This is a genomic window from Bacteroides congonensis (assembly GCF_900130125.1).
Taxonomy (GTDB): domain Bacteria; phylum Bacteroidota; class Bacteroidia; order Bacteroidales; family Bacteroidaceae; genus Bacteroides; species Bacteroides congonensis.
In genome coordinates this window covers 749730-865072 of the sequence record NZ_FQXY01000010.1, presented here as the reverse complement: position 1 = coordinate 865072, position 115343 = coordinate 749730, and the positions used below count along the sequence as shown (strand labels likewise).

Sequence of the window (115343 nt, the reverse complement as noted above, 5' to 3'; positions counted from 1 at the left end):
CCGCATGGACGTTCCTTTCTATTTTCGCCGCAACGCCGAACCGGGAGAACCCACCCCTATCGGCGGATTCTATACGCAGGAAGACATCAAGGAAATGGTGGCATACGCCGCCGAACGCCAGATAGAGATTATCCCCGAAATAGACGTGCCCGCCCATAGCAACACCGCACTGGCTGCCTATCCGCAACTGGCTTGTCCCGTAGTGAACAGCTACATTGGAGTCATTCCCGGCTTGGGCGGAGGAAATTCGGGAGTGATTTACTGTGCCGGAAACGATAGTTCCTATATATTCCTGCAAGATGTTCTGGACGAAGTGATGGCAATCTTCCCCTCGCGATATATTCATCTGGGAGGAGATGAGGCACAGAAAATTCATTGGAAGAAATGCCCGCTTTGCCAACAGCGCATGAAGAAAGAGCATCTTGCCAACGAAGAAGACCTGCAAGGTTATTTCATGAAACGGATGAGCGACTATGTACGCAGCAAAGGACGCGAAGTGATAGGCTGGGACGAACTGACAAACAGCAGTTTCCTGCCGGAAGGCGTCATTATCCAAGGTTGGCGCGGGCTCGGCACGGCTGCCATGAAAGCGGCGGAAAAAGGACACCGGTTCATCATGACACCTGCCCGCATCATGTACCTCATCCGCTATCAAGGCCCGCAATGGTTCGAACCCCAGACTTATTTCGGCAACAACACGCTGAAAGACATCTACGATTACGAACCTGTGCAAGCGGACTGGAAACCGGAATATGCTTCCTTGCTCATGGGCGTACAGGCATCCTTATGGACGGAGTTCTGCAACAAACCGGAAGATGTGGACTATCTGCTCTTTCCCCGTCTGGCCGCCCTTGCGGAAGTGGCATGGACGCAGTCCGGGAGCAAAGGCTGGACTTCATTCCTGAAAGGACTGGATACCTATAATGAACATCTTACAGCCAAAGGCATCGTCTACGCCCGTTCGATGTACAATATCCAGCATACGGTCACTCCAAACGACGGGATGCTCGAAGTGAAACTGGAATGTATCCGCCCCGACGTGGAGATACATTATACGACGGACGGAAGCGAGCCTACGGCAACTTCACCGCTTTACGAAAAAATAGTGCCTGTAAGAGAGCCGCTTACACTGAAAAGTGCTACTTTTGCACAAGGCAGGCAGATGGGAAAAACATTGATACTCCCTGTCCGGTGGAATCCGGCTACCGCCAAACCTGTACTGGGAGACAGTCCGGCTGTAAAGCTCCTGACGAACGGGATACGCGGAAGCTTGAAATATTCGGATTCCGAATGGTGCTCATGGACGGACAATGATTCTGTCTCATTCACGATTGACCTGCTGAAGCCGGCAGTGCTGAACACGCTGACGTTGGGGTGCATCACGAACAATGGGATGGCTATCCATAAGCCGGCATCCGTGAAAGTGGAAGTTTCGGATGACAACTCCGGTTTCCGCGAAGCCGCCGTGCGGAGCTTCACGCCCGAAGAGATTTTCCGTGAAGGGAACTTCATAGAAAACTTGCCGTTGAAGCTGGGAGGTACACAAGCGCGTTATGTACGTGTGACAGCCAAAGGCCCGGGAGTTTGTCCGGCATCTCATGTACGGCCGGGACAGGCGTCGAGAATCCTTTTTGACGAAGTGATACTGGAATAGGGCAAAGGGTGCAGGCATGAATAAAGTGACATTGGATGAAACGATAATCAAGTTTATATAAAAGTTATACTTATGAAGAACAAATTACCGGAAAACAATTCCACCCGTCTTGCCTCATTGGATATTCTGAGAGGTTTCGATCTATTTCTCCTGGTCTTTTTTCAACCTGTACTCGGAGCGTTGGCACGGCAGATGAATATGCCGTTTCTCGACAGCATAATTTATCAGTTTGACCATGAGGTTTGGGAGGGATTCCGTTTCTGGGATTTGGTGATGCCGCTTTTCCTCTTTATGACAGGAGCTTCCATGCCGTTCTCACTATCGAAGTATATAGGGACTACGGGAAGTTATTGGCTTGTGTACCGGAGAATCCTGAAGCGTGTCCTTCTCCTGTTTATCTTCGGAATGATTGTTCAGGGAAACCTGCTCGGTCTGGACGCCATGCATCTTTATTTGTATTCCAATACGTTGCAGTCTATTGCTGTCGGTTATCTTATTGCTGCGGTTATCCAGTTGCACTTCCCGTTCAAGTGGCAGGTAGGGATAACGTTGCTGCTCCTTCTCGTCTACTGGATTCCGATGACGTTTCTGGGAGATTTCACATCGGCGGGGGACTTTGCGGAACAAGTGGACAGATGCGTTTTAGGATGTTTCCGTGACGGTGTGTTCTGGAATGAGGACGGAACCTGGAGCTTCTCGCCATCCTACAACTATACATGGATATGGAGCAGCCTGACATTCGGAGTGACCGTTATGCTCGGAGCGTTTGCCGGAAAGATAATGAAAGAGGGCAAGGCAAACCGGAAAAGGGTGGTGCAGACATTGCTGTTTGTCGGACTTGTTCTTGTCGGTCTGGCATTGCTGTGGAGTTTGCAGATGCCTGTTATCAAACGTATCTGGACAGGCAGCATGACCCTGCTTTCCGGCGGCTATTGCTTTCTGCTGATGGCCTTGTTCTATTACTGGATTGATTATAAAGGACATACCCGGGGATTGAACTGGCTGAAAGTGTATGGTATGAATTCCATTACGGCGTATCTGCTGGGCGAGGTCGTGAATTTCCGTTGCGTTGCCGCTTCGGTCAGTTACGGGCTCGAACAATATCTGGGTGGTTATTACTCCGTATGGCTTACCTTCGCCAATTATCTGATTGTCTTTCTTCTGTTGAGAGTGATGTATAAGCGCGGATTATTTTTAAAGGTCTGAGATGACTTGACGACTTAAATTAAAAGAATATCATGATTAAACAAATATGTTTTCTTATGATGCTGTTGGGGGGATATTTTGTTTCCACCCTGGCGGCTGATAAGGAAAAAGTCTATGTCACCCGTACGGAAAGTATGGTGACGATTGGTAACGGGTTTCTCTCCCGTGAGTTTTCATTGGCGGACGGCAAAGTCCGTACACGGGCGATTGAGAATAAACGTACGGGAAATGAAGCGACCCGCATTCTTCCCGAAACTGCTTCCGAAGAGTTTGTCATCCGTACGCTAAGTGCGGATTCACTGGTTTCGGATATTTATTCTTCCGCTCTTTCATTGCAGGAAATACAGGTCGCGGATGAAGGGAAGGGCGGCAAGAAGCTGGTTTTCCATTATAAGGGCTTCCGCCATCAGGAGGTGGACTGGCAGGTGAACATGGTTCTCACACTGGAGGAAGGAAAGCACTATATGAGGAAATATCTGGAAATCACCGTCCCCGATTCGCAACGTCATCTGGCATGTCTGGATTATATTGATTTCGAGCCGATGAACCTTCCCGCCGGATATGCCGTCTGGACGCATCCGGTGATGGAACAGGGAGTGGGCGGTGTCAGCGGATATTACATATCTTTGGGGCAACCGGTGTACATACAGGGCATGTTCTTCGGACTTGAATTTCCGGCTTCGGAGACGGAGATTGACGGCAACCGGAAAGTACGTATCCGCTATTATTCGGGAAAGAGCTTTGAGATGCTTGCTTCGGAAGCCCGTCTGGCGGACAGCGGGACGTTTACCACTTGGAAAGAAGTGACCGGTGCCACCCGTAGTACGGATATGGATGTCATTCAGACGGACTTTTTCAGTTATATCCATGATATTTCCGTTCCGGTAGACTTCCGTATCCAGTATAACTCGTGGTATGACTTTATGCTCGACATCAACGAGAACAATATCCTCGGCTCTTTCCGTGAAGTGGAACGCGGACTGACGCAGAACGGCGTTCGTCCGATTGACTCTTACGTAGTGGACGACGGTTGGAATGCCTACGGCCCGTGGCAGGAAGAGAACAAGGCTAAATTCTGGTCGTTCAACAGCAAATTCCCGAACGAACTGTACACGCCTTCGGGTTTGTCACACCGCCTGTCCTCTAATTTCGGATTGTGGCTGGGGCCCCGCGGAGGTTATAATTACTATATCAAGTTCGCCCGGTTTCTGGAAGAAAACGGGAATGGAAAGCTCAACCGCAACTCAAGTGATATTTGTACCAACCATAAGGTGTACTGCGAGAAACTGAAAACGTTCTTTCTGGACTGCCAGCAACGGTTTGATGTGAATTACTGGAAACTGGACGGTTTTCTGGTTCGTCCGCCGCAACCCGATCCGCAGGGGAATTATATCTCCGGCGGTTATCAGGGAATGTATTATGTCACCGAGCATTGGGAACGCTGGATTGATATTTTTCAGGCGATGCGCAACGAGCGCGGGGCGAAAAGGAATGATTTATGGATTAACCTGACGTGTTATGTCAACCCCAGCCCGTGGTTCCTGCAATGGGGAAACTCCGTGTGGATGCAGAACTCGCAGGACATCGGGCGGCTGAACGTAAAACGCCCGTCACAGCTCGACCTGCTTTTGTCTTACAGGGACGACCGTTATTTCGATTTTGTGAAAACACGCGCGTTCCAGTTCCCTTTGGCGCATCTTTATAACCACGACCCGATTTATGGCAATACCGCCAATCTCGCCGGAAAGATGGATGATGATGAATTCCGCACTTACCTGATGATGATGGCTACCCGCGGCAGTGCTTTCTGGGAACTCTATTACAGCTATGACATGATGAACGAGGGACAGAAATGGGTGATAAATGCCGATGTACTACATTGGATTAACGACAACTATGAGACTCTGAAACATGCCAGACTGATAGGGCGGACTCCCGCGAAAGGAACTCCTTACGGCTATTCGGCATGGTCGGGACAGGAAGGGATTATTTCTGTCCGCAACCCGTCCGATGAAGTGAAAGAGTTTACCTTCCCGCTCGACCGCACTATCGGAATGCCCGAAGGATTGAAAGGATTGCATCGTACCTCTGTGTGGGCGTACCGGACGAATGAACAGAAGGCAGAGGACACGGAGAATCATTTGTTTGACTATGGCGGGCAAATCTCCCTTAGTTTGCAGCCGGGTGAAGTGCGGATTTGGAAATTCAGTACCGTGCCTGATAAGGAAGCCCCTGCTCTGCGGATAGTGAAGACCACCTCTCCGACTTCCCTGACGGTCGAGCTTAATGAACCTGTGATGCTGAAAGACGGAATATTCTCTGTTTCGGAAAATGAGGTAACCGCTGCTTCGCTTTCTGCGGACAGGCGTGTCGTGACATTGGCATTGGCTCATGAGATGAAAAAAGGGGATAAATATCGCCTGAATATCTCAGGAGTGAAAGATGATGCAGGAAATACGGAAGCATTATGCACCTTTTTCCTTTATTTTGAGGATCAGGAGATACCTGTTCTGACGGGAATCAGCGGTAGAGGGGATTTCAATCTGTCCTTTCGTTTGAAAACCAATAAGAAGGCCGTTTCCTTGCTACGCCAGGGAAAGGATATTTTGGTGGATTTGGATGCGGACGGAAGGCTTGTATTCGTGGTAAAAGGATTGAAAGTCGTATCCGGGCAACCTGTAAATAGCGGCAAGGAATTGGTCGTTTCTCTATGTCGGGAGAAGAATGGTATGTTGAAAATCTATTTGAATGGTGACCTGGAACAGTCTGTCTATGATGCAGCCATCGTGAATCCGGATATTAAGGCGGTTCCGGTTATTGCGAATGCTTCTTTGGAGAGTGGTACTCTTATCCGGTTGAAGATAATAAACCGTGCTCTTGATTATAAGGAGAACAAGGATAATGCACTGAAATAAATAATAGAATAAATGATGATAATATCCTGTTTGTAGGAGATATAGATGCTGCGTGTTGGATCTATATGTCCAACACGCAGGTCATATATGCCGTACACATTGGAACTATATGCCCGATACGCACGGTATATATGGCTTGCAAGTTGCTGATAAACAGCACTATTTTACCAGGCTCTTCGCCCTTTCCAACGCTACATTGATATTCGGACAAATATTATCTTTACCCAATAGCTCATAAAAACCGGATTTCTCCAGTACTTGGTGTACCTTGTCGTTTACTCCGGAAAGGATGACAGTCGTCTTTTCTTTCTGTGACATTTCACAAAGTACGGTCAAGTTATGAATACCTGTGGAGTCAATAAACGGAACTTTCCGCATACGGATGATACGTACCTTCGGACGGTCACCCAGTTGCGCCATGGTTTCTTCAAACTTGGTAGCGATACCGAAGAAATAAGGGCCGTTGATTTCGTACACCTCTACCCCTTTAGGGACAATGAGATTTTCTTCGTGTACGGCAATGTCTGATTCCTTGTTCGGGTCAATCTCGTCGGTAATCACCGAAATCTCGGTAGTTTCCATTACACGTTTCATAAAGAGCACGCAGGCAATGACTAATCCTACTTCGATGGCAACGGTCAAATCGAAGATAACCGTAAGGAAGAAAGTGATAAGCAGGACGGTGACGTCTGATTTCGGGTTTTTCAATAAAGCCTTGAATACACGCCAGCCACTCATATTATAGGATACAATGACTAGTACCCCGGCAAGACATGCCATCGGGATATATTGTGCCAACGGCATCAGGAAAAGCAGAATCAGAAGCAGTACGATTGCATGGATGATTCCGGCTATCGGTGTCTTACCACCGTTGTTGATGTTCGTCATGGTGCGGGCGATAGCTCCGGTAGCAGGGATACCGCCGAACAAGGGAGCTACGATATTTGCCGCGCCTTGTGCAATAAGTTCCGTGTTGGAGTCGTGACGGTCGCCAATCACACCATCGGCTACGGTAGCGGACAGTAATGATTCGATAGCGCCCAACACGGCAATAGTGATAGCCACCGGAAACAATTCCCTGATAGCTTCCCAGTCCAAAGCAGGCACGACAGCATCGGGCAGTTCGGATTTAATCGTAAAACGGTCGCCTATCGTCTGGATGCAGTCGATTCCACCGAAAGTTTTTATCAGATAAACGGCAGCGGTGACAACGACAATCGCTATCAGTGAACCAGGAATTTTCTTTGAAAACTTCGGGGTAATGGCGATGATAATAATGCTGACAATACTTACAATGGTGTTCCACCAGTTGATGGTGTCGAAATGACGGAAATAAATCATCCACTTCCCGACAAAATCTCCCGGAACTTTCTCGTCTCCGAAAGACAAGCCGAAGATATCAGCAATCTGGGTAGTGAAAATGGTGACGGCGATACCGCTGGTAAATCCGACAATAATAGGATAAGGGATGAACTTGATGACTGCCCCGAGTTTGAATACTCCTAATAGTACAAGAAGCACGCCTGCCATAAGCGTTGCTACAATCAGTCCGGCTTCGCCATACTGCTGTATGATGCCGTAGATGATGACGATGAACGCTCCGGTCGGCCCGCCGATCTGGACTTTGCTACCCCCCATCAGGGAGATGATAAATCCGGCAATGATAGCGGTGATAATACCTTTCTCGGGTGATACCCCCGAAGCGATACCGAAAGCGATAGCCAATGGAAGTGCCACGATACCTACGATGATACCGGCCATCAGATCCGCCATAAACGTTTCTTTCGAATAATTCTTTAGACAAGAAACCAGTTTGGGTTTAAATTCAAATAGCTTCATTTTTATAAGTTGTTATACGTGTTATCCGTCTTTTTTGCAAAGTAGAGGTTGCAAAATTATATAAAATAATCGAAATAAGTATGTTATCCAGCATATTATTTGTCTGTTGATAGATTTCATCAATGATCCGATAGTTTTTATTCATAAAGAAAAGGTGGTTTATTGTGAACAATTCGCTTATATTTGCGTTGTAAATAGTACGACAAGTTACGTTTGGTATCACCAATTTTAAAAATATATATAGATTATGGCTAAGAGCATTAAAGGAACTCAGACAGAGAAGAATCTGCTGACTTCATTCGCAGGAGAATCACAGGCAAGAATGCGTTACACTTATTTCGCAAGTGTGGCTAAAAAAGAAGGTTACGAACAAATTTCCGCCATTTTCACTGAAACGGCCGATCAGGAAAAAGAACATGCAAAACGTATGTTCAAGTTCCTCGAAGGCGGTATGGTAGAAATTACTGCAAGCTATCCCGCTGGTGTAATCGGCACTACACTCGAAAATCTTCGCGCTGCCGCAGCAGGTGAACATGAAGAATGGTCACTGGATTATCCTCATTTCGCAGATGTGGCAGAACAGGAAGGTTTCCCGATGATCGCCGCTATGTACCGCAATATCTCCATCGCTGAAAAAGGCCACGAAGAAAGATATCTGGCTTTCGTGAACAACATCGAAAATATGACTGTATTCGCTAAGGAAGGCGAAGTGGTATGGCAATGCCGTAATTGCGGTTATATTGAAATCGGTAAGGAAGCTCCTGAAGTTTGTCCGGCATGTCTGCATCCGCAAGCATACTTCGAGGTGAAGAAAGAAAACTATTAATCCACGTCCACGGATTAATCAGATAAAGAAAATGCCGCTTGCAATCATTTGCAGGCGGCATTTCCTTTTTTATTTCTTTGCGTGCGGATAATCAATCGTATAATGCAATCCGCGGCTTTCCTTGCGTTCCATTGCCTGACGCATAATCAGATAGCCTACATTGACCATATTACGCAATTCGCAGATTTCTTTGGAAGCGACACTGCGTTTGAACAGGCTTTCAGTCTCTTCGTAGATAATATCCAGTCTGTCCCAGGCACGTTTCAGACGGAGGTCGCTGCGGACAATACCCACATAGCTACTCATAATCTGATTTACTTCCTTCATACTCTGTGTAATAAGTATCATTTCTTCCGGAGAACGAGTCCCTTCGTCATTCCATTCGGGAATATCTTCGTTGTAGGTATATTGTTCAATGGTTTCCAGACAGTGCTTGGCGGCGGCATCGGCATAGACCACTGCTTCAATCAATGAGTTCGAAGCCAGGCGGTTACCACCGTGCAGTCCGGTGCAGGAGCACTCTCCTACTGCGTAAAGGCGTTCGATGGACGACTGTCCGTTCAGGTCTACGAGGATACCGCCACAGAGATAGTGGGCAGCCGGAGCTACCGGGATATATTCTTTGGTGATGTCAATACCCAGACTTAGGCATTTCTCGTAGATATTCGGGAAATGTTTCTTTGTTTCTTCCGCGTCTTTGTGGGTAACGTCCAGATAAACATGGTCGTCTCCACGATTCTTCATCTCATTGTCGATGGCACGTGCTACGATGTCACGCGGAGCGAGTGAAAGACGCGGGTCGTATTTCTGCATGAACTCCTTGCCGTCCATGGTGCGGAGTACGCCGCCGTAACCGCGCATCGCTTCCGTTATCAGGAAAGAAGGGCGGTCGCCCGGGTGATACAGTGCGGTAGGGTGGAACTGGACAAACTCCATATCCTTCACCGTACCTTTGGCACGGTAGACCATGGCGATACCGTCTCCCGTAGCTACTAACGGATTGGTAGTCGTCTGATAGACAGCCCCTACTCCGCCGGTGGCCATCAGAGTCACTTTAGCGAGATAGGTATCTACCTTTCCGGTTTTCGGGTCGAGGATATAAGCACCATAACATTTGATGTCCGGTGTCTGACGGGTAACGGTTACCCCCAGATGATGTTGTGTAAGGATTTCAACGGCAAACTGGTTTTCAATCACCGTGATATTGGGATGCCGTTGTACGGCTTTAATCAGGCTGTCCTGGATTTCCGCTCCCGTATTGTCTTTGTGATGAAGGATGCGGAACTCGGAGTGTCCCCCTTCGCGGTGCAGGTCAAATTCGCCTTTCTCATTCTTGTCGAAGTCTACGCCCCACTTAATCAGTTCTTCAATCTGTGCGGGAGCTTCGCGCACTACCTTTTCCACTGCGGCACGGTCACTGATCCAGTCTCCGGCAATCATCGTGTCTTCAATGTGTTTGTCGAAATTGTCTACCAGCAGGTTGGTGACGGACGCCACTCCCCCTTGTGCGAAGTACGTATTGGCCTCTTCCAGCCCGCTTTTACAGATAAGAGCAACTTTACCTTTGTGCGCCACTTTCAGCGCAAAACTCATACCGGCAATTCCAGAGCCGATGACGAGGAAATCGAATTTTCTTACCATAGTTTTGTTATTTCTCACCGCAAAGCTACAAAATAAGTTACTTCGTTGTACTTTTCGTTGTCACTAATTCATAAAATTGCTACCTTGCAGGCAAAAATCTGACAAAATGAATCGAATTTTCCATGCCCGTATTGCCTGGTACCAGTATTTCCTGCTGGTGGTGCTTACCGTGAATGTCGCCGGCGCCCTGTGGTGTAAATATATCTTGCCGGCAGTATTGCTGATACTTATGCTGATTATTGTAATCGAACAGATTATCCATACGGTCTATACGATTACTCCCGATGGAATTCTGGAAATATCCACCGGACGCTTTATCCGTAAGAAAGTAATTCCTGTTTCCGGGATTACTGCTATAAAAAAGTGCCATTCCATGAAGTTCGGCCGCTTCTCGGTGACCGAATATGTGTTGATAGAATACGGAAAAGGTAAATTTGTCTCTGTGATGCCTGTCAAAGAACGGGAATTTGTCGGACTGCTCGAAAAGAGAATCAAGGCAATACCCCTCGAAGAGAACAAATAACAACGAAAATACTAACTGATTACATACTATGAAACATCAAGTAATTATTATTGGCGGCGGCCCTGCAGGATATACAGCCGCCGAAACTGCCGGCAAAGCCGGTTTGAGCGTATTGCTTATCGAGAAAAACAATTTGGGTGGCGTATGCCTGAACGAAGGGTGTATTCCGACAAAGACATTGCTGTACTCGGCGAAAACTTATGATAGCGCCAGACATGCATCGAAATATGCCGTGAATATATCCGAAGTCTCCTTTGACTTATCTAAGATTATAGCCCGCAAAAGTAAAGTAGTGCGCAAACTGGTATTGGGAGTAAAAGCGAAACTGACTTCCAACAATGTCGTGATCGTGTCGGGAGAAGCGCAAATCATAGATAAAAATACAGTCCGCTGCGGTGAAGAAACTTATGAAGGCGAAAACCTGATACTCTGCACCGGTTCGGAAACCTTTATTCCCCCTATTCCGGGAGTAGAGACGGTGAATTACTGGACACACCGGGATGCGTTGGATAATAAGGAACTGCCTGCCTCTCTGGCGATTGTCGGTGGTGGAGTGATAGGGATGGAATTCGCTTCTTTCTTCAATAGTTTGGGAGTGCAGGTGACGGTAATCGAAATGCTGGATGAGATTCTGGGTGGAATGGATAAGGAACTTTCAGCCCTGTTGCGTGCGGATTATGCCAAACGGGGTATTAGATTCCTGCTTGGTACGAAAGTTGTCGGCCTGTCGCAAACGGAAGAGGGGGTTGTCGTCTCTTATGAGAATGCGGAAGGAAGTGGCAGTGTTGTTGCGGAGAAGTTGCTGATGAGTGTCGGCCGTCGTCCGGTAACGAAAGGTTTCGGACTCGAAAACCTGAATTTGGAAAAGACAGAGCGTGGCACTATCAAAGTGAACGGGAAAATGCAGACTTCCATCCCCAATGTCTACGTTTGCGGTGACCTGACAGGTTTCTCCCTATTGGCTCATACAGCCGTCCGCGAAGCGGAAGTTGCCGTACATTCTATTCTCGGAAAGGAAGACGCAATGAGCTATCGTGCCATTCCGGGCGTTGTCTATACCAATCCGGAGATTGCGGGAGTGGGCGAAACGGAAGAGTCGGCCTCAGCAAAAGGTATTGATTATAAGGTGATAAAGCTCCCGATGGCTTATTCCGGCCGTTTTGTGGCGGAGAATGAGGGAGTGAATGGAGTCTGCAAGGTTTTGCTGGACGAACAGGAACGGGTGATTGGTGCACATGTGTTGGGCAATCCGGCTTCGGAGATAATAACCCTTGCAGGAACTGCCATTGAACTGGGATTGACGGCGACGCAATGGAAGAAGATTGTTTTCCCTCATCCTACGGTGGGTGAGATATTCCGAGAAGCGTTATAGGAACAGGATGACTGAACTGTTGTTTCTGAAAATGGGATTTTTACTAAACGGAGGCGCAGTGAGCGATGGCGCAGTTGTCTGAAACATAATTTTAATTGATTTTTAGATATGGGAAAGGACTGCTTCGAATAATGAGGCAGTCCTTTCAGTTTTATATAAGGAAATGATATTTTCTTATCAAGTAACTTATTCCTTTTTCATTTCAATCCTCTTTCCATCCGCCTGTACGGCATAGAATTTAGTTGTTCCGTCAATAACAACTGTTGAAGGAATTGAGTAAGAAAGGAAGTTGAAGAAATATAGCAGTTCTCCGTTTTCATTATCTTTCCGTATTTCGAATGCTACGGCTTGTGTACCATTATTTACAGTAATATTGTTTCCCGACAGGCTATAAGTCGGAGTGCCTGTAATCTTCACGTTGTCTTTGAATTGTGAATAATGTCCGACATCGCCTACTTGATAACTCTCAATGCCGACATCACCGTTCTTGCGGTCTTCCAGGTAACAGATAGGCGGTACTTTCTTAGGGAAGGTTGCCATATACTCTTTAGTTTGGTTTATCAATGGTTGGCTAACCATATACATAGTTTTCCCATATTGTTCATATTCTGGAATAAAGACCTCTCTGAAGAATCCCCACCTTTCAAAAAACTCCGTCATATCCATATTGGCCACTGTGCAAACCGCTTTGGCATATTGCATTTGTGCAGTTCCGGGGGCAGTGGCAGCAAGAGGATTGGCACGTAAATATTTGAAAAGTTTAGGGAAGAAATCCGGCATATTACCTAGACGGTGGAAATAGTTCCATAGTTGCCACTGCATGCGCATATGAAGTTCAGTATCTTCATTCTGGTGAGTTGCAGTCCCTAATAATGCCCAAGGTTGCTTCTGAAGATAAGACTCTGCCAGTTTGCTTATTTCCAATCCGCGTGAACAGTACTTGCCGAGCTTGTACAATACATAATTGGAAAATATATTATTACTTGACTCCGTGCAGCTTGGCCAGTTGATAGCACCTTGGTGAATATGCCCTATCTCATGAGCAGGGCCCCAAACGTTATCTTTTTTATCCATAACATTCTCTTTCAGTAGAATATCCCCCAATTTTGTATATACAAAAGCTATACGGTCTTCCGAGGCCCACATATAAGCTCCTTCGGGTGAGATAGCAAATATATGATTATTGAAGAAGTTGGGACGTACATCTTCGATTCCCATGAGTTCCTGTTCCCAGCCGATAATATCGTTCCAGAGGTGGATAGCTGATAATATTTTATTTTTCACTACTTCCTGCAGTTTCTCACGATGGAAGTAGAGGATAATCTTATCTCCGCGTATCCCGAAATATTTGTCGGTTGCCTTGGAGAGCAGTTCTGCGTATTTCATGTCCGTTTTATGTTCTGCGAGGTCGAAAAAGCCGGAGACTTTTCCACTGCCTATCGGGATATGTATTTTGATAGGTTCGGGGTGAGAAGTAAGGTCACAGTTATACATGACAAACAGTTGCCCCCTGTTTTTCATCTTTAGTTTGTTGATTCCGGACTTGAGGATATAATAATCTCCCGAAGCGGCAGTCTGCGGATATTCATGATCTTCTAGAAAGCTGGTTTTCTCTTCTCCTATACATTGTATAGAAATGTCGTGTCCGTGAGTGTCTCCGACAAGGACAACTACTTCATCATCCTTTTCCACTGCGATTCCCGTCAGGTTGTCAAGGTTGCTGTAACGTTTGGTCATCAGTTTTTCCGCCCATTTGGCAGGTTCGCTGTACGCTTCGTATTCACGAATCCGGAAATCTTTTTCCCATTCACTGTACGCATTATGTTGTATGGCACGGGCAAGGTCGATAAAGAAGTTATCTCCCAATGCCTGAATATCCTGTTCGGTGACGCCTTCTTTCACTTCCGTGCAGGTGATGTCCTTGAATACTTTCAGCAATTTGTCCTCTTGCGTGTTGTTGGTATTTCCCTGGAAAAAATGCATCTCATCGCAGCTTGCAAAACCACCTCTACCGTTATGGACAACGAATTTGACAGCCGTCGCCTTTATTGCTTCATTGAAAGTCACTTTTGAAGGATTGTTTTGCTCTTTGAAGTCGTAACTTCCTTGCAGAGTATAATCACTTTCTTGGGGATTATTGGTGATAGCAGTGTAAATGTCTACTTTCCCGAAGTTTCCGTTTCCACTGCGGGTATAGTAGATGAGATAGTTGATTGGTTCGTCTTCTGTGAAAAAGTACTCTAGTATGACAGGAAATTTAGTATTTCCTGTTCCAAAAGGACTGTGGTAATTGGAAGATTCTTCATAGCTTGTTCCAGTGGTAAATTTGCCATCCATGGATTTATCAATGTCGTATCCCGGTTGGTATTGGTTGGCTTTCCCGCTGGCAGGATGTATCTGTATGTCTCCTTCCACTGTGATGTCATACAGTCCGAACTGGCGTACTGTAATTACATAATCTTGAACGGAAGAAGTTACCTTTATCTGTGCGGTACGTGCTTCATCGGCGGTATTTTCTTCTATGTTGATACTGATGAATGGTTCACCGGTAACCAAAGCCTTTTCGGCTTTCAACCATTTTTCTGTCGATTCTACCTGCCACTTTGATTCAGTGAGTGTGGTGTTGACAGGGATTTCAATCGTATTGACGCCTTTATCCACGACTTTTTCTATATCTTCGGCAGCAATTTCAAAAATGGAGAATGTTTTTTCTTCGTTGTCTTTACAGGACATTAGCAGACAGGCGGTAATGAAGCCGAATATGATGGGCAATATAATTTGTTTTGTTTTCATAATTGTTGGATTATTAGATTGACAAATGGCAATATGCCATTATGTCAATCAATATATAAAGATAAATATTATAACAATGCTTTTATCATTGCCGACAGTTCTTCCACTGTCTCTTCATTGGAACCGGAGAAGCCGACAGGTTTGAACCGTATATTTCCTTCCTTGTCTATAATGAACTTAGCCGGGATTCCTTTGGCCTTATAGCTCTCTATAACAGGAAATTTATTAGTGTTCGGGTCTTTCACGTCAAATACTACATTGAAAGTAAATCCTTTATCATTCATATATTTACGTACGGTTTCCAGAGGATTCTTTTTACTTTCGAGTGTATTGATGAAAAGGAATACCACCTCTTTATTGTCCGCAAAACGGTTGATTGTCTCCTGCATGGCGGGGAAAGATGCTTTGCAGGGACCGCACCATGTAGCCCAAAAGTCAAGTACTACCACCTTCCCTTTCAGGCTTGCCAGTGAGACTTCCTTTCCGTCCATATTGTGAAGCGTAAAGAGCGGAGCAGGTTCGTTCACCATATTCTGCACGAGCTTTTCCTGTAAAGCATTGTGGAATTCCGATTTCAATTCATCCAAATATTGCTCGAATCCTTTTTCCTTACCGTTTTTCCGGGTATATGCCTGCTTCAGCCAGTCTATTTGTTGCGGAGTAGCTTTTCCCATGCGGACAAAGGTTTCCAGTATAGGGGTTGCTTCACTGAATTTCTTTTCAAAGACGAGCGTTGTGGCGTAGCAATTATTGATAGTATAATCCTGCTTATTACTGGATTCGTATATTTGTTTGGCATAAGGAACTGCTTCTTGTATACGATTGTCTTTTACCAATGCTTCTACATAAGCAGTGAGAATTTGATTGAGTTTGTGCTTCTCCTCTTTGGGAAGCGTATCTTCATCTTTTCCTTCGGTGGTCATCTTGATAGCTCTATTCAGCAATTCTGCTGCCATTTCAAAGCTGCCATTCTCTAAACGATTGAATCCGGAGATAGCCAATACATCACGTTTGAATGGCGAATCCGGAATATTAGCCATATAACCTTCGGCTTTTTCCCGATTGCCTTCCGCATAAAATGCCTCTATGGTAAATGACATCATCATATTTACCATCGGGTAGGCAAAGTCCGCTTTTTCTTTCTTCACTTGTGCCATGAACTTCTTCAGCATTTCTTCTTTTTGCGCTGCGGTGTCAGCGTTCCTTAGTGCCATCATAGCGGCTGTCGCTTCTTCTTTTGTCAGTGTGCCGGATTCCTCTTTATTCAACAATTTCAGTAGTTGCTGATATAGTTTGGGATCCGAAGGACGTTTGGCGAAAGCATCCACAATCTTTCCCTGTTGGTCGATAATGACGATGCGGGGAACGGAACGGATTCCGTAATGTTTCGCTATTTCAGACTTGAATCCGTTGGGTACGTTGAGTTGCAAAGTCGCTCCGTTTTTATCTTTCACAAGTTCTTTCCATGCTTTGAGCAACTGTTCTCCGGTGTCGAGTGACAAAGTGAAGAACTGAATGTTCTCCCCTTTCATCTTCTCCGCCAGTTTCTCCATATAGGGCATTTCAGCTTTGCAAGGGATGCAGCCGCTGAACCAGAAATCGAGCACTAACACTTTTCCTGCATAGTCGGCGGAAGAGTAAGTCTTTCCGTCAATGTCATTGGCGGTAAATACAGGTGCCGTATTTCCACGGGTGATGTTGCTGTATCGTGCTTTTATTTCGTTATACTGTTTTTCCAGTTGGGCCAGTTCCTGAAGGAATGTTTCGCTATGCGTAGGTACGGATGATTTTGCGACAGACAGATATGTCGGAAAATCATCGGAATAACCTGCTTTCAAGATTTGTTTCAGATAACGTATCAGGAAAGCGGATTTCACTTCATTATTGGATATTCTTGCTGTATATTGGGCGAGAAAGTTTGTCGGGTCGGGTTGCCATTCGCCCTTCTTTTCTAATATTTCCATTGATTCGCGCATCACAGTAAACCATTTGGGATAATACAGCAATGCAGCATCCTCATACCGATTCTTTCTTACGTCATCGTAATAATTTGCCGGTAAATTCACTTCCTTTTTCATAAACATGCGCATCAGGTCCGGTCCCTTCAGCAGTTGATTGAGAAATGAATATTGATAATAGTACCCGTGTATGTGCTTGAATTCATCAGGTAAATCCGATGCTTTCAGTGCGTCAATTGACTCTGCAAGCATTTTATGCTGGAATTCCAGCCACTCGGTGGAGTATGTGGCTATATTTTCAGGGATTTTGAAAATGGAAGAATGCTGTTGAATGAACTGATTGATTGCGGCATTGTCCCCTTCGAAAGATATTTCCCCGTTTTTCTCCTTGATACGGCTTGTTGAACCGGGAGTGACGAATACAGTTGCCATATTGCTATTGGAGCCCATATAATAGTAATAGGCAGGTTCATCCAGTTGTAGGGTTATCGTCTCCCCCGGCTTCACTTCCTGATAGCCGTAGAGCGTATCACTTTCGCTTTGGAAATAGATTTTCTTTCCGTTGGTTTCTGCTTTGAAAGTGATATGTGCTGCTTTATTGTCGGAAGATAAAGCGAACCCCTCTGTATATGTGAACATACAGAGAAGTGTTGCTATGAATAGAGTGAATGTTTTCATTATTTGCTGTTTTGTATTAAGTTACTGTTTTGCATGGCAGATACAGGGAACGGGAATGTCAACAGGTGCGAATCTGGTTTGAGAGTATATGTCTTTCCGTCCACTTCCCGTGTCAATGTCTCGTTGAATTCCGTACAGAAACGGCGCATGTCAAAGAAACTGTTGCTGGTGAACAATAGTTCGCGTTTACGCTCTTCACGAACAATTCTCATGGCATCGTCTGCATCAGTAGCGGTGAGATCGGTATAATATTTGGTGATAATCCGGTTTTTGCGCATGTCGTTTACATATTTCATGGCGTTCCCCTTGTCACCCTTGCGGGCATAACATTCTGCCGCCATCAGATATGCTTCGGAAAGCTTGATTCCGGCAGGATTCCAGTGGTAGAATGCGCCGAAACTCAACATAATACTTCCGGGTTCGGCAGTAGGTCTGGTAGGGGCTGTACCTAAATTGAAGGTATATCGTAAGTCATTCATTGGTGTATATAGATCCATGACGGGTTTGCGTACCATGCTGGGAGCCGGATCAAACTGTGTCATTCCATTCTGGGAAAGAAGATTTTCCGGATCTTCATACGGATGGGTGAAATACATTGCCTGGACGAGTGTGCGGAACATGGAATACATGGGCATTCCGTATTCTATCATTGTCTCCGGCCATTGGAAAGTTTGTGCCGCATAATTGACCGCTGCCTGATATTCCGTATTCATGTTCCATAATTTATGGCGTCCTTCACCTTCCGCTTCCTTGATACAGTCCAGTGAAGCTTGAAGCGCTTCGTCAAATTCTCTCTTGAAGAGATGTACTTTAGCTTTCAGGGCATAACCAAATGATTTGTCGGGACGGAATGTATTCATGGCTACATGCGGAAGATCGGGCAAAGCCTCTTCAATGTCCCGCTGAATCAGGGCATAAGCGTCAGCTACAGTAGATTGTACTCCTACTGCTTCCATATCAAAGTCTTCGCGAAGGATGATTCCCCGGTCTTGGGCGGCTGTTTCCGGATTGTAGGGTTTGGCGAAAGTATTGATAAGGTAGAAATAAGCATAAGCACGCATAATCTTAGCCTGTGCCATACCGTAGCGTTTATCGTCATCACTTCCTTCAGACTTGTTGATATTTTGGATAATGATGTTATAATTGGATATCTTCCTATAACATACGGTGTACATATCGCCATTTCCGGTGGCTGTCATGTAGGGGGCGCGGTCGAAATCTTCATCCCAATAGAATGCGGTTGAATGAAGTGGAGAAGAATAATTCTCGAGTAATTCCATGTTGTAAGAAGTGGCCTCTCCGCATAGATACCATTCCGATTGGATGGGATATCCGTAAATGTCTTCGATTAATCCCAGATAGTCGCTGGTTTGGTTGAGCACGGACTCTCCTTTAGGGACGATGTCCAGATAGTTGTCACAGGCACTTAGGCTGAATGCTGCGGCTATACAGCCTATAATAATATTTCGTTTCATACTGAGTCGTTTTAGAAGTTGATGTTGATACCTAATATGTAACTGGTCGCTTTTTCGTCATTCCGTGTACCGGAATTAGCATTGAAAGCTTCGGGGTCGATATCCCGTTTGTTGGCGGCCCAGTAACAAGGGTTGTTCACTTGAGCACGCAGGCTGATTCCCTTGAATCCTGCTTTACTTATCCATTCTTGGGGTAGCGTGTAGCTTACTCCGATATTACGTATCTTTATGAATGCCGCACTTGCTGTATTATAGTCAGCATATTTCCATTGGTATTCTCGGTCGGTGCTTAATCCGTAAACAGTCATTGACGGGATATCCGTATTGGTATGTTCCGGTGTCCAGCGGTTGGCAATGTCTTCGTGGATGGCACCTTTATAAGTTACAGTGCGCAATCCGCTGTAGAGAGGAGTCGCATCTACCCGTAATGAGTGTCCTGCATAGTAAACAATCTTGGTGAAGAAGTTGAGTTGCTTCCAGCGCAGACTGATGTCAAGTGCTCCGTTCCATTTCGGATCGAGCTGTCCTACACATGTCAGGGCGTCAATCTCGTCCACAGGTTTCAGAGAGACTACGTTTCCTTCAGCATCATATACCGAGGGATTTCCTTCATCTGTCAGTCCTGCGTAGCGGTAGGCATAAAGCGAGTTGTAGGTATCTCCTTGGAGATAGAAACTACCCGGGCTAGTCAGCATACTCTTGGCGGAAGTAGGGATATAACCTACTTTTTTTATCTTGTTACTGTTGTAGGCGGCGGTAAAGGTAGTATTGAATGACCAGTCCCGGCTGTTAAGCCAATCATACGAAAGAGAAAGCTCTATACCTCTGTTTCGCATGGCTCCGTTGTTTACTCTTGCCGTTTGGAAGCCTGTAGAAGGATCAAGATTGGTATTGGCAAGCAAGTCCGAACTATAACGCTGATAAAAGTCAAAGCTACCGCTTAGTCTTCTGAGAAGAGAAAAGTCCAGTCCGAGATTGAAAGTTGAAGTCTTTTCCCAGCGGAGCAATTTGTTAGGTGGAGAGATGATAGTCGTCAGGTTGGCCTGGCTGTAAGGAGAGACAGAGTAATTGCCTAATAAATAGGGTGATGTATTTTGGTCTACGTTACCTGTGATACCGTAGGTAGCGCGAAGCTTGAGCATATCTACCCAAGTGATATCCTTCATGAACTCTTCATTGGAAATGTTCCAGCTGGCACCTACCGACCATAACGGGCGATAGCGGTATTTGGGATCAGTACCAAAAAGATCGGCCTGTTCTATACGGACGCTACCATTGAGGGCATAGCGTGTATCGTATGAATAACCGGCATTGAAGTAGGCAGAGACATAACGGTGATGTGAGTCACCTACATGTAGTTGCTCTTGCTTTTGAAAAGGACTGTTGCTTAGTTGTCCTATGACACCTTCGTTCAATACCGCCCAGTCTACTTGCTTGTAAATCAGCTTCTGTCCGTTGTAGCCATAGCGCTCGCTTATTGTCTTGCGATATTTGTCTTCACGGATTTCTCCACCTAGCAAGGCGGTAATCTCATGTTTGTCGTTGATAGTCGTTTGATAGTCGAATTGTGCACGTAGGTTCATATACGACCAGCGTGCGTGAGACTCTTCCATTCTTCCGCCTTCGGGGATATAGTAGGTAAATCCGCCTTGCGGATTGGTGGCTGCATATCCATTAATCATGTTTCTCATATAGTATGAATCTTCTTCATCTTGACGTTCAGTATTTTGATCCCGTCTCTCATACTGGAATTTCACACCGAAGTTCAATCCTTTGAGCAGTTTGAAATCGGCATGTGTGAAGAGTTTCCAATAGATGTCGTCGGTATCTTGCATATTCTTGGTCGATTCTTCCACGGCGTTGTATCCCATAGGTTTCAGTCCATCTGTCTGGCTCACTCTCTGGGAGTTGTAGTAGTTGTGCGGGTAGATATAGGCATAACTGCCGTCTTCGTTATAGAGAGTTTCGTATGGCATAGGTACTGTTGTCCCTTGATAGCCTGCTTGCGAATAACTGCTGTTGCCGATACCCACATTTGTTCCTACGGTGAGTTTAAACCACTTGGTCAGGTCGAGTTCGTTTTTCATGTAGAAAGTGAACTTGTCATAGCTGTTGTTCTTGTTGTAGGTGCTTTCGTTTTCGTAACGGGCAGAAAAGAAGAAGTTGGATTTGTCGCCCGCTTTGGAAAGAGAGAGATTATAGTCCTGTACGAAGTTCATTTGTTGCAGTTCGTCACGATAAGCTTTTCTATAATCATTCTTCCGCAAAAGGTCGAGTGAGTTGTTCAGTTGGCTTTCTGTGATTTCTCCTTTGGCGAGACGATAATAGAGACGGTCTACTGTTGATATGTAACTGGGGGCTTTCATATCGTTCAGCGATTCGAAATAATCCAACGGATTATCTTGGTAATTAGGATTACTGGTCAGATAGTCTCTTTCGTAATCAATGATGTCACTGGTAGAGGCATAATGGCGGTAGTCGAGTGATGGCAACGGATTCAGATAGAAGTTGGCAGACACATTGATGTTCGGTTTCTTGCCCGTTCCGCGTTTGGTGGATACGACAATGACACCGTTCGAAGCCCGTACACCATATAGAGAGGTGGCTGCGGCATCTTTCAGCACGGTTATTGTTTCAATGTCTTCCGGATTAAGTTCGTTAATGCTTACTCCGGTGACAGGTTGTCCGTCCAATACCAATAGTGGAGTAGAGTTGATGGAAAATGAAGAAGTACCGCGAATACTCATTTTCCCGTTATAGTTGCTCAGTCCGGGAGTGGCACCTTCCAGTTTACTGCCCAAATCCGGTGCCTGGATTTTGTCGAGATAGTTGCTCTTCACAATCGTGGCTGCTCCGGTTGCCCGTTCGCGTGAGATCGTCTGGAAACCGGTGACGATTACTGCATCCAGTTGTTTCACATCCTCTACCATGACTACTTGCAGACTGCGTTCGCCACTGTAAACTACGTCATGCGATTTCATTCCTACAGAGGTAAAGTGAAGTACAGTACCGTATGCCAGTGGTTTGGAGAATGTGAAGCGTCCGTCAATATCGGTAACGGCTGCCTGACTTTTGTCTTGCGCAATAATGGTAACGCCCGGAATCACATTCTTGTCACTGTCAATTACGCGTCCGCTCAATAGTGTTTTGGTTGTCGCCTCCTTGGGGATGGCGGTAATGACAATCGTTCTTCCTTTAATAGAGTATTGTAGTCCGGTTCCTGTCAGAAGCGTTTTCATTACGTTGTTGATTTCGGCTTCCTGTAGAGATACGGACACATTGACCCCTTTCAACAGAGAGGCGTTATAGAAAAACTGGTAGCCATACTGCTTACTCAGTTTCTCCAACACGTTTTCCAACGGTTTTTTACTTACCGTAACAGTGATCTTCTCCGGTTGGCTTGTTTGGGCATATGCCAACGGGGCGGTACAGGACAGGATGAGGGAAATTGCCAACATGAGTCCTTTGGAAATAAGCTTTTCTGTCATAACTATGTGAGATTTATAATATTAGATGCTATTATTCATTCTTTTTCTCTATGGCGTCTATTTTCCTGTCCTGATGGATTTTGAAGTCAAGTTCATTTGTCAGGTGCAGGATATTGAGTATTTCTACGAGCGGCTGTTTGCGTGATAGTATGCCGCTGTAACGTATATCTTGTATATCTTCGCTTACATTGATGTCTACATTATACCAGCGTGAAAGTTCCGCCATGATAGTGCCGATAGGTTCATTGCGGAAAACGAATTTGTCCTCTGTCCAGCCGGTGATGGCTGATATATTGGCTTGTGTAGTGTTGTATTCGCCTGTCGTCTTTTGGTAGGTGAACTGTTCGCCGGGGGATAGTGTGGCAAGCACTTTTTGTCCTTCACGCACATTGACCGAACCTTCGACAAGGGTGATACGTATATTCTTTTCCGCTTCATAGGCTCTGATATTAAAGGTCGTTCCCGTTACTTGTACATTCAGTGTGCCTAACAATACGTTGAACGGACTCTGAGGATTGGATTTTACTCTGAAATATCCTTCTCCCTGCAGTCTGACCTGGCGTAAATGCTTCTTGAAGTGGGTGGGAAAGGATAATTCGGAAGCGGCATTGACTTGAACGACTGTCCCGTCTTCCAGTGTCAGTTGATAACTCCCGCCTGTGGGGACAGACAGTTTATTGAATTGGTTGTCAGGTTTCAGTTTTATGGAGATGTTCTGCTTGCCGTCCAGTGTACTTCCAAGCAGTTGGTTACCTTTAACGGTCAGGTTGTTCTCCGGCAGAACCACCGACTCGTTGTTTTGTGCGATGATGGATGTGTTCGAAGTAACGGGGGCGGTAGTTGCCCATTCGGGGATAACTTCTTTCTTGTTTTCTGTCCACAACCATAGTGTGGCTGTACTTACAATTAAAAGGAAAGAGGCGGCGATACTGCTTATCACACGGATGTTGAGTTTCCTTGGGGGGAGAATGATGTGTTTGTTTACCTGTTGTAGTGCCTCGTCTATGTTGATAGAATCGTGGAAAGCAATCTCCTCAGGGAGTTGTTCCTGTTTCCGTAACTCTTCATATAGTACGGGTGACTCTTTTTTCCATTCTTCGGCAAGTGAGGAAGTCGAGGTTTTTCCTGTACAAATTTCTCCAGCCAATTCCTCAGCTATCTGAATGCTTTCTTTGATTTTATCTTCTGTCATATATATAAATGGAATCTATGGCGTTTATAAGTAAAACGACATACTTAACAAGTAGTATGATATAAAAATTGATTTTTTATAAAATAAGCAGTAGAAATCTTAATTCCTCCAGTTCTGTACGCAGGCGGGCATAGGCGTGCATCTTGTGTGATTTCACTGTGGGGACTGACAATGAAAGCATGTCGGCTATCTCCTGATTGGATTTATTCTGGAGTGAAAGGATGATGATTTCCTGCTCGCGTGGAGTGAGGAGCTTGATTTTTTTTCGCACGATGAACGAGACTTCTTCCCGGATAATGTTTTCCTGAATAAATTCTTCGCTCTGCATCGTCTCCAGTTGGCTTTCGGCATAGCGGTTTTTCACGTCTTCATGTTTCAGATAGTCGAGACAACGGTTGGCTATGGAACGGTAGAAGAAAGCTTTGATGGCAATGATAGAAGTGAAATGCTCATGTTGTTCCCAAAAGGCAATGAAAACGTCCTGAACAATATCACGCGCTTCTTCTGTACCCAGATGATAGCGGCAGGCAAAGGAAAGGAACAGCGTATAGTATTTTTTGAAAAAGATATCGAATTCTTTCTTACTGCTTGTTCCCTGCATGCTTATATTGTCAATATTGTTATTTGGGAGTGTTACCATCTGGCTATGTTATGTACGCAAAAGTACGTATTTTCTTTTACTACCAAAATTTTTCGGGGAAAAACTCTATATTTCTGTCTATGACTTGACAACTATCAATGTGTTTGCAGGTTATCTGAAAATGAAGAATGGACACAAAGCGGCATTTGCCATAATGAACCGGAACGTGCTTTCGGTTACTAAGGCAAGGGTGTTTTAGGATAAAGTTTGTGAGATGATTATCGGGCGGTAGATTCATATTTCTGTTTGGTGGACTGCTAATGTCCACCAAACAGGAAAGGAATATGTAATGGAAGTTGTTATTTCATCTTTTCCGCTTCCTCTTTCAGTGCTTTTTCCGTTTCACTGTCTCCTTTGGCAGCGTATAATGCTGATTTCATTAATAGCCAGCTTCGCTTCATGGCAGGAGTAGAGAGATAAGGTTTCAGTTTTTCCGCCCATGCCAACCCGCGGTTGATGATAACCGGATCTTTGCATTCAGATAGATAATTGAGATTGACCCAAGTAAAATAAAACCGCTTGTCATCTGAAAAAGCCGGATCTTTTTCTGTTCCGTCCAGTGCGTCCATCACTCCTTTGTAGCCTCCTTTTTGTACCAGATCTACAAGATTGAGTTCCGCACGGTAAAAAGAAGCGTTCTTGCCGTTATATTCTTTCAGCAGGGATACAAGCCTGTCAAACATTGGTTGTGGAAATTGCTCCGCGGGAATACGTTTTCTCCGGATAAATCTGGAAACAGCGTATTTGTAGACAGTTTCTATTTTCTCATTCACTTTCTCCTCTCCTATGGACTGGCGGTAACCGGGAGCATACTTCAGAAGGTACTCAAATCCGGTGGAGTATGGTTCGTTGACTTGACTCTCAATGATCTGCCAGTTGTCTTCCGAGTATCTGTTTTCATCGGACAGGCTACTTAAATATAAATGCAGGACGCTATCCCTTTCATGCGTCATGGAAGCAGCGCCAAGACCGTTCAGATATCTAAGTACTGTCGGGGCATCTTGTTTGTTTTTGGTATAACGGGCGGAAAGTCCCGGCAAATTCTGATTGGGGTCAACGGCTTTTTGTGCTTCACCTACCAGCCACTGGACGTTGGGATGTGCCCCGCATACGCGGTACACTATTTCCTGATTTTCCGGATTGATAAAAAGTAAAGTGGGATAACCTGTGATCCGGAATGTTTTACTTAGTGTTTTTCCTTCCCCCTTTTCCATGTCCATTTTCAGGTTGATGAAATGTTTGTTGAAGAAAGCTCCTGCGGTATCGTTGGGAAATACCATTTTACTCAGCATCTTGCACGGACCGCACCAGGTAGTGTAGCAGTCTATGAAAAGCAACTTTTTTTGCTGTCCGGCTTTTGCCAGCGCCTCATTGAAAGTTGATTCTTCAAATTGGATACCTTGCGCGTTACCGGCAGGAATAATAGTGCCTGATACTATTATTGTAGTAATGATACATTTTAAGAGTAAGTTTATTCTCATCATGGTTTGACTTCTTTATATTTAACGTCTATAATTTTTGCGTATCCGGTGTATTCCCATCCGGGCTTCAATGTCAAGTCCGTTCCCGGCGAACTTGTTTGGTAAAAGCGAAGAATCCCACCGTTATTGTCGGTAGATGTCGTATCATAAGAACCGACAATCAACTCATATTGGCGGGCTGTAAAGGCGGCTGCCGTTTCTTCATCCATTTTTGCGGTAAGCTGGGTCACTCCTCCGGGATTATCATACATGCAAAACTTGATTGTGGTTACTTCCTCATTCGGATTGAGTGTGATAGCCTCTTTACTTGCTCCTGTAGAAAGGTTGTAAGAATACACTTTGTTTTTATAGGCATAATATAAGGTTTGATATTGGGAGTGGGCACAGAACAAGGTTGCTTTGTCAAAGTCTGTTAGTTGTATGTCTTCCCAGCATCCCTCTTGTTTGAAATCGCTGTTGGATAGATTAATAGAATATATATGACGCTTATTCCCGTCTTGCATGATTGCGTAAACCGCCCCGTTGGAGAAAGCTGTATTTGCCATTGAAACCAGCTCCATAGAACCGGTGTTGAAGCTGAATAGCTTTTCGGTACTATCCGGGTCTTTCAGCGGATAGCAGGTCTGGCGTCTGGCCTGTTCTTCTCTTTCCCCATCCCAACCTATAAAGCGATGGTTGTCAATGTCATACAGCAAGGCGGCACCCCCGTCGCTTAATCCGGTGGTACTTCTTTGGGTGCTCACACCGACAAAGGGAGACACTCTATATTCTGGTGCTCCTCCCCGTTCGGAAGTATTGGCGGGATCTTCAAAAGCTGTACCGCTTTGCAGCAGGTCCCAGACAAATGCATTGCCTTCTTTGGAGACGGCGATGATAGCTGCATGATTTGTAAAGTCGTTGTTGGGTACACATGCGAAATTGACAATATGGTCTTCCGGTGATGAAGCGAACAGTGACGCTTTCATTTCATACGCATTCCCGTCAATGGTAAGGTATGTGTTATTGAGCAGATAGCTTTCCGTTTCGGCCATCAGCGTAATTTTATCTCCGATGGTTCCCCTCCTGTTAGAAAAGAATCCCAAGCTTCTGGCGTGGTACATTTCGGGAATGTCCGGATTTTTTGCTATATCGTAGGCGGGGATAATACGGTCTTTCGACAATTGGGAAAGCATGTCCAGCCGCACTCTCTCTTCGCTGCCTTCATTACAGAGAAGCATCCATCCTTCGGAGGTAGAGACTATAATGTTGATATCAAATCCTTTGACGCTCTTTATGCCGGTACGTTTATCAGTCACACTATAGCGGCAGGTATGTTTTCCGATTCCCAGATCAGCTATCCTGTAAAGGTCTTTTTTGTTTTCGGAACTCAGGATGACCCAGTCTCCGTCAGAGTTGACCCGTTCATACAGAAATTCGTAATTGGCATTGCCGTCTTCGATAGCTCCTTCCTTATTGGAAGTGATTACCGGTTTGATATCTATATATTCAGCATTGGCCACTACGGAAAGTGTTGTTGGCATATCAATTGTAATGATATCCTTTTCTCCATATGTATAGTTGCCTTTATCGTCCAGACAGGAGACAAATAAGAGCAGGGAGAGCAAACCGATTATATGGGTATGTTTCATTATCTTGTTCATAAACGTTGTGTTTTTATTGTTGTACATTCGAATAATCTACTTGATAAGGTTCCGGCAGTTGCATATACGAGCCGTCTTCATCCAGTACGGGAGATAATTCGGGATCGTCCGCCCTTCTCTGTAACTCTTTCTGTAGCTGAAGGGCATAGTAGGGCATACGTCCTGAGGTAATCTTGGAGCCTGCTCCATTGATATAGCCCCAGTCGTCCAGTGAGAATCCGAAGAAATTGTTGATAAAGGTATACTTGACGGCATTCCATGCACCGAAATAGTTTACAGCTTTCAGCGTAGCCCAACTTCCCGGTTCGCTGTAAATCTCGTCAATGATGAATGTATAACGGCTGCCGTCCAGATAATCCGCCGTAGTGTTCGACCAAGTATTGACCGACTTATATTTCTCCAGGACGGTAAAGTTCTCATTCGGTTCCAGTTTTAATACGAGCTTTTCTTTTTGTGTCCTGAAACTGGCGTTCCTTAGAAAACGTACTCCTATTTTTGCCTGATTTTCACCGGCTCTGATAACTACCGTATCCAGGTCGATTTCATAATCTTCCCCTTCGGTCATGGTGGTGTTCTCCCGGTCGATAATTATCCTTACTTTCCGTTCGTAGTTTTCAACCTTTCCTAATAGTTGGATGGTTCCTTTAAAGATGACGTTGGTAAAGCTCTCTTTTGCCCCTACAAAAGAGTAGGATGTCTGCGTGGTGTATCCTACCGTTCCGCTGGAAGTAGCATAGTTTTGTACCTGGAAGTACACTTTACTTTCGTTTGAATCATAGGTTTCCACTTCTTCTTTTTGGCAGGCGGTAAATAAAAATAAGACGGCCATGATAGTGGATGTGAGCCATTTATAATTTAGTTTCATATTGTTACATGTCTTTAGGGGTTCAACGATTATCCAGTTCATTGGTTGGCAGAGGCGCTATAAAGCGTTTCTCTTTGGCTTCTTCGGTGACGTTTTCCTTATCATCATAAAAAGGAAGTCCCGGTATGATTTCAATCTGAATAGCTTGCCGTCCGTTGTAAGAGTTGTCAAATGCTTTGTTCAGGCGCTTGAAATAGAAGAAGACCTGTCCTTCACCGATAAATTCGCGGATATATTCTTTGGTCAGGAGATCTCGGAAATTGTTGCCTGACCGCACTGCGCCCCTGCTGTCGAATATTTGTTGCAGATAGTTCCATGCTGCTGTCATGTCGTAAACTTCCGATCCTTCCGTAGCCATGGCTTCCGCCGCGATATAGTATGCTTCGCTCAATTTCATAAGTGAGCAGAATGTACCGTGGAATTTTTGTACTTGCAGAATTTGGTTTTCGTCACTGGTGCTTCCTGACATTTCATCTTTGGCTGTATCTGTGATTTCGCGGAATTTGACCAGCCGCTTGGAGCTGTTGCCGTCCAGTGTGCTTCCGTTTTCCCATTGTGACTGGTAACGGTAATCTCCGGGATTGTTGGCAAACAACTGTCCGTCTACATATCCGGCACGTGGTACCAACAGTTTGTTGCCCGTGTTTGAACCGCCGAATGTATAATCATAAATCAGCCCTCTGTCTTTGTTGTAATATCCGAAGAGGCACTCGGTAGAAAACATGAGGTCAGGATTGACGGAATTGCCCAGCAGCGTTCCGGAATCTACTGCCGGAAAGAACCCTCTCACTTTAGGATCATCCGTCAGTTTGCGGGCTTCTGCCAGGGCATTGCCCATATCTCCACCCCATAAATAAGTACGGGCGGTGAGCAGGACAGTGGCGTAGTAGTTTAAGCGTAACTGGCGGTAACGCATGGAGTTGTCCATTGTTATCTGGTCGTATTCGGCTCTCGGGCCTTCGGTAAGCACCGGATCCGAATCGAGCAGTAGCGCTTCGGCTGCTTTCAGGTCGCGGATGATATAGTCTTTCAGTACAGTTTCAGCAGGAAGGATATCCAGAATTTTTGTTTCAGTACTTTCGTTGTAGGGAATACCTCTTCCTTCCGGATTACGGAAATATACCGGGCCGAACAGGCGCAGCAGGTCGAAATGAATCATGGCTCTTGCCGCCAGCATCTCTCCTTTCAGCATCTTATATTCTCTTTCGGGAAGTACTCCGGCACCTTCACCATTCATGTCTTTCTCCAGATTATCCAGTATCACGTTGGTATTCATGATGGTAGAGTAGCCTTCTCCCCAAATGCTGCTGAGGGCGGAAAGTACAGTTTCGTTGCTGTAATCCCAGTTGATTAATGCTTGTAGGTACTTGGAGTAACTGTCGTCACCGGTCAGGTTGACAGTGTAGCGTTGTGCCAGTACATCAATCATTTCATAAGACAGGTACTTTCCGTACAATGAATTTCCTGCCATGCGGTTGTAGATTCCGTTTACGGCAGCATAGAAACCATCCTTGGTGCTGAACTGCTGTTCTTCGCTTTGTTTATCCTTGGGTTTGTAATCCAACCAGTCCGTACAGCCGCACAGGCAGCCTGTCAGCAGGAATATAGATAATGATATGATAATGTTTCTCAGTTTCATAATGGATACGTTTTATAGAGTTAATGAAAGATTGAAAGATACGCTACGTGAAAACGGATAAGAAGTACCGCGTTCCTGCTTGATACTGGAAATGCGGAATATGTCATTCATGTAAGCATTCAGCCTCAGTGAACTGACTCCCACTTTACGGGCAATTTCCGGCTTGAATTCGTATCCTACACGCAATGATTCCAGTGTCAGTGTATTGTCCTTTTGCACGAAGCGTGAAGACATTGGAGTAGATTGTGAGTCGGCGATATTCTTGAACTTGGCAATGTCTCCCGGTTTCTGCCATCTGTCATAGAGTGCCCGTTTGTCTTGATTATACTTTAGCTGGCTTGTCGTGATGTTCTCCACCTTGTTGTATAATACGGAATTGAAAGAGTATCCCCCCATGCGATACCGGAAATCGAAATTCATGGAGAATCCTTTCCATGAGAAACTGCTGCCGAGAACACCTTCTACTTTAGGACGGCTACTGCCGATGATCACTTCATCGTCATATGAAAAGTCGTAGGTGAGTTCGCCGTTCTTTTTGATAAAGATTTCGCGTCCGGTTGCCGGGTCGATACCGGCGGAACGGACTGCCCAGATGGCATCAGGGTCGGCTCCGTCAAAGTAACGCTTGGTAGATTTGTTTTGCCCGTTCTGATCTCCTTCCCTGCCTGATGTGTTAAAGGATTCCAGCCGGTTGCCTATCCCGTTGAGTTCGCTTGAACCGTGGCGGAGCGTTCCCCTGACTGACCACCAGAAGCGTTTGTCCATCTGCCGGATGATGTAATAGGTGGCTTGCGCGTTGAAACCTTTGGTCGTTTGTTTACCGAAGTTCTTATAGATGACATTGCCGGTTGCTCCGGTAGAGGCAGGCATGTCGATACCGATTAGCAGCGGGTCGGTGGTCTTGTAATAATAATCGCCGGTCAAAGTCAGGCGGTCGTTCAGTATTGTGATGTCGAAACCGATGTTCCGGTCGATAGTGGTCTGCCATTCCAAATCCGGATTGCCTAACTGTGCGAGTGACGTAGTCATTCCGAAATAATTGAATGAATTGAAGTTATAACGGAAAGTGGTGATGGTAGACGATGAAGAGAAGTTCTGGTTGCCGGGATTACCGATAGAGGCACGGATTTTGAACATGGAGATGCCGTCGATGTTCTCAGAAACAAATTTCTCATTGTGCAAGTTCCATGCCAGGCCGACTGCCCAGGTTCCGATGTAATGCTTGTCTGTCCCGAATACGGATGAACCGTTGACACGGTAGCTGAAATCAAGCAGGTAGCGGTTGTTGAAGGCATAGTTGCCGATAGCGTAGGCGCTTACCGAACGGGAAGTGTTTTCGTAATAACTGGGGCTTCCGTTGTCCGGATAACCATTGGCAAATGAAGGCAGTGTGAAGTCTCCTACCGGAAATCCGACGGCTGCGTATCCATGTGATTTGGAGTCGAGTTGGGACAGGTATCCTCCGGCGGCGATGTTGACAAGATGCGCCTTGTTGAAAGTCTTGCCGTAGGTTACCGTCAGTTCTCCTTCATACTTGTTGCTTTCCGTTTCGCCATAATTGTATGAACCGCGCTTGGTAAAATCCACCTTCGAGTAATCGCTGTCGAGGGGTGAGGTAAAAGCTTCCGTATTGCTGTTGGTATGCGTAATTCCGAAACGCGCACGTATTTTCATTGCCGTTATCGGAGTATACTCCATGATGAACTTGTCGGAGATGGAGAGGGATTTCCCTTTATTATAACTGTTTTGTGCCGCGTTGTACAGAGGGTTGCCTGCTTCTACGTAGTCATTATATTCAAGCCATCTTTCCACCTCTCCGTCTTCATTATATTTCATGTAGTATGGGTTTGCGCCCGCATATTCGGAGAAGCCGACGATCGGGTTGCCGGAAGCCGTGTTGTCCATAGAGAACTTGTTGACAAACTGTAGTTTGTTGAGGCGGTAAGTCAGGTCGATGTTCCCGCTGAGGTTGTCGCGTTTAGATTCTTTCATAACACCGGTGATGCCGTTGTATGAAAGTCCCAGTCCGAACTGGAATGCGCCTTCTCCGCCTTCCGCATATAGTGAGTGGCGGTGGTTGATGCCGGTGCGTAGTGGTTCTGCAAGCCAGTAAGTATCTACTCCCCGTGCTACGTCTGCCAGTTTATTATTGTATAACTGATCCAGTTCGATTTGTTGGCTGGGGGTCGATGAGGTATATCTTCCGACCATTTGTTCGAACCGGAGCTTTTCCGAAGCATTCATCAGATTATAGCTTGAGAGGTCTGCCCATGATATATTTGCCGAACCGTTGTAGGTAAGGTGAAGTTTTCCGGATTTGGGCCTGATTGTTTCCACTACTACAACACCGTTCGATGCTTTGGAACCATAGATGGCGGTAGAGGCGGCGTCTTTCAGTATTGTAATGGAAGCAACCCGGTTCATGTCGAGGTTGTAGATAGCTTCTAATGAGGATTCGAAGCCGTCAAGGATAAACAGCGGCTGGTTAGGGTCTTCTGCCAGTTCGTCGCGGGTACTGATCAGACTGGATTTTCCACGGATTTCAATGTCCGGCATCCGGTTCGGGTCGGAGCCGAATTCTCCGCTTTCCAATACATTGAATGCCGGATCCAATGTCTTCAAACTGGAAATGACATTCTGCGTACCGACAGCTTTCAACTCGTCGGCAGTGAATGTGGAAGCCGAGCCGGTAAAACTTTCCCGCTTTTTGTTTACCACACCGGTGACGACAACTGCTTCCAGTTCGTTGACATCCTCTACCATCACTATTTTCAAGGTACTTTCTCCGCCATACACGATGTGTTGCGGCTTCATGCCTATGGAAGTGAAGTTCAGCAGTGTGCCGTGTTTCAGCGGACTGGCGAATGCAAAATTGCCGTCGATGTCGCTGACAGCTCCCTGTGTCTTGTCGCCTGTGAAAATGTTTACTCCCGGAATAGCTCTCCCTTCTTTATCCACCACACGCCCGCTGAGCAGTTTCTTTTCTTTTGCGGTATTCCGGGAAGGGATTGTGGTAATGACGATCGTTTTCTCCTTGATACTATATTGCAGTCCGGTTCCTGCCAGTAGCACGTCCATCGTTTGATTTATTCCGGCCTTTTGTATGGAGACGGATACACGGATTCCCTTCACCAATGAATTGTTGTAGAATAACTGGTAGTTGTATTCCTTGCTCAGTTTCTTCAATACCTCTTCCAATGGTTTCTGCTTGACCGTGATTGTGATTCTCTCCTTCTGCCCGCTTTGCGCGTATGCCTTGAATGGAGTCGCGAGGGATAATGTGAAAGCTATCAGCATCACTAATCCTTGTAAAATAAACCTTTCTCTCATGCTTTTCGTTTTTTTATAAGTTAGACTTGGGTGTTAATTCTTTTTTTCTACATCTATTTTTTTATCGGCTTGTATGTCGAATTCAAGTTCATCGGTCATGCGGAGAGCATCCAGTATTTTGACAAGAGGCTGTTTGCGCGACAATATGCCTGTGTAGCGTGCGTTTTTTATTTTTTCGTCGACGCTGATGTTTACATTGTACCAGCGTGATATTTTATGCATGATATTCTCAATTGTTTCATTATAGAAAATGAATTGGTCTTCTGTCCAGTCGGTAACAGTTGAGAGGTCGGTGTCGGCCACCGTATATTCCTGTTCGTCTTTCCGGAAAGTGAACAGTTGTCCGGGAAGTAATTCTGCCAACAATTGCTTTTCTTTATAGACGCTGATTATACCTTCAACAAGCGCAATGCTTATTTCGTTCTCCTCTTCATAAGCCTTGACATTGAAGGCAGTTCCGGTTACTTGTACGTCCAAAATTCCAAGGTGGACAATGAACGGGTTTTCTTTATCTGCTTTCACTTTCAGGTAAGCTTCTCCTGCCAGTTGGATCTGCCTTGCCTGCTTTGTGAAATGAGTGGGGAATAATAATTCGGAAGCGGCATTTATCTGTACAATAGTCCCGTCTTCCAGAGTCAGTACCTGTTCGGCTCCTGCCGGTACGACGAGCCTGTTGAGTTGCAAGTCTTGTTCCACGGTGATCGTAATATCTTTCTTGCCGTCGCTTGTGCTGCTGATAAGCTGATTGTCGACCACAGACAGGCGGTTTTCTTTTAATGTCACCGCCCTGTTGTCGCAGGTGATGATGGAAGAAGGTTCTTTTCCGGGGACGGTGGATGCCCATCGGACAGCTTCTCTTTCCTCTTTCTGCCATAGCCATAAAGAGGTCAGGGCAACAGCCAGTATGAGAGAGGCGGCTATGCCGGATGTGCGGATGAAGAGTTTCCGTGATGGAGAGATACGTTGGTGTATGTTGCGCAAGGGGCCTTCCAGTTCGATGGAATCACGGAATTTCATCTCTTCGGCCAACTTCTGCTGTTGCTGTAATTCTTTATGCAACCCGGCAGAATTCTTCTTCCACTCTTTCACTAGTCGGGAAGTCGAGTCCTTGCCTGTGCAGATTTCCTTGCTGATTTCTTCTGCAATCTGTATGCTTTCTTTATACTTATTTATATCCATTGACGGTGAAAAATTAAGAGTTGTTATATCTTAAAAACACGCAACCTTGGAATGAGTATGAAGTAAAAGTTGTTTTTTTATAAAATAAGCAGTAGAAATCTTAATTCTTCCAGTTCTGCACGCAGGCGGGCGTATGCGTGCATTTTATGTGTTTTAACAGTAGGTACGGATAGTGAGAGCAGATCTGCTATTTCCTGATTTGACTTATTTTGGAGAGAAAGCAGGATAACTTCCTGTTCACGCGGGGTAAGCTCTTTGATTTTCTTGTGTATCATGCAGGAGACTTCTTCCCGGATAACGCTTTCCAGAATGAATTCTTCACTTTGTATTTTTTTCAGCTGGCTCTCCGCATACCGGCTTTTCACCTCTTCATGTCTCAGGTAGTTGAGGATACGATTGGAAATGGAGCGGTAGAAGAAAGCCTTGATTGTGAGAATGGAAGTGAAATTCATCCGCTGTTCCCAAAAGCTGACAAATACATCCTGGACAATGTCGCGCGCTTCCTCTTCGTTCAGACAATACCGGCAGGCAAAGGAGACGAAAACAGCGTAGTATTGATTAAAAAAGACATCAAGGTCTTTTCTATTGCGCACTCCTTTGTCTGCAATATTGTCTATATGTCTTTGCTCATTTGTTCTCATTGGAGAATATTTGAAACAAAAATACTTATTTCTTTATAAAGAAAGAACTTTTTGAATAAATTCTCCCGTTTTTTATGGATTTTTGCTGTTCTTCTTGTTTGCCGGCTCACAGTTCCACCTCAATGGCGGCAGGATAGATACGTCGGGGGTCGGAGAAAGCGGCGCAACTGTTTGCCATGTTTTTAAGGTTCGGCTTTATTTTTCCCTGAAAAACCTGTTTTCCGTTTACCGTGACAGTAATCTCTTTCTTCAGATTTATGAGTTCATCACAGAGGTAGATGATTACTTTTCCTTTGTCGGCAGGTATATAATGTTTCTTGCACTTCATTTCAATGCCCCATCTCGGATCTTTTTGAGCCGTTTCATAGGTGACATTGTCCACGTTCAATGTGATGTGGTTGCCTGTGACGGTCATTTCGTAGCGGGTACGGGCATTGATGTCGTCGTTGGGACGTTCTTTGACGAAAAGGTTGTAGAATCCTTTACGGTGCAGCCCGTCCATCTCGAAATCTTCCCAATAGACGTATTTCGGATAAGGGTTGCGGGTGTATTGTTTCAGCCACGGAGTAGTCGGGCGATAGTCGATTGAATGTCCTTTGCCGGGAATCAGTTCTATCTGATGGGTGTATAGCCCGGGGTGCAGGGCTTGCAACCGTTCAAATTCTTCCTTCACGTAGCCTGTGAGGATATTCCGGTAAAAGCCACGGTCATCGGCTCCTGTCCTCAGGGAGAAAGCAATATGGGCGCAGTTCTCGGCGGGCGCATTCTTCAGGGGCTCTCCACCTGCCATGGGGCCTGCTCCGGCAAGGTAATCGGCATAGAAAGAAGCAAGGCGCTGGCTGCCATATCCGCCTTCGGAGATGCCGAAGATATACACTCTGTCCGGATTGATGTGCCCGGATACTAACGATTGGCGTAATAGTTTCTCCCAGGCATATTGCTTGGATTTCTGCCACCAGCGGTAGTAGTTTCCTTCGTTGGGGATTTGCGGAATGAAGTAGGCGGACGGTGCGTCGTCGAACATCCGGCATATTTTAAGTCCCGTGTCCCATTCTGCGGCTTTCGGCCCCGACCCGTGCGTATAGATAAACAGCGGATAGCCTTCATCGGGTTTCGTAGTGCCCTTGGTACCCCAGTAGTAGGGCATCACGGCTTTCGGTTCCAGTTCGGCGGGAAGGTTCCATTGGCTGCATGTCTTGTCGGACAGGGGTTGTAGCGGGATTAGTTTCTCTTCGTCCAGACGTTCGTTCGCTGTCCGCCATGCGTCCCATACGAGTTGGCGGTATTGTTCCACTTTCGCAAGGCTGAATTGTTTCCCTTTTTCGAAGGTGTGATTCTTGTCTGGTGATGTCAGGCAGGCGGAGAAATAGTTGAGAAGTGCGGTGTTGTCCTTGCCCGCATTGTTGGCGGTGACAGTGTTTCTTCCTGTTGCCAGACAGAAGAGCAGTCCGCATAAGGCGGCGTTGCGCATAACATTCATAGTTTTCATAGTGTCATTTTGCTTTTTATATATTGATTTTACTTTGGTTCAGCTGCCTTGTTGCCCCTACCGGCGGTTATTCAGTGGATGTTTGTCAATACACTGTCAGAAGTATTGGTGGCAGCAAAAGTATGGATTTACTTTGAAATGCAAAACTTTTCTAAACATTTTCTTTGCCGCTGCTTTGCCGCATCGTATGTTTTGGATAGCTTTGCAGGCAATTGTCTCTAAACGTATATTAATGTATGAAGAATAATGTATGAAGAAGATTCTTTTATTACTCACGTTGTCCGTCTGCCTGCTGCCTTTGTGGGCGCAAAGAGATTTCTCGGAGATAGATTCGCTTATCAAGAAGATGCTTCCCGAAGCATCCGAAGTCGGCATATCCGTTTATGACCTGACGGCAAAGAAGCCGTTGTACAATTATCGTGCGGAGAAACTCTCCCGCCCTGCCTCTACCATGAAACTACTGACGGCTATTACCGCCCTTTCCCGTCCCGACGCGAACGAGCCTTTCCGTACGGAAGTATGGCACGATGGTGTGATAGATCATGATACCCTTCAAGGCAATCTGTATGTAGTGGGTGGATTCGACCCCGAATTTGACAGTCAGGCGATGGATTCGTTGGTAGAAAAGGTAGTCACTTTCCCTTTTTCCGTGATTAACGGGCAGGTGTATGGTGATATTTCGATGAAAGACTCTCTCTATTGGGGGCATGGATGGGCATGGGACGATACTCCTGCGGGCTATCAACCTTATTTGTCCCCGCTCATGTTCTGCAAGGGAACCGTAGAAATCTCTGTGGTTCCTTCCACCTTGCAAGGAGATACGGCAAGCGTTTCCTGCCGGCCTGTCTCTTCCTATTATACCCTGGCCAACCGGACAAAAACACGAACTTCCTCTGCCGGAAAGTTCTCTTTCACAAGAGACTGGCTGACAAACGGGAACAATCTCGTAGTTTCGGGCAATGTCGCCTCTATCAGGAAAGATAATATCAATATCTATGATTCTCCCGGCTTTTTTATGCACACTTTCCTCGAACGTCTCCACGCAAAAGGGATCATTGCCCCCCAATCTTATGCATTTGCAGAATTGCCGCGTGACAGCGTCCCTGTGGAACGAATGGCAGGATGGAATACATCGGTGCAGAAAGTCCTGAACCAATTGATGAAAGAGAGCGACAACCTCAATGCGGAAGCATTCCTCTGCCGCCTTGGCGCACAGGCCACAGGAAAGAAACAGGTGGCTGCCGAAGACGGAATCGTAGAAATCATGAAGTTAATCCGCCGCCTGGGGCACGACCCGAAGGACTATAAGATTGCGGACGGCTGCGGACTCTCCAATTATAATTACCTCTCTCCCGCCCTGTTGGTCGATTTCCTGAAATATGCGTATTCGCGGACGGGAATCTTTCAGAAACTTTATAAGTCTCTCCCCGTAGGCGGTGTGGACGGCACATTGAAAAACAGGATGAAGGGTGCGCCCGTCTTTCGGAATGTGCATGCCAAGACAGGCTCGTTCACTGCCATCAATGCGCTTGCAGGCTACCTGCGGATGAAGGATGGGCATGAAGTAGCCTTTGCCATTATGAACCAGAATGTGCTCTCGGCTGCTAAGGCAAGGGCATTCCAGGATAAGGTCTGCGAGGTGATTATCGGAAAATAACTTGGATGCTTCTGTCGATGGTTTGAGATTATATAAAAAGAAAATTGTATTCTCTAATATACAAAAACACATGGATTTTGTTTACCAGAGAATACAATTATAGTTGTATAGGGCAGGATTCTGTATATCCTGTGTTCTATTTACTTCACGTATTCAGCCCAATTCGTATTCTTCATATCACCGCTCTTGCCCAATTCAGCATGCATGCCGAGTGCGGCCTGAATAGCGTGCGGAGTCTGAGCCTTGCCGCCGGCCAGTTTGCAGTAATCCCAAAGCAGTTGTTTGTAGTCGGGATGCGCACAGTTTTCGATGATAGCCTGCGCACGTTCTTTCGGGCCCTTGCCACGTAGGTCGGCAACACCCTGTTCGGTGATGACGATGTTGACATCGTGCTCCGTGTGGTCGTGGTGGGATACCATCGGCACGATAGCGCTGATTTTCCCTTCCTTGGCCACAGACGGACAAGTGAAGATAGAGATATAAGCATTGCGGGTGAAGTCGCCCGAGCCGCCGATGCCGTTCATCATCTTCGTGCCGCCGATATGGGTTGAATTTACGTTACCGTACAAGTCGACTTCGATAGCCGTATTGATAGAGATAACGCCGAGACGGCGAACTACTTCCGGATTGTTGGAGATTTCCGACGGACGGAGCACCAGCTTGTCGCGGAAGAAGTCCATGTCGTTGTAAATACCTTCCAGACAGTCGTTTGTCACAGTCAGCGAACAAGCGCTGCCGAACTTGATACGTCCTTCGCGAATCAGTCCGATTACGGAATTCTGAATCACCTCAGTGTACATTTCAAATGCCGGAATCGTCTTGTCACGTCCCAACGCGCCGAGCACAGCATTGGCGATGTTTCCTACGCCCGATTGCAACGGAAGGAAAGTAGACGGGATGATGCCGCGCTTCATGTCCGCAGCGAGGAAGTCGGCAACGTTCTGTCCGATTTTGTCGGTCAACGGATCAGCATCGGCGAAAGAACGTGCTTCGTCGGGCCAGTTTGTCTCCACTACGCCTACGATTTTCTTCGGGTCTACCTGGATGTATGGCAGTCCGATGCGGTCGCTCGGTTTGTAGATAGGTATTTCGCGGCGATAAGGTGGGTCGAGCGGTTCGTACACGTCATGCAGTCCCATGCAGGATTTGCTGTGCGCGCTGTTCAGTTCCACGATAATCTGGTCGGCAAGACGGCAGATAGTCGGGGAGATACCGCCGGCGGCAGTCAGGTAAATCTTTCCGTCGGGAGTTACTTCGCAGGCTTCGATGATGGCTACGTTCACTTTGCCCATGAACCCGTAGCGCACTTCCTGTGCCATCTGTGAGAGGTGTATGTCGTTGTAGGCAATCTCTCCATTGTTCACGGCTTTACGGAAATCAGAGTTCGTGGTATAAGGGGCACGGTAGCGGATAGCTTTCGCGCGTGACAGCACGCCGTCGCAAGACTCTCCGGTAGAGGCGCCCGTAAAGATACTTACCTGAAATGGATTTCCTTTGGCATGTTCCGCTTCCGCAATCTTTGCGAGTTCCGCTGTAACAGCCTTGGCCGTTCCTGCGGGAGTAAACCCGCTCAGGCCGATGTTGTAGCCATGTTTGATAAGGCTTGCAGCTTCTGCTGCCGAAATACGATTAAGTGACATAAATAGTACAATTTCGTGTTAAAATACAGTTGATATCTAATAAGTTAATAATTTGCTTTATTGCCGGAGGTCTTAGGCACGGATTACACAGATTTCACGGTTTTAGTGAATTTACTGTTTTCACGAGCTTTACTGTTCTCACGGTTTCATTGTTTCCACAAGTTTCACTGTTTCCACGGTTTCCGGAAAAGATTATGTAAAACAACAGCGTAATCCGTGTAATCCGTGTCTGAAATAAACCTTCATGATTTCAATTCCCGTCAGTATTTCCGTTGAAGTATCTCTCCCCATATGATAGCCCGTCGCGCTTCTTCCGCCGAGTGGATTGTGAAGTCTTCGTTGTTATCTGATGATTCGTGAGGAGCGTTATAATGAGAACCTTGCCTGCTGTTCAGCTCATCCTGAGCGGCACTGTTTGCCAGTGATGCGGCAACGGACACTTCTTCTTTTTTCTTCTTCTTCTTCTGCTGCTGTTGCTTCGGTGTCTGCCTGGAAGCTTGTTGCGAAGATCTTTTGGAAGTCGGCGGCTCGACAGGTATCGGTCGGAGTAATTCGTCCAGTGACTTGGGTCTGCTCCACGCTTCGGGCATGGGAACAGCATCCGGCTCTATTTCGGTGGGTGATGATATCGGGGGAACGGGGCGTTTGTCAGTAGCTTTTTTTGATTTACTATTCTTACTCACCTCTTTGAATATTCCCACAAGAATGACACCTGCTATCAAGAGAAATTTCAAGAAATCTTCCATTGTGTTTCACTTCTAATTAGTAATCCGCCAAAGTTACACATAAAATCCGGTTCGGGCTAACTTTTTATTATGAAAAAAGGGCAGCTTCACAGCTCCCCTTAATTTTTTTAACCTAAACCTTAACTATGAAAAAATCTAATGTTTCTTTCATTGCACAAATGTGAAAAATAAATTTAAAATTACCAAGGAAGCACCCGGAAAATGTTTACTCCATTAACATAAATTACAAGTTAGCATGCTAAACCATAAGATTTTGCGTAATTTTTGTGCCATTTTACCACTTATTGGAAGCGAAGCCGTATCTTTGCGCCCGAATCTTTAATTTATAATTTGAATATGAACGAATTAACGGGAGCGGACTTTAAATCCGCAACTGAAACGACCGAAGACAACAAAAAGTTGTTTATCGAAACCTACGGCTGCCAGATGAACGTGGCCGACAGCGAGGTGATTGCCTCAGTGATGCAAATGGCGGGATACTCCGTAGCCGGAACGCTTGAGGAAGCCGACGCCGTGTTTATGAACACCTGCTCCATCCGCGACAATGCGGAGCAGAAAATCCTGAACCGCCTGGAATTTTTCCACTCGCTGAAGAAAAAGAAGAAACACCTCATTGTAGGCGTACTGGGATGTATGGCCGAACGGGTGAAGGATGATTTGATTACGAATCATCATGTCGACCTCGTAGTAGGCCCGGATGCCTACCTCACCCTGCCCGACCTGATTGCCGCCGTAGAAACCGGCGAGAAGGCAATCAACGTGGAACTTTCCACCACCGAAACCTATCGGGACGTGATTCCCTCGCGCATCTGCGGCAACCACATCTCCGGATTCGTGTCCATCATGCGCGGCTGCAACAACTTCTGCACCTATTGCATCGTTCCCTACACCCGTGGACGCGAGCGTAGCCGTGATGTGGAAAGTATCCTCAACGAAGTGGCAGACCTCGTTGCGAAAGGCTATAAGGAAGTCACCCTGCTGGGGCAGAACGTCAACTCCTACCGTTTTGAGAAGCCGACAGGCGAAACCGTCACCTTCCCGATGCTTCTCCGTACCGTTGCCGAAACCGCTCCGGGCGTGCGCATCCGTTTCACCACCTCTCATCCGAAGGATATGAGCGACGAAACACTGGAAGTCATCGCACAAGTGCCCAACGTGTGTAAGCATATCCATCTGCCCGTACAAAGCGGAAGTTCCCGCATCCTCAAACTGATGAACCGCAAATATACCCGCGAATGGTATCTCGAGCGTGTAGCCGCCATCAAGCGCATCATCCCCGACTGTGGACTGACAACGGATATCTTCTCCGGTTTTCATTCTGAAACGGAAGAAGACCATGCCCTCTCCCTCTCCCTGATGGAAGAGTGCGGATACGATGCCGCCTTTATGTTCAAATACTCCGAGCGTCCGGGAACGTATGCTTCGAAACATCTCGAAGACAACGTGCCCGAAGAGGTGAAAGTACGCCGCCTGAATGAAATTATCGCCTTGCAGAACCGTCTGTCCGCCGAATCCAACCAGCGTTGCATCGGCAAGACGTATGAAGTCCTCGTGGAAGGTGTCTCCAAGCGTTCGCGCGACCAACTGTTCGGCCGTACTGAGCAGAACCGTGTCGTCGTGTTCGACAGGGGTACGCACCGTGTCGGTGACTTTGTCAATGTACGCATCACCGAAGCCAGTTCGGCTACGCTGAAAGGGGAAGAGGTGTAAATTCCATCGCAGAATTTCACTAAGAAACTTCACCACAGATTACACGGATTCACACAGATTTGTTATTCCGGTTTCCGGCACTGCCAAATTTAAAACAGTCTTATAAAGAGACAGGAATAAATGAAAAATCTGTGTGAATCTGTGTAATCTGTGGTGAAAAGTGTGAGCTGTGATAATCTGTGGTGAGCTTTACATCATCATGTGCCTGCGAATCGAGAACTTCACGATTGCCATCGCATTGATGGACGCGAACGGAATATCCATCGGCTCATGATGCGTATTGTAACTCACCAGTTTGATGCACCCTTCCTTCTCCGACCGGTTCGCATATTTCACCGCCAGATACTCGTCTCCGTCAATCATGAACGACACCAGATATATTTCCCCGTAAATGACATTGTCGAAACTGCTGATTTCCTTGTATCCGATGATGTCCCCCGATTTCAGTATGGGATACATGCTGTCCCCGTTTACATACACCGCCCCGTCACAGACGGAAATATTCGGAATCAATATCTTCCCCAGCGCGTACTGCTGCTTGTTGACGAATAATGTTTTCAGATTTGCCGCCGCCGTGATGTCATATAACGTCACACTCCGGTCGTCTACCGGTTCCACTGTTTTAGGATTGTGTATAATCTCCACTTCTCCCTGTGCCAGTTCGCTTTCGCAGAATCTCGGCTGGTGCTTCGGACTTCCTTTTCCTAACAGCAGCCAGTTGTAATCCACCGTGTTTCCCAATTTGTTGAGTAGCAAGCGGAAATCTATGCTGTTTCGTGCACACCAGTTGGATACTGTGCCACGTGAAACACCTAAATATTCAGCTAATTCACTGTCGTTCTTGAAGTTCAGAGCCTGTTTGGCACGCTTCACGATTCCTGTAACATCCAGAAATGTATCCATTCTATTATCGTTTAATTTTGATGTAAAAATTCATAAACTCGCTAATCGCTCATTGATAATCTGTTATCTACTTTTTTAAAATTAATTTCTAAAACTATTTGTTTTCTTTATGAAAACTATTTTATCTTTGTAGCGAAGAAATCAGAAATATGTTTCAAAATTATAAATTTAAAATAGAAAAACCATGAGAAACCGCAAAAAGTTTACGAAAGGTTGCAAAAAACCTCATCCACCGCCTTTCTAAGGAAGCCGTGCCGGATGGACGGAAGCAATATAGAGTCCGCTTGCAGCATCTATATATCCTGCGTTTAGCATCTATATATCCAATGTGCAGCCGATATATCTCCAATATACAGCAACTATATGTCCTGCGCGCAAGCCATATATCTCCAATATACAAACAGAAATTTAAATATGAAAACTATAAAAACGGAAAAGCAGTATGGAAACCTTGATGAACCAATCTCTGCACATCTGCGGATGTTGCAAGCGGGAGCTTCCGCGGGAAGCCTTCTATATGAACCAGCGTACGCGGACTACGGACAACTACTGCAAAGAATGCCGTAAGGCAAACGCACGCAGACATCGCAACCAGGATAAAAGTATATCATTTGAAAACAAACCCCTTTCCTATCCGGTGATAACCGAGGTGAAGGATTACGCTTTGCGTATGTTCCTCATCCGCCATGCCCGGCAGGTGGTGGCGGACAGTATCCGCCGGAAACAGGAAAAGGAAAAACTACGCGTACTATGGGAAGAATAAAACGGGGACTGGATTATTTCCCCATGAGCACCAGTTTCATGCACGACCGCATGGTGCGTCGTGTCATGAAACGTGAAGGCGACGCTGCTTTTGCCACGTTGGTAGAAACGCTGTCCTACATCTATGCCGGAAAAGGGTATTACATCTCTGTCAATGATGAGTTTTACGACGAACTGACGGACGGCCTTTACAGTACGGATATGGACGATGTGAAACGTATCATCGCCTTGTCCGTGGAATGCGGGCTGTTTGATGCCGGTCTTTACCGGCAGTATGGCATCCTGACTTCCGCCGACATTCAGCGGCAGTATCTCTTTATCACTAAGCGCCGTAGCAGTTCGTTGATAGAACCGGCTTACTGCCTGTTGGAAGCAGAGGAGCTTGCGTCCTACCAATCTTCTCAAAGCAGCAAAAACAGTGCGGATGATACTGATAACAAAACAGCCGATGATGTAACATCAACTGCTGATTCTGCAACATCAAGCACCAGTTCTGTAACAATGGAAGCCGAAATTGCGACATCGGGTACACAAAACAAAGAAAAACAAACAAAAACAAAGGAAAACAAATTAAACCACCTCTCTGACTCTCCTCAAGGAGAGAACGGCGGAGGAAAAAATTTGAAAAGAAGGAAGGTGATGACGCAGGAAGACATCGACAATCTGCAACCACCGTGCGACGGCATACAGCGTAACTTCGAGGGACTGCTGGATAACCTTCGCTCTTACAAGATTCCACCTTCCGAGCAATACGCCATTATCCTGAAAAGCAATTTCGGAGCTATCGGACACCCGGTGTGGAAGGGTTTCAGCAGCATCCGGGGGAGTAACGGGAAAATCAAATTGCCGGGACATTATCTTTTGAGCGTAATTAATTAATTTATGAACGCACTTTGAAAAAATGATTGGGTCAGTCTGAAAAATACCCGTATCTTTACAGTGTCATTAAGCTTGAGGACAAAACTAAACTAATTTATTAACACAAAAAACTATTACATTTATGCCAGTATTGTACAAACCCTTCCAGTCGGTTCTGGAAGACAAGAACAAAAAGAAACTATTTCATCCCCGTGTGATATACACGGCCAACGTGACAACCACCCAACTCGCCAAAGAGATAGCGGCTTACTCGTCTCTCTCCACAGGTGACGTGAAGAACACGCTTGATAACCTAGTGACAGTGGCTGCCCAGCACCTGCAAGCATCGGAAAGTGTAACGCTCGACGGCTTCGGAACTTTCCGCATGGTGATGAAGTCCAACGGCAAAGGTGTGGAGCTGCCGGAAAAAGTATCGGCTGCCCAAGCTTCCCTTACCGTCCGCTTCCTGCCCAATTACACCAAGAATCCTGACCGTACTACGGCTACCCGCTCTTTGGTGACAGGCGCCAAGTGTGTCCGTTTCGACCTTGCCGATACTTCGGCCTCGGGTGGCGGAAATGACGGTAAACCCGATGGTGGCGGTTCAGGCGGTGATGGCGGGGAAACCCCCGACCCGGATCCGGCAGCATAAACTGTCTGCATGGCGCGACACAAACACGAATGACTGACTAAACGGAGTTTTTAACTAGACTAGTAAACTAATTATCCATTGACATGCGAATTATCAACTTAATCGTGGTGCATTGCAGCGCCACGCGGGGAGATTCTACACTCTCACCGGAAGCTTTAGACTTGATGCACCGGCGTCGCGGGTTCAACGGAACAGGCTATCATTATTACATCCGCAAGGATGGAACGTTGCACCTCACCCGTCCCCTCGAACGCATCGGAGCCCACGTAAAAGGCTTCAACGCTCACTCGATAGGTATCTGCTATGAAGGTGGTCTGGACTGCCGGGGACGCCCGGCAGACACCCGGACTCCGGCACAGCGTTCCACGCTCCGGCTGCTCGTCGGGCAGTTGCAAGAGAGATTTCCCGGCTGCCGGGTGTGCGGACACCGCGACCTCTCGCCGGACTTGAACGGAAACGGTGAGATAGAACCGGAAGAGTGGATTAAACAGTGCCCGTGCTTCGATGTGGCGAAGGAATTCAAGGAGTTCGGAGAATTCCCGGCACAGACGGAGAACACGGAAGAACACAGAGTAACACAACAAATTAAAGAACGGAAAGGAGGTAAATTATGGCAATGAAGAAATCAGTATGGGATATGATCCTGAAAGTGGTTATCGCAGTGGCTTCGGCTTTGGCTGGCGTTTTGGGCGCTAATGCGATGAATCTGTAAGAGAGTGTTTTGATTTATAGGGGATTATAAGAAAGCAAATATTTATATAAAACTATTTTATGGATGTTGGTTGTCTTGTAAATTGAGATCAACTATTGGTCTCTTAAATCCCCTTCAATTATTAATAAAATATTTATTTGTATATGAAATATTTAAGTTTTTTATTTTTTTTCTTACTGAGTTCTTGTGTTGTAGTAAATGCTCAAGAAAGAGTCTCTAATGCGAGGACAGTCAGTGGAGAGCGTAATATTTTTGCAGAACCGCATACAGTTGTGATTCCTCCCTCTCCACAATCTCAAATATTTGAACAGTATATTAATCATCGAGTGACGGAATATAACGGATTACCCGAAATCAATATTCCTTTGTATACAATTAAGATTAAAGGACTGGAGATTCCTATTATGTTGTCTTATCATGCTTCAGGTATCAAATATAAGCAATTCGATGGAGATATTGGGGCAGGTTGGAGTATTAATGCCGGTGGGTATCGAGTTAGTCGTACCATTTATGGTCGGCCTGATGATGAATACGATTTTTATGATAGTGAATTGTTTCATGACCGTTTGCTCCATCGTACTTCTTCTTATAGTACTGATTCGCTTGTTGCAAGTGTTTGCTTGGGACCTGCAGAAGCTCAGGATGTGGAACCACATGTGAAACCACACTTGAAAGATAGTGAATATGACCAATTTGTGTATATAGCTCCTACCACTAGTGGTCATTTTATTATTAATGACAGGCAAACGCATCAAGTAGATGTTTTGAGTGATAATCCGGATAAGGTAAGGCTATTTCATGATACCCGCCTGCGTCATATAGATATTACTGATGGTAATGGCTTTTCCTATTTATTTGGTTATTCAGATATGTCAGGTGCTGCAGGAGAAGTTGTATATGATTCAAAACTTGGATATAATGTAACAACCGGATGGGCTTTGTCAAGTATACAATCCCCTTATAATGAGAATGTATTATTTAAGTATGGTCAATATCAAGCTTATACAGCACGTTATTTGGCTAAGTCTTATACATTGACAGATGCATCTGAACATTGTTCGCTAAATTATCCATTGTTTATGAATCCTAATCTCATTACTTGGCATGGTTTGAAATGGGATAATCAGGCTGATTATTTCAAGCCTTCCGATCTTTTGCTTGTTAATTCAATTGAGACAGATCAAGTTATGGTTTCATTTACTCGTGGTAGAAAATATTCTTGCTTTGACCATGGGGAATATACTCCTTCTGTTTGCGGTGAATATGTCTTGACAAAAATAACTGTAAAAGACAAAAACAGTGGGAAGTATCTCAGAGTGATATCATTTGATTATGGGCTTTCTCCTCAAAATGCTGATGACTCTACGGATTTAAAGCCTTGGCATCGTTTGTTGTCTTCGATTTCAATAAAAGATGGCATGGATAAACCAATACAAAAATATAAATTCGGGTATAATGATGCCCCTGCTGGTAGTGGCTCTTTTCCTGATCTTTGGGGGTATTACAAAGAAGATCCGTATAGAGAAAATGAAGTAGATGGTTCATATCGTGATTTATTTTTTGATACCATATTCAATAATGACCAAATAGTATCAACCATATCTAACGGTTGGATAGTTTCGAAAATGAAATTAGGTGATATGTATGATGGTATTCGGAGATACAATCGCTCAGTAATTGATAAGGTTCCAGATTACTTCTCATTGAAGTCTATTCAATATCCAACTGGAGGAATAACCCGGTATTTTTATGAGAGCAACGAATATAGGAATGGAATAAAAGGTGGAGGATTGCGAATTAAAAAGATTATTTCTGAAGGAGAAAAACCTGTTACTACTGAATTTTTCTACGGTAATGGTGTATTGTCAGGTGGTTTCTCTGATTTTAAAAGATGCTTTGCTGAAGAATATCACTATTTTTCAACCTATATTAATACTTTTGGTCAACCAGAACCTTATCTTTTAGGAACCTCTCAGTCTATAAAAGTTTATGGAGGTAACCCTTTGGATATGAATGCAGGTCTATTTATGAAGATATATTATGATAAGGTAATAACCAAACAATATGATCAGGCAACTCAAGCTTACATTGGGCAAACAGAGTCTCAATATTTTAGACAATTACCGGAATATGAACTTAGCTATGAAAATTCCATGCCAAATTTTAAAGCTAATGGGACGTTTCATGTAGATAACTATGTTGGTTATGGGAGAGAGCATGTACAAATATATCGGTTTGGATTAGAGCCTAGATTATTATCTCGTACAGTCTACAATCAGGATAGTGTAATGGTCAAAAACGAACAGTGGGAATATTCTATTTTGGAGCGTTCCTCAAGGGAGGGGCTTCATGCAAAACAAAAAATATTCTTTGAAAATTATCCAGGACAAAGTAACTCTCCAAGTAATTATGAGCATTATAAAATTATTCCTTATATATTCGATTCTGGTTTTTATAATATTGAATATTGTAAAGAGAAACCTGTCTCTTATACACTAAAGCAATATGACCAAGATGGACAAAACCCTGTAGTTGTTTCCACCAGTTACGAGTATGATTCAATAGGTCGTGTGAAAGGAGAAATAACCGATTATGGAAATAATAGTCAAAAAGAAGAATGGTTTACCTATCCTGCTGTTAACAGCTATCTTTATAATCGCAATATGTTACAAACCATTGTAGAGAAGGTTAATAAAGAAAATCAAATAGAAACGGAGAGATGGCGTTATCATTTTCCTGATCATGTCGTATATCCTGATAGCTTATTTCATTCTAATGGAGCAGAGATGCGTTTAGAATTTACATTTGATAAGTATGATTTTTGCGGAAATTTATTGCAATACACACGTCTTGATGGAGTGAAAGTTTCTTATATCTGGAGTTACGAGCATAAATATCCAATTGCAGAAATTGTAAATGCCTCTTTGGAAGATATTTATGCTTATATATCTTCATCGACCTTGGAAAATATGGCTTATAAAAGCGAACCTTCAGCAGGTGATTGGGAAACTTTAATTTATTTGAAGGAACAACTGAAATCGGCCCATATCACTATTTATAAGTATAAGCCATTGGTGGGAATGATAGAAAAGATAGAACCCTCCGGATTTACTACTTGCTTTCATTATGACGATTTCGGTCGTTTGATACAGACTGCATTTAAAGAAGAAGGAGTAGAACGTATGGTTCAATCTTATGAATATAATTATAGCATACGATAAAATCATGAAACAACTATATATACTATTTATTTTTATGGGGTTGCTATACCCTACAATGCAAAGTTATGCACAATCTGATTTTAATTATTTGAGAACAACTAGTGCAACCTCAGAGGATGGTACGGGGCTTATTAATACTTCCTATTATGATGATTGGGGGAGATTATGGGAAGATGTTCAACAAAACGTAGGTCCGTTTAATCAAGATCGTATAACTTATTATGAATATGATTGTAGAAGTCAATTGGAAAAAGCATGGAAGCCGGTGATTGTTAATTATAACTTTGGTAATATTTATCCTACTAGTTTGCTGAAAACGGCATATAAGAATTACTATGGAACTGATGAGATACCTTATTCGCTTACTACCTATGAGAATTCTCCTCTTTGTCGCTCTGTAAAAAACATAGGTGCCGGAGCTCAATGGCATAATAATGATAAGGTTCAAAAGACGAGATATCTGACGAATAATAGTGATTATCCATGTCGGACAATTACTACAACAGAAGATCGCCAATTAATTCTATTAAATATTGGGCAATTATATTCTAATGGCGAGCTATTAGTTACGGAATCGGAAGATGAGGATGGCAAGTTGCAGTATGAGTTTAGAGATAAGCGAGACCGTGTAATAATGACAAGGCAGTTAGATAACGAAGAGGCTTTTGATACCTACTTTGTTTATGATAGTTATGGCAATTTGCGTTCTGTGCTTCCTCCTATGGCTACTGATGTTTTGGTGGAAGATTCGGTATTGGATGAATCTAATGAAATTATACAAAAGTATGCATTTCTTTATAAATACGATGCTCGTAACCGTTGTATTGCAAAGAAGCTTCCTGGATGTGAATGGGAATATTTTATTTATGACATGTCTGACAAACTTATCTTTTCACAGGATGGAAATCAGCGCTCACAGGCTATTCCCAAATGGACTTTTTATCTCTATGATGTTTTTCAGCGAATGGTATTAAAAGGTGTATGTTCGAATGGTCAACTTGGTGATATTGTCTCTACACTCGTAACCTGTGTTTGGGATGGAGAGGAAGGTATAGATCATAGTGGGTATACAGCAAATATTGAACTCAATTCGCCTGAAGTACATATTGCTAATTATTACGATGGTTATGAATTCTTAGCTCGTTCAGGTTTTTCAGCCTCTCATTTTCCTGCGGCGACCATAAATGCTAAGGGATATTTGACAGGAACGGTAAGCCGTGTATTAGGAAGTGATGTAGATTCTTTCGTTTACAAGGCTTTGTATTATGATTTGCGTGGACGTGTTGTGTCTCAGGTAACTAATAATTGGGGGAAATATGATCTGATTCATACTGATTATACGTATACAGGAAAGCCTTTGCATGTACGAATAGAGCACTTGCACGGCAATGCGGTACATACAGAGCAATATAGTTATACCTATGGTTATGAAGAGCGCCTTGATAAGGTTGAATATCAGATTGATGACAGAACTCCTATTGTAATGAGTGAACAACATTACGATGATTTAGGACGTTTGTCAGAGAAGTTATTTCATAACGGTATGTATTCAAATCATTACACTTACAATATTCGTGACTGGCTTACCGGTGTTAATGGTACTCATTTTTCACAGTCGTTGCATTATACGGATGGCATTGGCAATCCTTGTTACAATGGAAATATCAGCAGCATGACATGGAGTACGGATTCTCTGATAACCAAAGGGTATACGCTTACGTATGATGGACTTTCTCGATTGAAGAACGCCGTTTATGGTGAAGGACCGTCATTGTCTGACAATCCGAACCGCTTTAACGAACAGGTGACAGATTACGACAGGAATGGGAATATTCTCGGCCTGTTACGTTGCGGTCGGACTTCTACAGATAGTTATGGTTTGGTAGATAATCTGAATCTTGTCTATGACGGCAATCAGTTACAATCGGTATCCGACAACGTTATCCTTTCCGCTGCATCCTCCGGAATGGAATTTAATGACGGAGCCCACTCGTTTACGGAATACGTTTACGATGCCAACGGTAATTTAGCGAAAGATTTAAATAAGAAGATCATTGATATCCAATATAATTGTTTAAATTTGCCATGCCGGGTTGAGTTTGAGAATGGTAATAGTGTTGCTTACTTGTATGATGCGAACGGGACGAAATTACGTACTACGCATGTAATAGAAAACGATACGACCGTTACAGGCTACTGCGGCAATGTGGTCTATGAAAATGGTGTTCTGGTTCGATTGTTGACGGAAGCAGGTTATGTCTCCTTGAATGATAATAGATATCATTACTTTATCCAAGACCATCAGGGAAACAACCGTATGATTGTTGACGAAGATGGAAATATAGAGGAAGTGAATGATTATTATCCGTTCGGTGGATTGATGGCTTCATACGGTGATGTTCAGCCTTACAAGTATAACGGCAAGGAGCTTGACGGAAAAGGCGGGCTGGATTGGTATGATTATGGGGCGAGACATTATGATGTGGTGTTGGGTAGATGGAATGGAGTAGACCCATCCTGTGAGAAATATTACACTTGGAGTCCTTATGCTTATTGTAAGAATAATCCGGTGTTGAGGGTAGATCCGAATGGTAAGGATGATTATACAATAAATAATAAGGGGCAACTTTTTAGAACTTCAACAAACAACTTTTCATATGATAGGCTGATTTATTCTAAAAATAAGGAAATCTCAATTGTTGTAAACGACAAGAGTTTACTTCCGGAAATGTATGCTGTACAAAAGTCGAACAAGAATGCTGGTATAGAATATTACAATTCAACAGCGAATCTTGATGATGCGGTGGCTGTCTTTAAATTTGGTGCAGACAATACAGGTGTAGAGTGGAAATTGGATGTATATGATGACCAGGGGAGTAAAACTGCCATTGTGGGTACTTCCGGCAGAGAAAGCAGCGTCTTTTCAGACGTGCAGAATAGGTTGGGAGTTAAAGGTGATAAAGTTGTGGATCTTCATTCACATCCGTACAATAAGGAAGCTTCTGATACAGACATGAGGAATTTGAGAATTAATACCGGTGCTATTTATTATAAAGCTGAACAGGAACTTTTGTTTTATGATAAAAAAAGATCTCGTATTGAAGATGAGGTGTTTATAATAAGTACGAGTAAAGAGATGTTGGAAAGGTTAAATGATAAATTTATGAAGTAATGAGGAATACGTTTTTTTATCTAATATTTTTATTTGTTATGGTAGGCTGTATGCAGCCTACCTTTGATAAGGTTCAGCAGACAGTAAAAAAACAAGCAAGTCTGTTGGTAGACAGTGGACTGATAGTCAATAAGTATGTGATATTATATGAGCTGGCAATAAATGATTCCAATCATATTTATCAAATTCAAGCATCAGATTGTCCGGCATGGGGATTTGATTATCCATCAAAAATCGTTCAATATAAGGACAGATACCTTTGTTTTATAGAATTGGACGAATTCCCAATGTCTGCAGAAGAAATGATAGAACAGACAGGTTACTCCGGTAATCTTTCTCGTGAAGGCGGAGGAGGGGAATCGTGGATATTGGTGGTTTCCAAATGTGGCGAGAAGAAGAAATTGATAGAAATTTCGTTGCTTGAGCCGGGTTGGGTTACATATTTTAATATAAAAGAATTATGGCCTTATTTTTCAGGATATGTGAAAGAGGAACCAGTACAGATGGGAATCATTTCTCATGATGTCGAGCTAGATAATTTCTCTTCATATTATAATGCCGATAGCATAAAACAAAAAATATTTTGGGATGAAATATCAAAGAGTACATTGATTAAAGAGATCATTGGGGAAATGTATTTGAAGAACAATACTGATTCTACCATCTGTATACCATTGGAATCCATGAAGCATTATGCCGTTGTAAATAATCACGATAGCCTTTATTTATCGCTTTTAGACTCTTTGCCTATTATTTTAGGACCAGATGAATATAAAATAACCAAATATAAAACCCTTCCTAATCAAGAATGTTTCTTTAAAAATATAGCTTCAGAAAAAGACTGTTGGAGATATCTCTATAATTTATTCTGTAATTCCACTTATTGTCTTTTGGATATAGGCGGAGAGAATGTGAAAAGGAAAATAATGTTTTGTGATGTAGATAATTACGGGTTTAAGCTTAGCGCCAGGTATGGTTATGGGGTTGCTTTGCGAATATTGAATCATGGCATATATGACAAAAATGACATGGGGATAATAAATTCTAGATTTTGGGATGATAAATGGGAGGCTACGGAGGATGCGGAAAAAGAAAGAATTTGGAATGAAGCAGAAGAAAATTTTGAAAGAAATGCAGAGAGAGTATATAGAAAACGGAGGGATAAACATTCGCAATCATAGTAAGCTCGGGATAATTTCGGACTCGCATATCCTACGATAGAGATGATAGTATAGTTTAAATTATAAAAGAAAATTGAATATCTTTTATTTTGAACTTGTCTTACCTTGATATAAACCTGATATAAATTGATTGAAGGCATAGTCAATTTATATTAAGGGCGTTTTATACTCTCTAAATGTGACACCAATAGTTATTTGATTAAAGATTTAACTAAAGGAGTTCACGTTAGATGTATTCTATCTGAAGGTATATGTAGAATATAATACCAATCAATATGAAGATAAAAGGTAGCAGTCCCTAAAGTATAAAGATATAAATATCTTGTCTGAAAATGGGATATTTACAAATAATTTCAGTAGTTTTGTGAATAGAACAATGAAACACTTTTGATAAGATATTATGAAAGAACACAACGTAAAAGACTTGACTAACCGCTACTATTTACATACTATGTGTGTATCGACAGCGAAAAAGATTGGAATAGCTTTATTGCTATCAACTGCATTACCTGTTTCCATGCTTCATGCAGAGAATAAAAGGGAAAATCCGACTCATCTTACACAAAGCTCTACTACTGGTCAAACGAATCTTTCGCAAGATACGCTGAAGTCATCGTACATCTCGCAGCAGATTGATGGCACTGAACTGATGAAAGTCAAAGATGCTAATTTTGTGAATTCCCTGATAGGAAGGTTGACGGGTGCAACTATCAACCCCGGTGCTTCCGGTGTGGGAGGTTCGGCGAGGATGGTGCTACGTGGATACCGTTCCATCTTGAAATCAAATAATGTGTTGTTCACTCTGGATGGTGTGCCTTTGCCACGGTTGGAGGCAAGACAGCCTTATAATATCTACTGGGGCAGCGGGCAGACTGGCGATGGCATAGCAGCTTTCTGTCCGGATGATATAGAAAACATATCAGTATTGAGTACTGTGGCAGCTTCTACTTTATACGGTAGCCGTTCCGCTAGTGGTGTGGTGATGATTAACACGAAAAAGGCGCATGCCGGAAAGCTGAGGGTGGAAGTGGGAAACAGTACAACTTTCAGCTCACCGTTAGTCATGCCTGAATTCCAGCAGACTTACGACTGGCGATGGGGAGAGAAGTTGAGTCATCCCCAATCGTGGGATCCTGCGGATTTTTTCCGTACCGGACATGCTATCAACAATTCTCTGGCCCTTTCTATCGGGAATGAATATAATCAGACCCGTGTTTCGGCTGTCACAATGAATGGTGCCGGCATTATTCCCAATAACGATGTGGACCGTTATAACTTTTCGTTGCGCAACACCTCTTCTTTATTACGTAACAGGCTGAAACTTGACGTTAACCTGAGATATATCCATACTGCTGAACAGAATATGCAGTCACAGGGTATGTATGGCAATCCGTTGGTTCCGGTTTATCTGCTTCCTGATGTATTGCTGGAGCGAATCCCTGTCTATCCGGGCAGTAGCGATAAATATAGTTATAAAGATCTTTTTGAGGTTTACGTTCCGGAGTTGGATGGCAATGTACAATATTGGCCTTTGGGAGAAATGGGACTGGGTATGCAGAACCCCTATTGGACAATAAACCGTAATATGTATAATCGGAAGAAGAAACGCTTGATAGGCGGCATAGGGGCTAAGTTTGATTTGAATTCCTGGCTCAATGTGTCAGGGCGGATCCAGTATGACCGGGATAAGGAGTTTGGGACTCAAAAACTCTATGCATCTACTGTATTTGCCGGCCGGTTGGGCACGTACTATGAGAATGAGAATAAAAATACGCAGATTTATTCTGAATTCTTGCTCAATGCCCGCAAGGCGATGGGCGATTTCTCAATCGATGCTACTTTAGGCAGTTCGGTCTGTGATACAAAGTTTGATTATTCTAACAGTGGAGGAGAGTTGGGAACGCTGAATCTTTTTGAACTGTCCGCATTAAGTAAAAGGGAAGGGGCGTACTCCATGCATCTGCAGCGGGATTATCATGACCGGACTACCTCGTTATTTATGCTTGCGCAACTGGGATATAAAAATCGCCTGTTTCTGGACTTGGGTGGACGGATGGAGTGGCTTAAGTTCTGGGATGACGATGATTCGCGCTCTTCTACTGATGTTTTCTATCCTTCGGCAGGAGTGTCTGTGGTGCCGACCGGGTGGCTGTCCGCCAATCCCGACAGGATTCTTTCATTTCTAAAACTCAATTATACTTATAGTGAAACAGGCAATAGTTTTACCGATTATATTTTCCTGAACAAGGAAAGGGTAGGTCTGGAGCCGAGATTGGTTGATAACAATCTTGAACCTGAACGTACGAAATCCCACGAAATAGGGCTGAATGCAGGTTTCCTTGATGATAAGATTAATTTGGCGTTTACAATGTATAAGACATCGACTTCCGATCTGCCGTTTGGGGGATATGTTCCTGTTCCTTATCCTTCTGCAGATTCTCCTACAGATCTCTATTTAATGGATACCGGATGTAGAGTTGATAATAAAGGTTTTGAACTCAGCTTGGGGACAAATATGAATATCGGGCAGGTGAAGTGGAACGGGCGTTGGACTTATTCCATCAATAAGAATGAAATCAAGCAGATTAGGGAAGTTCGGAAGAATTCGGTAACGGGTGAAGATGTGGTGTTGGACGAAGTTAAAATGGCCGAAGGCGGCAGTTGGTATATCCCGCTGAAAAAGGGTGGCTCGATTGGTGATATATATGTTACCGATTTACAGAGAGATGCGCAAGGAAATGTCATTGTGGATAAGGCTTCGCAGAATATTGTTCCTGCCCGGGATTATATCTATGCGGGTAATGCCGACCCTAAATATACGATGGGGCTGGCGAACAGCTTCTCCTGGAAAGGCTTGGAGGTTGATTTTGTGATTCATGCCCGTTTCGGAGGTGTAGGTTTGTCGATGACTCAAGCGGTTATGGATCAATTTGGCGTATCTCAGGCTACGGCTATAGCCCGGGATAATGGCGGTGTCTGGGTGAGCGGTGAGAACATTCCGGCTAAGGACTATTACCAAAAGGTGGGAGGAGCGCGTACAGGGATGGTGTATACATATGACGCCACTAATATCCGCCTTGCCGAAATGTCAATAGCCTATCATATTCCCGTCAACCGGTGGGTGAAGTGGATACAAGACGTGCGGGTGGCGTTAGTGGGGCGTAACTTGCTTATGTTGTACAATAAAGCTCCGTTTGATCCGGAATCTACGGCAAGCACCGGAACCTGGTATCAGGGTATTGACTTCTTCCGTCAACCCAGTTGCAGGAATATGGGCTTTTCCGTTAACCTGACTTTTTAATCTTCTATTAAAAGTCCTTAACAAAAGCCTGTTACATCACTTTTTATTTGTTTCTTTGCACCAAATTCGGGTATAGTGTTGTCTTGTGATTCGGGACAACACTTAATTTTGTTTGGAATTAATGGAGAAACTCAGTATAAATGCTTGTCCGGTGTGTGGCAGTACGCACTTGAAACGCGTCATGACTTGTACGGATTTTTATGCTTCGGGCGAACAGTTTGAACTGTATTCGTGTGAGGACTGCGGATTTACATTCACGCAAGGCGTTCCCGTAGAAGCAGAGATAGGCAAGTATTATGAGACTCCCGACTACATCTCCCACACGGATACGCGCAAGGGCGCGATGAATCGCATTTACCATTATGTACGTTCCTATATGCTGGGCCGCAAAGCGCGCCTGGTGGCAAGAGAGGCGCATCGTAAGACGGGGCGTTTGCTCGATATAGGTACGGGAACCGGTTATTTCGCACATACGATGGTGCGCCGTGGCTGGAAAGTGGAAGCGGTGGAGAAGAGCCCGCAGGCACGTGAGTTCGCGAAAACGAATTTCGGCCTGGATGTGAAACCCGAATCGGCGTTGAAGGAGTTTGCTCCCGCCAGCTTTGATGTTATCACCCTTTGGCATGTGATGGAGCACTTGGAGCACCTCAACGAAACGTGGGAAATACTTCGTGAATTGCTGACGGAAAAAGGTGTGCTGATTGTGGCTGTGCCCAACTGTTCTTCTTATGACGCGCAGCGTTATGGAGAATATTGGGCGGCTTATGACGTTCCCCGCCATCTCTGGCATTTCACACCCGGCACTATACAGCAGTTGGCTTCCCGTCACGGGTTTATTATGGCGGCACGCCATCCGATGCCGTTCGATGCGTTCTACGTATCCATGTTGAGCGAGAAGCACCGTGGCAGTTCGAGCAGCTTTCTGAAAGGAATGTATGCCGGAACGCTTGCCTGGTTCAGCGCTTTGGGACGGAAAGAGAGAAGCAGTTCTATGATTTACGTATTCCGGAAAAAGAGATAACGCATGGGAAGTAAAAACAAATATAAGTCAGGTTCGGTATTCGACATGCAGTTCATCACGTCGAGTATCAGTACGACACTGGTGTTGCTGTTGCTCGGACTGGTTGTCTTTTTCGTGCTGACGGCGCATAATCTTTCCGTATATGTCCGCGAGAATATCAGTTTCTCCATTCTTATCAGTGACGATATGAAGGAAGCCGATATTTTGAAACTTCAGAAGAAGCTGAATCAGGAACCTTTCGTGAAGCAATCCGAATATATCTCTAAAAAACAGGCTCTGAAGGAGCAGACGGAAGCGATGGGAACCGATCCCGAGGAGTTCCTGGGTTATAATCCATTTACTGCGTCCCTCGAAATCAAGCTCCATTCCGACTATGCCAATTCCGACAGCATTGCGAAAATAGAGAAACTGGTGAAGAAGAATTCCAATATACAGGATGTGCTTTACAGGAAAGAGCTGATTGATGCCGTGAATGATAATATACGGAATATCAGCCTGGTGCTGCTTGCTTTGGCGGTGGTGCTCACTTTTATTTCTTTTGCCTTGATAAACAATACGATAAGACTTGCCATCTATTCCAAACGGTTCCTCATCCATACCATGAAATTGGTGGGGGCGAGTTGGAGTTTTATACGGGGGCCGTTTCTTCGGAAGAACGTATGGAGCGGCATACTGGCAGCCATGATTGCCGATGCCATATTGATGGGGACTGCCTATTGGGCGGTGACGTATGAACAGGAACTGCTTCAGGTTATCACGCCCGAAGTCATGTTGATAGTATGCGCAAGCGTATTAGTGTTTGGAATTGTAATAACATGGCTATGTGCCTACTTCTCAATGAATAAGTACTTGAGAATGAAAGCGAACAGCCTATACTATATTTAATTCAAAAGAAGAAAAAACTTATGTCAGACAAGCAGAAATTTGCCTTTGATAAAGTGAACTTTATCTTGCTCGCAATAGGAATGGCGATTGTTATTATCGGCTTCCTGTTGATGTCGGGACCCTCGTCGTCCGAAACGGTTTTCGAACCGGATATTTTCAGTGTACGTAGAATAAAGGTGGCGCCCGTCGTTTGCCTGTTTGGTTTTTTGTCAATGATATACGCGGTGTTGCGTAAACCTAAAATGACTGAAGTGCCTAAAATTAAAAGAGAATAAAAAGATATTATGAGTTGGTTAGAAGCATTAATCCTTGGACTGATTCAGGGATTGACTGAGTATTTGCCCGTAAGCAGCAGTGGTCATCTGGCCATCGGGTCAGCATTGTTTGGGATACAGGGCGAAGAGAATCTGGCATTCACGATTGTGGTGCACGTGGCTACGGTGTGCAGCACACTGGTGATTTTATGGAAAGAGATAGACTGGATTTTCCGCGGGCTGTTCAAGTTTCAGATGAACGACGAGACGCGCTATGTCATCAATATATTGATCTCAATGATACCTATTGGTATTGTGGGAGTGTTCTTTAAGGATTATGTGGAGACGATTTTCGGGTCAGGATTGCTGATTGTGGGTTGTATGTTGTTGTTGACTGCCGCACTGCTGACTTTCTCTTATTACTATAAGCCGCGTCAGAAAGAAAAAATCTCGATGAAGGACGCTCTGATTATCGGTATTGCGCAGGCTTGCGCAGTCATGCCGGGGTTGTCCCGTTCGGGTTCTACCATTGCTACGGGGCTTCTGCTGGGCGATAACAAGGCGAAACTGGCACAATTCTCCTTCCTGATGGTTATTCCGCCAATCTTGGGAGAAGCGTTGCTCGACGGAATGAAGATGATGAAAGGTGAGGATGTGGTAGGTGATATTCCTGCGTTGTCGCTGATTGTCGGTTTCCTGGCTGCTTTCGTGGCAGGTTGCCTGGCTTGTAAGTGGATGATTAATGTGGTGAAGAAAGGAAAGCTGATCTATTTCGCTATCTATTGCGCGATAGCAGGATTAGTAACGATTATATTGAGCTGATGAATTTTAAAAAAGGAGAAGTACTGTTTTTTAATAAACCTCTTGGTTGGACTTCATTTAAGGTAGTAGGGCACGCCCGTTATCATATTTGCCGGCGGATAGGGGTGAAAAAACTGAAAGTCGGCCATGCCGGCACGTTGGATCCCCTTGCGACAGGGGTAATGATTGTATGCACAGGCAAGGCAACGAAGAGAATAGAGGAGTTTCAATATCATACGAAGGAGTACGTCGCTACGCTCCGGTTGGGGGCTACCACGCCGTCGTATGATTTGGAGCATGAGATAGATGCTACCTACCCTACTGAGCATATCACACGGGAGATGGTGGAAGAAGTGCTGACGCACTTTATCGGTACGATAGAACAGGTACCGCCTGCATTCTCCGCCTGTATGGTGGATGGAAAGCGTGCTTACGAACTGGCAAGAAAAGGAGAGGAAGTAGAACTAAAGGCGAAACAGCTTGTTATCGACGAGATTGAATTGTTGGAGTGCAGTCTGGATGTTCCCGAGCCGATGATTCGGATTCGTGTCGTATGCAGCAAGGGGACGTATATCCGAGCCTTGGCGCGCGACATTGGTGAAGCGCTCCATAGCGGAGCCCATCTGACAGGCCTGATTCGTACCCGTGTAGGTGACGTCCGGTTGGAAGACTGCCTGAATCCCGAACACTTTAAAGAGTGGATTGACGGACAGGAAATAGAAAATGAAGAAGAAAATAATTAACGTAATAAGGAATAGATATGAAATTATCACAATTCAAATTTAAGTTACCCGAAGATAAGATTGCTCTGCATCCTATGAAATATAGGGATGAGTCTCGTTTGATGGTATTGCATCGTAAAACAGGTAAGATTGAACACAGGATGTTCAAGGAAGTTCTGGACTACTTTGATGACAAGGATGTGTTTATATTCAACGATACGAAGGTATTCCCTGCGCGTTTGTACGGTAACAAGGAGAAGACAGGTGCCCGTATCGAGGTATTCTTGTTGCGTGAATTGAATGAAGAACTTCGCTTGTGGGACGTATTGGTGGATCCGGCGCGTAAGATTCGTATCGGTAACAAGCTGTATTTCGGCCCGGACGATTCAATGGTGGCCGAAGTTATTGATAATACGACTTCCCGTGGACGTACACTGCGTTTCCTTTATGACGGGCCTCACGACGAGTTCAAAAAAGCTTTGTATGAATTGGGTGAAACTCCCCTGCCCCACACTATCATCAACCGTCCCGTAGAGCCGGAAGATGCAGAACGTTTCCAGTCTATCTTCGCGAAGAATGAAGGTGCGGTGACAGCTCCGACTGCCAGCCTGCACTTCAGCCGTGAATTGATGAAGCGTCTGGAAATTAAGGGAGTGGACTTTGCATATATCACTCTGCATGCAGGTCTGGGTAACTTCCGCGACATTGACGTGGAAGACTTGACGAAGCACAAGATGGATTCGGAACAGATGTTTGTGGATGCGGATGCAGTGAAAGCTGTTAATCGTGCCAAAGATAACGGAAAGAATGTGTGTGCGGTAGGTACGACGGTGATGCGTGCCATCGAAAGCGCAGTCAGCACCGACGGGCATTTGAAGGAATTTGAAGGATGGACGAACAAGTTTATCTTCCCGCCGTATGAATTTACTGTGGCCAATTCAATGATTTCCAACTTCCATATGCCGCTTTCTACATTGTTGATGATTGTAGCTGCTTTTGGGGGCTATGAGCAGGTAATGGATGCTTATCACGTAGCATTGAAGGAAGGATACCGTTTCGGTACATACGGAGATGCAATGCTGATTCTGGACAAATAATGGCAAAAGTTTATGTAGGACTCGGCACAAACCTGGGGGATAAAGAACAAAATCTTCGGGATGCCGTGCAAAAGATAGAAGAGCAGATAGGGAAAGTCGTTTCCCTGTCTGCTTTTTACGTTACCGCCCCTTGGGGATTTACTTCTGAGAATAGTTTTCTGAATGCTGCCGCTTGCGTGGATACGGATTTGTCCCCTTTGGCGGTATTGCAGGAGACACAGGCGATTGAACGAGAATTGGGGCGTACCAAAAAGTCCGTTGACGGAGTGTATAGTGACCGTCTGATTGATATTGACCTCTTGTTTTATGAAGATTTAGTGCTTTCTGTAACCTCTCCGACAGGTGCGGAACTGAATCTCCCCCACCCTTTAATGACAGAACGTGATTTTGTAATGCTGCCGTTGGCAGAGATTGCGCCGGAGTTGGTACACCCGGTATTTGGGAAAACTATGAAAGAGATTAGCAGCGGAATAAAGAAGCGGCTGGATTGATATGGCAAGTGCTATAATGATATAAATTAATTATAAAGGTTATACTTTTCTTTTTATTTATTATTTTTGCCGCCGGTTTGTTACTAATTTGAAACAAAAAAGAATGAAGGTAAAGCAGGGCAACAAAGAATTGTTAGAAAAAGAGTTCGAAGAATTCTTTCAAGCAAATTATTCCCGTTTTTATTATTATGCCCTGCGATATATTCCTGATTCTGAGACTTGTAAGGATTTGGTTGGCGATTCGTTCCAATTTATGTGGGAGCGGATTGAAACTTTCCGGATGGATACGGCACTCACCTATATGTACACTCATCTGCATCATCTCTGCATAGATTATCTCCGGCGTCAGGAAAAGCAGGAAGATAATAAGCTGTCTTACTTGTCGATGCTTCGTGAGTGGAATGATGACGACCGACGGGAAAGTGAGGCGCGTATTGTTGTTATTATGCGGTTGATAGAGGAAATGCCGCCCCTGACACGTACGGTGATGGAACAATGCTATGTTTATAAGAAAATGTATCGAGAAGTGGCGCGGTTGACCGGTCTTTCGGAAAGTGGTGTGCGCAAACATGTGATGAAAGGGCTGAACATTATTCGGCAGTATTTTTCTGTAAAGTATAAAAAAGGTGGTAATTATAGTGACTAAAGTAATGTTTGATTCGTAGTAATTACGTGTAGTACATAGAAATGCGTTGATAGAATTATAAATATCATAGAAAAACAGCAAAACTATATGAGTGAGCAAGATAATAAACAAGATAGTAACTGTTGTGAGGATTATCAGGACGTAAGTACTCCCCAGAAGGAGCGTTTGCAGTATGAGTGCGAGCAGGCATTTCTCCGTTTGCAGTTTGAAGAACCATCAGGCGCAGAGGAGTGGAAGAAGTTCAGCAGCCGTGTCCGGCAAGAAAAGAAGAAGTCCCGGAAACTCCGGTCATTTATATTGTTCTCCGCTTCTGCAGCAGCTTTGCTGATTGCTGTATTTTTACTGTGGAGCAATGTGGAGACTACGTTGCACGAGAAGCAAGTGGCGGTGTTAGTGAAGACGGAGCCGGTAAAACAGGCTTCCGTGATTGAGGAGGATATCTCTTCGGAAGAAAAGACAGAAACACCTTTGCCAAATCTCTCAAAGGCGAGGATTGAGAAAGAAGGAGTGGTGCTTTCGGCTACCGAAGCCGACTATACCCGTGCGTCTGTTGAAAAGGTATGCCGTAATATTGTCTCTATTCCCCGCGGACAGGTTTATAAGATTGTGCTGAGCGACGGGACGGAAGTATGGATGAATGCGTCCAGCCGCCTTTCTTTTCCTACACGTTTTTCAGGTTCCCGGCGTACTGTGACTCTTGAGGGGGAAGCATATTTCAAGGTGGCTCGTGACGAACAGCATCCTTTTGTGATTATTACCGATAAAATGACTACCGAAGTACTAGGGACTGAATTCAATGTGAAGGCATATAAGGATTCCGAGGCGCACGTCACATTGGTGCAGGGCTCTGTGAAAGTGCATATGCCCGGAATTGACCGGGAAGTTCTGCTGGTTCCCGGCGATGACATTACCTGTACGGATGACGATTTTCAGGTTCACCAGGTGAATGTGAGCTATTATACTTATTGGATGGAAGGTTATTTCTATTATGATAATGTTCATCTGAGCGACATCCTGAAAGATTTGGGACGTTGGTATAACGTGACGATAGAGATGGAGCAGGATTCCTTGCTTGAAGAGCAGCGCCTTCATTTCGTTGCCGACAGGAGCGAGACCATAGACAGTGTCATTGAAAATCTGAACCTTTACCAATATCTTTCCGTAACAAAGGACGGAGGAAATAAAATAACTGTTCGTAAGCGCGAATAAATATCTTTTTTAGTTCATATTTTATTTGTTTGGTGGACATTTTTGTTCATCAACGGGGCGTTATTTTCTTTTTTTTATGATTGCTCCTGTTGTTCACAATGGATGAGGAAGTGTTTTAGAGCCTTTCTTTCTGATATGAAAAAAAGAAAATGACCGTCAGAATGAAAAAAATAATGTTTTGTTGGGACTATCTTGCTTAATCTTTCGTAGTAATATAAATTTTTAATTTTTCAATATGTTGGATTTATGAAAGATTATTTAAGCAAGAGAGGGACTCTTTTGAATTCAATCGTGATAGCGTTGGTGGTCTTTTTGTTCGCCGGTTTGCCTGTAAGGCAAGCTTTAGCACAGAATGGTTCGAAGAGGTTTGACTTAGTGTGTCATGACGAAGCTATGCCTTCTGTGTTGAAGAAAGTGGAGGAAGCTTCAGGGTTTAAAGTTCTGTTCACTTACAATGAAGTCCAGAACTTCAAGGTGACTATCAACCTGAAACAAAAAACGGTGGAAGAAGCTATGGTGGCTATCACTACTTCTTTTCCGCTTTCTTTCAGGATTAACGGCAAGTATGTGTCGGTCTTGTTGATAAAGCGGCAGGCTACACAGAAAATCACAGGGCAGGTGAAAGATGTTAATGGGGAGCCGCTTCCCGGGGTGAATGTCCGGACGGACGACCCGTCGGTAGGCGGTGCTACCGATATGGATGGGAAGTTTACGATTGCTGTGCCCGAAGGCAAACAGGTAAAAACTGTGCATTTTACTTATATCGGTATGCAGAAGGTATCTGTTCCCTTTGCGGGGAAACCCCTTGCTGTTGTGATGAAAGATGATGCGCATGCAGTTGATGAAGTGGTGGTGACAGGTATTTTCGAACGGAAGAAAGAAGGGTTTACCGGTTCGGCTAATCGGATGTCCGGTGAGGAGATTCGTAAACTGACTTCGGGAAATGTCCTGAACGCCATTCAGATGCTTGACCCCGGTTTTCGGATGGAAGAGAGTATGATTTCCGGTTCCAATCCTAGCTCGGTTCCGAATTTCAATATGCGTGGACAGTCCAGTATGGGAGATTATTCTACGGATGAGACGATTATCATGCGTGGTGATGTGGATACCCGTCCCAATCAGCCATTGTTCGTGCTGGATGGTATTATTGGAGTAAGCGTAACAAAGATTATGGACTTGGATCCTGCCCAGATTGCCAGTGTCACTTTGCTGAAAGATGCTGCTGCGATGGCTATTTATGGATCGCAGGCTTCCAATGGTGTAGTTGTCGTGGAGACGAAAGCACCGGAAGCGGGCAAGCTGCGCGTCACCTACAATGGAAATTACAAAGTGGAATATCCTGATTTGACAGATTACAACCTGCTTAATGCGGCCGAAAAACTGGAGCTGGAAAGGCGTGCCGGGCTTTACGACGAGTATTACACGGGAGAATCGTCTGCCGGCAGGCTGGCGTCTTATGCCAACAAACTGTATAATGTCAAGCGTGGAGTGAATACGTACTGGTTGTCCCAACCTTTGCAGACGGTGTTTGCTCATCGCCATGGTATTAATCTCGAAGGCGGTAACGAGAGTCTCCGTTACAAACTTTATGCGGGTATTAATGAGGCTCCCGGTGTGATGAAGCAGACGGGGCTTAGCGGGAAAAGTGTCAGCCTGGACATTCGTTATCGTTACAAAGGCTTGTTAATCAGTAATATTGCTTATGTGGACTATAACGTGTCTGACAGAACTTCTCCTTATGGAAGTTTCAAGGAGTATGCTTCGTTGAATCCGTATTATACGATACGTGACGAAAAGGGAAATATTCCCCTTTATCTGGAAGAACCTTTGGATATGTATGATTTCTCTTCCGGGAAATATGTGACAAATCCGATGTATAATACACTTTATAACACGAAAGACCGTAACACTGCCTTTGAAGTGCGTGACGCTTTTCGTGCTGAGTATTCTCCGATAAGCAATCTGCGTCTTGCTATGGATCTAACTGTTACAAAGACCCAGTCGGATACGGATATTTTCAAGTCTGCCAATCATACGCAGTTTCAGACTGGAGAACTTCTACCGCTTGAAGACAGGGGGAGCTACCTATGGAGCAATGCTACTTCATTGCAGTACGATTTGGCTTTCACTGCCAGTTTCAATCAGATATGGAAGAACAAGCATCTGCTTTCTACTTTTTTCCGTTATAATGTGACCGAAACCAAGAATCATACGGCTGGTGTCAATGTGACGGGATTCCCTAATGATAATATGGACGAAGTATTTCTGGGTGCGAAGATGAAAGAAACTACGGGAGATGAAAGTACTACACGTGCGTTGGGAGCGGTAGCTACCGTCAGTTATACATATGACCAGCGTTATGCTGTCGATGTAAACGGTCGCTTGGATGCTTCTTCCGAGTTTGGAAGCAATAACAGGCTCGCTCCGTTCTGGTCAACTGGCGCGCGTTGGAATCTCCATAAGGAGTCCTGGATTAGGAAGACGGGGATATTCGATGAATTGGTTTTGCGTGCCACTTATGGTGTGACCGGTGAGCAGGGATTCTCTGCCTATCAGGCATTGCAGATGTATTCTTACGCCAATAGTATGCGTATTTATCAAGGTTCGGACGTGGTGGGAACGATGCTCTACGGTATGGGAAATCCGGATCTGAAATGGCAGATTACGAACTCTTTCAATGCGGGAGTTGACTTTAGCATGTTCAAGAATAAGTTGAGCGGACGTTTTGAATACTACAATAAGTACACTAAGAATACGGTGCTCGATTATTCATTGCCGCCTTCTGTGGGATTCAGTACGATGAAAGATAATGTCGGTAATATCTCTAATGTCGGATACGAATTTACTTTGCGTGTGATGCCTTATTACAACCCGTCCAAACAGATGAACTTTAGTATTATTGCCAACGGAAGCCACAATAAAAATAAAATTAAGAAAATTTCCAATGCCATGCGTGCACGTAATCAGGAGATGATGCAGGAAGACCCCGACAACCCGAACAAGCTGAGCCGTCCCATGCCACGCTATGAAGAGGGATATTCACAAACAATGATTTGGACTGTCCGTTCATTGGGAATCGATCCTATCACCGGACGTGAAGTTTTTCTGGATCGTAATGGCAACCGCAAAAGTACGTGGGATGCGGCCGACCAGGTTCCGGTTGGTGACACCGAACCCGACCTGATGGGTACGTTGGGGGTAAACTTCAACTGGCGCGGACTTAGTGTCAGCGTGGCCGCCCGCTATAAGTTCGGCGGACAGGTGTATAACAAGACACTGCTTGACAAAGTGGAGAATGCTGACATTTATAGTAATGTAGACCGCCGTGCTTATACCGAGCGCTGGCTTCAGCCGGGCGATGTGGCAAAATACAAATCTTTGTCGGAGACGGTAAACGGAAATACCACAAAAGCCAGTTCACGTTTTATCATGGATGATAACGAGCTGGTGCTGAACACTATTAATATCCAGTACCGCTTTGAGAAGCGTTACGACAAGTTCCTGGAGAGGCTCGGGTTGAGTAGTGCCAGCGTAGGATTTTATATGGAAGACCTTTTCCACTGGTCTACGGTGAAAGTGGAACGTGGTACGGAATATCCGATGTCGCGTCAAGTATCCATGTCGCTGAATCTAACTTTTTAATTTATTTGCCTTATGAAGAAAATAATAGATATATCTGTATGCTGCCTGTTGCTGCTTGTCACTTCGTGCAGCGATTGGCTGGATGTAAATCCCAAGAACAATATAAAGGAAGAGGAACTGTTCAGTACCGAGCAGGGATTCAAGGAAGCGCTTACCGGTATTTATATGGCTATGTGTGATGTTTCGCTCTATGGCAGACAGTTGACTTATGGCTTTATGGATATTCTGGCACAGCGTTATGACACTCAGTCGGATACGGAAACGCTGGATTATACACGGACGGACTGGTACACATTCCCATCCAACCAGACAGAGAGTTATACCAATAAGTTCTGGGGCGGACACTATAATATCATAGCCAATATCAATAATTTCCTCACCAATCTTGAAACGAAAGGAGATGTCGTGACAAGCGATGGGTATCAGGATATTATGAAAGGTGAAATGTTGGGATTGCGTTCTTTTCTTTACTTTGACCTGCTCCGTATGTTCGGGCCTGTCTATAAGGACAACCCGTCTTCTCCCACTCTTCCCTACCGGACGGAGTTCGACCGTTCTATAGTCCGGCTGATGCCTGCCTCTGAATTGGTGGACAATCTTATTACTACTCTGAAAGAAGCTGAAAGATTGCTGGAAAATGACCCGATGAATATCTCTTTCCCGACAGCGGGTTCGTATGAGGAAGGAGTTGACCCTTTCCTGGATTACCGTTTCAACCGTATGAATAAGTTTGCTGTAAAGGCAGTGCTTGCCCGTGTTTACCTTTATAAGGGGGATGCACAATCTAAGGCGTTGGCGGCGGATTATGCTGATCAGGTGATTAAAGCATCCAAGGGAAACAGCCACTTGTTCACACTGGTTACGGACAATGCTACTGATCCGGTGTGTTCCACAGAGCTTGTTTTCGCGTTGAGCATGGATTCCGAGAAGTATGATGACCAGATAGATTTGGACTTCAAAGCCGGAATGACTAATGCGTATTTTATCAAAAATAGGGACAGGGTCTACGAACTGTTTGATACGGAAGCCGACGGATATAATGATATGCGTATGAAGGAAGGACAGGGCTTCACCATTTCCAATACCGGTTCATACACTCTTAAATTCAGACAGACCGGATTATTCTCTCCGGCAATAGAAAACCAGATGCCGCTTATCCGCCTGCCGGAAATGTATTACATTCTTGCTGAATGTACGGCAGATTTGGGTGAATCGGCGGAAACGCTGTCCGTTGTCAGAAGTGCCAGGGGGCTTTCCAGCATTGAGGTTTTTGCCGGTGAAGACGAGAAGATGAAGGAGATAGAGAAAGAATACCGGAAGGAACTGTATGGAGAAGGACAGTTATGGTATTTCTACAAACGGTTGGGATATAAGACGTTCCAATTTTGTCCTGTCAACAATATGACTGAAAGTAACTATCGTTTCCCTATTCCTGATGATGAGAAAGCTTTGGGAGGCATCTGATGATTAACAAATTATAAAGACGTTATGAAAACTATATATAACTTATATCTTATTGTACTGGCTGCGCTTTTTTATTCTTCTTGTACGAAAGAGGAAGTTTATTCTTTCACGGGAGAGCCTGCCATAAACTTTACTTCGCAGGAATATCAGTTAGGAGATATGCCGAATAGTCAGGAAGATCCGGACAATCCCGACCAGATGGGATATACTTCAAATTTTGCCGCTCATTATGAGAAGGGGCAATTCACGGATAAATATGATACCGTGTACGTGAAAGCCAAACTGGAAGGAATGTTGCAGGAACATCCTTTGCGGGTGAATCTTGCTTATGAGTCGGTTGAGGGCTATGATACACCGACATTGGTTTTGCCTAAGGACTCTGTTATCAAGGCGGGAGAGTATTATGTAAGGATGGCGGTGCTGGTGGAACGTCCTGCTGTCTATAATAAGGAGTATCAGGTAAAAATCACTTTCGATTATGCAAATTCGGATGTGGTGGCCGGCTCGGAGGAACGCCAGTCCATTATTCTGAAAGCATCGGATAAGTACGAAATCTCTCAGGAGAACATGGGAGTTGGAAGTGAAGAGGAATGGAACAACACATTTGCTTCTTATATCGGTATTTACGGCCCGGTGAAAGTACGTTTTATCTTGTCTGTCTTTAAAAACCGTACTACTCAAATCTTTGTATATACCCCTTATGGATTTGGGATAGGCTTTGACAGTCCTGCTAATGTGGAAACATTGAAGGAAGCCTTGAATGCATATAATGCTAAACATGGGGCATTGACTGAGCCCGACGGCACCGTTGTCACATTTGAACCGGTAGAAGTGAAATAGAAAGAGGAGGAAACTATATGAAACCAATTTATACGATATTGACAGTACTTGCGTTATTGGTAGTAAGTTCTTGTTATGAAGATAAAGGCAATTACGATTATCAGCCTTACCACCGGGTGTTGGTGGAAGTGGACAACAACTACGGAATCAAGCAACCGGAAGAAGCCATTGAGTATACTATCACTCCTAAGGTGACATTGAGCAATGGCAGCACTGACTTGTCCGATGTCTCGTTTTTATGGAAGATGGACAGGAGAACCAATCAGGGCGGCGAGAAGTTTGGAGAAACAGTAAGTACCGGACAAAGCGTCACTATTACGATAGACCCGAATGACACGAAGACGTTCTCTTATAATTATTATTTCCGTTTTTACGTGACGGACAATCAGACGGGCGTCACTGATATGTATCCTGTTAATCTGAAGCTTATCAAACCTTTTGAGAATTCCTGGATAGTGTTGCATGATATCGACGGGCACGCAGAACTGGGTAGTGTTGAATATGCTAATGGAGCCATGATTGTCACTCCCGATGCATTGACCAGGGAAAGAGCGAAAAATGAAGAGATAAAACAAGAACCGCTTACCGGAAAATCCGTAGCACTGGGCAGGCGGCAGGTAGCTATTCCGAATTATGACGCTACTAATTGGCTGGGGTTGATTACCAATACGCAGTTATATGTAAGCACTACCAACCAAGAGGAGTCCGGTTTGCTTAATCAAGCGGAGAATTTTATATTGGCGGGTAACTGGGAGCATATTATTTATCCCGGAGAAATAGAGGGGTTCGGCAGTGATGATGTAAGTTTCGGCAACAGTTATCAGGCAGGCTTCCTATGCAGTCATGGAAAAGTGTTCCAGGGTTGTATGTATAGTGTGTTGATGTATGGCATGTATCCGGATAATGAAGTGGCGGCTGCAGGCGATTATTATGTCGAAAAAGCATATCCTGTTCCTACGGCGGGCATTGCTTTCGACAGCAAGAACCATCGCTTCCTGAAACTCAACATTCAAGGCCAAAATAACTGGTCGGGTAGTACACATACCAGTGCGGCACCTTCTAAAAGGGGGACGATACAGGTTGTTCCGAATAATCCGAAGAATGCGGCAGATCCTTCAGCAGTTAATCCCGATTTGAAGTTGGTAGACTTCACAGCCGGATATTGGTATGGTAAGTCTCTTATGGCGGCATGGCAGCGTATGGCTGTAAATGCTTATTTGCTGAACGAAAATACTGGCAAGTCTTCAGTGTACGTATTCCACGGTTATCCTATGACGAATAGCAGTGATCCGGATGACATTCCGGTGACGAACTTATATTCCATTGATACGCCGGCAGGGGTGACAACCCATACGCCGATGACCTCAAGTTGGGAGTACAGTAATATTCTTTTTTATGCTGTAGGTAATAAAATCTATAAATTGGACTTTGCTGTAACCGGAGGCAGTTCGACGGTTGTTTATCAGCATCCTAACCCCAATGCGGAGATTTCTTGTTTGCAGATGGCTTATGAAGAGGCTCTGTATGTAAGTGACATGCCTGATGGGGCGGAAATCTACGGGCATCCGTATGAACGTACAATGGCTGCCGGAGTGAACTTGCCGGATGGAACCGGTGAAGTGGTGGTTCTTCAGTTGAACACAGCCGGGAAAGTGGATAATGATACGATGTATCCTGCCGTTCAGGAGCATAAAGGCTTCGGAAAGATTAAAGACGTGACATTTATTTAAGAGATTGCAGTTTTGCATGCGTAACTTATTTATTAAATTCTAAAATAGAACTATTTTTATGATGAATTCTTTGAAATTTTCTGGTTTGACAGCTGTTGCAGCTTCTTTCATCTGTTGCAATATGCTTGCCGGCACCGTAGATGGCAACAAGGTGCATCTCAAAGGGCAACTGGTAGACATGGGAACGACTGATGTTCCGATGCGCTTTGACGGGGCAGCTTCCATGTTGGGTGAAAGTCGTAATATCATGTTGAAAACAGATGCGAAAGGTAACTTCGACACTGTCATCGAGCTTGATAAGCCTGCTTACTTTAATATCAACCGTAATACGGTGTATCTGAGTCCGGGTGATGATCTGACAGTGAAAATCACACAGAATAATGGGGAGGCAGAGTTCGCAGGAAAGGGAGCGGAAGCCAACATATATATGAAAGGGCGCCTTTTTCCGCATGGAGGCTCTTTCCTTGAAAGTGGCGATAATATACGTGCTGACTTTGCCGCTACGCGGATTACTATCGACAGCCTGGCACGTATCCGGCGTGCGCAGTTGGAAGCTCTGACAAACGTAAGCAAGGACTTCAAGGATATGGAGAATGCACGTATCAATGCGGATATTGTAAATAGTTACTTGTCTTATCCTTCTTATTCCCGACTTACGTCAGGAGTGAAAGATAGGGAACAGGCTATGCAGAAGGTCGACTCGTTTTATAATACCCTGACTGAAGAAGTAAAATCACGGATTAAAGAACTGGTTGACGACAGGTATCTGGATGTGAATGTGGCGCGTAATGTACTGAGTCAGGTGAATGCTCCTTATCTGGCTTCTATGAAAGCATGGACGGAGGGTGTTACTTTTACCCCGCGTATTCAGGCTTTATTCAACTCTTCCGAATATGTTAATAAGTTGCGTCAGGAAGTAACTGATGAGTCACTGGCTGAGATGAAGAGTTTTGCTGATAATTTGCAGTATAAGGATTTTGCGGCCGAACTGAACGGCATGATAGTAAAAGCGAGCCGATTGTTGAAAGGACAACCTGCTATTGATTTTGAATTGACTGATACGGCGGGAGTTGTCCGTCATCTTTCCGATTTCAAGGGAAAGGTGCTTTATGTTGATTTCTGGGCTACATGGTGTGGGCCGTGCATTCAGGAATCTCCGCATTTCGAGTCGTTAAGTAAAGAATATGCCGGTAAGGATATTGTTTTCCTGCCGGTTTCAACAGATACGAACAATAAAGCCTGGAAACGGTTCATTACCGCACATAAAAAACAACTCAGCCAGTATAACAGTGTCGATAAGACAATGCATAGTGGTTGGTCTATTTATTATATTCCCCGTTTTGTCCTGATTGACAAGGATTTTAATATAGTCAGTGCTTATGCGCCCCGACCTTCTAATCCGGAAGCGAAGGAAATGATTGACTCGTTGCTGAAATAAAGGACTGGTAAGAGGTATGTCTTGAAAAGGATATGTCTCCGGTACTAAAGCCGGAGCATATCCTTTTTCTTATTTTTTCTTCTTATCAGCGATAAATCTTGGCAAATATGCCAGACAGCCTATCAGTATTGCGTACAACAGCTCGATATCCCGAAACTCACGGTTGATAAAGTGGCAGACAATGGCGTAAATGGCAATCGTAAATCCGACATAAAGTGCCAGCACGAAAATCGTTCTTACTCTCTTATTTAGAATCATTTTAAATCTATTTATGTGTTAAATACGTGCCAAATATACTCATAATCTCCGAATTCTCTTTATCTTTGTAGCCGAAATGAAAGTGTGGACAGATTTGAGTAGCTTGCAACCACAGAAAAAAATGCTAAAACACGTCTTATCGACGCTTTGCCGTTTACTCTTTGCAGCACTCACCTCTCCTACTCTCTCATTCTTAATTCTTATTTTTTAATTCTTAATTTAAGAAAGATGGGATACTTATTTACATCCGAATCGGTGTCAGAAGGACACCCCGACAAGGTAGCCGACCAAATATCGGATGCCGTACTTGACAAACTGTTGGCTTACGACCCCAGTTCGAAAGTAGCTTGCGAAACACTAGTGACTACCGGACAAGTGGTGCTAGCGGGTGAAGTGAAAACTAAAGCGTACGTTGACCTCCAGCTCATCGCGCGCGAAGTGATTAAGAAAATCGGCTATACCAAAGGAGAGTACATGTTCGAAAGTAACTCTTGTGGTGTATTGTCCGCTATTCATGAGCAAAGCCCCGATATCAACCGCGGTGTAGAACGTCAGGATCCGATGGAGCAGGGCGCGGGCGACCAAGGTATGATGTTTGGTTATGCAACGAATGAAACGGAAAACTACATGCCGCTTTCTCTTGATTTGGCACACCGCATTCTGCAAGTGCTGGCTGATATCCGTCGTGAAGGAAAGGTGATGACTTATCTCCGCCCCGATGCAAAAAGCCAGGTTACTATCGAATATGACGACAATGGGACTCCTGTCCGCATTGATACAATCGTTGTTTCTACGCAACATGATGACTTTATCCAGCCGGAAGATGATTCACAAGCGGCTCAGTTGAAAGCTGACGAAGAAATGCTGTCTATTATCCGCCGTGATGTGATCGAGATTCTGATGCCTCGTGTGATTGCTTCTATCCATCACGACAAAGTGTTGGCATTGTTTAATGACAAGATCATCTATCATGTTAATCCTACCGGAAAGTTTGTAATCGGTGGCCCTCACGGAGATACCGGATTGACAGGTCGTAAGATTATCGTTGATACTTATGGTGGTAAAGGTGCTCACGGTGGTGGTGCTTTCTCAGGAAAAGACCCCAGCAAGGTAGACCGCAGCGCGGCTTATGCAGCACGCCATATCGCTAAGAACATGGTTGCGGCAGGTGTAGCGGATGAAATGCTCGTACAGGTAAGTTATGCTATTGGTGTAGCTCGTCCGATCAATATTTTTGTGGATACTTACGGCCGTTCTCATGTGAATATGACTGATGGCGAGATTGCCCGCATCATTGACCAATTGTTCGACCTTCGTCCGAAAGCTATCGAAGAACGTCTGAAGCTTCGCAATCCTATTTATCAGGAAACTGCTGCTTATGGTCACATGGGACGTGAACCGCAAGTGGTTACGAAGAAATTCTCTTCCCATTATGAAGGTGAGAAAACGGTAGATGTTGAGCTCTTTACATGGGAGAAGCTTGATTATGTTGATAAAATTAAAGCCGCTTTCGCTCTGTAAGTCTCTTTAGAGCTTTGCTTATTGTATAAAAGAGTCACAATTTCACCTTCCTTTCCCGGGAAGATGGGATTGTGGCTCTCGTTTTTTATAAGTTATATTTAAATAAATGTATTTTGGATACTAAATATATCTTGCAGGAATTTGTTACTTTTGTTTCGTGAAACGAACAATTTCCAGATGAAAATAAAATATTTCTGTTCAAGGTGCCATTGGTTGGCTTTTTGTTGCTTATTTGTCGGTATAGGTAGTATTTTGTCGTCTATATCCTTTTCTTCATGTTCTTCTTCAGTGAAGAATCCTTTGCTATTGTGCGCTGATTCATTAATGGAAGCACGTCCTGATAGTGCGTTATTCATTTTGGAATCTATCTCTTCTCCGCAGAAACTGCCACGTGCTGATAGGGCGCTTTATGCGTTGTTGCTAACGCAAGCGAAGTATAAGAATTATATTGTTTTAGAGGATGATTCTTTGATAAAAACGGCTGTTGAGTACTATGGTGACAGAAAGAAGAGTTTATATGCTGCAAAGGCTCATTATTATTGGGGAGCTACTTATCGGGATATGGGTTATACTTCTTTCGCTGTAGAAGAATACTTGACGGCAATTCGGTTGATGCCTGTTAAAGATGATTTCTTAGCGATGATATATGATAATTTGGCGGAATGTTATGAAGAAGATGGTTTGTATGATGTGGCAATAGATTCTTATCGTACAGCGTATCAGATACTAAAAGGGAAAAATGACCAAACATATCCGTTGAGAGGAATTGCAGGTATTCTTTTACTGCAGAATAATAATGATAGTGCATTATGTTATTACCAACAGGCTCTTGATTGTGCGTTGGCTGTACGGGACTCTGATTTGATAGGTGCGCTTTATCATGATTTTGCTACAGTTTATTATGAAAATCAGAAATATATTCAAGCAGATAAGTATGTCTCTCAAGCGATTGAGATGATGGGAGAGGATAAGTCGGCTAATGCTTGTTTGTTGAAAGCGAAGATTCTGCTTAATTTGAACGAACTAGATTCCGCTAGTTATTTTTTTAGTAGGCATATAGAACAATTTGATATTTGTGGTAAAGCTATTTGTTATAATGGAATGTATCAGATCGCAAAGAAAAAAGGAGAATGGAAAACTGCTACAGAAAATATGGATATGTATAAAGTTCTTTATGATTCAATACAAGTGATGACTGACAATGAGGAACTTAACAAACTTATGGATAAGCATCAATTGGAAGAACATAAAAGGATGGTGTCGGAACGTGCTAAAATATTGGTCGTAGGTTTGGTTATTACGTTTCTTTCTTTGATGATTATATGTGTGTTTTATTTTATGTGGAATGATAGGAAAAGAAAAAAACGCTATATAGCTTTACAACATGAATTAACTCAGAAACGAGTAGATAATATGCTGTTAAAAGAAGAGGAAGATTCTGAATCTAATAAAGAAGATATAGATAAGAAACGGTCAGATTTGACAGAACAGCAGATTCAATTATGTATATCTATGTTTAAAACTGATGATTGTTACACACAATTAGAAGCATTAGAAAAAGCAACTCCTAAACAATTATTGGCAGTACGTAGTTTGAGGAAAGAAATGCGTTCTGCAATTTCCAATTCTTTTGTTGATGTGATGGTAAATTTGCAAGGACGTTATCCGGCTTTAACTGGTGATGATGTATTTTATTGTGTCCTTTCATTACTTTGTTGTTCGAAATCTGTCGTGATGGAATTGATGGGTGCTACATCTGATGCACTTAAAACGCGTAAAAGTCGTATAAAGAATAAAATGGACGCACAAATTTTTGAACGGGTATTTGGAGTTGATAATCAATAGAATGTAATGAGGCTATTTGGGATTATTTCGCTTTTTAATGAGGGGCTGTTACCATTGTTACCACATAAAAATCGTTTTTTCAACTCTATCTGTGTATTTTTGGGGCGAAATTTTAAATACATTTATTATGAAAGCTAAATTTTTACTTCTGTTGTTACTGGCTGTTTTACTTCAGGTAAATACATCTTCTTTTGCACGTGAAATGAAATCTGCACGTCAAATTGAACTAAGTGCTAAAACTAAAGTACAGCATCGTTCTATCCCTATTATACCTATTGCTATTGTTGAAAGCCCGATAGTATCCATTGACCTTCTTGTACCTGTTACTTCTGTAACCATCATCATAAAAGATGCGGAAACGGAAGAAGTTGTTTATTCATCTACTGATTTGAATGTACAAAAGGTTAATGTTAATCTTGCAGGTGAGGAGAAAGGCAAGTATATTGTAGAAATACAACTTCCGACTGAAACCTATGCCGGAGAGTTTGAATTAGACTAATCTCTGTAATAGATATATTTGCAACTAGATAAATATACCTAAATTATTAACTATTAAGGCCCCGCTATTGAATATATAGTGCATTGCTGAAAAGGCGATTGGCGATTAGATGTTGACCGAGAGGGGAAAGAACCGGTTGATTTTGACTCGTGGGCTTAATGTTCCTTGCGAAAGGCATACAATAGTTATTAGGTATATTTTGAAAATAGAATCACTTATAATAATTGTCTCGCTGAAAGCTGGTAGGGTGTTCGAACAAACTGGTTATTCGAATAAAAGTTCATTCAGCGGCAATCTGATACATCTGTTTGCAGATGTGATATCTGCAATAGATGTATTCTTTATGAGAAAGGCTCTTGGACTTCTGATTCAGAAGTCCAAGAGCCTTTTATGTAAATATATGTCATAATATGCATAAACTTTGAAAACCGATAATGTTCAGTTTTATCTTAAATTTCCTCTTGCTTTCATCCGTTATCCTCTTATTCATCGGCATTTCAGTGATGAGGTGATATCGGTGTAACTCAATAAAACAAACTAAAGGATGTGGCAGATATGAAATTCGTATTGTTTAGAATTCACGGCAAATTATAAGCATGACAATATGCTAAATCCTTAAAAATAAAAAAAGCCTCCAAATGTTAAAACCCCAAGAAAATAATGTGAGTCTAAACTTTCCTATGAGTTTATGCATATTATGCATTTCTTATGTAACGCTTTTAATATCATAGTGATGTAATTCGTTTATGTGTTACTATTGTTACCTGTTTTTATTTGTTTGATTTCCCTTTTTTGCATACTTTTACAATGAGCTCTAATCGCGGGTTGTACAACTTGTATTTATTTACTTAAAAGAATAAGGCTATGAAGACAATGAAGCGACTTTTATTTTGTTTATCATTATCTCTTGTAATGATTTGCTTTTACTCATGTTCGGATGAGAAAGAGATTGGGCTAGATACTCAGTCAACGCAACAGGATGCAAATAAAACTCAGGAAGAAAAAATTCAAGAGTTAATAGAATTTGTGGGAACATTGAATACTAATTTGGTGATTGAACAAGTGCAAACGCGGGGACGTTTTTGGGATCGGATAAGACGTATTTTGTTAGGCGATGCTTATGGCTATGGTTGGGGCGTAGATAATGGATTTTCTCCTAGAGGAGGACTGATTGCAGCAGCAGTATTCTCTATTATTGTTGCGTTTGATAACAGTTCTCCTAGGGCTTGGAAATTGAATAGTGACTGGAAAGTGTATGATTCACCGTTAAGAGATTATGAAATAATAGGGAATGACCATAATAAAGTAGTGTATAATCTGATGATTACTGATCGTACTATTGCTAATGGTACGTTTACAAATGATTATTTGTGTACGGCGACTAATAAAAAATTGATGAGTTATGGATATTCTGACGAAATGTCTACCTTGCAAAGGGGGATGTTGCTAGGAGTGATGATTGAACTGAAAAATTGTACAACGGTTGAACAACTGAATAATTTGATGAGGAGGTATGCTCCTGACCGTATGAGTGAATTTGAATTTGTGGAAACATATGTCAATGGATTAGCCAGTATCAGTGATAAAGCATCTGTGCGGAGTTATACTCGGCAAATTAATGCTAGAATTGATAGTTCTTCTTTTAATGGGGCGGTAAGATCCAGACTAAAGACAATGGTTGCTATTGCTGAAAACAGTAAAGCCTTGTGGAACGAAGTAAATTGATATAATAATATTGTTTGTTAGAATTTCAACTTTCATAAGTGTCTGCATTCATCAAAATCTTATGAAAGTTGAAACTCTTGAAATTTGAACTATGATGGAATTGAAAAGAAGATTGTTTTTAGTATTAGGGTTGTTAATGTCGTTTATTGCATTATATGCCCAAGTTGATTCGGGGGACAATAACCAGTCCTACAAACGCATGTATATTTTTGATGTAGGGCTGGGGTTTGGCTGTCCCGATGTATGGGGGGATGGGGGTAGTTCGTGGGCTGTGAATAAAGATAATGATAATTGCAACTTTGTTTCTTCGATGCAGCTAATGACCTTCTCGCCTCGTAATGCTATTGGATACGGGCTGTATTACTATAATTATAAGGATGCTAAGGAGAAATATGATGGAGTGTCGCCACAAGAGGTCAGTGAGAAGGTGGCATTTCATTATGTAGCTCCTCAGGTTTCTTTTATCAAACGTCATACGGCTTTTGCAAAAGGTGTCGGATATATTAATGCAGGTGTTGGTTATGCCCGCTATAAGAGTAAAGGAATGTTAATGGAAAAGGTAGGCTATACTACAAAAGTGTCTGGTATAGGGTGTAATGTCGGCATTGCTTATGAATATGTCTTTGATTCAAACATGGGGATTAGGCTGGCTGTAGATTGCATATATGCACGATTGAAACGTTTGCATGAGGATAAAGAGGCATATCCTGTTGATTTGTCTGTACGACCTCGTGAAAAATCACATTTGATTGTGCCTTCATTGGAATTAGGGTTATCATATTATATTTTTCATCAATAAGGGTGACTTTGATAAACTGTACAGAAGAACGGGGGGAATTTAATGCTATAGGCGAGATACCCCCTTCGTTATTTTTTTGTATTTTTGCACTCGTTACAACCATAAAACCGTAAAGAGTGATGAACCCAATAAATTCCGTATGCGTATATAGCGCTTCCAGTACCAAGATAGATCTTGTCTACTTTCAAGCAGCCGAAGAACTCGGCCGTCTGCTTGCCGAACATCATATTCGTTTGATTAACGGAGCCGGCAGTATCGGGCTGATGTGCTCTGTGGCAGATGCAGTCTTGAAGAATGGTGGTGAAGTGACCGGAGTAATCCCTCATTTTATGGTAGAGCAGAACTGGCACCATACGGGACTGACAGAACTGATTGAAGTGGAATCCATGCACGAGCGCAAGCAGAAAATGGCAAATCTGAGTGATGGCATCATCGCACTGCCGGGCGGATGCGGAACACTTGAAGAACTCCTTGAGATTATTACATGGAAGCAATTGGGGCTTTATCTCAACCCTATTATTATTCTCAATGTAAACGAATTCTTTGACCCGCTGTTGGAAATGCTTGAAAAGGCTATTGAGGAGAACTTTATGCGCCAACAGCATGGAGATATATGGAAAGTGGCCCGGACGCCTGAAGAAGCCGTAAAGTTGCTTTATGAGACTCCGGTGTGGGATATTTCCATTCGTAAATTCGCAGCCATATGATAGGCGATATGCTAAGTGCCCAACGCGCTGATACTCTGCCGCTGTTCCAACAAGGGCAGACTGCCCTGGTGAAGGCGGCTAGTGATAGTTTGCAATTGACTGCGGCTCATACTACGCAGGAAGTTGAATCAGGCTTTGAGGGAACCCCTATCCCCTACTCTCCCCGTACGGATGACGTAATCTCGTTGACGTTGCTGGTTTGCTTCTTCCTTTCTTCCATCGCTTTGGCACGCGGAAAGAGATTTCTTTCGCAGCAAGTGAAAGACTTTGTGCTGCACCGGGAGCGGACGAGCATCTTTGATAGCTCCACGGCGGCTGACATGCGCTATCTTCTTGTACTCGTATTGCAAACCTGCGTGTTGGCGGGAATCACATTTTTCAATTATTTTCATGATACTTGTCCCGCTCTGATGACCCATGTCTCCCCTCTCCTTTTACTCGGAATTTATGTCGGTTTTTGCCTGGCATATTTCTTACTAAAATGGTTGCTTTACATGTTCCTTGGATGGACTTTTTTTGACGAAAACAGGACAAATCTATGGTTGGAATCTTATTCTACACTCATATATTATGCCGGATTTGCCCTTTTCCCATTCGTACTTTTTCTAGTTTATTTCGATCTAAGCCTCACCAATTTGATTGTAATTGGTTCAATTATTCTAATTTTAGCTAAAATATTGATGTTTTATAAGTGGATAAAGCTTTTTTTTCATCAATTTAGTGGCCTTCTCCTTTTAATTGTGTACTTTTGCGCTCTAGAAATAGTACCTTGTCTGCTACTCTACCAAGGTATGATTCAAATGAACAATATTTTGCTAATAAAATTTTAGGACGTTGAAAATTACAAAAGTACTAGTGTCGCAGCCTAAGCCTGCGTCAGAGAAATCTCCCTATTACGACATAGCTGAGAAGTATGGCGTAAAAATAGATTTCCGGCCGTTTATTAAGGTTGAAAGTCTTTCGGCGAAAGAATTTCGGCAACAGAAAATTTCGATTCTCGACCACACTGCCGTTATATTCACTTCGCGTCATGCTATTGACCACTTTTTCAGTTTATGTACTGAAATGCGTGTAGCGATTCCCGAGACAATGAAGTATTTCTGCGTGACGGAAGCGGTGGCATTGTACATCCAGAAGTATGTACAGTACCGCAAACGCAAAATCTTCTTTGGAGCTACCGGAAAGATTGAAGATCTCGTTCCTTCCATCGTGAAGCACAAGACAGAGAAATACCTCGTCCCGATGTCGGACGTACACAATGATGATGTGAAAAACCTGCTCGACAAGAACGGTATTCAGCACACAGAAGCTGTGATGTACCGCACAGTGAGCAACGACTTCACGTCAGAAGAAGAGTTTGATTATGATATGTTGGTGTTCTTCAGCCCGGCAGGAGTGACTTCTTTGAAGAAGAACTTCCCCGATTTCAATCAGAAAGAGATTAAGATCGGAACTTTCGGCTCCACTACCGCACAAGCTGTACGTGATGCCGGCCTTCGTCTGGATCTTGAAGCGCCTACGGTGCAGGCTCCGTCAATGACTGCCGCACTTGACATGTTTATCAAGGAAAACAATAAATAAACAGAGTGGGTATATATACTTTGTGCAAAGCCGAAAGGCTGAACAGTAAAATGCAGATCGGAAAGATGTTTGAGGGCGGCGTTTCGAAGTCGTTTTCCATCTTTCCGATACGTGTTGTATATATGCCTGTCGAACAGGGTGAGGCTCCAGTTTCCATACTGATCAGCGTGTCGAAGCGACGCTTCAAACGGGCGGTAAAGCGCAACCGGGTGAAGCGGCAGATACGCGAAGCCTACCGAAAAAACAAAGAACTCCTGATCGGTGAACTGCAACGGCGTGAGCAGTGCCTGGCTGTCGCCTTTATCTATCTGTCGGACGAGCTTATAGCTACTGCCGAATTGGAAGAGAAAATGAAAATAGCGCTTTCGCGCATCTCCGAAAAACTATCCTCATGAAATCCCAGGACTCCGGGGTATCCTCCATCTGGGTATCCGTGAAAGGATTTTTGAGAAGGATATTTTCGCTTTTGCTACTTATCCCCATCTATTTCTACCGGATTTGTATTTCTCCGCTTACGCCTCCTTCTTGCCGGTTCACGCCCACTTGCTCGGCTTATGCAGTCGAAGCTATAAAGAAACACGGGCCTGTGAAAGGGTTTTATCTGACTGTGCGACGTATCCTGAAATGTCATCCCTGGGGTGGTTCCGGTTATGACCCTGTGCCCTAAAAGAATTAAAACAAAGAATCAAATATGGAAGGGAAAACGATAAATACGATCCTGGATATTCATACCCATAGACGGGAAGCCGACTCTGAAGGCAAATCCATTATCAATTATAAACAGTTGACAGGAGCGCCGCTTTTGGAAGGTTATTATTATTCTATCGGTATCCATCCCTGGGAGCTGACACTGTCTAATATGAAAGAGCAACAGGATTTTATTATCAGTCAACTGCCCGATAAGCGCATTGTAGCCATAGGGGAGTGCGGACTGGACAAATTGACAGAGATTTCGATGGAACTTCAGAGAATGACATTTATAATGCAGATAACCCTGTCGGAACAGTACAGCTTGCCATTGATCATTCACTGCGTGAAAGCGATGGATGAAATGTTGGCTGTGAAAAAGAGATTTCGTCCCACACAGCCCTGGATATGGCATGGTTTCCGGGGAAAGCCAGAACAGGCGACGCAATTACTGAAGCAGGGATTCTATCTCTCTTTGGGAGAGCATTATCCCGATGAAACGATGAAGCTGATACCCGATGACCGCTTGTTTTTGGAGACAGACGAAAGTTCGCTCGATATTGAAGACATCCTACGCCGGGCAGCCGAAGTGCGTGGAGTGGGAGTGGAGGCACTGCGCGGGACAATCCATAGAAATATTCAAAATGTCTTTTTTAAGGCATAAGTGTTGTATCTTCCGTGAAAGAGTCGTACTTTTGTCGCGTATAGGATTGAAATACAATAAAAACCTAATAATTAAAGAGTAATACGATGAATTTTGTAGAAGAATTGAGATGGCGTGGCATGTTGCAAGATATCATGCCGGGAACGGAAGAGTTGCTAATCAAAGAGCAGGTGACTGCCTATTTGGGTATCGACCCGACTGCCGATTCGCTACACATTGGTCACCTTTGTGGAGTGATGATCCTTCGTCATTTCCAACGCTGCGGTCATAAGCCGTTGGCATTGATCGGTGGCGCTACAGGTATGATTGGTGACCCTTCCGGTAAGTCGGCGGAACGTAACCTGCTGGACGAGGAAACACTGAATCACAATCAGGCGTGTATTAAAAACCAACTTGCCAAGTTCCTCGACTTCGAGTCGGATGTACCCAACCGTGCCGAACTGGTGAACAACTACGACTGGATGAAAAACTTCAGCTTCCTTGATTTTGTTCGCGAGGTAGGTAAGCACATCACTGTGAACTATATGATGGCAAAAGACTCTGTAAAGCGTCGTCTGAATGGCGAAGCGCGCGACGGACTGTCATTTACCGAGTTCACTTACCAGTTGCTTCAAGGATACGATTTTCTTCACTTATATGAGACAAAAGGCTGTAAGTTGCAAATGGGTGGTTCCGACCAATGGGGAAACATCACTACCGGTGCCGAATTGATTCGCCGTACCAACGGGGGAGAGGTTTTCGCGCTAACTTGCCCGCTGATTACAAAAGCTGATGGTGGTAAGTTCGGTAAGACAGAATCCGGAAATATTTGGCTGGACGCTCGTTATACATCTCCATACAAGTTCTACCAGTTCTGGCTGAACGTAAGCGATTCCGATGCAGAACGCTATATCAAGATCTTCACTTCTATCGAAAAAGAAGAAATTGAAGCATTGATTGCCGAACATCAGGCAGCTCCGCACTTGCGTATCCTTCAGAAACGTCTTGCGAAAGAGGTGACTGTGATGGTTCATTCTGAAGAAGATTACAACGCGGCGGTAGACGCATCGAACATCCTGTTTGGTAATGCTACTTCCGACGCTTTGCGCAAACTGGACGAAGATACTTTGCTGGCTGTATTCGAAGGAGTACCTCAATTTGAGATTTCCCGTGATGCGTTGGCGGAAGGAGTGAAGGCGGTAGACCTGTTGGTCGATAATGCGGCTGTATTTGCTTCGAAAGGCGAAATGCGTAAGCTAGTCCAAGGCGGCGGCGTTTCGTTGAATAAGGAGAAGCTAACAGTCTTTGACCAGGTAATTACAACTGCCGACCTGCTCGATGAGAAATATCTACTTGTTCAGCGTGGCAAAAAGAACTACTATTTGCTGATTGCAAAATAAGAAAAGAGATAGTTGAATGACTGAAAAATCAGGTTTTGTCGGCATGAGTCTGACAAAATCTGATAAAAAAACACCGAAATATTTGGAAGTTTAGTTAGATATTTCTATCTTTGCACCGCTTTTTAACAGAAAGCACCCTGAGTTTGTCCTATGGTGTAATGGTAGCACAACAGTTTTTGGTTCTGTTTGTCTAAGTTCGAATCTTGGTAGGACAACCAAAGTAGCCCTGAAAGAGAATATCTTTCGGGGCTTTTCTTTTTCCGTAACTTCAAGACGGTTTATAAACTGCTCTCTATTTATCTATCCCTTTAATCTTAGTAAGCATTTGGTCGGTGTATGAAATATATCATATGCTATTTGTATATAATATTAACTACTCTAATAGTCATCCTATTCGAATATGAATAGGATGGCTTTTTGTTAGCAACAATATCTTTACAGTTCTATAATAAATCCGGATACAGTTTTTAATAAATAGTTGGAGGGTTTATTATAAACGGTATCCGAGTTTATTAAAAACTATTTTTGGCGGATTTCAAGATTTTATGTGAATAATATAAACAAAATGGGAGAAAATCAGCAATGGTTTTCTCCCACTGTAGTTCTTCCATACATGGAAATATATGTTTGATAATGTGCTATTATGTCTTGATTTTTATATAACTCATATTGCTTTTTCTCCTATTTTGGTTCTTCAAAGATACAAAATAAAAAGGGAAAAGTCAATAGCCGGGACTATTTAATGGTGAAAGCATAAAGCCCCATCATCATAAAAGATGTTTCCACCAGGTCGCCGGATTCTATCTGCTTGCCGAACTTGACCGGTTGTCCTTCCGCGTTCATCCAATGTGACCAGACTCCTTTTATACGTTCCGCTTTATCCAGATAGCGCACAAGCGTGAGAATACGCTTCGCTCCCTCTTTGCGGGTAATCCATCCCCGTTCTATTCCCGTCAGTGTCACCATGACACCGAAGCCGCTTCCGCCGGTAGTCAGATTCTTGTTGTTGACATTCGTGCCTGCGTGAATCATTCCGGTCTGTTTATTGGCGAATTGCCAGAAATGATTGAATGCGGCACGTTGTTCCTCTTCCAATATGATACGTACAGAGTCGGGATGGTATGAGAAGGAAGGCGTCACCCGGACGGACGCGGCATATCCTGATATGCATACGCTACACGCCAGCAGGAGACTGAATACTGTTTTCTTTAGCAGGGAGTGGTTCATAGCTTTTTATTTTTGGGCAAAGTAAAGCTTTTCTTGCTATCCGCTCAAATTCCGGACAGCGTATCGAATACGTCAGCATGAAGAAAACGGAGAATCAGACTACTATTTCTATACTACATGGATAAATAATTGTCTGATAATGTGAATATTGTATCTTGGATATGTTTCCCTGTCTTTTTTCAATCTCCAAGGTATGATTCAGGTTGGATACCATTCAGTCTGCTTCTTTATTTGATGGCTTTGTTTCGGGATACTAAAAAATCCAAAGCATATGTGCTTTTCCTTTCATTAGGTGAAAATCTCTTTCGAATCGTATTATAGTTCGTTAAAAAAGTGTACATTGCAACAATTCTGGACATTTTTGGTGGATAATTGGAACAAAATTGCAAGGTAAACCCGTTTTCTTTTGCTATTTTTGCATCGTGTACGCAAACGGTGTGCACGTAGAAAGTGAACTTATTCAATAACTATAAATAAATAAGGTATGAAAACGAACTATGAAATTCGCTATGCTGCGCATCCCGAGGATGCAAAAAGTTATGATACTACAAGAATCCGCAGAGATTTCTTAATCGAAAAGATATTTGTCCCCAATGAAGTGAATATGGTATATTCCATGTACGACCGCATGGTAGTAGGTGGAGCTCTTCCGGTAGGAGAGGTGCTGACGCTCGAAGCGATTGACCCACTGAAAGCTCCTTTCTTCCTGACACGCCGCGAGATGGGTATTTACAACGTAGGCGGCCCGGGTATCGTAAAAGCAGGCGATGCTGAATTTGAACTAGATTATAAGGAAGCCCTTTACCTGGGCTCGGGCGACCGTGAAGTGACTTTCGAAAGCAAGGATGCTGCACATCCCGCCAAATTCTACTTCAACTCACTGACTGCTCATCGCAACTATCCCGACCGTAAGGTGACGAAAGCCGACGCAGTAGTAGCCGAAATGGGCTCACTGGAAGGTTCCAACCACCGTAACATCAACAAGATGCTGGTGAATCAGGTATTGCCTACCTGCCAGCTCCAGATGGGTATGACGGAACTCGCTCCGGGAAGCGTATGGAACACGATGCCTGCCCACGTGCACAGCCGTCGTATGGAAGCCTATTTCTACTTCGAAATCCCCGAAGACCACGCTATCTGCCACTTCATGGGCGAAGTGGGCGAAACGCGTCACGTATGGATGAAGGGCGACCAGGCGGTTCTTTCGCCCGAATGGTCTATCCACTCGGCTGCCGCTACCCACAACTATACCTTTATTTGGGGTATGGGTGGCGAGAACCTCGACTACGGCGATCAGGACTTCTCATTAATAACAGATTTGAAATAAACAACTACAATAAGTTTTCCTAATTTAATAACAAAAAAATTATGAATCAGTATTTGAATTTTTCTTTGAAAGGTAAAGTAGCTCTCGTTACAGGTGCTTCTTATGGTATCGGTTTTGCTATCGCTTCTGCTTTTGCAGAACAAGGCGCTACTGTTTGTTTTAACGACATCAATCAGGAGTTGGTAGACAAAGGTATGGCTGCTTATGCAGAAAAGGGTATCAAGGCTCACGGTTATGTATGTGACGTAACAGACGAACCGGCTGTACAGGCTATGGTTGCTACTATCGCTAAAGAAGTAGGTACAATTGATATTCTTGTAAATAACGCAGGTATCATCCGTCGTGTTCCTATGCACGAAATGGAAGCTGCAGATTTCCGTCGTGTAATCGACATCGACTTGAACGCTCCGTTTATCGTTGCTAAGGCTGTTCTTCCTGCTATGATGGAAAAACGTGCCGGTAAAATCATCAACATCTGCTCTATGATGTCTGAGCTGGGTCGTGAAACTGTGTCTGCTTATGCTGCCGCTAAGGGTGGTCTGAAGATGCTGACTCGCAACATCTGCTCTGAATATGGTGAATACAACATCCAGTGTAATGGCATCGGCCCGGGTTACATCGCTACTCCGCAGACTGCTCCTCTTCGTGAGCCACAGGCAGACGGAAGCCGTCACCCGTTCGATTCATTCATCTGTGCAAAGACTCCGGCCGGCCGTTGGTTGGATCCTGAAGAACTGACAGGTCCTGCCGTATTCCTTGCTTCTGAAGCATCTAACGCTGTCAACGGACATGTTCTTTACGTAGACGGTGGTATCCTTGCTTATATCGGAAAACAACCGAAATAATACAAGATAAGATAGAAAACTAATCCGGTAAGGTGATAGAATGGCAAAGAGCATCCTCTTTTCATCTGTCACCTTATTTTTATTTAAATAAGAACCAATCATGAAAAAGATATTTATTCTGTTTGCCGCCGCTTTGATGGGCTTCGCTTCCTGTGCGGACAGCAAACAGGCGATGACGGTCACTGTGACCAATCCTCTGGCGTTGGAACGCGCCGGCGAGATGGTTGAAATACCGATGAGCGATGTAGTTGCCAGACTGAAACTGGCAGATACAGCACAGATTGTAGTGCTTGACGCCGATGGCCGGCAAGTGCCTTACCAAGTGACATATGACGAAAAAGTTATTTTTCCAGCTGCGGTGACAGCTAACGGCACAGCCGTTTATACTATCCAACAGGGCACTCCGGAGCCTTTCAACGTAATTGCTTGTGGCAAATACTACCCCGAACGTCTGGACGACGTTGCCTGGGAGAATGACCTTGGCGGTTATCGTGCCTATGGCCCTGCCTTGCAGGCAAGAGGCGAACGCGGCTTCGGCTATGACCTATTTACGAAGTACAACACCACGGAACCGGTTCTTGAAAGTATGTACGCTGAAGAACTGAACAAGGAAAAGCGTGCCAAGATAGCCGAACTGAAAAAGACAGACCCGAAAGCGGCAGGAGAACTGGGACGTTCCATCTCTTACCATATCGACCATGGTTACGGAATGGACTGCTACGCCGTAGGCCCTACATTGGGTTGCGGTACGGCTGCTTTGATGGCAGGCGATACCATTATCTATCCTTACTGCTACCGCACACAGGAAATCCTTGATAACGGCCCGTTGCGTTTCACCGTGAAACTGGAATTTAATCCGTTGGTAGTTCGTGGAGATTCCAATGTGGTGGAAACGCGTGTCATTTCTCTGGATGCAGGCTCATACCTCAATAAGGCAGTAATTTCGTATACCAACCTGAAGGAAGCCATGCCTGTAACTACCGGGCTTGTCCTGCGTGAACCGGACGGTGCAGTTGCAGCAGATGCCGCAAACGGCTACATCACTTATGTTGACCCTACGACCGACCGGAAAGGTGGAAACGGCAAGATATTTGTCGGCGCCGCATTCCCTGCGCAAGTAAAAGATGCTAAAGTAGTTCTTTTCTCGGAAACGGAGAAAAAAGAGCGCGGCGGAGCGGATGGTCATGTACTGGCTGTCAGCGAATATGAGCCGGGTTCTGAATATACTTATTACTGGGGTTCTGCTTGGGACAAAGCTGCCATCAAGACGGCAGATGTATGGAATAAATATATGGCTGAGTATGCTCAAAAATTACGTGCTCCGCTTTCGGTAGCATATTAGTATCTGATATAAGAGCTGAAAATAGTAGAAAAGTGGGGATTCCTGTAATTATATGGGAGTTCCCATTCTTTTTTAGTAGAAATAATCTATCGTGTGGTTGCTAGACAGGAGTGAAGGGGAGAGTATATATTTGTTGTGCGGGTGTGTTGGGAGGTGGTTAAGTTCTAGCAGAACTTGGTGCATTGCTGATAGTGAACTTTCCATCCATGTTGGTAGTAGTTCCTATAGACGTGCCTTTTACTAGTACGGATGCCCCTACAACAGGCTGGTTGTCCTCTTCCGAAATGACAACACCTGTGATTGTTTTAGGTGTTTGGGCGATCGCTAGACCAATTCCTGCCAATAAGCAGGCCAATAACAACACAAATCTTCTTTTCATACGCTCCCTCAATATTTAGTTAATATAATAGTTGTCTATTTGCTTGTATACTTTTTGCAAAAATAAGCACATTTTATTAAAAACAAAGCAAAACAATAAAAAAAATATCAATTTAGTTGCAAGATAATTTGAAATACGAGTGGTGAACATCCTTTTTCAAAGGAAGCGGACAGGTTGTTTTTGATAACATATTGCTATTATTAATAAGGTGTATTACTATATTATGGAAATAAATAGTACATAGTGATATAAAAAAACGGGGTTAATTATATAAAAACTAGTATTGATATTTTCAAAAGAACTAAAATTTAACAAACAGCAAAGAGGACAAATTAGGATGAAAAATAGCTACTTGAGACATTAAAGACATTTCCTTAAATATGAAAATAAGCAATAAAAATATGAAGGGTTTTAAATGGTAGTAAAATAAGGGTATTTCTGTCATTATGCAATATAAACACAATTATGGGTAACATGTGCTTTCCCGAAAATATCCGGTATATAGAAAAAAAGGCCAGGATATATACATTGGAGACGTTGGACATATATACACTGCCTGTCAGACATATATGCCCAACACATTGGATATATATATCCAACACTTCAGCAAACTACATCCAACATGTTGGCAAGTAATAGCCAACCTGCCATTTCCCCTTTTAAAGGTTATCAGACCTTAATTTCCTGTCATACACTTGTATGGAAATAAGAAAACGGAGCTTTTATTTTCATTTTTATGCTGATAAAGGACTGGAAGAATTATAAAATAGTTTTTTATTTTCTAGTTGCTACCTATAAATAAATGGGATAAAACTAACAAATAAAACGAGTATTGAAGATTTTACATTCCCATTTCACACATAAAACAGATATTCTTATTTTTATTGATATAATAATTGACAGTTGACATACATCATGCATTTTCCTATCTCCGAATCCTTGCGTTTTTATCATTTATATCGTACTACTTCCAAAATATTTGCATGCTGAAGAGAAGTGAATATCATTTTGACAGTTTTATGTTTGGGTTATTATATTGACAATTATTCCCGAATTTGTAAAACAAACATTCTTTAATATTAAGTTCTGCTAGAACTTTGAAAATTAGCTATATCGGTATGAAAACGCAAGAAGTCTCCATTAAACCGGGGACGATGAAAGTTGTAATGAAACCCGATGCAGAAGTATTGCAAGAGGTTGTGGTCACCGGTATGCAGAAAATGGATAAGCGATTGTTTACGGGAGCAGCGACTAAGATTTCGGCGGAAAATGCCAAATTGGACGGTCTTGCAGATGTCAGCCGAGCCCTGGAAGGACGTGCAGCCGGTGTATCTGTTCAAAATGTGTCAGGAACATTCGGTACAGCACCGAAGATTCGTGTTCGTGGCGCTACTTCCATTTATGGTAGTTCAAAACCTCTGTGGGTAGTAGACGGTGTCATCATGGAAGATGTGACGGAAGTAGGAGCTGATGATTTATCTTCCGGTAATGCAGAAACATTGATCAGTTCGGCCATTGCAGGTTTGAATGCCGACGACATTGAGAGTTTTCAGATATTGAAAGACGGCTCAGCTACTTCCATTTACGGTGCACGGGCCATGGCAGGTGTTATCGTAGTCACTACCAAAAAAGGAAAAGCCGGAACAAACAAAATCAGTTATACCGGTGAATTTACGATGCGCCTGAAGCCTCAGTACCGGAACTTCAACATTATGGATTCTCAGGAGCAAATGAGTGTATACAGGGACTTGGAAGCAGCCGGTTACCTGAACTTTTCCGATTCGTATCGTGCCTCCAACAGTGGGGTATATGGCAAAATGTATCACCTCATCAACCAGTATAATGCGACAAACGGGACTTACGGATTGGAAAATACACCGGAAGCACGCATTGCCTTCCTCGAACAGGCGGAATACAATAACACGGATTGGTTTGACTTGTTGTTCGACAACAACATATCCCAAAGCCATGCCGTCAGTATGTCCACTGGTACGGAAAAGGCATCCTATTACACCTCACTTAGTGCCATGATAGATCCGGGATGGTCAAAGAAGAGCAAGGTTTCACGCTATACCGCCAATATCAATGCACTCTACAATGTTTCGAAACAAGTATCATTGAATCTGATTGGTAACGCTTCTTATCGTAAACAGGAAGCGCCGGGAACCTTGGGTTCGCAGTCGGACCCTGTAAACGGAGAAGTGAAACGGGATTTCGACATCAATCCCTATTCGTTTGCGCTGAATACTTCACGCACAATGGATTCCAATGAGTATTATGTACGTAATTATGCCCCGTTCAATATCTTTAATGAATTGGAAAATAACTATATGGATCTCCATGTAGTAGATATGAAGTTTCAGGCAGAGTTGAAATGGAAACCTGTCCACAAAGTGGAACTGTCCGCCCTGGGTGCTTACAAATATTCTACTACAACCCAAGACCATTACGTGAAAGATTACTCCAATCAGGCATGGGCATACCGCGCTATGGATGATGCCACGATGCAGAAAGCCAATCCGTGGCTATATACCGATCCTGACAAGGTAAATACACTTCCGGAAAGTGTGATGCCCGTCGGTGGCTTCTATCGCGAAACAAAATATGCGATGAACAGTTTCGACTTCCGCGGTACCGTAAGCTACAACGACGTCTTTAACGAAGACCACATCCTGAACGCCTTTGGAGGTATGGAAGTGAACTCCACTAACCGTAACAAAACTTGGTTCAACGGAGTAGGTATGCAATATGGCATGGGACTATTGCCGGCTTACGACTATCTCTATTTCAAACAAGCGAACGAGGAGAATTCTAATTATTATACGGTGGATGAAACCCGTTCGCGGGAAGTGGCTTTCTTTGGGACAGCAACCTACTCATACAAAGGCAAATATACCATCAACGGCACGCTTCGCTATGAAGGGTCCAACAAACTGGGAAAAAGCCGGGCTGCACGCTGGCTTCCTACATGGAACGTATCCGGCGCATGGAATATGCACGAAGAAAAATGGTTTGAGAGCCTGCGCCCCACACTCTCCAATGTCACACTGAAAGCCTCCTACTCACTGACGGCAGACAGGGGGCCGGCTAATGTCAGTAACTCGCTGGCAATTATCAACAGCTATAACCCGTGGCGACCCACCGCAAATGTTCAAGAGTCCGGACTGCAAATTAAAGAGCTGGAAAACAACGGACTGACTTATGAAAAAAAGCATGAACTGAACATAGGAGCCGATATAGGTTTCATCGACAACCGTATCAATGTAGCCTTTGACTGGTACCGCCGTAATAACTACGACCTGATAGGCATCGTAAATACAGTAGGTGTAGGAGGGCAGATTTCCAAGTATGCCAACATGGCCAGTATGCGGTCGCATGGAGTGGAATTTACCTTGTCGACACGTAACATCGTGACGAAAGATTTCAAATGGAATACGGATTTTATCTTCTCCAAAGCAAAAAATAAAGTCACCGACCTCAAATCCAATTCTACCATTATGGAAATGATCAGCGGCAGCGGATTCGCTTTGGAAGGTTATCCGGTGCGCAGCCTTTTCTCAATGGATTTCCAAGGACTGAACGAAGAGGGTGTACCAACGTTCATCAATGAATCCGGTGAACTGACCACAAGTAACATTAACTTTCAAGACCGTGACCACAAATCCCATTTAGTATACGAAGGCTCTACCGACCCCACCATCACCGGTAGCTTCGGCAACGTGTTCTCTTACAAAGGGGTCAAGCTGAATGTGTTCATCACATACTCTTTCGGCAATGTGATACGTCTGGATCCGGCTTTCCATAATAAATATTCGGATTTGGACGCTACACCGAAGGAATTCAAGAACCGTTGGATGACTTCCGGAGACGAAAAAACGACCAACATTCCATCCATTGCCGATAAACGGATGAACACGAAAGATACCCGGCTAAGCCGCGCTTACAACGCATACAACTATTCTACCGAACGGATAGCAAAGGGAGACTTCATCCGTATGAAAGAAATCTCATTATCATATGATTTCCCCAAGTCATGGGCAAATCGGGTAGGGCTTTCTACAGCTTCACTGAAACTTCAGGGTACTAACCTATTCCTGATTTACTCGGACGACAAACTCAACGGACAAGATCCGGAGTTCTTCAATACCGGTGGTGTAGCCGTACCTATGGCTAAACAATTTACTTTGACTTTAAGATTAGGAATTTAACAGGAGACAATACATTATGAAAAAGAATAGACTTTATATCCTGCTGGTTGCTTCAATGTCGGTATTCGTGTCCTCATGCAGCGATTTTCTTGACACGGTGCCCGACAGCCGCACGGAAATTGACAAAGGTGACAAGATCACCACCTTATTGGTATCCGCCTATCCGGACAGATCACCGTTTTTCATGGCGGAAATGTCATCTGACAATGTGATGGACAACGGCGCCCGATTTGATGACATGAAACTACAGGAAGAGATATATTTGTGGGAAGATCCCACGGACAGGGAGTCCAGTGATTGCCCTTACGATCTGTGGGAATCATGCTACAAAGCCATTGCTTCGGCCAATCAGGCACTGAAAAGCATTGAAGAATTGGGAGACCCCGACAACTTGTCCGCCCAGAAAGGGGAAGCTCTGGTGTGTCGGGCGTATGCGCATTTCGTACTGGCAAATATTTTCTGCATGCCCTACAATCCGCAGACAGCAGACAAGGAGTTGGGAATACCTTACTGCACAACACCCGAGAGAGAGGTATTCGCCCCATATGAACGAGGCACATTGGCACAGACGTATGAACAAATAGAACAGGATATCACAAAAGGATTACCCTTGATCAGGGATGCCATCTACAGTATTCCCAAATACCATTTCAACAAAAAAGCAGCCAATGCATTCGCCGCGCGATTCTACCTCTTCTCCCAAAAATGGGACAAAGTGATAGAACATGCCGATGCCGTATTGGGAAGTAACCCCGTCACCTCTCTGCGCCACTGGACGGAAGACTTCGGAGAGTTGAGCCAAGTGGAGGATATCGCATCCAAATATATTTCGGAGAAAGTAGCTGCCAACTTGTTGATATCCCCGGTTTATTCGGAATGGGCCTACATAGCCGGACCTTACAGCATATACGAACGCTATGCCCACGGGAGAGAGATATTCAGTGCGGAAACGATCGATACCAACGGTCCCTGGAGTTGGAGAGGAGGTTCAGGTTTGCTATACTTCATTGGCGCCAACCAGCAAAAGAATCCATTCCCGAAGATGATAACGTATTTTGAATATACGGACAAAGCAAACGGTATCGGATTCAATCACGCGGTAAATGTGACGTTCAGCGGTGACGAAACACTTCTTTGTCGCGCGGAAGCCTATGCGGTGGGAAAACATAACTATGCACAGGCATTGGCCGACATCAACCAGTGGATTGTATACAACAGCGATATGAGTCAAGATACGGGAAGCGACCTGACGATATCTGCCTTAAATGAATATTACGACGCCCTTCCGTATGCTCCCGCAAAAATCGATTCACGTGATCAACGGAGTGTAAAGAAGACACTGAACCCTGAAGGATTCACCGTAGCAGCCGGAACGGAAGAGAACCTCGTTCAACTGATTCTGCAGTTGCGCCGACTGGGTGGAATCCAAGAGGGAATACGCTGGTATGACCTGAAACGTTATGGCATTGAATTTTCTCACAACCACGCCACAAGCTCGTCTACCGTATTGAAAAAAGACGATCCGCGGCGTGCCATCCAATTGCCTCAAGAGGTTATCAACGCGGGAATGCAACCTAATCCTAGAAACAATTAAAAAGAGAATACGTATGAATTATTTTAAATATATTACTTTAATCCTGTTTGCCATTTGCGGGCTAAGTGCTTGCAGTGAAGACGACTTGAACGACCGGAGTATCTTTGAAGGTACTGCCATCCAAAGAGCAGAATTCGACAACTGGTTACTGAACAACTACGTATACCCCTATAACGTAGACTTCAAATACCGGCTGGAAGACCATGAATCCGACCAAAAATATAACTTGGTGCCGGCTGAATTCCGCAAATCAGTAGCCATAGCCAAGTTGGTGAAGTTCCTATGGATCGACGCTTACATCGAAGTGATGAACAACGACCGGGAATTCATCTGCACATACGGTCCGAAGATGATTCACTTAATTGGTTCTCCGGCTTATGAAGAAGGACAAATTGTGCTGGGTACGGCAGAAGGCGGATTGAAAGTCACGCTATACAACGTCAATGCTCTCAATCCGGACAATCCGGACATAGAAGTGCTTAACTTCTGGTACTTCAAGACCATGCACCATGAATTTGCGCATATATTGCACCAGACAATAGAGTTTCCACAGGAGTTTTACGAAATATCCACCGGTAAATATACGGGGGGAAGCTGGGTAAACTACACAGATAAACAAGCCTTGGAGAGAGGATTCATCACAGCTTATGCCAGCAACGAAGTGCACGAAGACTTTGCCGAGACGATAGCCAACTTTGTCACTCACGATAAGGCTTGGTGGAACGAACAGATTGAGACTGCCGGTGACGGAGCCGCCTACATCGAACAAAAGCTGGAATTGGCACGCACCTATATGGCAGAAACATGGAACATTGATTTGGACAGTCTGCGGGACATCGTCCAACGGCGTTCTTCGGAAATTATGAACTTGGATTTGGTAAACCTGAACGATTAAAAGCATGAACTATATGAAACATTTATACAAAATTAGCCTTCTGCTGGCCGTCTTTGCCTTTGCGGCATGTTCTTCCGAAGTGGACGACTTGTTTAACAAGACGGCATCCGAACGCATCAGCGAAGCCATCAAAGAAGACTTGAACATATTGCAAAGCGCCAAAAACGGATGGGTGATTGAATATTACCCGTCTCCCACTAAGATGTATGGAGGATATACCATCCTGACTTCTTTCGACGATAAGAAGAATGCGACAGTGTCGTGCGACCTCTTTGCCAGTGACAAGAAAGTGATCAGTCAGTATGACGTAAAGCAGAGCACAGGTCCGACGTTGACTTTCGATACGTACAATGAGATATTCCACCTATTCTCCGAACCTCTCAATAATTTCGGCATCGGTAGTTCGGGTAAAGGAATGGAGGGGGATTATGAATTCCTCATTCTGGAGTGTACTCCGGAGAAAGTGACGCTCAAAGGTAAAAAGACCGGGACAACGATGTTGATGACTCCACTGCCTGAAAACAAAACATGGAAAGAGTATCTGGACGAAGTCAAGGCAGTGACCAAAGAAGCCTCTCCTGCCCTGTATGACGTAAAAGTAGGAGCTGAAAAGAAATATGATGTGGAACAACTGTACCATAAATTTGTGCTAACCCACGAAGATGGCACACAGGAAGATCTTCCGTTTGTCTACACCCCGGATGGAATCAAGTTCTACGAACCGATAGATTTGGGTAATGCACAGATGCAGTCTTTGACCTGGGATAAAGAAAGAAAGGCTTACGTTAACGGAGATATAGCCATGGAAGCCTTCATTCCGGAAGGATATAAGCTATACGATGAATACTTGGGAACATATCTGTTTTATTACAACGAGACGAGAGAAGTCACTCTTAGCCGTGTAGAAAACGATCCTTTCAACACACTCTATACCATGACAGGATTTCCCAACGACATTCTGATGACTTATGATGCCGCTTACGGCAGGATAGCTCTTCTGACACAGCCTCTGTACGGTAGCGTTTATCTGTGTGTCTGGGGATTAGATACTACTCCTGGCGGAAGTCTTACCAATCAGTCTGGAGCCGGAATGGTTGGCATCAATGACGAGAATGGTGTCATCAACTTTAAAGATAACGGAGTATGGGGCAATACAGATTCATTCATCGCCTATGACTTCAAGTCATATCAAGCTATTTTCCGAATCCCTTACGTAAAAAAAATGGTTAAACAATAAAAGGTTATGAGAATAAAGAATATATATACATTATGCTTGGCGTTGTGTAGCTTATTAGTAGTAGTTGCATGCTCTGAAGAAGATAATGACCATCTGATTCCTACGCCGAAATTTGAGATAACCCAGTCCACCAACATTGATTTGTCGGCTAAGGGTGGTGAAGCAACCGTAGAATTTATATCGGAAGGTGCAGAAATAAAAGCCAGTGTTGATGCTGGCTGGTGCCGAATAAAGGAGATTACGGGCAATAAAGTGATAGTAACGGTAGACGTGAATGCAGGATATCCGAGCCGTACCGCCGCCATCATATTGTCGGATGGCCAAACAAACCGGAAAGTAGCCATTTTGCAACAAGGTGCCGTGTGGATCTATAATCAAAACGAAACAACGCTATTTGTAAGAGACATTGCAGGTGACGTGTTTGTGGAGACATCCGGAACGTTCCCTATTGAGATTGATATTCCTGAAGCTGCCAAGCAATGGATAACAGGAGAAATGACAGATACCGGATTCAAGCTGTCCGTGCAGGAGAATGCAACAGACAGCCGCCGCACTGTCTCCTTCAAGGCCAAGATGAACAATCGTGAAGTGGAATATACAGTCATACAATGCTGCGTTGCCGATTACGTGGGTACATGGGAAGGAAAAACACAAGTTATAGGAGAAGACTTCGGAATTTCCGGTTTGTTCTCATTAGCCGGCACAACAATTGAGAAGAGCGAGACGGAGGGTGAATATCTAATTACCGTTCCAATGGATATGCTTGCAGAGGGTCTAACGATGGAATTGACTGCCGTTTATGACAAAGGCGAATTTCTAGTTACCACTCCTCTTCCCCAAGATATAGGCATAGGCGGTGGAGTGAACGGATCCGTCATCGCTGCCAGTCAGGATGGAGATTTATATTTGAAGGCAACGATTGCTCTTGTTCCCTCCATCAAAAACGGAGTGGTTACGCTGACTTATGACGATGCGGGCTTATTCTTTGTCATCGGATTTTTCAAAGGCAGCAGTTATCAGGGACACCCGATTCTGTTCCCCGTTTTTACGATGCAAAAGTCCTTGAAATAACATGTTTTGAATAGTATAAAGCGAGCGCGCTTAAAAAGCTAAATCATATAATGACCCTTAAGGAAGGTTTAGCTTTACATTAATTATTTCGAAACAGCCGTTTTGTGATAAAACGGCTGTTTCTTTTTAGTACGCCCAACATGGGCGTACGTTTTGGGGTGCAAATTTCTCATGAACTCGGATAGTAGGATTCTGTTTCAGGACATTCTTGCTTTACTTATAAATTAAAATATGAGATATCCATAACTTTTATCTAATATTGAGCTATTTGCGGAATATCTCCAATAGATAATCTCTCTTGAGTTATATGGTTTAGTTTAACTTTTGTGAGAAGGTGCGTTTGATTGAAAATGTGCCTTCTCTTTTTAATGTCTATCAGTCGTTTTCAATTTCTTTGAATTTGAATATTTCCTCCTCATTCTCAAGTATATATCGTAGACATCTATGAAATTCTTTCTTTATTGTTGGATTTAGAAACTCACTCCAGGCAGGATTCTCTTCATATCTGAGAAATGCAAATAGCGCTAATGAATAAGCCCATTCGTTGTGATTTAAATAGCCGGACGTACTATATGCCCACCTGTCGTATTCTTGAGAAAATTGGAAGGAAGCATTTGATGTAAAAACCCCGAATCCAAAGAATACTGTTGCAAGGTCTGTCATGTATTCGTCGTTTTCTTCCATTTTCTTTTCTCCTAATAGCTTGATGTGGCATAATTCATGGGCAAGAGTGGCAATTAATGCTTCAGGATTTCTCAGGTTTATTTCATTGATGGAAATCTCATATTTTCCATTTTCATTTTTATCAAAGTATAATCCTGATGTATGTTCTTCCTCAGCAGGATTTTCCAGGAAAATAGGAGTCGTTCCTGTATTTAATTCCGTCATTCCTTCCATATAAAAATCCATTTCAATCTCATCAGGGTTTATTTGCATGGCTTCAGAAACTATTCTCAGGGCTTCTATCACATTTGTTTTTGATTTATTCCATTTTATTGGAATATCGTCTTCGGAAGGTAAAAAGATTTTTCTCTTGTCTAATGAAGGCTCAGGGAAGAAGTCGATTAGGCAAAGTATATTATTTTCGAAATACTTTCGAAGTGTATAATCTAATGGTTCATATGTCTTCTTCGACTTAAAGAGTTTACTAAACATCGTTCTTCTTTTAAGGAACTAAAGGATTGGTAATTATCGCTGATAAAATTACTGAATGTTTCTTGAATAACCAATGATTGTTACTTGAAATCTTTGCTTTTTTCACTTTTTATCTTTCTGAAAAAGAAAGAAATCGGTAAAAGTTTCTTTTCTGGAAAGAAAGAATTGCTATTATCATTAGGATAATGATAAATTAGTTTCACGGTGTTTTTACTGAATTCCCACTTATACAACCGACTCACCACCTGGAGGCTTTCTGCGAAAGAGTCCTATGCAAATTTATAAAGAAATAAGTTTGGAGGGGACGATAATGATACATGACTTTTTAAAGATACACTATTTTGCTGTTTTTTTGTCCTTTATTGAATGAATGTGCGTCACGATGACGGGATGATGGCTAGAACGGGAATCTTTCGGATTTGAGCCGGAAAGTGGCTTTAAATAAAGAAAAGCCGGGGCGTAAGGCTTCGGCTTTTATATTTTCTCGAATTCTCTTGCGAGAAAGGGGGCTTTATTCTTGCAGGTCAGAATACTTTAAACTCATATCCTTCCTCTTTCAGGAATTCGATGGAGCGGGGTAGTGCATATTGCAGGTTTCCGTTATTCCAGGATTTCAGGGAGTCGTGGAAGGTGATGATGGAACCGTTGCGGGCATACCGCTTTACGTTGTTCAGTACCTGTTCCGGACGCATCCGCTTACTGTAATCGCGGGTCACGAGATCCCACATGATGATGCGGTAATGATAGCGCAACGTATAATACTGCCGGAATCCCATATGTCCGTGTGGCGGACGGAAAAGGTCTGAATGGATAATTTCATCCACTTTCCGGGCGTTTGCCAAGTAATCCGGGTTGGAATATTCGAATCCGCGGATGTGGTTGAAGGTGTGGTTACCGATGCGGTGTCCGTGTCCCACTACCATCCGGTATTCATCCGGGTGTTTGCGTATATTATCGCCTACCATGAAGAAGGTAGCTTTGATAGAATGCTTTTCCAGTACATCCAGTACCCAGGGAGTAACTTCGGGAATAGGACCGTCGTCAAAAGTCAGGTAGACTGCCCGTTCGTTCGGGTCCATACGGAAGATTGCTTGTGGATACAACGCCCGTAAAAGCCAGGGTGGTTGTTCTATAAACATTGAGCTTGTGATTTTTTTGAGTATCAGGTATCAGGCATTAAGTATTATTCCGTGCGGAAGAGCTGGTTAAAAGCTGCGATTCATACTTGATACCTGATACTTTATACTTACTTATTTCCCTTTCATTCTCGTAACATACTCGTTGTATAGTTGGTCGAGCTGTTCGGAGTAGTGTTTTGCGAGTTCTGCTGATTTGTATTTCTCCATCAGGCGGATTTCGGCGTCAAGCAGGCTGGCGTTATATACGAAATTCTCGCTGGCAATGGCAAGTTGGCTATCAGTCAGGCTGAGATACCAAATCATGTATTCGAGCGACTTGTTGGCAAGTTCGTCGATAATCTTGTTGGCCTTCTCGGTTTGTTCCAGTTGATAATAAGATTCTGCCATTTGGAAAGCGCCGTTCGCCCAGTCGTACGGTACGTTGTAGGCTGGAATCATCTTTTCGGCATAGTCAAGGGCTGCAAGAGCCTTGTCTTTCTTGCCTTCTTTGATGAGTTGTCCTACGAGCTGTGTGAAGACACGGCGGTGTGTGTAGCACATGCGCATTACGTTCTCGTCGATATAGATACCCGGTTTGTCGATGCCACCGAACTTGAACTTGTTCATCAGGTTGTCGTACATCTTCTCACTGTCTATCTTGCTGTCGAGTTTGTCCGTATCGAACGGCGTGAAACGGTAGGCAAGACCTTCTTGTGTGAAGTGGTTGCCCATGCCGAGGTGGTTCTCGCTGCCTACGGTGATTGCCATGTAGATAGGACGTTCCCAGTTAGCGTTGGCAAGCATTTCGAGCATCATCAGTTCACTCTTGTAGAGGGCGCGTTTCGGGTTGCCGTTGGCGTCTCTCAAGGTGATGGTCATGTATTCGGGGATGGAGTCGCCCAATGCTTCCGGTATCTTCATGCCGGAGCGGCGTACGGCTTCCTTGTCTATCTTCATTACGATGCTGTCCGTAGGGATAAGCGGTAATTGTATATCCTTGCCGGACTTTTTGAGAAGCTCCTTCAACTGGTCGTTCTTGCCAAGCATCCAGCGGTTGATGATTTCCTTCAGTTCATAAGGATTCTCGCCGAAGATGGAATGAACGAGCGACAGTATGGTCGTGTCTCCCTGTGCAGCCAGTTCATTGGCTTGTTTGAAGTAGCTGTCGATGAGGGCTTTCATTTCCGGGCGGATAGAGATATACTCATTCTGTCCTTCTACGTACTGCACACGATCCCAGGTGATAGGAAGCGATGGAGAATCGTATGCCGGACGCTTCATCTGGTCGATGTACCAGTCGGTTTGCAGATAGCTCAGGTTGCAGGTACGGGCATCCGTGCGGAAGCCTTCCGTTTCCTGGTTGTACCACAATGGGAAAGTATCGTTGTCACCGTTGGTGTAGATTATCGGGTTGCCTTCTTCCTGCAAGGTCATTAGGTAGTTCTGGCCGAAGTCGCGGGCTACGAAGCGTCCGCTACGGTCGTGGTCGTCCCAGGTTTGGCTTGCCATTTGTATGGGGACAAGCAGACAAATGATGGAAAGGCTGCACGCCATTGCCGCAGATGGCTTGTATGGAACGTAGGTTTCGTACAGAGAGTCAAGTTTATGTTGCAATTCCGCTTCTTCTTCCTCTGTAATAAACTTCGCTCTTTTCTCTTCCAGTGTTCTTCTTATCTTCTCCGCTTCTTCTTCCGTTGCCCCTGCGATAAGGCGCTGTTCGGGTTTCATTCTTGAGCACCACTGGATCAGTCCTGCCACTCCCATACCTATCCAAATGGCAAAGGCATAGAACGAGCCGGCATATGCGTAGTCACGTTCACGGGGCTGTGCAGGTGTTTGGTTGAGGTAGAGCACGATGGCGATACCTGTCATGAAGAACAGGAAGAATACTACCCAGAACTGCTGGATACCACGCTGGTTGCGGTAAGCCTGCCAGAAGAGCCCTATCAGGCCGAGAATCAGCGGCAGGCAGTAGAATACATTATGCCCCTTGTTATCCTTGAGATCCTGTGGGAGCAATTCCTGATTGCCTACGAGCAGGTTGTCGATGAACGGAATGCCGGTAATCCAGTTGCCATGTTCTATTTCTCCGGTGCTCTGTATGTCGTTCTGCCGTCCGGCAAAGTTCCACATGAAGTAACGCCAGTACATGAAGTTCAACTGGTAGGAGAAGAAGAACTTGATATTCTCCCATTGGGTGGGCATATTTACCATTACCATTTCCCCGCACTGGTCGTAAGGCACGTCATAGCCTTTGATGTCTACCCATTGCTTGTAGAGCGGGGCGTGTGACGAGCTGTACATACGCGGGAAGAGCATATTCTGCGCATATTCGTATTCGATACGTCCGGGGAGTTCGATATAAGAGTCTTTTTCGTCCGGTGAGGTCTTTTCCTTGCGGACATATTTGCTTCCCGTTTCCGATTGGCGGGGAACGCAATATCCGTCTTTTACGTCGAGCGCCACTTTCGAAGAGAAAGCAGGCCCGTAGAATAACGGACGTGTTCCGTACTGTTCGCGGCCAAGGTATTCGCCCAGCGTGAAGATGTCTTCCGGTGAGTTCTGATCCATCGGCGTGTTGGCGGTAGAACGGATAACGATTAGTGCGTAAGAGGAATATCCGATGACAATCATCATGGTACACAGCAATGCCGTATTCATGGTGCGGGCGGAAATACGCCATTTCTCTTTGATTTTGGCCTGCATTTGCGGAGCAAGATAAAGCCCCAATGCGGCGATAACCAGAATACCGATAACGATACTGCTTGCTCCGTGTCCGTAGAATGGGATACCGAGCAGGGTAATCGTCAGGATGAAGGAGATAGCCATGCGCATCTTGTTCTTTTCGGTATAACTTTCGTATACACCCCAAATAAGAGAAGCCGCAAGCAGGATTATGTAAACGACTACGCCGGAATTGAACGACATGCCGAGTCCGTTGACGAACAGCAGTTCGAACCAGCCGCCTACTTTCACGATGCCCGGTACGATGCCGTAGAGCACGGCGGCTACGAGTACGCCGGAACCGACGAGTGCCAGTAACGAGCCTTTGGCGGTGGCATTCGGAGTCTTTTTGTAGTAATATACCAGTACGATGGCAGGCAGGCAGAGCAGGTTCAGCAAGTGCACGCCGATACTTAATCCCGTCAGATAAGCGATGAGGATAATCCAACGGTCGCTGTGAGGTTGGTCGGCTACGTCTTCCCATTTCAGAATCAGCCAGAAAACGACTGCGGTAAACAGGGAAGAGAAAGCATATACTTCACCTTCTACGGCCGAGAACCAGAATGTGTCGCTGAACGTATAGACCAGTGCGCCGACCAGTCCGCTGCCCATGATGGTGACAAGCTGTCCTTGGGTGATATTGTTTTCGTCAGTGACAATCAGTTTGCGAACCAGGTGGGTGATGCTCCAAAAGAGGAACAGGATGCAGGCGCCGCTCATCAGGGCACTCATATAATTCACCATTTTCGCAACAGTGGTTACGTCGGAAGCAAATTGGGTAAACAGATTCGCCATCAGCATGAAGAAAGGTGCGCCGGGCGGGTGACCGACTTCCAGTTTGTAGCCGGTGGTTATAAACTCAGGGCAATCCCAGAAACTTGCGGTCGGCTCTATTGTGAGACAATAGACTGTCGCCGCAATGATGAATGTAAGCCAACCCATGAGGTTGTTTACGGTTCTGTACTGTTTCATTAGCACTATGGTAGTTTATTCGTTAAAAACAAGTTACGCGGTCGCAAAGATAGTGATTTACCTGTATATAGGAGAAGAAAGTAAGATTTATTAAGTATAAGGAGACTCTTTGGGTGATAATAAATATAAATCCCGCGACAGGTATTAATAGATAAGGTTGTCAGGTGTTAATACTTGAGTTGTCAGGTATTAACACTTGGGACTTCAGGTATTAACACTTGAGAGGCCGGCTATTAATAGCTGATTTTCAAGGTGCTAATAGCTGATTTTTAAGGTATGAATGGTTGAAAGCCCAAGTATTGCATCTTTAGTGATGGTGATGCTCGCCCAGAATGCGGTGCGGCAATGTCCCGTGTCCGAGCAGTTCGATGGGGCAGTTGAAATTCTTCTCCAGCCATTCAGTGGTGACAACCGTATCGGGGTGATAATCCAGTGTTTCATTGACACAAGCGATGGATTTTACTTGTTGGAGCACTGTGCCGATATCATGGCTGACAAGGATAATGGCGCAATCTTTATTGATTTCTGCCAGCAGTTCATAGAGACGGGCTTCGAAACGCTTGTCGATATACGTGCTTGGCTCGTCGAGAATCAGGACTGCGGGGTCGGAGATGATGGCACGTCCCAATAGGGCACGTTGTAATTGTCCGCCGCTGAGTTGTCCGATAGAGCGATGCTCAAGACCCTCAAGCCCCATGCGGGCGATGATTTCTTTCCCTTTTTCTTTCTGTTCGGGCGTAAATCGGGAGATAAGGGACTTTTGTATGCTCAATCCTGACAGGATAACTTCTTCCACCGAAATCGGGAATTTACGGTCGATGGTGCTGTATTGCGGCAGATAGCCAAGTGAAAGTTGGGTGTTGGAAGCCTTTTCTGCAGGAGTGTGAAAGATGATTTCTCCCCCTGTGAGGGGCAGCAGGCCGAGGATACACTTGATAAGTGTCGTCTTGCCGCCGCCGTTGGGGCCGATAATACCCAGAAAATCCCGTTCGTAGACGTTCAGGTTGACGTCGTGGAGAACAGTGCGGCCGTCATATCCGGCAGAAAGATTCTTTATTTCGATTATGGGTTTCATTGTTGAAAATGGCTGGGGTTATTCTTTATATTTCTAGTTTGCGGCTGCTTGCATCTACTTTGTAGCTGTTTGCGGGGCAAGTGCTTTGGCTACATTCAGCATTTCTTCTTCCCAGTCGTAGCTTAACGGATTGATGGGGACAACCTTCGTTCCGGTTTGCTGCGCGATGGTTTCCGCATTGCGTTTGTCAAATTCCGGTTGTACGAAGATGACGCGCACATCTTCGGTCTGGCAGAGGTCTATCAGTTCTTTCAGGTGGGCGGGAGAAGGCTCTTTGCCACCCTCTTCGATAGAAATCTGATGCAATCCGTAGTCGCGGGCGAAGTAGGAGAGTGCCGGATGGTAAATCATAAAGGCTTTGGCGGCTTCCGGTGCGGAGAGTTGTTGGCGAATCAGGCTGTCGGTATGTTGGATACGTTGGCAGAGGGAGTCGTAGCGTGCCATGTAGTATGCGTCGTTGGCTTTATCCAGTTGGCTGAGGGCTTTGTAGGTGTTTCCGGCGATGATTAATGCATTGGCGGTAGAATTCCATACATGGGGCTCTACGGCGTGGGTATGTCCGTCACGAGGGCCATGTCCGTGTCCGTGGTCATGGTCGCCGTTGTTAAGGATAAGGTCGATGCCTTTGGAAGTATCGAATACTTGGATATGGGGCGTATTGTTCATCAGGCGCTCCATCCATGCCTGTTCGAAGCCGATGTATCCGATGCGGAAATAGGCTTTGCTATTTCCGAGGGAAACCAGTTGCTGGGGGACAGGGTCGTATGTCTCCGGGCTGGAACCTTTGGGAACCATGCTGATTACCTTGAATTTGTCTCCTGCGATGGCTTCGGTGAAATAACGCTGGGGTTCGAGTGTGACGGTAATCACCGGCTTTTCCTCATCGCCGTTATTACTTTTGGACGCACGTCCTGTGCAGGCTGCCAGTAGCAGGCAGGAACCTAGGAGAAGAAGCGTTCTCATATCTTTTAGTTGTTTTTTCATGGCTTTCTTTTATTTCGAGGGTTTCTTTTTATCTTATCTTGTTTTTACTCTTGTTTACAGGCGCGTAATATCTCCCGTTTACCACCCGGAGGGCCCGGAAGACGTTCTACGATGAATCCGGCTGTCTGCAACATTCGTCGTACAATGCCTTTTGCGCAGTAAGTGGTGAGGATACCGTCTTTAGCTAATAAAACATAAAGACGGTTGAATAGTTCTTGCGACCACATTTCCGGTTGCTTTTCCGGGGCGAAGGCGTCGAAGTAGACGAGGTCATATGAGTTATCAATAGTCGATAATGGAGAACGGGTTTCGTTATTGGTTATTGCCCATTTTTCATTATTCATTGTCCATTCGTTGACGTCCGTCTCTACTTTCCGTAAAGTGAAGTGTGGAGTAAGGTGTACCTCTTCTTCCCAGAGAGATGTGTGGAGTTGCTTGAAAAGTTCGATAGCCGTTTGCTGTTCGCCGTTTACTGTTACTTGTTCATCGTTCGGAACATAGTTAAGCTGCTCCACTGTCTGCCATTCCAAAGGATATAGTTCCAAGCCTGTATAGTGTACGTTCCGACCGCTTTTCTCTGCTTCTTTGAGAGTGAGCCAGGCATTCAGTCCTGTTCCGAAACCTATCTCAAGAACGCGCGGAGAGATGGCGGCAGAAGCTTTCAGCCCCATATCAATGAAGATATGCTGAGATTCCGTGTGTGCTCCTTTCGTTGAATGATAATGTTCATTCAATTCCGGTACAAATAGGGTAGCACTCCCGTCCTCGGTTTTCTCAATAATTCTTTCCATTACGCAATCTCTGTTACCTGATAATGCTTGATATCTAATACTTTACACTTAATACCTAATACTTATAATACCTGATGCTTAAAACCTTTATCCTGCCACTGCATCCCAGGCGCTTTCGAGCACATACAGAAGAAGGATATAGCGTACTAGCTTGCCGACGAACATGGAACCTACGGTAAGCCATGTATTGCTCCGCATAAATCCCAGTGCAATGGCGATCACTTCTCCGATGGCGGGAAGAAAGGCAAAGAATGCCATCAATGCTCCTTTCCCTTGCAGGAAGTTCACCATTTTATCTACTTTTTCTTTCTTTACTTTGAAATATTTCTCAATCCAGCTTATTTTGCCCAGACGCCCCATGTAGTAGCATGTCATTCCGCCGACCGTGTTGCCTAAAGTGGCGGACAGCAGGCAGGCGACAGGGGGCAGGCCGAGTTTCACCAGTGTCACCAGTACCAGTTCGGAACTGAAGGGCACGATGCTTCCTGCCAGTAAAGCCGAGATGAATAATCCCGGAAGTCCCCACTCTATGAGGAGTTGTACGATTGAATCTATAAAAGCGTCCATATATTAAATGCGAATAAGAGGATGAGACTGACCAATGAAACGATAAAAAACACATTGGAGCTTTTACTGTTGGTCAGTACAAAAAAATGTCCGATAAGGATGCTGCAACTTATCATAAGAAGCGGTAGCAAATCACTGCAATAGTTCGGTTGGATGGCTATCAGCAGGAAGAGGAAGATGGTCAGGTCTATCAGGAATTGCAGATAGGCGCGTGTACGTATCTTGTCCTCGAAGCCGGCGGCAATACAATGAACGGCACTGACAATGAACAGCACGAGCAAATAGCCGAGCACTGCCAGTTCCCAAGTCTGGAGAATCTGCAAGTTAAAGACGTCGCCGAAAGTTGTCAGTTCGATGAAAGGACGGTAGAACAGTTCCATTTCATTGTAGAAGAAGGCATGTCCGAACAGCATCCAGTAAGGCAGCATCCATCCGAGCAATGCGCCGCAGAAGCTGCGTGGCGTAAGCGCTTGAAACCGGTAGGCTTCAAACAGCCAAAGCACAGAGAGCACAGTGAGCTGTGGAAAAAGGATGCTTCCCGCCCCGATAAAGAGGAAGGAATAGAACAGATAGCCTGCCGCACGCGATTGCTGATAACTCTTAAATAAGAAATAAATCGAAATAAGGAAAGCCAGGGCGGCAATGTCTCCTGCGTACAACAGATGCATCTCCGGACAGGCAGTGACCAGCAGGAAGTAAATAGCCGTCTGCATCGAAGCCCTCATACGGATAATGCCAAACTGGTTGTTCAGCTCTATCAGGAAATAACCGATAACGGCATAGACAAGAAAGCTGACGATTCGTTCCGCCCAGCCCGGAAGCAGAAAGTCACGGGCAGATTGCCAGAACGAAGAAAGGTTTTCTTGTGTGGGAGCAGTCATGAGGTCGGGAAATAAAAAGTAGGTCGACACCCAACAGAGGGTGCAGATAAGAATAACGACAGGCAGGGTGAACCGTCCTGCCGTTACTTGATTCTGTAGCTTTTTATTTCTCATTATTTCGTTTCTTACAAATCGAACCCGATGTCGCGACGGAAGTATTTCTTGTCGAAGTCAATCATATCCGCCACTTTGTAGCTCTGTGCCAGTGCTTCTTCTTTCGTCGCACCGTAAGAGCAGACGGCGATGACACGTCCGCCGTTTGTCACCACTTGTCCGTCCTTCAGGGCTGTTCCGGCATGGAAGATGATACTGTCCGTAGCGGCAGCCTGTTCCAGTCCCTTGATGGGGAATCCTTTTTCGTAGGCTTCGGGGTAACCGCCGCTGACGAGGATAACACAACCTGCCGAGCGCGAATCCATTACGAGTGTTTTCTCGTTCAGGTTGCCTGCGGCTGTACCTTCAAGCAGTTCGACGAGGTCGCTCTGGATGCGGAGCATCACGCTTTCTGTTTCGGGGTCGCCCATGCGGACGTTGTATTCGATGACCATCGGCTCGCCTTTCACCCGGATAAGTCCGAGGAAGATGAAGCCTTTGTAGGTGATGTTTTCTTCTTTCAGTCCGTTGATGGTCGGTTCGATGATGCGGGTACGTACCTTCTCCATATATGCTTCATCGGCAAACGGAACAGGGGTTACGCTACCCATACCGCCTGTGTTGAGGCCTTTGTCGCCTTCGCCGATACGTTTGTAGTCTTTGGCTACGGGAAGGACTTTGTAGTTCTCTCCGTCTGTCAGGACGAATACGGAACATTCGATACCGCTAAGGAATTCCTCGATAACAACGGTTGCGGATGCGGAGCCGAACATTCCGCCCAGCATTTCTTTCAGTTCCTTCTTTGCTTCGTCCAGTGTGGGAAGGATAAGAACGCCTTTGCCGGCACAAAGACCGTCGGCTTTCAGTACGTAGGGAGCTTCCAGTGTTTCGAGGAAAGCGAGCCCTTCTTCAAGATTTTCGGCAGTGATGCTTTTGTAGCGGGCTGTCGGGATATTGTGACGCATCATGAAGCCTTTCGCAAATTCTTTGCTTCCTTCCAGTTGCGCTCCTTTTGCCGAAGGGCCGATAACGGCAATATGCTTTAGTTCCGGACGGTTCTGGAAATAGTCGTAGATGCCTTCTACCAGCGGGTCTTCGGGGCCTACTACTATCATTTCGATGTTTTTCTCCTTTGCGAAGGCGCTGATAGCTTCAAAATCAGTTGCTTTGATGTTGACATTCTCGCCTACGGCAGTTGTTCCGGCATTACCCGGGGCAATGTATAGTTTTTCAACTTTCGGACTTTGGGCAATTTTCCATGCGAGTGCATGTTCGCGGCCGCCCGAGCCTAGTAATAATATCTTCATCTTTGTACTGTTATAAGTTATACTGTTATTTGTCTGGATATGGATGCGGTTACTTTTTGCAGGTTATAGGTTCTGTTCAAAGTAACGGGTGATTTTCTCGTGCAGATGTACACGGTCGCGGCCTGATACGTTGTGCTTGTGGCACGGGTAAATGAACAGGTCGGGGTAGGTGCGGGCATCTACACAGGCTTTCATGAACGACAGTGTATGCTGTGGCACACAGGTATCGTCGTGGTCGTCATGGATAATCAGCAGGTGGCCTTTCAGTTGTCCCGCAAAGTTCTTTAGGTTACATTCTTTGTAGCCTTCGGGATTGCTTTCGGGAGTGTCCATATAGCGTTCGCCGTACATGATTTCATAGTAACCCCAGTCGATTACAGGGCCGCCGGCAACGCCTACTTTGAATATTTCCGGGTAACGGAGTAATAGGGCGGTGGTCATGTGCCCGCCGAAGCTCCATCCGTGTACGCCGATACGTTCGCTGTCTACGTAGGGCAGGGATTTCAGGTATTCTACACCTTTCACCTGGTCTTTGCTTTCTTCGATGCCGAGATGACGGAAGGTGGCGTTTTCAAATTCCAGTCCGCGGTTACTGCTGCCACGATTGTCGATGGTGAACATGATATAGCCTTTGTTGGCCATGTAAGTATCCCATCCGCGCGCGCCGTTCTGCCATCCGCCGGTGACGCATTGTGCGTGAGGGCCGCCGTAGACGTAGACAATGACCGGATATTTCTTGTTAGGGTCGAAGTCTGCCGGTTTCATGAGACGGTAGTGCAGGTCGGTGGTACCGTCGGCTGCCTTGATACTTCCGGTTTCGATGCTTGGCATCTGGTAGCCTTCGTAGGGGCTTTTTGCTGTCAGCAAGTTGACGGTTTCTTTGAAATCTTTGGTATCTACCAGGTTGATGATACGTGGCTGGTCTTTAGTGGAATAACGGTCGATAAGATAAGTGCCGGATGCGTTAAGTACGCCGCTGTGCTCACTTTCCTGACACTTGCTGAATGGTTGGTTCATCTTTCCGTTGCCGGTATTTACTGCAAAGTGGCCACTCTTCAAGCCTTCGATAGCGGTGAAGATAATGTCTTTACGTTTGGCATTGAAGCCGAGGATGTCTTTTACCAGCCAATTGCCTTTGGTCAACTGTCGTACCTTGTAGAACTGTTGGTATGTTCCGCCTGTTGCAGAGGAATGTACTTCGGGATACGTCTTGGTACGTGTATCAAAGAGGTATAGGTGATTGTAACCATCACGCTGGCTCTGATAGATGAATTTGGTGGCATCCCATGGTAAGAATACGATTGGATTTTGCGGTTCGACGTATTTGGGGTGCGTCTCTTCATAAAGAACTTCTATCAGATTGCCTGTCTCCGCATTGTATTGGCAAAGTTTGGCCTGATTTTGGTCACGGTTCACTTCTATGAGGTAGAGGTTTTTTTCATCCGGCGACCAACTGATATTTGTAAAGTAGCGGTCGGTAGGGTCGCCTGTATTCAGGTAAATGCTTTTTCCGGTTACAGGATTATAGATACCTACCTGTACTTTATGGCTGGTCATTCCCGCCATCGGATAGCGTACATTATTGACTTCTCCCACACGTGCGGTGATATCTACAAGTGGGTATTGTGTTACCATGCTTTCATCCATGCGATAGAAGGCCAGCAGATTACCTTTCGGGCTCCAGAAAGTACCTTTATTGATACCAAATTCATTGCGATGCACGGATTGTCCGCAAACGATGCCTTCGGGTTCGTTGGTCACTGCTTGCTCATTGACGTACAGGTTATTGCCTATCGTATAAGCTACATTACCGCTAGTTGCGCAATAGTCTTCATTATTAGCTTTCTCCCTAAGTTTGAGGGTGCTGATAATGCGGTTGTTCTTAAAGTCATATGTGATAAACTTTCCTGCTATTGTGAATAGCATTTGCGGTTTGTCCGCCCACGGGAAGCGGATGGAGTACAGATGTGACAACTTCCCTGCTTCGTTCTCGGCAAGTACCTTGTTAATCTGTTCGCGGGTGATGACCATCGTCTCTTTTCCCGTTTTAGGCTCAACCGAATAAAGCGTATCGACGCCCGGTTTCATACATTCGTCACCCCACCATTGCAGCCCGTACAGGTTTTCTGCATAAAGGTAGCTTTCGCCGCCCGGAATTAACTCTTCCAGTGTTGGCTTTTTGGTTTCTTGTGCCATAACATTGAATCCGATTGGTAGTGCCATCAACAACAGGATGGTTCTTTTTCCAATTTTACTCATTGCTCTTTTCTTTATTATTTGTTTTTAAATCCTTCTACTTTTACTCTGTCCAAAGGAGTGGTTTTTATCTGAATAGCAGCACTCAATTTGGCAAAGGCGGTAAATAAGTCATCAAATTGCTTCTCGTAGCTTTCTCTGTCCGATGATACGTCTTCTTCCAGATATTCAATCCTTTTCTTTAATTCTTCCAGTTCCTGCTTCGGGGCGTGGGAGAGTAGGTATTGACGCATATGAACGAAGGCTCGCATGATGTTGATGTTGACTTCGATGGCTTTAGGGCTCCGAAGTACTCCGGAAAGCATGGCTACACCTTCTTGAGTGAAGGCGAAAGGTGCATATCTAAACCAGTTAATATCTAAGGTCACATTTTGTGACCTTATACTGTCTATTAGATAGTTACACTCTTCATTCTTCGTTTAATTTGGTAGCTAGCTTACCATCTACGCTTATTACTTAACATAATTATCATTTGAACTTGAGGTTGCAATTTGTGACCTCATATTGTTTGTCAGATAGTTAACCCTCTTTTGTCTGGTAAAGTGTAATTAACTATTGATGTTCAGCTATTCCTCTTCCTTCTTTGGAATCCTTGGCTCCCGATTTCCTTTAAACTCTCTCGGCGCTCTTGAATCCCTTCCCTCGCGGAAATCTCCCCGTGGCTTCCTATCTCTGTCGCCACCTTTAAAATCACCACCTTCTCTACGCGGTTTGAAATCTCCCTCTCTGCGAGGTCTGGATTCACCTTCTCTGCGTGGCTTGAAGTCCCCTTCGCGTCGTGGTTTAAACTCACCTTCACGACGTGGCTTGAACTCTTTTCTTTCTCTGAATCTTGGAGCTTGTTCCCCTTCGGAGTCTTTCTTGTCTTCCTCTTCTCCTTCCTGGCTCTTGAATTCTTTGTACTTTCCGTCAAAAATCTCATATTTGCGGAACTCACACTCCAACGGGCCATTGAACAAAGGCACTTTCTGGCTTGCCTTCAAACCGATTTGGTCGAAACACTCTTCCCGATAAGACAATACCCACGCTTCATTACCGACAAACGCATGCTTCAGACGCTCGCCAATCATTTGATAAAGCCCGAGCAAATCATTCGTAGAAATACGCTCTCCATAAGGCGGATTCGTGATAATGATTGACTTCTCCTTCGGCTGTTCGAACTGCTGGAATGGTTGTAACTTCAGCACTATATCTTTCGATACACCCGCAGCCTTTATATTATGTGTAGCAATCTCATTAGCCTTTGGATTGTTATCATATCCATAAATCTTATGAGTAAATTCACGCTCCTGACTGTCATCGTTGTAGATTTCATCAAACATATCCGCATCGAAATCCACCCACTTCTCGAAAGCGAATCCTTTGCGGAACACTCCCGGAGCAATATTCTTTGCAATCAGGGCAGCTTCGACAGGAATAGTACCCGAACCACACATAGGGTCAATCAAGTCACAATCCCCACGCCATCCCGTCATCAGAATCATACCGGCAGCCAACACCTCGTTCAACGGAGCTTCTACCGCTTCCTGGCGATAACCGCGGCGGTGCAGAGACTCGCCCGAAGAATCCAAAGACAACGTACAGGTAGTCTGTGCAATGTGAATGTTCAGCAATACGTCCGGATTATTGATACGGACAGACGGGCGCTTTCCGGTTTTCTCGCGGAAATAGTCCACAATCGCATCTTTCACTTTATACGAAACGAACTTCGAATGGCGGAATTCATCACTAAACACCACTGCGTCGATAGCAAAAGTCTTGTTAACATCGAGATAATCTTCCCATCGAATGGCTTGTATCTGGTTATAAACTTCGTCAGCATCCTTCGCTGTGAAGTTCTTGATAGGTTTCAGGATGCGGATAGCGGTACGAAGGCAGAAATTAGCCTTATACATCATACGTTTGTCTCCGGTGAATGAAACCATCCGGCGTCCTATTTGGATATCGTTGGCTCCTAATGCTGTCAGTTCTTCTGCAAGTATCTCTTCCAGTCCCTGGAAGGTCTTGGCTATCATCTCGAATTGTTCGCTCATATATAGTTATTTGATTTTATTTTTTTGCTTTGGTTTGTACGATTCTCGCTCCTGCGGGCACATTCTCTGTCACCCATATATTGCCGCCCACGGTTGCGTCGCGTCCGATAGTGATTCTGCCCAGGATAGTGGCATTGGAATAAACAATCACATTGTCTTCCAGAATCGGGTGGCGGGGGATACCCTTGATAGGCTTTCCGTCGGCATCCAGCGGGAAACTCTTGGCTCCCAAAGTGACACCCTGATACAGTTTGACATTATTGCCGATAATACTTGTAGCACCGATAACGACACCTGTTCCGTGGTCGATAGTGAAGTGGCTGCCGATTTTCGCAGCCGGATGGATGTCGATACCCGTCTCACTATGTGCCATCTCCG

The 115343-nt window shown here is 44.4% G+C and carries 83 protein-coding genes, 1 tRNA gene and 4 pseudogenes (2 of these 88 cut by a window edge); 52 read left to right on the top strand and 36 right to left on the bottom strand.

All coding sequences use genetic code 11. The features are described from left to right. The 3 genes and pseudogenes from BQ7997_RS14745 to BQ7997_RS14735 all read left to right on the top strand — a co-directional run. Positions 1 to 1654: pseudogene (locus BQ7997_RS14745) on the top strand (glycoside hydrolase family 20 protein) (it extends 671 nt beyond the left edge of the window). Between the two features lie 72 nt (positions 1655 to 1726). Beyond that, positions 1727 to 2860, top strand: a complete 1134-nt coding sequence (locus BQ7997_RS14740) for an acyltransferase family protein (RefSeq protein WP_073347037.1) — start codon at positions 1727 to 1729, stop codon at positions 2858 to 2860. Positions 2861 to 2892: 32 nt separating this feature from the next. Continuing rightward, positions 2893 to 5775 carry an alpha-amylase family protein gene (locus tag BQ7997_RS14735; protein ID WP_073347036.1) on the top strand — a complete coding sequence of 961 codons (2883 nt, stop codon included), beginning with the start codon at positions 2893 to 2895 and terminating at the stop codon, positions 5773 to 5775. A gap of 159 nt (positions 5776 to 5934) precedes the next feature. Here BQ7997_RS14735 and BQ7997_RS14730 read toward each other — a convergent pair whose 3' ends face one another. Then, a complete protein-coding gene (locus tag BQ7997_RS14730; RefSeq protein ID WP_073347035.1) occupies positions 5935 to 7614 on the bottom strand; it encodes a SulP family inorganic anion transporter in 1680 nt (559 codons plus the stop codon). A gap of 247 nt (positions 7615 to 7861) precedes the next feature. Here BQ7997_RS14730 and rbr point away from each other — a divergent pair, with 247 nt between their 5' ends. After that, a complete protein-coding gene (rbr, locus tag BQ7997_RS14725; RefSeq protein WP_022138411.1) occupies positions 7862 to 8440 on the top strand; it encodes a rubrerythrin in 579 nt (192 codons plus the stop codon). 69 nt (positions 8441 to 8509) lie between these two features. Here rbr and nadB read toward each other — a convergent pair whose 3' ends face one another. Continuing rightward, on the bottom strand, positions 8510 to 10081 hold the full coding sequence (gene nadB / locus BQ7997_RS14720) for an L-aspartate oxidase (protein WP_073347034.1): 1572 nt from the start codon (positions 10079 to 10081) through the stop codon (positions 8510 to 8512). Between the two features lie 106 nt (positions 10082 to 10187). Between nadB and BQ7997_RS14715 the strand changes: the two genes are divergently transcribed. After that, entirely contained in the window at positions 10188 to 10604 is a 417-nt protein-coding gene (locus BQ7997_RS14715; RefSeq protein ID WP_022138409.1) for a PH domain-containing protein, read from the top strand. Positions 10605 to 10632: 28 nt separating this feature from the next. Continuing rightward, a complete protein-coding gene (lpdA, locus tag BQ7997_RS14710) occupies positions 10633 to 11976 on the top strand; it encodes a dihydrolipoyl dehydrogenase (protein WP_073347033.1) in 1344 nt (447 codons plus the stop codon). Positions 11977 to 12162: 186 nt separating this feature from the next. On the opposite strand, the gene BQ7997_RS14705 is transcribed toward lpdA, so the two are convergent. From BQ7997_RS14705 to BQ7997_RS14640, 14 genes are all read right to left on the bottom strand, one after another. Next, positions 12163 to 14769, bottom strand: coding sequence for a M60 family metallopeptidase (locus BQ7997_RS14705; protein WP_073347032.1), 2607 nt, complete (start codon positions 14767 to 14769; stop codon positions 12163 to 12165). Positions 14770 to 14837: 68 nt separating this feature from the next. Beyond that, complete coding sequence (locus tag BQ7997_RS14700) at positions 14838 to 17405, bottom strand: TlpA family protein disulfide reductase (RefSeq protein WP_073347031.1); 2568 nt, start codon at positions 17403 to 17405, stop codon at positions 14838 to 14840. Beyond that, the gene (locus tag BQ7997_RS14695) at positions 17405 to 18880 is read right to left on the bottom strand and encodes a RagB/SusD family nutrient uptake outer membrane protein (protein ID WP_073347030.1); all 1476 of its coding nucleotides are present in this window, start codon (positions 18878 to 18880) and stop codon (positions 17405 to 17407) included. The genes BQ7997_RS14700 and BQ7997_RS14695 overlap by 1 nt, the downstream gene beginning before the upstream one ends. Positions 18881 to 18891: 11 nt before the next feature. Beyond that, positions 18892 to 22368, bottom strand: a complete 3477-nt coding sequence (locus tag BQ7997_RS14690; protein ID WP_073347029.1) for a SusC/RagA family TonB-linked outer membrane protein — start codon at positions 22366 to 22368, stop codon at positions 18892 to 18894. Between the two features lie 31 nt (positions 22369 to 22399). Beyond that, entirely contained in the window at positions 22400 to 23560 is a 1161-nt protein-coding gene (locus tag BQ7997_RS14685) for a FecR family protein (protein ID WP_073347028.1), read from the bottom strand. A 76-nt stretch (positions 23561 to 23636) separates the two neighbouring features. Continuing rightward, positions 23637 to 24200 (bottom strand): RNA polymerase sigma-70 factor, encoded by a 564-nt coding sequence (locus BQ7997_RS14680; RefSeq protein WP_073347027.1) that lies wholly within the window; start codon positions 24198 to 24200, stop codon positions 23637 to 23639. 299 nt (positions 24201 to 24499) lie between these two features. Beyond that, positions 24500 to 25684: a thioredoxin family protein gene (locus tag BQ7997_RS14675; protein ID WP_073347026.1), complete on the bottom strand. Its 1185-nt coding sequence runs from the start codon at positions 25682 to 25684 to the stop codon at positions 24500 to 24502. Next, on the bottom strand, positions 25681 to 27321 hold the full coding sequence (locus BQ7997_RS14670) for a PKD-like family lipoprotein (protein ID WP_022138400.1): 1641 nt from the start codon (positions 27319 to 27321) through the stop codon (positions 25681 to 25683). The genes BQ7997_RS14675 and BQ7997_RS14670 overlap by 4 nt, the downstream gene beginning before the upstream one ends. Positions 27322 to 27334: 13 nt before the next feature. Continuing rightward, on the bottom strand, positions 27335 to 28186 hold the full coding sequence (locus BQ7997_RS14665) for a DUF4843 domain-containing protein (RefSeq protein WP_159436769.1): 852 nt from the start codon (positions 28184 to 28186) through the stop codon (positions 27335 to 27337). A 22-nt stretch (positions 28187 to 28208) separates the two neighbouring features. Further along, positions 28209 to 29825, bottom strand: coding sequence for a RagB/SusD family nutrient uptake outer membrane protein (locus tag BQ7997_RS14660; RefSeq protein WP_073347024.1), 1617 nt, complete (start codon positions 29823 to 29825; stop codon positions 28209 to 28211). 12 nt (positions 29826 to 29837) lie between these two features. Next, complete coding sequence (locus tag BQ7997_RS14655; RefSeq protein ID WP_073347023.1) at positions 29838 to 33155, bottom strand: SusC/RagA family TonB-linked outer membrane protein; 3318 nt, start codon at positions 33153 to 33155, stop codon at positions 29838 to 29840. A 33-nt stretch (positions 33156 to 33188) separates the two neighbouring features. Then, entirely contained in the window at positions 33189 to 34334 is a 1146-nt protein-coding gene (locus tag BQ7997_RS14650; RefSeq protein ID WP_073347022.1) for a FecR family protein, read from the bottom strand. Positions 34335 to 34411: 77 nt separating this feature from the next. Then, positions 34412 to 34975: an RNA polymerase sigma-70 factor gene (locus BQ7997_RS14645; RefSeq protein ID WP_022138395.1), complete on the bottom strand. Its 564-nt coding sequence runs from the start codon at positions 34973 to 34975 to the stop codon at positions 34412 to 34414. Between the two features lie 106 nt (positions 34976 to 35081). Then, positions 35082 to 36455 (bottom strand): hypothetical protein, encoded by a 1374-nt coding sequence (locus tag BQ7997_RS14640; protein ID WP_097677824.1) that lies wholly within the window; start codon positions 36453 to 36455, stop codon positions 35082 to 35084. 259 nt (positions 36456 to 36714) lie between these two features. Here BQ7997_RS14640 and dacB point away from each other — a divergent pair, with 259 nt between their 5' ends. Then, positions 36715 to 38121 (top strand): D-alanyl-D-alanine carboxypeptidase/D-alanyl-D-alanine endopeptidase, encoded by a 1407-nt coding sequence (gene dacB / locus BQ7997_RS14635; RefSeq protein WP_073347021.1) that lies wholly within the window; start codon positions 36715 to 36717, stop codon positions 38119 to 38121. 140 nt (positions 38122 to 38261) lie between these two features. Here the strand turns inward: dacB and BQ7997_RS14630 are convergent, their stop codons facing one another. Together BQ7997_RS14630 and BQ7997_RS14625 are read right to left on the bottom strand one after the other, a co-directional pair. Beyond that, positions 38262 to 39761, bottom strand: a complete 1500-nt coding sequence (locus tag BQ7997_RS14630; RefSeq protein WP_073347020.1) for a butyryl-CoA:acetate CoA transferase — start codon at positions 39759 to 39761, stop codon at positions 38262 to 38264. A gap of 260 nt (positions 39762 to 40021) precedes the next feature. Then, positions 40022 to 40507 carry a ferrichrome ABC transporter substrate-binding protein gene (locus tag BQ7997_RS14625; RefSeq protein WP_073347019.1) on the bottom strand — a complete coding sequence of 162 codons (486 nt, stop codon included), beginning with the start codon at positions 40505 to 40507 and terminating at the stop codon, positions 40022 to 40024. Positions 40508 to 40843: 336 nt separating this feature from the next. On the opposite strand from BQ7997_RS14625, the gene miaB reads away from it, so the two are divergent. Next, on the top strand, positions 40844 to 42217 hold the full coding sequence (miaB, locus tag BQ7997_RS14620) for a tRNA (N6-isopentenyl adenosine(37)-C2)-methylthiotransferase MiaB (protein WP_022138390.1): 1374 nt from the start codon (positions 40844 to 40846) through the stop codon (positions 42215 to 42217). Between the two features lie 189 nt (positions 42218 to 42406). Here the strand turns inward: miaB and BQ7997_RS14615 are convergent, their stop codons facing one another. Beyond that, on the bottom strand, positions 42407 to 43120 hold the full coding sequence (locus BQ7997_RS14615; protein ID WP_022138389.1) for a helix-turn-helix domain-containing protein: 714 nt from the start codon (positions 43118 to 43120) through the stop codon (positions 42407 to 42409). Positions 43121 to 43562: 442 nt separating this feature from the next. On the opposite strand from BQ7997_RS14615, the gene BQ7997_RS14610 reads away from it, so the two are divergent. From BQ7997_RS14610 to BQ7997_RS14505, 23 genes are all read left to right on the top strand, one after another. Continuing rightward, positions 43563 to 43883, top strand: coding sequence for a hypothetical protein (locus BQ7997_RS14610; protein WP_022138388.1), 321 nt, complete (start codon positions 43563 to 43565; stop codon positions 43881 to 43883). Then, complete coding sequence (locus tag BQ7997_RS14605; protein ID WP_044656637.1) at positions 43871 to 44761, top strand: DUF4373 domain-containing protein; 891 nt, start codon at positions 43871 to 43873, stop codon at positions 44759 to 44761. The genes BQ7997_RS14610 and BQ7997_RS14605 overlap by 13 nt, the downstream gene beginning before the upstream one ends. 121 nt (positions 44762 to 44882) lie before the next feature. Continuing rightward, complete coding sequence (locus BQ7997_RS14600) at positions 44883 to 45392, top strand: HU family DNA-binding protein (protein ID WP_073347018.1); 510 nt, start codon at positions 44883 to 44885, stop codon at positions 45390 to 45392. A gap of 83 nt (positions 45393 to 45475) precedes the next feature. Next, positions 45476 to 46012 carry an N-acetylmuramoyl-L-alanine amidase gene (locus tag BQ7997_RS14595; protein ID WP_073347017.1) on the top strand — a complete coding sequence of 179 codons (537 nt, stop codon included), beginning with the start codon at positions 45476 to 45478 and terminating at the stop codon, positions 46010 to 46012. Then, positions 46009 to 46104 (top strand): smalltalk protein, encoded by a 96-nt coding sequence (locus BQ7997_RS25520; RefSeq protein WP_005681936.1) that lies wholly within the window; start codon positions 46009 to 46011, stop codon positions 46102 to 46104. The genes BQ7997_RS14595 and BQ7997_RS25520 overlap by 4 nt, the downstream gene beginning before the upstream one ends. Positions 46105 to 46247: 143 nt before the next feature. Beyond that, entirely contained in the window at positions 46248 to 49325 is a 3078-nt protein-coding gene (locus BQ7997_RS14590; protein WP_139260914.1) for a hypothetical protein, read from the top strand. Positions 49326 to 49329: 4 nt separating this feature from the next. Continuing rightward, positions 49330 to 52497 (top strand): DUF6443 domain-containing protein, encoded by a 3168-nt coding sequence (locus BQ7997_RS25915; RefSeq protein WP_235817301.1) that lies wholly within the window; start codon positions 49330 to 49332, stop codon positions 52495 to 52497. Then, entirely contained in the window at positions 52497 to 53678 is a 1182-nt protein-coding gene (locus tag BQ7997_RS14580; RefSeq protein WP_073347014.1) for an Imm65 family immunity protein, read from the top strand. The genes BQ7997_RS25915 and BQ7997_RS14580 overlap by 1 nt, the downstream gene beginning before the upstream one ends. 400 nt (positions 53679 to 54078) lie before the next feature. Further along, entirely contained in the window at positions 54079 to 56979 is a 2901-nt protein-coding gene (locus tag BQ7997_RS14575; protein ID WP_073347013.1) for a SusC/RagA family TonB-linked outer membrane protein, read from the top strand. A gap of 121 nt (positions 56980 to 57100) precedes the next feature. After that, the gene (locus tag BQ7997_RS14570) at positions 57101 to 58000 is read left to right on the top strand and encodes a methyltransferase domain-containing protein (protein ID WP_073347012.1); all 900 of its coding nucleotides are present in this window, start codon (positions 57101 to 57103) and stop codon (positions 57998 to 58000) included. Between the two features lie 3 nt (positions 58001 to 58003). Beyond that, positions 58004 to 58885 (top strand): cell division protein FtsX, encoded by an 882-nt coding sequence (locus tag BQ7997_RS14565; RefSeq protein ID WP_044653530.1) that lies wholly within the window; start codon positions 58004 to 58006, stop codon positions 58883 to 58885. A gap of 20 nt (positions 58886 to 58905) precedes the next feature. Then, positions 58906 to 59160 carry a DUF3098 domain-containing protein gene (locus BQ7997_RS14560; RefSeq protein WP_022139147.1) on the top strand — a complete coding sequence of 85 codons (255 nt, stop codon included), beginning with the start codon at positions 58906 to 58908 and terminating at the stop codon, positions 59158 to 59160. Positions 59161 to 59169: 9 nt separating this feature from the next. Next, positions 59170 to 59961, top strand: a complete 792-nt coding sequence (locus BQ7997_RS14555; protein ID WP_044653531.1) for an undecaprenyl-diphosphate phosphatase — start codon at positions 59170 to 59172, stop codon at positions 59959 to 59961. Beyond that, entirely contained in the window at positions 59961 to 60683 is a 723-nt protein-coding gene (gene truB / locus BQ7997_RS14550) for a tRNA pseudouridine(55) synthase TruB (protein ID WP_022139149.1), read from the top strand. The genes BQ7997_RS14555 and truB overlap by 1 nt, the downstream gene beginning before the upstream one ends. A gap of 17 nt (positions 60684 to 60700) precedes the next feature. After that, positions 60701 to 61759, top strand: coding sequence for a tRNA preQ1(34) S-adenosylmethionine ribosyltransferase-isomerase QueA (queA, locus tag BQ7997_RS14545; RefSeq protein WP_022139150.1), 1059 nt, complete (start codon positions 60701 to 60703; stop codon positions 61757 to 61759). Further along, positions 61759 to 62250, top strand: coding sequence for a 2-amino-4-hydroxy-6-hydroxymethyldihydropteridine diphosphokinase (gene folK / locus BQ7997_RS14540; RefSeq protein WP_073347011.1), 492 nt, complete (start codon positions 61759 to 61761; stop codon positions 62248 to 62250). The genes queA and folK overlap by 1 nt, the downstream gene beginning before the upstream one ends. A gap of 103 nt (positions 62251 to 62353) precedes the next feature. Continuing rightward, positions 62354 to 62896, top strand: a complete 543-nt coding sequence (locus BQ7997_RS14535) for a sigma-70 family RNA polymerase sigma factor (RefSeq protein WP_022139152.1) — start codon at positions 62354 to 62356, stop codon at positions 62894 to 62896. 87 nt (positions 62897 to 62983) lie between these two features. Beyond that, the gene (locus BQ7997_RS14530; protein WP_073347010.1) at positions 62984 to 64105 is read left to right on the top strand and encodes a FecR family protein; all 1122 of its coding nucleotides are present in this window, start codon (positions 62984 to 62986) and stop codon (positions 64103 to 64105) included. Positions 64106 to 64351: 246 nt separating this feature from the next. Beyond that, positions 64352 to 67747 carry a SusC/RagA family TonB-linked outer membrane protein gene (locus BQ7997_RS14525; protein ID WP_073347009.1) on the top strand — a complete coding sequence of 1132 codons (3396 nt, stop codon included), beginning with the start codon at positions 64352 to 64354 and terminating at the stop codon, positions 67745 to 67747. 12 nt (positions 67748 to 67759) lie between these two features. Then, the gene (locus BQ7997_RS14520) at positions 67760 to 69211 is read left to right on the top strand and encodes a RagB/SusD family nutrient uptake outer membrane protein (RefSeq protein WP_073347008.1); all 1452 of its coding nucleotides are present in this window, start codon (positions 67760 to 67762) and stop codon (positions 69209 to 69211) included. A gap of 24 nt (positions 69212 to 69235) precedes the next feature. After that, positions 69236 to 70051, top strand: coding sequence for a hypothetical protein (locus BQ7997_RS14515; RefSeq protein ID WP_073347007.1), 816 nt, complete (start codon positions 69236 to 69238; stop codon positions 70049 to 70051). Positions 70052 to 70068: 17 nt separating this feature from the next. Then, on the top strand, positions 70069 to 71781 hold the full coding sequence (locus BQ7997_RS14510) for a PKD-like family lipoprotein (RefSeq protein WP_073347006.1): 1713 nt from the start codon (positions 70069 to 70071) through the stop codon (positions 71779 to 71781). A 58-nt stretch (positions 71782 to 71839) separates the two neighbouring features. Then, positions 71840 to 73219, top strand: coding sequence for a TlpA family protein disulfide reductase (locus BQ7997_RS14505; RefSeq protein WP_235817300.1), 1380 nt, complete (start codon positions 71840 to 71842; stop codon positions 73217 to 73219). A gap of 69 nt (positions 73220 to 73288) precedes the next feature. On the opposite strand, the gene BQ7997_RS14500 is transcribed toward BQ7997_RS14505, so the two are convergent. Then, positions 73289 to 73477: a hypothetical protein gene (locus BQ7997_RS14500; RefSeq protein WP_022139159.1), complete on the bottom strand. Its 189-nt coding sequence runs from the start codon at positions 73475 to 73477 to the stop codon at positions 73289 to 73291. Between the two features lie 228 nt (positions 73478 to 73705). Between BQ7997_RS14500 and metK the strand changes: the two genes are divergently transcribed. From metK to BQ7997_RS14430, 13 genes are all read left to right on the top strand, one after another. Continuing rightward, the gene (gene metK / locus BQ7997_RS14495) at positions 73706 to 74998 is read left to right on the top strand and encodes a methionine adenosyltransferase (protein WP_073347005.1); all 1293 of its coding nucleotides are present in this window, start codon (positions 73706 to 73708) and stop codon (positions 74996 to 74998) included. Positions 74999 to 75322: 324 nt separating this feature from the next. Beyond that, positions 75323 to 76843, top strand: a complete 1521-nt coding sequence (locus BQ7997_RS14490; RefSeq protein WP_394333737.1) for a tetratricopeptide repeat protein — start codon at positions 75323 to 75325, stop codon at positions 76841 to 76843. Positions 76844 to 76970: 127 nt separating this feature from the next. Next, positions 76971 to 77342 carry a DUF3244 domain-containing protein gene (locus BQ7997_RS14485; RefSeq protein WP_073347441.1) on the top strand — a complete coding sequence of 124 codons (372 nt, stop codon included), beginning with the start codon at positions 76971 to 76973 and terminating at the stop codon, positions 77340 to 77342. Between the two features lie 864 nt (positions 77343 to 78206). Then, a complete protein-coding gene (locus BQ7997_RS14475; RefSeq protein WP_073347002.1) occupies positions 78207 to 79067 on the top strand; it encodes a hypothetical protein in 861 nt (286 codons plus the stop codon). Positions 79068 to 79203: 136 nt separating this feature from the next. Next, on the top strand, positions 79204 to 79866 hold the full coding sequence (locus BQ7997_RS14470; protein ID WP_235817299.1) for a hypothetical protein: 663 nt from the start codon (positions 79204 to 79206) through the stop codon (positions 79864 to 79866). 119 nt (positions 79867 to 79985) lie between these two features. Continuing rightward, complete coding sequence (locus BQ7997_RS14465) at positions 79986 to 80573, top strand: LOG family protein (RefSeq protein WP_073347000.1); 588 nt, start codon at positions 79986 to 79988, stop codon at positions 80571 to 80573. Further along, positions 80570 to 81403: a DUF4271 domain-containing protein gene (locus BQ7997_RS14460; protein ID WP_073346999.1), complete on the top strand. Its 834-nt coding sequence runs from the start codon at positions 80570 to 80572 to the stop codon at positions 81401 to 81403. The genes BQ7997_RS14465 and BQ7997_RS14460 overlap by 4 nt, the downstream gene beginning before the upstream one ends. Before the next feature lie 4 nt (positions 81404 to 81407). Further along, positions 81408 to 82154, top strand: a complete 747-nt coding sequence (locus BQ7997_RS14455; RefSeq protein WP_022136634.1) for a uroporphyrinogen-III synthase — start codon at positions 81408 to 81410, stop codon at positions 82152 to 82154. Positions 82155 to 82159: 5 nt separating this feature from the next. Then, positions 82160 to 82549: a ribonuclease P protein component gene (gene rnpA, locus BQ7997_RS14450; protein ID WP_073346998.1), complete on the top strand. Its 390-nt coding sequence runs from the start codon at positions 82160 to 82162 to the stop codon at positions 82547 to 82549. Beyond that, positions 82546 to 82821, top strand: coding sequence for a membrane protein insertion efficiency factor YidD (gene yidD / locus BQ7997_RS14445; RefSeq protein WP_394333736.1), 276 nt, complete (start codon positions 82546 to 82548; stop codon positions 82819 to 82821). The genes rnpA and yidD overlap by 4 nt, the downstream gene beginning before the upstream one ends. A gap of 24 nt (positions 82822 to 82845) precedes the next feature. Then, positions 82846 to 83505 carry a TatD family hydrolase gene (locus BQ7997_RS14440; protein WP_073346997.1) on the top strand — a complete coding sequence of 220 codons (660 nt, stop codon included), beginning with the start codon at positions 82846 to 82848 and terminating at the stop codon, positions 83503 to 83505. An 86-nt stretch (positions 83506 to 83591) separates the two neighbouring features. Next, entirely contained in the window at positions 83592 to 84884 is a 1293-nt protein-coding gene (gene tyrS, locus BQ7997_RS14435) for a tyrosine--tRNA ligase (RefSeq protein WP_073346996.1), read from the top strand. Between the two features lie 144 nt (positions 84885 to 85028). Continuing rightward, positions 85029 to 85102: transfer RNA gene (locus BQ7997_RS14430), tRNA-Gln, on the top strand. Positions 85103 to 85619: 517 nt separating this feature from the next. On the opposite strand, the gene BQ7997_RS14425 is transcribed toward BQ7997_RS14430, so the two are convergent. Next, the gene (locus BQ7997_RS14425) at positions 85620 to 86111 is read right to left on the bottom strand and encodes a hypothetical protein (RefSeq protein ID WP_022136630.1); all 492 of its coding nucleotides are present in this window, start codon (positions 86109 to 86111) and stop codon (positions 85620 to 85622) included. Positions 86112 to 86595: 484 nt separating this feature from the next. Between BQ7997_RS14425 and kduI the strand changes: the two genes are divergently transcribed. The 3 genes from kduI to BQ7997_RS14405 all read left to right on the top strand — a co-directional run bounded on the left by kduI (position 86596) and on the right by BQ7997_RS14405 (position 89625). After that, positions 86596 to 87438, top strand: a complete 843-nt coding sequence (kduI, locus tag BQ7997_RS14415) for a 5-dehydro-4-deoxy-D-glucuronate isomerase (protein ID WP_004307807.1) — start codon at positions 86596 to 86598, stop codon at positions 87436 to 87438. A gap of 41 nt (positions 87439 to 87479) precedes the next feature. Further along, positions 87480 to 88283 (top strand): gluconate 5-dehydrogenase, encoded by an 804-nt coding sequence (locus BQ7997_RS14410; RefSeq protein WP_044655860.1) that lies wholly within the window; start codon positions 87480 to 87482, stop codon positions 88281 to 88283. A gap of 100 nt (positions 88284 to 88383) precedes the next feature. Further along, positions 88384 to 89625, top strand: coding sequence for a DUF4861 domain-containing protein (locus BQ7997_RS14405; protein WP_073346994.1), 1242 nt, complete (start codon positions 88384 to 88386; stop codon positions 89623 to 89625). Positions 89626 to 89782: 157 nt separating this feature from the next. Here the strand turns inward: BQ7997_RS14405 and BQ7997_RS14400 are convergent, their stop codons facing one another. Continuing rightward, entirely contained in the window at positions 89783 to 90004 is a 222-nt protein-coding gene (locus tag BQ7997_RS14400) for a carboxypeptidase-like regulatory domain-containing protein (RefSeq protein WP_044657265.1), read from the bottom strand. 1076 nt (positions 90005 to 91080) lie between these two features. Here BQ7997_RS14400 and BQ7997_RS14395 point away from each other — a divergent pair. The 5 genes from BQ7997_RS14395 to BQ7997_RS14375 are packed head-to-tail and all read left to right on the top strand — an operon-like array spanning position 91081 to position 99009. Next, positions 91081 to 94212, top strand: a complete 3132-nt coding sequence (locus tag BQ7997_RS14395; protein WP_073346993.1) for a SusC/RagA family TonB-linked outer membrane protein — start codon at positions 91081 to 91083, stop codon at positions 94210 to 94212. A 16-nt stretch (positions 94213 to 94228) separates the two neighbouring features. Beyond that, complete coding sequence (locus tag BQ7997_RS14390; RefSeq protein WP_073346992.1) at positions 94229 to 95806, top strand: RagB/SusD family nutrient uptake outer membrane protein; 1578 nt, start codon at positions 94229 to 94231, stop codon at positions 95804 to 95806. A gap of 13 nt (positions 95807 to 95819) precedes the next feature. Next, positions 95820 to 96701: a zinc-binding metallopeptidase gene (locus tag BQ7997_RS14385; RefSeq protein WP_044654061.1), complete on the top strand. Its 882-nt coding sequence runs from the start codon at positions 95820 to 95822 to the stop codon at positions 96699 to 96701. 13 nt (positions 96702 to 96714) lie between these two features. Next, complete coding sequence (locus BQ7997_RS14380) at positions 96715 to 97938, top strand: DUF4302 domain-containing protein (protein WP_073347440.1); 1224 nt, start codon at positions 96715 to 96717, stop codon at positions 97936 to 97938. Positions 97939 to 97944: 6 nt separating this feature from the next. Continuing rightward, positions 97945 to 99009: a BACON domain-containing protein gene (locus BQ7997_RS14375; protein WP_073346991.1), complete on the top strand. Its 1065-nt coding sequence runs from the start codon at positions 97945 to 97947 to the stop codon at positions 99007 to 99009. Between the two features lie 375 nt (positions 99010 to 99384). Here the strand turns inward: BQ7997_RS14375 and BQ7997_RS14370 are convergent, their stop codons facing one another. The 14 genes and pseudogenes from BQ7997_RS14370 to BQ7997_RS14310 form a co-directional block, all read right to left on the bottom strand. Beyond that, positions 99385 to 100164 (bottom strand): hypothetical protein, encoded by a 780-nt coding sequence (locus BQ7997_RS14370; RefSeq protein WP_073346990.1) that lies wholly within the window; start codon positions 100162 to 100164, stop codon positions 99385 to 99387. A gap of 524 nt (positions 100165 to 100688) precedes the next feature. Next, positions 100689 to 101303: a polysaccharide deacetylase family protein gene (locus BQ7997_RS14365; RefSeq protein WP_073346989.1), complete on the bottom strand. Its 615-nt coding sequence runs from the start codon at positions 101301 to 101303 to the stop codon at positions 100689 to 100691. A 111-nt stretch (positions 101304 to 101414) separates the two neighbouring features. After that, positions 101415 to 102821 (bottom strand): annotated as a pseudogene (locus tag BQ7997_RS26055) (hypothetical protein); the annotation flags it as partial. A gap of 198 nt (positions 102822 to 103019) precedes the next feature. Beyond that, positions 103020 to 104978 (bottom strand): annotated as a pseudogene (locus BQ7997_RS26050) (glycosyltransferase family 117 protein); the annotation flags it as partial. Positions 104979 to 105285: 307 nt separating this feature from the next. Next, positions 105286 to 106053 (bottom strand): metal ABC transporter ATP-binding protein, encoded by a 768-nt coding sequence (locus BQ7997_RS14355; RefSeq protein WP_073346987.1) that lies wholly within the window; start codon positions 106051 to 106053, stop codon positions 105286 to 105288. Positions 106054 to 106107: 54 nt separating this feature from the next. Beyond that, complete coding sequence (locus BQ7997_RS14350; protein WP_073346986.1) at positions 106108 to 107037, bottom strand: metal ABC transporter solute-binding protein, Zn/Mn family; 930 nt, start codon at positions 107035 to 107037, stop codon at positions 106108 to 106110. A 44-nt stretch (positions 107038 to 107081) separates the two neighbouring features. Then, a complete protein-coding gene (gene mnmD / locus BQ7997_RS14345; protein ID WP_073346985.1) occupies positions 107082 to 107828 on the bottom strand; it encodes a tRNA (5-methylaminomethyl-2-thiouridine)(34)-methyltransferase MnmC2 in 747 nt (248 codons plus the stop codon). Positions 107829 to 107915: 87 nt separating this feature from the next. Then, entirely contained in the window at positions 107916 to 108395 is a 480-nt protein-coding gene (locus BQ7997_RS14340) for a YqaA family protein (protein ID WP_022138873.1), read from the bottom strand. Further along, complete coding sequence (locus tag BQ7997_RS14335) at positions 108380 to 109390, bottom strand: hypothetical protein (RefSeq protein WP_022138872.1); 1011 nt, start codon at positions 109388 to 109390, stop codon at positions 108380 to 108382. The genes BQ7997_RS14340 and BQ7997_RS14335 overlap by 16 nt, the downstream gene beginning before the upstream one ends. Positions 109391 to 109401: 11 nt before the next feature. Beyond that, positions 109402 to 110676: a phosphoribosylamine--glycine ligase gene (purD, locus tag BQ7997_RS14330; protein WP_073346984.1), complete on the bottom strand. Its 1275-nt coding sequence runs from the start codon at positions 110674 to 110676 to the stop codon at positions 109402 to 109404. A 63-nt stretch (positions 110677 to 110739) separates the two neighbouring features. Continuing rightward, complete coding sequence (locus tag BQ7997_RS14325) at positions 110740 to 112935, bottom strand: S9 family peptidase (RefSeq protein WP_073346983.1); 2196 nt, start codon at positions 112933 to 112935, stop codon at positions 110740 to 110742. Between the two features lie 14 nt (positions 112936 to 112949). Continuing rightward, positions 112950 to 113276, bottom strand: a pseudogene (locus BQ7997_RS14320) (ORF6N domain-containing protein); the annotation flags it as partial. 222 nt (positions 113277 to 113498) lie between these two features. Further along, positions 113499 to 114965, bottom strand: a complete 1467-nt coding sequence (locus BQ7997_RS14315; RefSeq protein WP_044655040.1) for a THUMP domain-containing class I SAM-dependent RNA methyltransferase — start codon at positions 114963 to 114965, stop codon at positions 113499 to 113501. Between the two features lie 16 nt (positions 114966 to 114981). Continuing rightward, positions 114982 to 115343 carry the 3' end of a serine O-acetyltransferase gene (locus BQ7997_RS14310; protein WP_022138029.1) on the bottom strand. 544 nt of this gene lie beyond the right edge of the window, so only the last 362 of its 906 coding nucleotides appear in the window; its start codon lies off the right edge, out of view; its stop codon occupies positions 114982 to 114984.

Bases quoted from the DNA above. Each gene is read 5' to 3' on its own strand.
- BQ7997_RS14740 (WP_073347037.1), top strand. From the start codon at position 1,727: ATGAAGAACAAATTACCGGAAAACAATTCCACCCGTCTTGCCTCATTG.
- BQ7997_RS14735 (WP_073347036.1), top strand. From the start codon at position 2,893: ATGATTAAACAAATATGTTTTCTTATGATGCTGTTGGGGGGATATTTT.
- BQ7997_RS14730 (WP_073347035.1), bottom strand. From the start codon at position 7,614: ATGAAGCTATTTGAATTTAAACCCAAACTGGTTTCTTGTCTAAAGAAT.
- rbr (WP_022138411.1), top strand. From the start codon at position 7,862: ATGGCTAAGAGCATTAAAGGAACTCAGACAGAGAAGAATCTGCTGACT.
- nadB (WP_073347034.1), bottom strand. From the start codon at position 10,081: ATGGTAAGAAAATTCGATTTCCTCGTCATCGGCTCTGGAATTGCCGGT.
- BQ7997_RS14715 (WP_022138409.1), top strand. From the start codon at position 10,188: ATGAATCGAATTTTCCATGCCCGTATTGCCTGGTACCAGTATTTCCTG.
- lpdA (WP_073347033.1), top strand. From the start codon at position 10,633: ATGAAACATCAAGTAATTATTATTGGCGGCGGCCCTGCAGGATATACA.
- BQ7997_RS14705 (WP_073347032.1), bottom strand. From the start codon at position 14,769: ATGAAAACAAAACAAATTATATTGCCCATCATATTCGGCTTCATTACC.
- BQ7997_RS14700 (WP_073347031.1), bottom strand. From the start codon at position 17,405: ATGAAAACATTCACTCTATTCATAGCAACACTTCTCTGTATGTTCACA.
- BQ7997_RS14695 (WP_073347030.1), bottom strand. From the start codon at position 18,880: ATGAAACGAAATATTATTATAGGCTGTATAGCCGCAGCATTCAGCCTA.
- BQ7997_RS14690 (WP_073347029.1), bottom strand. From the start codon at position 22,368: ATGACAGAAAAGCTTATTTCCAAAGGACTCATGTTGGCAATTTCCCTC.
- BQ7997_RS14685 (WP_073347028.1), bottom strand. From the start codon at position 23,560: ATGACAGAAGATAAAATCAAAGAAAGCATTCAGATAGCTGAGGAATTG.
- BQ7997_RS14680 (WP_073347027.1), bottom strand. From the start codon at position 24,200: ATGGTAACACTCCCAAATAACAATATTGACAATATAAGCATGCAGGGA.
- BQ7997_RS14675 (WP_073347026.1), bottom strand. From the start codon at position 25,684: ATGATGAGAATAAACTTACTCTTAAAATGTATCATTACTACAATAATA.
- BQ7997_RS14670 (WP_022138400.1), bottom strand. From the start codon at position 27,321: ATGAACAAGATAATGAAACATACCCATATAATCGGTTTGCTCTCCCTG.
- BQ7997_RS14665 (WP_159436769.1), bottom strand. From the start codon at position 28,186: ATGAAACTAAATTATAAATGGCTCACATCCACTATCATGGCCGTCTTA.
- BQ7997_RS14660 (WP_073347024.1), bottom strand. From the start codon at position 29,825: ATGAAACTGAGAAACATTATCATATCATTATCTATATTCCTGCTGACA.
- BQ7997_RS14655 (WP_073347023.1), bottom strand. From the start codon at position 33,155: ATGAGAGAAAGGTTTATTTTACAAGGATTAGTGATGCTGATAGCTTTC.
- BQ7997_RS14650 (WP_073347022.1), bottom strand. From the start codon at position 34,334: ATGGATATAAATAAGTATAAAGAAAGCATACAGATTGCAGAAGAAATC.
- BQ7997_RS14645 (WP_022138395.1), bottom strand. From the start codon at position 34,975: ATGAGAACAAATGAGCAAAGACATATAGACAATATTGCAGACAAAGGA.
- BQ7997_RS14640 (WP_097677824.1), bottom strand. From the start codon at position 36,455: ATGAATGTTATGCGCAACGCCGCCTTATGCGGACTGCTCTTCTGTCTG.
- dacB (WP_073347021.1), top strand. From the start codon at position 36,715: ATGAAGAAGATTCTTTTATTACTCACGTTGTCCGTCTGCCTGCTGCCT.
- BQ7997_RS14630 (WP_073347020.1), bottom strand. From the start codon at position 39,761: ATGTCACTTAATCGTATTTCGGCAGCAGAAGCTGCAAGCCTTATCAAA.
- BQ7997_RS14625 (WP_073347019.1), bottom strand. From the start codon at position 40,507: ATGGAAGATTTCTTGAAATTTCTCTTGATAGCAGGTGTCATTCTTGTG.
- miaB (WP_022138390.1), top strand. From the start codon at position 40,844: ATGAACGAATTAACGGGAGCGGACTTTAAATCCGCAACTGAAACGACC.
- BQ7997_RS14615 (WP_022138389.1), bottom strand. From the start codon at position 43,120: ATGGATACATTTCTGGATGTTACAGGAATCGTGAAGCGTGCCAAACAG.
- BQ7997_RS14610 (WP_022138388.1), top strand. From the start codon at position 43,563: ATGGAAACCTTGATGAACCAATCTCTGCACATCTGCGGATGTTGCAAG.
- BQ7997_RS14605 (WP_044656637.1), top strand. From the start codon at position 43,871: ATGGGAAGAATAAAACGGGGACTGGATTATTTCCCCATGAGCACCAGT.
- BQ7997_RS14600 (WP_073347018.1), top strand. From the start codon at position 44,883: ATGCCAGTATTGTACAAACCCTTCCAGTCGGTTCTGGAAGACAAGAAC.
- BQ7997_RS14595 (WP_073347017.1), top strand. From the start codon at position 45,476: ATGCGAATTATCAACTTAATCGTGGTGCATTGCAGCGCCACGCGGGGA.
- BQ7997_RS25520 (WP_005681936.1), top strand. From the start codon at position 46,009: ATGAAGAAATCAGTATGGGATATGATCCTGAAAGTGGTTATCGCAGTG.
- BQ7997_RS14590 (WP_139260914.1), top strand. From the start codon at position 46,248: ATGAAATATTTAAGTTTTTTATTTTTTTTCTTACTGAGTTCTTGTGTT.
- BQ7997_RS25915 (WP_235817301.1), top strand. From the start codon at position 49,330: ATGAAACAACTATATATACTATTTATTTTTATGGGGTTGCTATACCCT.
- BQ7997_RS14580 (WP_073347014.1), top strand. From the start codon at position 52,497: ATGAGGAATACGTTTTTTTATCTAATATTTTTATTTGTTATGGTAGGC.
- BQ7997_RS14575 (WP_073347013.1), top strand. From the start codon at position 54,079: ATGAAAGAACACAACGTAAAAGACTTGACTAACCGCTACTATTTACAT.
- BQ7997_RS14570 (WP_073347012.1), top strand. From the start codon at position 57,101: ATGGAGAAACTCAGTATAAATGCTTGTCCGGTGTGTGGCAGTACGCAC.
- BQ7997_RS14565 (WP_044653530.1), top strand. From the start codon at position 58,004: ATGGGAAGTAAAAACAAATATAAGTCAGGTTCGGTATTCGACATGCAG.
- BQ7997_RS14560 (WP_022139147.1), top strand. From the start codon at position 58,906: ATGTCAGACAAGCAGAAATTTGCCTTTGATAAAGTGAACTTTATCTTG.
- BQ7997_RS14555 (WP_044653531.1), top strand. From the start codon at position 59,170: ATGAGTTGGTTAGAAGCATTAATCCTTGGACTGATTCAGGGATTGACT.
- truB (WP_022139149.1), top strand. From the start codon at position 59,961: ATGAATTTTAAAAAAGGAGAAGTACTGTTTTTTAATAAACCTCTTGGT.
- queA (WP_022139150.1), top strand. From the start codon at position 60,701: ATGAAATTATCACAATTCAAATTTAAGTTACCCGAAGATAAGATTGCT.
- folK (WP_073347011.1), top strand. From the start codon at position 61,759: ATGGCAAAAGTTTATGTAGGACTCGGCACAAACCTGGGGGATAAAGAA.
- BQ7997_RS14535 (WP_022139152.1), top strand. From the start codon at position 62,354: ATGAAGGTAAAGCAGGGCAACAAAGAATTGTTAGAAAAAGAGTTCGAA.
- BQ7997_RS14530 (WP_073347010.1), top strand. From the start codon at position 62,984: ATGAGTGAGCAAGATAATAAACAAGATAGTAACTGTTGTGAGGATTAT.
- BQ7997_RS14525 (WP_073347009.1), top strand. From the start codon at position 64,352: ATGAAAGATTATTTAAGCAAGAGAGGGACTCTTTTGAATTCAATCGTG.
- BQ7997_RS14520 (WP_073347008.1), top strand. From the start codon at position 67,760: ATGAAGAAAATAATAGATATATCTGTATGCTGCCTGTTGCTGCTTGTC.
- BQ7997_RS14515 (WP_073347007.1), top strand. From the start codon at position 69,236: ATGAAAACTATATATAACTTATATCTTATTGTACTGGCTGCGCTTTTT.
- BQ7997_RS14510 (WP_073347006.1), top strand. From the start codon at position 70,069: ATGAAACCAATTTATACGATATTGACAGTACTTGCGTTATTGGTAGTA.
- BQ7997_RS14505 (WP_235817300.1), top strand. From the start codon at position 71,840: ATGATGAATTCTTTGAAATTTTCTGGTTTGACAGCTGTTGCAGCTTCT.
- BQ7997_RS14500 (WP_022139159.1), bottom strand. From the start codon at position 73,477: ATGATTCTAAATAAGAGAGTAAGAACGATTTTCGTGCTGGCACTTTAT.
- metK (WP_073347005.1), top strand. From the start codon at position 73,706: ATGGGATACTTATTTACATCCGAATCGGTGTCAGAAGGACACCCCGAC.
- BQ7997_RS14490 (WP_394333737.1), top strand. From the start codon at position 75,323: ATGGAAGCACGTCCTGATAGTGCGTTATTCATTTTGGAATCTATCTCT.
- BQ7997_RS14485 (WP_073347441.1), top strand. From the start codon at position 76,971: ATGAAAGCTAAATTTTTACTTCTGTTGTTACTGGCTGTTTTACTTCAG.
- BQ7997_RS14475 (WP_073347002.1), top strand. From the start codon at position 78,207: ATGAAGACAATGAAGCGACTTTTATTTTGTTTATCATTATCTCTTGTA.
- BQ7997_RS14470 (WP_235817299.1), top strand. From the start codon at position 79,204: ATGTCGTTTATTGCATTATATGCCCAAGTTGATTCGGGGGACAATAAC.
- BQ7997_RS14465 (WP_073347000.1), top strand. From the start codon at position 79,986: ATGAACCCAATAAATTCCGTATGCGTATATAGCGCTTCCAGTACCAAG.
- BQ7997_RS14460 (WP_073346999.1), top strand. From the start codon at position 80,570: ATGATAGGCGATATGCTAAGTGCCCAACGCGCTGATACTCTGCCGCTG.
- yidD (WP_394333736.1), top strand. From the start codon at position 82,546: ATGAAATCCCAGGACTCCGGGGTATCCTCCATCTGGGTATCCGTGAAA.
- BQ7997_RS14440 (WP_073346997.1), top strand. From the start codon at position 82,846: ATGGAAGGGAAAACGATAAATACGATCCTGGATATTCATACCCATAGA.
- tyrS (WP_073346996.1), top strand. From the start codon at position 83,592: ATGAATTTTGTAGAAGAATTGAGATGGCGTGGCATGTTGCAAGATATC.
- BQ7997_RS14425 (WP_022136630.1), bottom strand. From the start codon at position 86,111: ATGAACCACTCCCTGCTAAAGAAAACAGTATTCAGTCTCCTGCTGGCG.
- kduI (WP_004307807.1), top strand. From the start codon at position 86,596: ATGAAAACGAACTATGAAATTCGCTATGCTGCGCATCCCGAGGATGCA.
- BQ7997_RS14410 (WP_044655860.1), top strand. From the start codon at position 87,480: ATGAATCAGTATTTGAATTTTTCTTTGAAAGGTAAAGTAGCTCTCGTT.
- BQ7997_RS14405 (WP_073346994.1), top strand. From the start codon at position 88,384: ATGAAAAAGATATTTATTCTGTTTGCCGCCGCTTTGATGGGCTTCGCT.
- BQ7997_RS14400 (WP_044657265.1), bottom strand. From the start codon at position 90,004: ATGAAAAGAAGATTTGTGTTGTTATTGGCCTGCTTATTGGCAGGAATT.
- BQ7997_RS14390 (WP_073346992.1), top strand. From the start codon at position 94,229: ATGAAAAAGAATAGACTTTATATCCTGCTGGTTGCTTCAATGTCGGTA.
- BQ7997_RS14385 (WP_044654061.1), top strand. From the start codon at position 95,820: ATGAATTATTTTAAATATATTACTTTAATCCTGTTTGCCATTTGCGGG.
- BQ7997_RS14380 (WP_073347440.1), top strand. From the start codon at position 96,715: ATGAAACATTTATACAAAATTAGCCTTCTGCTGGCCGTCTTTGCCTTT.
- BQ7997_RS14375 (WP_073346991.1), top strand. From the start codon at position 97,945: ATGAGAATAAAGAATATATATACATTATGCTTGGCGTTGTGTAGCTTA.
- BQ7997_RS14370 (WP_073346990.1), bottom strand. From the start codon at position 100,164: ATGTTTAGTAAACTCTTTAAGTCGAAGAAGACATATGAACCATTAGAT.
- BQ7997_RS14365 (WP_073346989.1), bottom strand. From the start codon at position 101,303: ATGTTTATAGAACAACCACCCTGGCTTTTACGGGCGTTGTATCCACAA.
- BQ7997_RS14355 (WP_073346987.1), bottom strand. From the start codon at position 106,053: ATGAAACCCATAATCGAAATAAAGAATCTTTCTGCCGGATATGACGGC.
- BQ7997_RS14350 (WP_073346986.1), bottom strand. From the start codon at position 107,037: ATGAAAAAACAACTAAAAGATATGAGAACGCTTCTTCTCCTAGGTTCC.
- mnmD (WP_073346985.1), bottom strand. From the start codon at position 107,828: ATGGAAAGAATTATTGAGAAAACCGAGGACGGGAGTGCTACCCTATTT.
- BQ7997_RS14340 (WP_022138873.1), bottom strand. From the start codon at position 108,395: ATGGACGCTTTTATAGATTCAATCGTACAACTCCTCATAGAGTGGGGA.
- BQ7997_RS14335 (WP_022138872.1), bottom strand. From the start codon at position 109,390: ATGAGAAATAAAAAGCTACAGAATCAAGTAACGGCAGGACGGTTCACC.
- purD (WP_073346984.1), bottom strand. From the start codon at position 110,676: ATGAAGATATTATTACTAGGCTCGGGCGGCCGCGAACATGCACTCGCA.
- BQ7997_RS14325 (WP_073346983.1), bottom strand. From the start codon at position 112,935: ATGAGTAAAATTGGAAAAAGAACCATCCTGTTGTTGATGGCACTACCA.
- BQ7997_RS14315 (WP_044655040.1), bottom strand. From the start codon at position 114,965: ATGAGCGAACAATTCGAGATGATAGCCAAGACCTTCCAGGGACTGGAA.